A 110,769-nucleotide genomic window follows, 5' to 3' on the forward strand; every position below is an offset into this window, starting at 1 on the left:
ACCCTTTGGGGGATTAGCTCAGTTGGGAGAGCACCTGCTTTGCAAGCAGGGGGTCGTCGGTTCGATCCCGTCATCCTCCACCATCCAATGCAAACAAAAAGGCATTCAGCGAGCTGAGTGAATTTCTGTTTGCGTTGTAAAACGCCCGATCTTTAACAAACTGAAGAAGCCAATTTACAAGCGGCGAGACAAAACGATAAGTTAATTCTTATGGTGATGAATCGTCGACTTGGGTAGAAAGATTGTATCGACTGTCGTATACGCCTTAGTGTGCGACAAGTCACCAGCGCGAAGCTCATCAGATTAAGGTAACTGAAATGATAGGGTCAAGCGACTAAGTGCATCTGGTGGATGCCTTGGCGATCACAGGCGATGAAGGACGTGCAAGCCTGCGAAAAGCAGTGGGGAGCTGGCAATGGAGCTTTGATCCACTGATATCCGAATGGGGAAACCCCTCCGCAAGGAGATCCTGCGCTGAATATATAGGCGTATGGAGGCGAACCGGGAGAACTGAAACATCTAAGTACCCCGAGGAAAAGAAATCAACCGAGATTCCGTAAGTAGTGGCGAGCGAACGCGGAAGAGCCTGTATGTGTTATGGATTGAGTTAGTGGAACGCTCTGGAAAGTGCGGCCATAGTGGGTGATAGCCCCGTACACGAAAACCCATTCCAAGAACTAAGCATACGACAAGTAGGGCGGGACACGCGAAATCCTGTCTGAATATGGGGGGACCATCCTCCAAGGCTAAATACTCGTGATCGACCGATAGTGAACCAGTACCGTGAGGGAAAGGCGAAAAGAACCCCGGGAGGGGAGTGAAATAGAACCTGAAACCGGATGCATACAAACAGTGGGAGCCTGGAAACGGGTGACTGCGTACCTTTTGTATAATGGGTCAGCGACTTACATTCAGTGGCAAGCTTAACCGCATAGGGGAGGCGTAGGGAAACCGAGTCCGAATAGGGCGATTCAGTCGCTGGGTGTAGACCCGAAACCGAGTGATCTATCCATGGCCAGGATGAAGGTGCGGTAACACGCACTGGAGGTCCGAACCCACTAGTGTTGCAAAACTAGGGGATGAGCTGTGGATAGGGGTGAAAGGCTAAACAAACTCGGAGATAGCTGGTTCTCCCCGAAAACTATTTAGGTAGTGCCTCATGTATCACTTCCGGGGGTAAAGCACTGTTATGGCTAGGGGGTCATTGCGATTTACCAAACCATGGCAAACTCTGAATACCGGAAAGTGCAAGCATGGGAGACAGACGGTGGGTGCTAACGTCCATCGTCAAGAGGGAAACAACCCAGACCGCCAGCTAAGGTCCCAAATGATCAGTTAAGTGGTAAACGAGGTGGGAAGGCCTAGACAGCCAGGATGTTGGCTTAGAAGCAGCCATCATTTAAAGAAAGCGTAATAGCTCACTGGTCGAGTCGTCCTGCGCGGAAGATGTAACGGGGCTCAAACTGATAACCGAAGCTGCGGATGGGCACATTAATGTGTCCGTGGTAGGGGAGCGTTCTGTAGGTCTGTGAAGGTGGTGGTGTAAACCCTGCTGGAGATATCAGAAGTGCGAATGCTGACATGAGTAGCGATAAAGCGGGTGAAAAGCCCGCTCGCCGAAAGCCCAAGGTTTCCTACGCAACGTTCATCGGCGTAGGGTGAGTCGGCCCCTAAGGCGAGGCTGAAAAGCGTAGTCGATGGGAAACGGGTTAATATTCCCGTACTTTTATGCAGTGCGATGTGGGGACGGAGAAGGTTAGGTTAGCGGCCTGTTGGAATAGGTCGTTTAAGCCGGTAGGCTGGTGCGGTAGGCAAATCCGCTGCACCTTAAGGCCGAGAGGTGATGACGAGGATCTACGGATCTGAAGTAACTGATACCACGCTTCCAGGAAAAGCCACTAAGCTTCAGCTGCATAAGAACCGTACCGCAAACCGACACAGGTGGGCAGGATGAGAATTCTAAGGCGCTTGAGAGAACTCAGGAGAAGGAACTCGGCAAATTGACACCGTAACTTCGGGAGAAGGTGTGCCTCTGTTGGTGTAGGACTTCGCGTCCGAAGCTAGTAGAGGTCGCAGAGAATAGGTGGCTGCGACTGTTTAACAAAAACACAGCTCTGTGCCAACACGAAAGTGGACGTATACGGAGTGACGCCTGCCCGGTGCTGGAAGATTAAATGATGGGGTGCAAGCTCTTGATTGAAGTCCCAGTAAACGGCGGCCGTAACTATAACGGTCCTAAGGTAGCGAAATTCCTTGTCGGGTAAGTTCCGACCCGCACGAATGGCGTAACGATGGCCACACTGTCTCCTCCTGAGACTCAGCGAAGTTGAAATGTTTGTGAAGATGCAATCTACCCGCTGCTAGACGGAAAGACCCCGTGAACCTTTACTGTAGCTTTGCATTGGACTTTGAACAGACTTGTGTAGGATAGGTGGGAGGCTATGAAGCTGGAACGCTAGTTTCAGTGGAGCCGTCCTTGAAATACCACCCTGGTGTGTTTGAGGTTCTAACCTTGGTCCGTGATCCGGATCGGGGACAGTGCATGGTAGGCAGTTTGACTGGGGCGGTCTCCTCCCAAAGTGTAACGGAGGAGTTCGAAGGTTACCTAGGTACGGTCGGAAATCGTGCTGATAGTGCAATGGCAAAAGGTAGCTTAACTGCGAGACCGACAAGTCGAGCAGGTGCGAAAGCAGGACATAGTGATCCGGTGGTTCTGAATGGAAGGGCCATCGCTCAACGGATAAAAGGTACTCCGGGGATAACAGGCTGATTCCGCCCAAGAGTTCACATCGACGGCGGAGTTTGGCACCTCGATGTCGGCTCATCACATCCTGGGGCTGTAGCCGGTCCCAAGGGTATGGCTGTTCGCCATTTAAAGTGGTACGTGAGCTGGGTTCAAAACGTCGTGAGACAGTTTGGTCCCTATCTGCAGTGGGCGTTGGAAGTTTGACGGGGGCTGCTCCTAGTACGAGAGGACCGGAGTGGACGAACCTCTGGTGTACCGGTTGTGACGCCAGTCGCATCGCCGGGTAGCTAAGTTCGGAAGAGATAACCGCTGAAAGCATCTAAGCGGGAAACTTGCCTGAAGATGAGACTTCCCTGGAGGCTTGACCTCCCTGAAGAGTCGTTCGAGACCAGGACGTTGATAGGTCGGGTGTGGAAGCGCTGTGAGGCGTTAAGCTAACCGATACTAATTGCTCGTGAGGCTTGATCCTATCATTTGAGTTGCTTTGTTGATGACGAAGCGCTGGTTGATACAAGAAAATTCTACTGGCTGGAGATTTCCAGCCTGGCTTCTTCAAGTTTGTGACAGTTTATGTCTGGTGGCCATAGCGAGGTGGTCCCACGCCTTCCCATTCCGAACAGGACTGTGAAACGCCTCAGCGCCGATGATAGTGCAGATTCCTGTGTGAAAGTAGGACACCGCCAGACACCCCATACCGAAGCCCAGCTCATACGAGCTGGGCTTTTGCTTTGGTGCCGCGAAAACACCGCACGCACTCTGCGGCCAACCTTGGCCGCAGCCTGCCCGACCCAACATAAAGCCCGCTTTCGCGGGCTTTATATATTCCCTCGTTGTAAGCACGCATGGTCGCCGTGGCACTGTTTTGCCAGAAGTCTGCCACTGCTCTGGCAGAGGTAGCTATCCGGCAAGGAAGGGGGTAATGCACTGCATGGTGTGTGCGACGTAGCTGTCTTTTTCACCAACAGGAGCAAGGTAGTGCAAGGCGCTTTCTGCTGCGGAAGTCCCTGCTAGCTTGCAGATAACCCAGGCCGCCAGATAGGGGGCGGCGAGACATCCGCCGGCGGTAGCGATATTGCCTTTGGCAAAAAATGGTTGATCCAGGATGCGCACGCCGGCCTCTTGCACCCATGGTTTGGTGGTGAGATCTGTGCATGCGGGAATGGTTTGTAGCAGGCCAAGCTTGGCGAGGATCAGTGTGCCGGAGCATTGCGCCGCCAATAGCTGCCTGCTTGGGTCTAGCTGTAGCTGCCCCATCAGTTCGGTATTTGCCACTACTTGGCGTGTCTGCAGGCCGCTGCCGATGATAACTGCATCAGCCTGGTTTGCTGCGCCTAATCGTATGTGGGACGTTAGTATCAGCCCGTTCATGGAGCTGACTTGCGTACTGGGGCTGGCGATGGAGACTTGCCAGTCGGGCTGCTTGATGCGGTTCAGCACGCCGTAGGCGATAAGGGAGTCCAGCTCGTTGAAGCCGTCGAAGGTAAGAATGGCGATATGCATTTGGCTGTTCCATTTGGGTGATTGGCTTGCGAATGGTCAGCGTAAGGTGAAAAATCAGTACATTCAAAAAATTGTACTGGATACATTGCCATGGGCTTGCCGCGTTACAAGCAGCTGGTAGAGAGGCTGGCTGCGGATATTCGTAGTGGGCGCTGCGCGTCTGGCACCCGCCTGCCTACTCATCGCGCTTTGGCCGCAAAGGAGGGCTTGGCGCTAGCAACTGCTACGCGTGTTTACACGGAGCTGGCTGCCATGGGTCTGGTATCTGGCGAATCTGGGCGGGGTACGTTTGTGCGGTACGCGGCGTTGCCGGCGGGTTTGGGTGTAGACCAGCCGTTGCTGGGCCAGGACATGATCGACCTTAATTTCAACAATCCGAATCTGTCAGGGCAGGGGCACTTGCTGCGTGATGCACTGCGTGAACTGGCTATGGCAGGTGAGTTGGATAGCCTGCTGTGCTACCAGCCGCATGGCGGACGGCTGCGCGAGCGGGCGATGGTGGCCGGTTATCTGGCCGATCAGGGTTTACAGGTGGGGGCGGAGCAAGTACTGCTCGTGAATGGCGCGCAGCACGGCCTGGCGGTAGCAATGATGGCCATGCTGCAGCCCGGTGACGCCGTGGCAGTGGATGCGCTGACTTATCCTGGCTTCAAGGTGTTGGCCGATACCCTGCATCTGACGCTGCTGCCGGTGCCACACGTTGCAGGGGGACCCGATCTGGATGCGCTGGCGCAGCTATGCCGGCAACGCAAGGTTCGTGCGGTATTCACCATGCCTACTTTGCATAATCCGCTGGGTTGGGTGATGCCTGCCGCGCAGCGGCAGGCGCTGGTGGCGCTTGCACGTCAGTACGGGCTGCTGTTGATCGAGGATGCGGCGTACGCCTTTCTGGTGGAGGGGGCGCCACCACCGTTGGCGGCCCTTGCGCCGGAGCTGACTGTCTATGTGTCCGGTTTTTCCAAAAGTGTGGCCACGGGTCTGCGAGTAGGCTATGTGGTGGCTCCGCCGCCCTGGCGGGCGGCCATGGAACGCGTGATTCGCGCTACGGCATGGAATACCCCGGGCGTGATGTGCGCGCTGGTTTGCGGCTGGCTTGCAGACGGTACCGTGGCACGGTTACAGGCACAGAAGCGGCAGGATGCTGCCGGGCGTCAGGCCATGGCGGCTGCGGTACTGGCGGGCATGCCTTACGTCAGTCATCCTGCTTCCTATTTTCTATGGCTACCTTTGCCACCGGCAGCGCGTGCCGAGCCGCTGGTGGCTGAGCTGCGCCAGCACGGAGTGGCGGTGTCGCCGGCAGCACCTTTTGCCTGCACTGCGCATGTGCCGCAAGCCGTGCGTCTGGCTCTGGGTTCTCCCGGGCTGCCCGCCTTGCAGCAAGCGTTGCAGCTGGTGCGGCAGGTACTGGGCAATCTGAGTGATTAATGGCCCAGTGCACTTTGGTAGCGCGCAGGGTGAAAGCGTAGCGTCATGATGAGCAGTACCAGCACGGTGCCCGCCAGCATTTGCCACGATAGCGCGTAGCTGGCGGTGAGGTCGCGCAGCCAGCCGGCGGCAAACGGGGCAATGGCTGCTAACAGATAGCCGATGCCCTGTACAAAAGCGGTCAGGTCGCCTGCAGTTTGTGCATCGTCTGCGTGTTGCAGTGTCAGGATCATGGTGAGCGGGAACAGGCCGCCGATGCCGGCACCCAGCAATGCCACAAAGAGCAGGCTGTGCTGGCCCGGTAGCCAGGCCAGGCCGGCAAGGCCGGCAAGGTTGGCCGCAAGGGTAAGCAGCAGCCAGGGGCGCAGGTCGTGGTGGCGGGCGGCAATGATGGGTAGCAGCAGCCCGGTGGCCACTTCGAAGGCGGTCATGTAGCTGAGCATCAGGCCAGACTGCTGTGCGCTATAGCCCAGATAGACAAAGAATGGTGCCAGCCAGGCCAGGGTGCAAACGTACACCCCGGTGCCTATGCCAAAGTACAGCGCCAGTGACCATGCCCGTGCTTTGCCGAACATGCGGGCGATGTGCGATGTGCTGTTGGTAGCGTGGCTTACTTCGGCGGGAGCTTTGCTGTGCCACAGCAAGGCTGCCAGCACGGCAGGGATGGCCCATACCGCCAGTGCCGGGCTCCAGCCCAGTTGGCCGGCCAGCCAGGGGGTGCTGCCGGCGGCGAGGGTGGCGCCACCCATGATGGAGGTAACGTACAGACCCATCATCAGCGACACGCGGCTGCCGCCGTGCTGCTTGATCAGCGCCGGTACCAGTGCTTGCACGATGGCAATGCCCAAGCCGGCAATGCCGGCCGAGAGCATCAGCGCGCTGGTGGTTTCACTCAGGCGCAGCAGGCAGGCAGCGGCAATCAGCAGCACGCCGGCCAGGATGCCGCCTTTGCTGCCCAGCCAGCGTTTGAATAGCGGCAGCGCAAACGCGCACAGGCCGATCATGGCCACGGGCAGGGTGGTGAGCAGGGCTGCGCCGCCAAAGCTCAGGCCGGTGGCGGCGCGTATGGGCTCCAGCAGGGGGCCGGTACCGGCCAGAATCGGGCGCAAATTGAGCCCGCACAGGAGGATCAGCAGGGTTAACAGGGTACGTGTGTGTGATGGCATGGTATTCCCCATCGGCAGCACACGGCGTCAGGCCGCGCGCAGCCTGACGGTGTTAGGGGTGGTGTCAGGTGTTTTCCAGCGCGGTCAGCCAGCGTTGCAGCAGCGCGGCCAGGGCTTGTTGGTCGCTTGCGGGCAAATGGGCTAGCAGGTCGAGCTGGGCATTGGTATGGGGTGTCAGCGCCTGGTCTACCTTGGCCAAGCCGCTGGGAGACAGGCGTATCATCACGCCGCGGCGGTCGGCATCATCCGGCAGGCGCTCTACCAGGCCGGCGTTTTCCAGCTTGTCGATGCGCTTGCTGATGCCGCCGCTGGTGAGTAGCAGTGATTGCGATAGCTGTGACGGGCTCAAGGTGTAAGGCTCGCCCTGGCGGCGCAGGGTAAGCAGTACATCAAACTCGCCGTACTTCAGCTGATGCTGCGCCAATACGGCATCGCGTACTTGTTCGAAGTAGCCCATCAGGCGCGCAATGCGCCCCAGCACCGCCAACGGGGTGGTGTCCAGGCTGGGTTGGCTGTGTTGCCACTCGGCAATAATGCGGTCGATCTGATCCATAGCGCGTAGTGTAGACAAAACTTCCTTGGAAGTCACTTCCTTGGAAGTTAAAAACCGTCTGCCTGTCTGGCCATTCATCCTGTCCGGTTACCGTTTGTCGAAGTATTTCACCGCTGGTCGCACGGCCGCACGGGCGGCTACAGCACGGTTTAGTCTGCTGGCATTGATCGAGAGGAGTGAACAATGTCAGCCATCGAAGTTGTTGAGCTTAGCCGCCACTACCGCCTGGGGAGTGTGGATGTGCCGGCGCTGCGTGGCGTTAGCCTGAGTATTGCGGCCAACGCTTTTACCGTCCTCAGTGGCCCGTCGGGCAGCGGCAAGTCTACGCTGCTGAATCTTTTAGGCGGGCTGGATCGCCCCGACAGCGGCCATGTCATTGTGGCCGGCCAGCGCCTGGATACGCTGGACGACAACCGCCTCAGCGATTTTCGCGCCCGCCATATCGGTTTTGTATTCCAGCACTTCAACCTGCTGCCGGTGCTGACCGCGCGCGAAAACGTGGAGTATCCGCTGCTGCTGGCCGGCGTGGCCGCCAGCGAGCGCCGCCGCCGCGCCGCCGAGCTGCTGGACGCGGTAGGCCTGGCCGACCGTGCGGCCAACCTGCCAGGCCAGCTATCCGGCGGCCAGCGCCAGCGGGTGGCCATCGCCCGCGCCCTGGCCCTGCGCCCGGCACTGGTACTGGCCGACGAGCCTACCGCCAACCTGGACAGTCACACCGGCGCCGCCATCATCGCTTTGATGCGCGACATGCAGCGCCAGTACCAGACCTGCTTCGTGTTCTCGTCGCACGACGCGCAGCTGCTGGCGGCCGCCGACCACGCCGTGCTGCTGCGCGATGGCCAGCTGCAGGCGTCCGCCATCGTGAAGGAGGCCGCATGAACACGCTACAGTTGGCCGCACGCAACCTGGTGCGTAACCGCCGCCGCACGCTGACTACCTTGCTGGCGATGATCGTCGGTGTGGTGGCGGTGCTGATCTTTGGCGGCTACGACCGCAACATCCGCCTGGGCCTGGAAACCGACTTCGTGCGCGGTAGCGGGCATTTGCAGATCCAGCATCGTGATTACTTTCTTTTCGGCAGCGGTAACCCGGCCGCGTATGGCATCCGTGACTACACCCGGCTGATGCAAACACTGCAGGCCGACCCGCAACTGGCGCCGCTACTGCAAGTGGTGACCCCGGTGCTGGACCTGGGCGGCATTGCCGGCAACTTTGCCGCCGGCGTGTCGCGCACCGTGTACGGCCGTGGCGTGGACGTGGCCGGGCAAAACCGGCTGAAGCAGTGGAACGACTACCACATGGTGGGCCTGCCGCAGCGCAGCGTGGCGCTCACCGGCACCGCACCTAACGCCGCGGTAGTGGGTACCGGCGTGGCACGCGTGCTGCAGCTGTGCGGCCCCTTGCAGGTGAAGGACTGCCCGCAGCCGCTGCCGGTGCAGCAGCAGGGCACCGCCATGCCGGCCGACCTGGCGGCCTTGCCGGTTGCCGCGCCGGCGGCCAACCTTGGCCGCGTGCAGATCGAGCTGCTGGCGGCGCGTGCCAGCGGCGCGCCCAATGTGGCCAGCCTGCAGGTGGTAAAAGCCGAGCAGCAGGGCGTGAAGGCGCTGGACGACATCAGCGTGCAGCTGCACCTGACCCAGGCGCAGCAACTGGTGTACGGCCAGGACACGCCGCAGGTCAGCGCCATCGTGCTGCAGCTGCGCCACAGCAGCGATATACCGGCAGCGCGCGCCCGCCTGGCGCAGCTGCTGCAAGGCGGCAGCCAGCCGCTAGTGGTGCAGGACTTTGCCACCCTTAACCCGCAGTACGGCCAGATCACCGGCATGTTTGCCGCCATCCTCGGCTTTGTGGCGGTGCTGATCGGCGCCATCGTGCTGTTTACCGTGGGCAACACCATGAGCATGGCGGTGGTGGAGCGCACGGTGGAAATCGGCACCCTGCGTGCGCTGGGCTTGCGTCAGGCCGGCATCCGCCGCCTGTTTGTCAGCGAGGGCTTGCTGCTGGGCTTGGGCGGCGCGCTGCTGGGCAGCCTGCTGGCGCTGGGCCTGGCCTGGCTGATCAACCACAGCGGCCTCACCTGGCTGCCGCCGGGCAATAGCGAGCGCATCCCGCTGCTGGTACGCGTGGCCGGCGAGTACGGCATGCTGCTGGCCACGGCCGTGGGGCTGATTGTGTTGTCGGTGCTGTCAGCCTGGTGGCCGGCCCGCCGCGCCGCCCGTCTGGATATCGTGGAGGCCCTGCGTCATGCGTAACATCCTGTTTACCCTGCTGTTGGCCGCAGGGCTTGCCCAGGCCGCGCCGGACGCGCAGCAACTGCTGGTCGCCAGCGACGCCATCCGCAACCCCGGGCAGTCGTTTTCGCTGGACAACACGCTGATCGAGTACCGCAACGGTCGCGAACAAGGCCAGACCCAGCTGCAGATCTACGCCCGCCCCGCCAGCGACAGCGGCCAGTACCGCAACCTGATCCGCTTTCTGGCACCGCTGCGCGACGCCGGCAAGCTGATGCTGAAAAACGGCAACGAGCTATGGTTTTACGACCCGGCCAGCAAGGCCAGCGTGCGTATCTCGCCGCAGCAGCGCCTGCTGGGGCAGGCCGCCAACGGCGACGTGATGACGGTCAACCTGGCGCGCGACTACCGTGCCCGGCTGGATGGCGAGGAGGCGATCCAGGACGGCGAGCGCCAGAGCCGTGCCAGCTACCGGCTGGCGCTGCAGGCCAGCCACGACGACGTGACCTACCCGCGCATCACGCTGTGGGTGGACGCGGCCAACAGCCGGCCGATCAAAGGCCAGTTCTACAGCGATAGCGGCCGCCTGCTGAAAACCGCCTTTTACCGGCGCTACCAGCTGCAACTGGGCGTGCAGCGTCCGTCAGAAACGGTGATCATCGACGGCCTGGACCCCGGCTGGATTACCGTGATGCGCACCGGCAACCTGGCGGCACGCGACATCCCCGAAACCTGGCTGCAGCGCGACTATCTGCCGCGCTTTCGGGCGGAGTAGATCATGCTGCGCTTGAGCCTTTGCCTGCTGTTGGCCGCCATGCCGCTACCCGCGCTAGCGGATAGTGCAGCCGAGCTTGATGCCCTGACGCTGGCTGATAGCGCTGTGAGTCAGCAACAAACGGACAGCCCGCTGCACGGCCAGTTGCAGCTGTCGCGCTGGCAGGGCAGCCAGTGGCAGGGCTTTGCCAGCGTGCGGCTGGACAGCGTGCTGCAGCCCGGCTGGCGCGCGGTGCTGGCCGACCGGATCGACTTTCGGCCGCAGGCCGGTGGGCCGGCGCAGGTGAACTCGCTGCAGGAGGCCTACCTCAGCTGGCAGCCATCGCCCGCGCAGGCGCTGGATGTTGGCCGCATCAACCCGCGTGGCGGCGTGGCGCTGGGTTTCAACCCGCTGGACGTGTGGCGCGATAGCGGCCTGCGCGCCGCTGCCAGCGCCGACCCTGCCAGCGCCCGTGACAACCGGCTGGGTGTGGTGATGCTGCGCGCCCAGCAGCTGTACGACGGCGGCAGCGTTGGCGTGCTGCTGGCGCCAGCACTGGCCAATGCAGCCAACCCGGCAGCATGGTCGCCGGACTGGGGCAGCAGTAACCGGCGCGAGCGCTGGCAGCTGCAAGCCAGCGTGGCTGGCAGCGGCAGCCTGCGCACGCAATGGCTGCTGGCCGGTGGTGCGGCTGAGGCGCTGCAACCCGGTGTGGCGGCCAGCCTGCTGCTGGGCGACGCCACCACCGTGTACGGCGAGGCCAGCGCCAGCCGGCGGCACGATCTGGCCGGTGGCGGCGCGCGCCACTGGCGGGCGCTGGGCGTGCTAGGGCTGGGCTATACCGCTGCCACGCGGCTGACGCTACACGCCGAATGGCACTACAACGGCCAGGCGCTGGCCGCGGGTGATTGGGCTGCACTGCAGGGGCAGGCCTACGGGCGCTACCGGCAGGCGGCACAGCAGGCGGCGCTGGCACCGACGCGGCAGCAGTGGTTTTTGCATGCAGAATGGCAGGATTTTCTGCGCCCGGGGCTGGTGGCCACCGCCATGCTGCGGCATGATCGCGTCGATGACAGCCGGTTTTTTAGTGCCGGCCTGCGCTGGCAGGGCGACCGGCTGGCCGTGGGTGTCAACGCCGAGCGCGGCCTGGGCCGGCTGGGTAGCCACTATGGCGGCCAGGCCTTGCGCTGGCAGCTTTTCAGCAACTTCTACTATTGAGAACCGGGCGATGAGCCGACCCCATGTGCGCGTAGACCTGCGCCGCGAGCTGCCTTTCCTGTTGATGGTTAACGCGGTCATCGCCACGCTGGTGACCTTGCTGGCAGAGGGTGAGCATTTTGGCTTCAACCTGCTGGTATCCAACTGCATCGGCTTCCTGATGTGGGGCAGCACCTCGCTGCTGTGCTACGCGCTGAAAGTGGAGCGGGTGGCGTTCTGGCATGTACTGGCCTGTATGCCGCTGGCGGTAGTGCTGGGTTTTACGCTGGCCAGTGGCCTGTGGCCCGGTGTGGTGCCAGAACGCATCGCCGGTACCGCCGACCTGGCGCTGCAGCTGCGCAAGTTTGCCATGATGGCGCTGGTCACCATTTCGGCCGCCAGCCTGTTTTATTACCGCTACAACCACCAGCGCAACCTCACGCTGCTGGCCGACGCCGGCCGCCGCCAGGCCGAGCTGCAGCAGGCCGAAACCGCCGCCCGGCTGGCGCTGCTGCAGGCGCAGATCGAGCCGCACTTCCTGTTCAACACGCTTGCCACCTTGCGCAGCCTGATCGGCAGCGACCCGGCGCGTGCCACCCAGGCGCTGGACCTGCTCAACGACTATCTGCGCGCCAGCCTCAGCCGCACCCGCCGCCGCGAGGTGACGCTGGCCGACGAGCTGGCGCTGGTGACACCGCTGCTGGCGCTGGCGCAGCTGCGTATGGGCGAGGCACGGCTGCAGTACCGCGTAGAGGTGGCCGGGCGCTGGCTCGATCAGCCCTTGCCGCCGCTCTTGCTCCAGCCCCTGGTGGAAAACGCCTTGCAGCACGGGCTGGAGCCGGCAGTGGACGGTGGCAGCCTGCTAATCGAAGCCATCGAACAGCCTGGCCGACTGTGCCTGCGCGTGAGCGACAGCGGGCTGGGGCTGGCGGACGGCCACGGCAGCAGCAGCGGGGTAGGTCTGGCCAACGTGCGCCAGCGCCTGGCCGCCCTGTACGGCGAGCGCGCCGCCTTGTCACTGTATGCGCGGCAGCCGCACGGCGTAGTGGCCGAGCTGAGCCTGCCGCTGGAGGAGCCTTCTGCATGACCCGCATCCTGATTGCCGACGACGAAGCCTTGCAGGCCGCCAGCCTGGCGCAGCGTTTGCTGGCGCTGTGGCCCGACATCACGCTGTTGCCGCTGGTGCATAACGGCATCGACGCCGTCGCGGCGCTGGCGCACGAGCAGCCCGACATTGCCTTTCTGGATATCCGCATGCCCGGTCTCACCGGCCTGCAGGTGGCTGCGACGGTGGCGCGTAGCCGCGTGGTGTTTGTAACCGCCTACGACGAGTACGCGCTGGCCGCCTTTGACGCCAGTGCGGTCGACTATCTGCTCAAACCGGTGAGCGACGCGCGCCTGGCGCAGTGCGTGGCCCGGCTACAGCGTGACACCCGCCCGGCGCCCGACCTGGCTGCGGTGCTGGCACAGTTGGCCGCACCGGCCGCCCGGCCATGGCTGCAATGGCTGCACGCCGGCCTGGGCGACACCACACGGCTGATTGCGGTGGACGAGGTGCTGTATTTTCAGGCCAGCGATAAATACACCGAAATCGTTACCGCGCACGAACGTCACCTGATCCGTCTGCCGCTGAAAGAGCTGCTGGCGCAGCTGGACCCGCAGCGCTTCGCGCAGATCCACCGCAGCTATATCGTGAGCCTGCCGCAGGTTGGCCGCATCGAGCGCGACCTGCTGGGCCGCCAGCAGGTGATCCTGAAAAACGGCCACAGCCTGCCTTTGTCGCGTAGCCACGCGGCGCAGTTCCGGCAGATGTAACGCTTGCTTGTCAGATGACGCTGTTTGCCCATCAAACAGCCCGGCGCCTTGCCGGGCTGTTTTGCTGTTGCCCAGCTGGCGCCTGCTGGGAACCGCTTATCGCACACAATGGTCATTGATCGCATTGCATTTTTTATGTAAGCATCTTTCTATAGAGTTGATACGGAAATTCACACCGCCCGATGGGCAGGAGCAGAAATGAAACGATGGACAGCAGGGCTGGGTTTATTGGTAGCCGCCATGGCGGCGCAGGCAGGTAGCTGGCAGGCCGGTGGTGGTGTCGGCGTGGCGCAAAGCTGGTATCGCGGGGCGGATAACCGCGCGTCGGCATTGCCGCTGGTGGGTTACCAGGGCGAGCAGTTTTACTTTCAGGGCGCAGAGCTGGGCTGGAAGCAGCCCTTGGGCGAGCAGCTGAGCATCACTGCCAAAGCGGAATGGGAGTTCGAGCGTTTCAAGCCCAAAGATAGTGATATTGCGGCCTTGCGCCAGCTAGGCGAGCGTAAGCATGGCGTCTTGGTGGGGGGCGAGCTGGCCTGGGCGCTGGATGCGCGCACCGGTTTGTCGCTGTCGGCCATGCACGACCCGCGTTCGCGCCACAAGTCGACGCTGACTACTGTGGCCGTCGAGCACGTGCTGCCGTTTAGCACCCAGCAAGACCAGTTCAGCGTATCCGCCGGGGCGAGCTATCTGCCCAAGGCCTATATGCAGTACTACACCGGTGTCAGCGCGGCAGAGGCGGCGCGTAGCGGGCTGCCGGCCTACCAGGCGGACGCGGCAACGCGCTACCAGCTGCAGGCGGGCTGGCGCCATGGCTTTAACCGCCAGCTGGGCATGATGGTGCGGCTGTCGGTCAGCCATTTGCCAGCCTATATCAAATGGCAAGAGGCTACGCGCAGCGGCAGCCCGATGATCGCGCGCAATGTCAGCGTGGGTGGCCTGGTGGGGCTGAGCTACCGTTATTAAGCGCTGCTCTGTCAAAACGCCCGCCCCTGTTACAGGGGCGGGCGTTTTGTTTTGACTGGCTGGCCGGGTTTAGCCCTGCGCAGGCGCGCTGGTGTCACCCAGCCAGGCGGCGGGCAGGGCGTCTGCCCAGCCAAACTCGCCCAGCAGGCGGGCAAAGTCGCCGCTTAGCGGCGCGGTCAGCGTCAGTGGCTGGCCGCTGTGCGGGTGGGTGATCTGTAGCTCGGCGGCGTGCAGCAGCATGCGGCCAACCTGGTATTGCGTCTGGAAGAATCGGTTGTGCACGCCCTTGCCGTGGGTGGCGTCGCCGATGATGGGGTGGGCAATGTGCTTGAGGTGGCGGCGCAGCTGGTGGCGACGGCCGGTTTCCGGCTGCAGCTGCACCAGCGCGTAGCGGCTTTGCGGGTAGCGGTCCACGGCAAACGGCAGCGTGCAGCGCGCCAGCGTGCGGTAGCGGGTAAACGCCGGCTGGGCGTTGAGCTGGGCGTTATCGTGCACGTATTCGCGCTCGTCCGGCTGGCGGGTAATCGGGTGGTCGATGTCACCGCTGTCGGCCGGGTGGCCACGTACCACCGCCAGATAGGTTTTGGCGGGTGCGCGGCTGGCAAAGGCGTCGTTCAGCAGGCGCGCGGTGGCGCTATCCAGCGCAAACAGCAGCACGCCGCTGGTGCCGCGGTCCAGCCGGTGTACCGGAAACACCTGCTGGCCGATCTGGTCGCGCAGCAGCTGCACTGCAAAACGCGTTTCGCGGCGGTCGATTTCGCTGCGGTGCACCAGCAGGCCGCGGGGTTTGTCGATGGCAATCAGGTGCGCGTCGCGGTACAGGATGGTCAGCATAGAGGTTGGCCGCAAAAGGGGAGGCGCGCAGTGTAACAGTGCCTGCTCGCGCTGGCGATGCCACACATCGGCGACAGAAAATGCCAGCGCACTGCCCATTTTGGGGCGGGTGTGGCAAATGTCGGCTAGCACCTTGGGCATGCCGCGTGCTGGCCTTTAGCATGATTACACGATGACAACAGGCGACACCGCCCCGAGTGCCGCTACCCACACCGAGGTCTACCCATGCTCCCATTGCGCACCATTACCCTGTCCCTGCTGCTGGCCGCCTGCGCCAGCGCACCAAGCCATTTCAACTACAGCCCGCTGCCGCAACAGCCGGAAGCCGCCAGCGGCTACCAGGAAAAAACCGGCTGGGCCACGCGCCAGTACGCTGTGGCTGCAGCCAACCCCTTGGCTACCGACGCCGGCCGCCAGGTGCTGGCTGCCGGTGGTAGCGCCATCGACGCCGCGGTGGCGGTGCAGATGGTGCTGGGGCTGGTAGAGCCGCAAAGCAGCGGCATCGGCGGCGGTGCTTTCCTGCTGTACTTTGACGGCAAGGCGGTGAGCGCCTACGACGGCCGCGAAACCGCGCCGGCGGCGGTGGACGACAAGCTGTTCATCGGCGCCGACGGCAAGCCGATGGCATTCAATGATGCCGTGGTGGGCGGGCGCTCGGTGGGCGTGCCCGGCGCGGTCGCCATGCTGGAAATAGCGCACCGCGAGCAGGGCAAGCTGCCGTGGGCCGAGCTGTTCGCGCCGGCTATCCGCCTGGCGGAGCAAGGCTTTGCCATCAGCCCGCGGCTGTACACACTGCTGAAATCCGACCCGTTCCTGAAGCAGGACCCGGTCGCCGCCGCCTACTTTTACCAGCCGGACGGCCAGCCGTGGCCGGTGGGGCACATCCTGAAAAACCAGCCCTACGCCGACGTGCTGAAAGCCATTGCCCGCCAGGGTAACCGTGCCTTGCAGCAAGGCAGCATCGCACAAGCCATCGTGGCCAAGGTGCAGGGCCATGCGGCCAACCCCGGCAAGCTGACACTGGCCGACCTGGCGGCCTACCAGCCCAAAAAGCGCGACGCGCTGTGCAGCGACTACCGCGCCGCCAGCCGCGACTACCGCCTGTGCGGCTTTCCGCCACCCAGCAGCGGCATGATCGCGGTAGGCCAGATTCTGGGCATCCTGGCCAACACCCCGGCCGCCAGCTTGCCGCTGGATCCGGGCGCGGACGGCAAGCCGTTGCCGTCGCCGCAATGGCTGCACCTGTACACCGAGGCCTCGCGCCTGGCCTTTGCCGACCGCGCCAAGTACGTGGGCGACCCCGATTTCGTGGCGCCACCGGGCGGCAGCTGGCACACCATGCTGGCGCCGGGCTACCTGGCCAGCCGCGCCAAACTGATCACCGACAACAGCATGAAAACCGCGCAGCCTGGCCAGCCCGGCGTGCTGAGCACCGCATTGGGCGTGGCGGCGGCGCAGCCGGAGTACGGCACCAGCCACATCAGCATCATCGACCGAAACGGCCACGCGCTGAGCATGACCACCACCATCGAGGCGCAGTTTGGCTCGCGCCAGATGGTGAACCCCGGCGGCAAGGGTGCGGGTGGCTTTTTGCTGAACAACGAGCTGACTGACTTCAACTTTGCCCCCAACGACAGCAGTGGCCTGCCCACCGCCAACCGCGTAGAGCCGGGCAAGCGCCCGCGCAGCTCGATGAGCCCGACGCTGGTGTTCGACAAGGCCAGCGGCCAGGTGCTGATCAGCGGCGGCAGCCCCGGCGGCGCGCTGATTATCCACTACACCGCTAAGACGCTGTACGGCATGCTCAACTGGGGCATGAATGCGCAACAGGCCATCAATCTGCCCAATTTCGGCGCCACCGGCGCGCCCACCATGCTGGAAGAAAAACGCTTTCCGGCCAGTACCGTGGACTGGCTGAAAGCCCGCCAGCACGAGGTGCGTGAAACCGACATGACCAGCGGCCTGCAGGCCATCGGTCGTACGGCTGACGGCTTCTTCGGCGGTGCCGACCCGCGCCGCGAAGGCGTGGTGATGGGCGAGTAAGCGTTTACCCGCGTGCTGAAACAAAAGCGGCCAAGCTGTAACCAGCTTGGCCGCTTGGCTTTGTTACTCGCGTGCGTGGTTTATTTCACCACGGTCTTGCCGAAATCCACGCGGCCGAACGGGCTGACGCTGTAGCCGCTGACGTTGGCGCTGGTGAGTGCGGCGGCGGTGGGGTGGGCCAGCGGCACCCACAGTGCCTGTTCCTTGATGATTTGCTGCGCACGGGCGTAGTTGGCCGCACGCAGTTTCGGGCTGGCGTCGCGGCGGGCGTCGGTGATCAGCTTGTCCAGCGCCGGGTCGCAGAAGCGGGCGAAGTTGGTGCCGCTCTGTACCGCCGCGCAGCTGAATTGCGGGGTGAGGAAGTTGTCGGCGTCGCCGTTGTCGCCGGCCCAGCCCATGAACAGCACGTCGTGTTCGCCGGCTTTGGCACGCTTGATCAGCTCGCCCCATTCAATGACCTTGATCTCGGCCTTCACACCGATCTTGGCCAGGTCGGCCTGCAGCACTTCTGCGCCGGCTTTCGGGTTGGGGTTCAGCGTGCTGCCGGTGGGGCGAATCCAGATGGTGGTGTCAAAGCCGTTGGGCAGGCCGGCGTCGGCCAGCAGTTTCTTGGCGCGGGTCAGGTCGAGCTTGTAGTCCTTGATGGCCTTGTTGTAGCCAAAGGTGGACGGCGGGAACGGGTTCACGGCGGCGCTGGCGCTGCCGGCAAACACCACTTTCAGGTAGTTGGCCTTGTCAAAGGCCAGGTTCACTGCCTGGCGCACGCGTTTGTCGTCAAACGGCTTGTGCTGGCTGTTCAGCGCGATGAAAGCGGTGGAGAACATCGGCACGGTCAGCACCTTGATGCGGGCATCGCCAGCGGCATCGCTGATGTCCTGTGGCTTGGGGCTGAGCGCGATATTGCATTCGCCGGCTTTTACTTTTTGCGCGCGTACCGCGCTATCGGGGGTGATGGCGTAGATCAGGCGTTCGGCGGCTGGTTTGCCTCCAAAGTACGCCGGGTTGGCCGCGTAGCGCACCGCGCTGTCTTTGGCCGAGCTCTGGAACACAAACGGGCCGGTGCCTACCGGCTGCGCATTCAGTTGCTCGAAGTTGCCGGCCTTGGCCAGCTGGTCGGCGTACTCGGCCGAATAAATGCTGGCAAAGCCCATGGTCAGCAGCGGCACCAGCGTGGCGTCGGGCTGGTTCAGGTCAAAGCGTACGGTGCGGGCGTCCACTTTCACCACCGCCTTGATCAGCTTGTCCAGCTGGAACGATTTGGCGTGCGGGTAGCCGTTGGGCGCGCTTTTGTACCACGGGTGGGTGGGGTCGGTCATGCGCTGGAAGCTGAACACCACGTCGTCGGCATTGAGCGGGCGGCTGGGGGTGAACCAGGCGGTTTTGTGGAAGGCTACCTTATCACGCAGGGTAAAGGTCACCGACAGGCCATCCGGCGCTACTTTCCAGGCGCTAGCCAGGCTGGGCACTACCTTGCCCTGGTGGGCGTCGTAATCGACCAGGCGGTTGAACAGCACGTCGGCGCTGGCGTTGGTAGTGGTCAGCGAGTTGTAGCGCACCACGTCGAAGCCTTCCGGGCTGGCTTCGGTGCAGACGGTCAGCGGTTTGGCCAGCGCGGGTAGCGACAGGGCCAGCAGGGCGGCAAGGGCGGTAAGGCGTGCGGTCATGGCGTGTCCTTCAGGTCTGCGGCGGTGCAACAGTGCCCGCCGGGCAATAATGGGCAACAGCATACCGCCAGCATGTGCTGTCTTGCCAAGCATTATTTACGCTAAGCATTTTCCCGTTTTGCACAAAGCCCCCTGGCGTGCGCCGGGGGGCGCGCTGCGGCCAACCCTGGCCCGCATGGCTAGCCGTAGCGTTGCAGCAACGGGGTGGCGGTGCGGTGTAGCAGGCTGGCCAGAGTGGAGAGCGCCAGGCGGTGGCGGCCGTGCAGGTGGTGGGCAAAGACAGCGGTGTATTCCAGATGGGGTACGCCGCCGCGACGGCGTTTGAATTCGCCGGCGCCGCTGCTGTAGTGCAGCGCCAGCTGGCGTTCGCGCGCCTTGGCCAGCAGCAGGGCCATCAGCTGGCGATACAGGCCCAGCTCGGCCGGCAGGCTGGTGTCGTAGCCTAGCAGCGGGGTGGTGAGCCAGCCGTAGCGCTGATACAGGCCGATGCAGGCGACGATCTGGCCATCCAGCGCCAGCGCGTGCAGCGCCAGAAAGCGTTGCTGCAGGCAGAGGCGGAAAAACGCCGGGGTGAAGTCCGGGTTCAGTGCAGAGTGCTTGTCGATAAACAGTTGGCGGAAGCAGCGCTGCAGGGCCGGGATGTCGGCTTCGCCAAGCTGATCCGGGCCCAGTATGGTAAGCGGGCTAGCTTGCAGCAGTTTCTGGTCGCGTTTGACATTGGGGCTGCGCCATACCGCAGGGTCAGCCGGCTGGCACAGGTAGACCTGGCGGGCAGGCAGCAGCAGCCAGCCCTGGGCTTGCAACATGGCGGGCAGGCCGGGGTTGGCCGCATCGCACACATTGCGCAGCAATAGCGGGGCTTCCGGCTGGCGCGCCAGCAGGGTGTCGGTGAGCAAGGTCAGCTCGTCTTCGTTCCATTGCGGGTGCAGGTTGGTGGACAGCAGCCAGTTATTGATGTGCCAGGCGCTATCCAGCCGGGCGGCGCTGATCAAGCCGGCCAGCGGCCCGCTGGCCGCGGCGGCCAGCAGGCGGGCCGTGCGCCCGTGGCGGGCGGCTTCGGCCTGCGGGTAGTGCAACCAAGCGGCGCGCGGGCTGGCTACGTAGCTGTCGCCACTGGCCTGGCGGGTGAGCCGGGTAACCGGTATGGCGGGCGTGCCGGCGTCGCTGCAGCAAACCTGGGTAGGGGCATTGGCCACCCAGTGCTGGCCACCCAGCTGGCGTGCCTGGCTTAGCCAGTGGGCGTGGCCGTCCAGCAGTAGCGGGTTTTCCAGGCGGCTCATGTGCGCTTGGTGTACACGTGTACGCCACCGTAAATGGCGGCGCGGTCGCGCTGGTGCAGCTGGCGGTTATAGGCAGGGTCGGTGTGCCAGCAGGCCAGCAGCTGCGGTGCCAGGCGGCGCTCCAGCGGGGATGCGCTGCCGCCGGTGCGGAACACCACGCGGGCGCCGGGGGCGGCGGTGCGGGTAACCTGGCGCCATAGCGCGTTGAGCTGGGTGTCGTCCATCCAGTCTTGTGCGTCCAGGAAAACATAGGCGTCCAGGCTTTGCGGTGCGCGCTCGTCCAGGAAATCGGTCAGCGAGTGGTGGTGCAGCTGCAGCTTGCCCAGCTGCTGGCGGATGGTGTGGTAATGCGCTTGCTGTAGGTAGAGCGGCAGGCTGCGCTGGTTGTCGGTGTCGTAGCGGCGGGCAAATGCTTGCTGGGCGTAGGGATTTTCGGCAAGCGGGAAGTCACAGGCCAGTCGGCGCATGCGGCTTTCAAACAGCGCGGGCAGGTTGCCACTGGCATCGGCCCGCAGCGCGGCAAACTGCGCTGGCGGGATGCCCATGCTGTACAGCAGGCTTTCGCGGTGGCACAAAAAGCGCAGCAGCGGGTGGCGGAAAACCGGTGCCAGATGGCGCTCGAACAGGGCTTTTTGTTCTTCCAGGCTGGTGGCTTTGGCCAGCTGGCCCAGGTTGCCACCCATCAGCCTGGCCAGTACGTGACCCATGCCAATGAAGCGCCCCAGCAGGCCGTGGCGGTAGGCGTGGCGGGTAAACAGCGCATAGCGCGGCGTGCCCCACAGGTTGCGGTGTTCCCAGTATTGGCGGGCGCTTACCGGCAGCGCTGCGGCAATGTAGCGGCGGTAGCGCTGGGCGTTCTGGCGCTGGCTGGCATCGCCCAGAAAGTCCAGCAGAGTGCTGTAATCCGGCAGCTCGGCAAAGGCGGCTTTCTTCAGTGCCAGCATGGCCAGGTGGGTGTCGTTCAGGTCTACCGCGTGCACCTCGGCGGGCTGGCGGCTCAGGTAGGCCAGGGCGTTGCAGCCACCGGACGAAATGGTGAGCAGGCGCATGCCGGGGCGCAGCTGCAGAGCTTCGATGTCTACCTCCGGGTCTTCCCAGATTTGCGCGTACACCAAGCGGCTGAACCAGCTGGCAAACAGGCGGTCGCCAATGGCTTTCAGGCCGGTGGTGGTGGAGTTGGTCACAGCCTGGCTGACTAGGTTATGCGTGCTCATACGGCCTCCTGATCGGGTTTCACCGATATTGCGACCCTTGCATGGCATGTTGATGACAGGCGGGTTGCGCGGTGATGACGCTGGAGGCTTGACAGGTGTGTTACAACATAACATGTGTTAGTGTTACGTTATAACGCTGGAGAAAGCCATGTCTGCCAAACAAGACCCCCGCCTGCCCGTTACCGTGTTGTCCGGTTTTCTGGGCGCCGGCAAAACCACCTTGCTGAACCATATTCTGAATAACCGCGAGGGCCGCCGCGTGGCGGTGATCGTGAACGATATGTCCGAGGTGAATATCGACGCCCAGCTGGTGCGCGATGGCGGCGCTGCGCTAAGCCGTGCCGAAGAAAAGCTGGTGGAGATGAGCAATGGCTGTATCTGCTGCACGCTGCGCGAGGATTTGCTGGTGGAAATCCGCAAGTTGGCCGCAGCCGGCCGTTTCGACTACCTGCTGATCGAATCCACCGGTATTGCCGAGCCGCTACCGGTGGCGGAAACCTTCACCTTCCGCGACGACGACGGCCACAGCCTGTCCGATATCGCGCGGCTGGACACCATGGTTACCGTGGTGGACGGCTTCAATTTCCTGCGCGACTACGGCTCGCAAGACTTTCTGCACCAGCGCGGCGAGGCGGCCGGCGACGAAGACGAGCGCACCGTGGTAGACCTGCTGGTCGAGCAGGTGGAGTTCTGCGATGTGATTGTGCTGAACAAGACCGACCTGATGTCGGCCGACGACATCCTGCGCCTGGAAGCCATCCTGGCCACGCTCAACCCGCGCGCGCGCATCGTCAAAAGCCACTTTGGCCGCGTACCGTTGGCTAGCGTGCTGGACACCGGCCTGTTTGATTTCGATGCCGCCGCCGACGCACCGGGCTGGCTGCAAGAGCTGCGCGGCGAGCACGTACCGGAAACCGAAGAGTACGGCATTACCAGCTTTGTCTACCGTGCGCGCCAGCCTTTCCACCCGCAGCGCTTTTACCAGTGGGTACAGCAGGAATGGCCGGGCGTGGTGCGCTCCAAGGGTTATTTCTGGCTGGCGACACGGCCGATGCTGGTGGGTAGCTGGTCGCAGGCTGGTGCCATGTCGCGCCACGGTCTGGGTGGTTTGTGGTGGGACGCGGTAGACCGCGCCGACTGGCCGCAAGACGACGAAAGCCGCGCCATCATTGCTACCCGCTGGGCAGAGCCGTGGGGCGACCGCCAGCAAGAGCTGGTGATCATCGGTATGGGTATGGATCAGGCAGCGTTGACGGCGGCGTTTGATGCCTGCCTGCTGACCGAGGCCGAGCTGGCCGCCGGCCCTACCGCGTGGGCCAGCTTGCCGGACCCTTTCCCGCAGTGGGGCGAGCTGGCCGAAGAGGGCGAGGTGTTGCCGGCATGAAGGGCGATATCCTGATCCGCAATGCGCGGCTGGTGAACGAAGGGCGCATCAGCGAGGGTGACCTGCTGGTGCACGGCGGGCGCATCGCGCGCATTGCGGCCAGTATCGATGCCGAAGCCCGGTACGAGATCGACGCCGCCGGCGGCTGGCTGCTGCCGGGCATGATCGACGACCAGGTGCATTTTCGCGAGCCGGGGCTCACGCATAAAGGCTGCATCGCCACCGAATCGCGCGCAGCGCTGGCGGGCGGCATTACCAGCTTCATGGATATGCCGAACACCACGCCCACCACCACCACGCTGGACGCGCTGGCGCACAAGGAATGGTTGGCCGCACAGCACAGCGCGGCCAACTATGGCTTTCACTTTGGTGCCGCCAGCGACAACCTGGACCTGGTGGCCGAGCTGCCGCCGGAGCGGGTGGCCGGCGTCAAGGTATTCATGGGCGCCAGTACCGGCAATATGCTGCTGGACGAGCCGGCGCTGCTGGAGCGCCTGTTCGCCAGCGTACCCACCGTATTGCTGGCGCATTGCGAACACACCCCCACGGTAGAGGCCGACAGCGCCCGCCTGCGGGGGCAGTACGGTGACGCGGCCACCGCGGCGCTACACCCGCAGGTGCGCAGCGCCGAGGCCTGCTGGCGCAGCAGCAGCCTGGCGGTAAGCCTGGCGCGGCAGTTTGATACCCGCTTGCACGTGCTGCACCTCACCACCGCCCGCGAGCTGGCGCTGTTCGACGCCGGCCCGCTGGCCGGCAAGCGCATCACCGCCGAAGCCTGTGTGCACCACCTGCTGTTTGACGAGGCCGGTTACGCCACGCTGGGCAACCGCCTGAAGTGCAACCCGTCGGTGAAAACTGCCGCCGACCGTGCTGCCTTGTTGCAGGGCTTGCAGGATGGCCGCCTGGACGTGATCGGTACCGACCACGCGCCGCACACCACCGAAGAAAAAGCGCGCCCGTACTGGCAGGCACCCAGCGGGCTGCCGCTGGTGCAGCACGCGCTGCCCGCGCTGATGGGGCTGGTAGACGACGGCGTGCTGACGCTGCCGCAGCTGGTACAGAAAACCAGCCACAACGTGGCCGACTTGTTTGCCATTCGCGAGCGCGGCTATCTGTACGAGGGCTATTGGGCTGACCTGGCCTTGCTGGCACCCGGAGCCGGGCCGGTGCTGCCGGTGATGTCGCGCTGCGGCTGGTCGCCGTTCGAGCAGCGCCCCTTGCGCCATCACGTGCGCGCCAGCGTGGTGTCCGGCCAGTTGGGCTGGTACCAGGGGCGATTGCTGCCCGGTGTGCAGGGCAGGGCCTTGCAGTACCAGCGCAGCGGGGGTGGGCGATGAGCGATGTGGTGGTGTGTGACGATCTGGCCGGCTTGCCGGCCATCTTGCAGCCGCAGGTACAGCTGCTGCACTGGCAGCGCGGCTTGTCACCGGCTATTGGCAGCTATGTGGCCGGGTTGGCCGCAGCCGGCCAGCTAGGCCTGGGCATGCGCGGCCAACTGTCGCCTGGCGAGCAGCCGCACCTGGTCAGCTGGCCGCCCGCTGCGGGGCGCGATGCGGCAGCCGGCGATCTGGCGCTGCTGGCCGACCTGTTTGGCACGCTACTGGGCTGCCCACAGGTGGGCTGGCGCATCGAGGTGCTGCAGCAGGCTATGTGCCCACGCTTTCATGTCGACCGTACCGGCATGCGCCTGGTGTGCACCTGGCAGGGTGCAGGCACCGAATGGCTGGCCGAGGCTGACGCCGACCGCCGCTATCTGGGCGCCGCCAGCGACGGGCAGCCCGATGCCGACAGTGGCCTGATGCGCGGCGGCAAGGTTGGCCGCAGCGCGGCAGGGGATGTGCTGTTGCTAAAGGGCAGCCTGTGGCAGGGCAACGCGGGGCGCGGAGCCATTCACCGCTCGCCCGCGGTGGCCAGCAAGGTGCCGCGCGTGATGCTGGCACTGGATGCCTTGTGGGGGTGAGGTGAATTGATAACGGGGGTGATTGCATTTGCCTATGGCATATCGCTACAGATGGTTACTTAATGCTTGATCTGGATCAGCCCTGGTGGGTGTACATCGCCAAAGCTTATTGCTACGATAAAAAGAATTAATCTCATTTGATGTTCTTCGCATCGATAGCAAGGAGCGCGTTTTGTCCCACACTGCCACCCCGCTGCACCTGCTGCCCAAGGGCGCCCGTGCCACCATTGTCGATATTGCCAGCCATAGCCATTTTGGCGAGCTGGACGCGCAGGTAACCTTGCGCCTGAAAGAGCTGGGTTTCCTGCCCGGCGCCGTGCTGCAGGTCATCGGTTTTGGCCTGTTCGGCGCCGACCCCGTGGCCGTGCGCATCAACGGCACCAAGTTCGGCCTGCGCCGCAGCGAAGCGGCCAAGATTATTACCTCCGTTCACCCAGCCTGATTCCGTCATGTCCCGATCCCTTTTGCGTTTTGCCCTGGTGGGTAACCCCAACTGCGGCAAGACCGCGCTGTTCAATAGCCTGACCGGCTCCCGTGCCAAAGTGGCCAACTACGCCGGTGTTACTGTCGAAAAACGCCTGGGCAGCCTGTCTGGCCTGGGCCGCCCCGCCGAGCTGATCGACCTGCCCGGCACCTACAGCCTGTACGTGGCTTCACCCGACGAGCAGGTGGCGCGCCGTGTGATTCTGGGCGAAATGGCGGGCGAGGCCGCGCCGGACGTGCTGGTGGCCGTGGTGGATGCCACCAATATCAAGCTCGGCCTGCGTCTGGTGCTGGAGCTGCAGGCACTGGGCCTGCCGATGATTCTGGCGCTGAACCTGGCCGACGCGGCACGCAGCCGTGGCATTACCATCGACACCGCCATGCTGTCGCAACAGCTGGGCATGCCGGTGGTGGAAACCGTGGCGGTGCGCAAGAACGGTGTAGCCGACCTGCAAGCGGCCATGGTCGAGTGTGCGGCCAACGCTGCTAGCCGCAGCGGTCAGCTGGCGCTGCCGGAACGTGCAGAGGCGGTAGAAACACTGTACGCCCGTATCGACAGCCTGCTGGCCACCAGTGTATCGGCGCCGTCGCAAGCACCGGCCTGGCAAGACCGGCTGGACGCGCTGGTGATGCACCCGGTGCTGGGCCTGGTGCTGCTGGCCACCATCCTGCTGCTGATGTTCCAGGCAGTGTTTGCCTGGGCTGCGCCGGTGATGGACGGTATCGATGCGGTTATGGCTTGGCTGGGCGAGAGCGCCGGCGCGCTGCTGCCGGCCGGTATCCTGCATGACTTTGTGGTGGACGGCCTGATTGCCGGTGTCGGCGGCGTGCTGGTGTTCCTGCCGCAGATCATTATCCTGTTTGCCTTTATCCTGGCGCTGGAAGACTCCGGCTACCTGCCGCGAGCGGCCTTCTTGCTGGACCGCCTGATGCGCGGTGTGGGCCTGTCCGGGCGTTCGTTCATCCCCATGCTGTCCAGCTTTGCCTGCGCCGTGCCTGGCATCATGTCCACGCGCAGCATTGCCGACCCGAAAGAGCGGCTGGTTACCATCCTGACCGCGCCGCTGATGACCTGCTCGGCGCGGCTGCCGGTGTACGCGGTGGTAATCGGCGCTTTTGTGCCGCAGCAAAGCGTGTGGGGCGTGTTCAACTTGCAGGGCCTGACACTGTTTGCCTTGTACATTGCCGGTATCGCCAGTGCCGCGCTGGTGGCCTGGGTGATGCGCCGCCGCGAGGCAGCCAGCCAGGGCTTCCCGTTGTTGCTGGAGCTGCCTAATTACCGCTGGCCCAACGCCTACCACTTTGTACTGGGGCTGAAGGAGCGGGCGTCGATCTTTCTGCGCCGCGTGGGCACCATCATCCTGGCGCTGTCCATCGTGCTATGGTTTCTGGCCACTTTCCCGCACGCACCGGCCGATGCCACGCTGCCGGCTATCGAGTACAGCTTTGCCGGCATGCTGGGCAAGCTGATGCAGCCTTTGTTTGAGCCACTGGGTTTCAATTGGCAGATGTGCATTGCGCTGATTCCTGCCATGGCTGCGCGCGAGGTAGCAGTGAGCGCGCTGGCTACCGTCTATGCGGTTGGCGGCGAAGCAGCACTGGGCGGTGCATTGTTGCACGACTGGAGCCTGCCGGTAGCGCTGGCTTACTTGGCGTGGTTTGTGTATGCGCCGCAATGCTTGTCCACCATTGCTGTGGTTCGCCGCGAGACCAACTCGCTACGCGCTACGGTCATTTTTACCGGCTACCTGTTTGCGCTGGCTTACTTTGCCGCGCTGCTGGTGCGCCAGATTGCGGCCCTGTGGGTCTGAGGCAAGGAGAACAAGATGAGTGAAGGCATGCAAGGGGCCATCGTCGGCCTGATCGTCGCCGCTGCGGCACTATACCTGCTGCGTAAATACCTGCCGCGTAGCCGCAAACCGGTGCCAGGCGCCGAGCCCAAGTCGGGCGGCTGCGGTAGCTGCGGTAGTTGCAAGGGTGGTAGCTGCCACTAGCCTGCCGGTCTGTTTGCTTGAACCCACCCCCTGCTTGCGATAGCCAGCAGGGGGTGTTTTTTCGCCGGTTTGCCAGTAGGTGGCGTACTTGTGCGGGCTGCCAGCCTGTTCTAGGCTAAAACCTATCGAAATTAATAGATAAAAATAATGAAAAAAGCCCTGTTGGCCACCTGTGTCACGGTTTTGATACTGCCTGCCATGGCCATGGCGGCCAGCATCAAGGCGTATACCGAGGCTTTGCCACCGCTGAATTACGAGGAAAACGGCAAGGTCAGCGGCTTTGCCAGCGAGTTGCTACGCCAGATGGCCAGCGAGGCCGGCCATAGCGTGCAGCTGGAGGTAATGCCGTGGATGCGGGCTTACCGCACGGTAAAGCAGCAGCCTGGCAGTGCGCTGTACAGCATCGTGCGTAACCCCGAGCGCGAGGCGCTGTTCAAGTGGGTAGGGCCCATCGCGCCGCGCCGGATAATGGTGTACGCGCTGGCGAGCCGCCCCGATGTCAAGATTCGCCGCCAGCCAGACCTGCTGCGCTACCGGCTGGGGGTGCTGGCCGAATCCAGCGCGGCTAGCCAGCTGCTGCAGCTGGGCCTGCCTGAAGCCCGGCTGGAGTACGGCCAGAGTGACGAGGTCAACCTCAAAAAACTGCTGCTTGGCCGCGCAGACGGCGTGGTGATGCTGGACTGGGCCATGCGCTGGCAGCAAAAACTGCAGCAGGTGGATGCGGCGCGCATCCGCCCGGTGTGGACGCTGGATCAGCGCTACCAGTACTGGTTCGCCTTTAATAAAGACACCGACCCCGCCATGCTGCGCAGCCTGCAGCACGCGCTGGACCAGCTACGCGCCGACGGCCGCCTGGCGGCACTCAAGCGCCGTTACGGCGCCTGATCCCACGGCGCGCCGGCAAAGCGCGCCAACAGGAAATCCAGCAGTGCCCGCACCGCCGGCGACAAATGCCGGCGCGACGCGTACAGCGCGTAGATCGTCATCTGCGGCACTGCCCATTCCCCCAGTACTTGCTGTAGTTGGCCGCTGGCCAGTAGCGGCGCGGCCAGGTAGCTGGGCTGCAATGCAATGCCACCGCCGGCCAGCGCCGCGTGCAGCAATACGGTGGCTTCGTTGGCGGTAAAGCGCGTGGGCACGCTGACGCTTTGCCACTCGCCATCGCGGCCAAAGCGCCAGGTACTGCGGCCAAAGTTGGCGTAGCCCAGGCAGCGGTGCTGCGCCAGCTCGGCCGGCTGTTGCGGCCAACCTTGCGCCGCCAGGTAGGCCGGGCTGGCCACCAGCACCGATTCGCAGCTGGCCAGCGGGCGGGCAATCAGCGCCGGGTCTGGTTCGCTGCTGATGCGGATGGCCAGGTCGATGCGCGCCTCCACCAGGTTCAGCGTGGCGTCGCCTACGTTCAGGTCTATCTTCAGCTGCGGGTGCAGCGCCAGAAAGTCGCTGATGGCCGCAGCCAGGTGCGCGTGGCCAAACGACATGCTGCTGGTGAGCCGCAGTTGGCCGCGCAGCGTGCCGTCCGGCGGTGCCACCTCGTCTTCGGCTTCTTCTGCCAGTGCCAGCATCTGCAGGCAGCGGCGCAAGGCTTGCTCGCCGGCGTCGGTCAGCGTCACACGGCGGGTGGTGCGCTGTAGCAGGCGCGCCCCCAGCCACTGCTCCATTTCCGCTATATAGCGCGTCACCATGGCGCGCGACATGCCCAGCCGCTCGGCGCTGGCAGTAAAGCTGCCGCTGGCGGCTACGTCGGCAAAAACCTGCATGGCGGTGAGTCTGTCCATTATCTGCTCGATTTGTGCAACAAATATGCGCAGATTAATGCGTTTATCTGCGCGCCTGGTGAAATTATAGTGACGTCCATACCAGATGCACACCGCGGCAGTGTTTGCCGCCTCACTGAAAGGACTGACCATGATTCGCCAAACCCTGCTTGCTGCCTCCTTTGCCCTGGCCTTTGGTGCCGCCCACGCTGCCGAGCCGCTGAACCTGAAGGTGTACAACGCCGACGGCAACAGCTTCCACGCCAATGCCGTGGTGGTGAGCGGCAAAAGCGAAGCGGTGGTGATCGACACCGGCTTTACCCGCGCCGACGCCTACCGCATTGCGGCCAACGTGCTGGATAGCGGCAAAACGCTGAAAACCATCTTCATCAGCAATGCCGACCCGGATTACTATTTTGGCGCCGAGGTGCTGAAGCAGATCTTCCCGCAGGCCGAGGTGGTGACCACCGCCGCCGTGCGCGAGAAAATCAGCGCCAAGCTGGCTGGCAAAGTGGCGTTCTGGGGCCCGAAAATGGGTGCCAACGCCCCGGTAAAACCCGTGCTGCCTACCGCGCTGGCAGCGGACAAACTGACGGTAGACGGTGAAGAGATTGCGATTCGCGGCACCAGCGGCGTGCTGGCACACCGCCCATACGTGTGGATCCCGTCCATCCGCGCCATCGCCGGCAACGTAGCCGTATTCGGCAAGCTGCACGTGTGGACTGCAGACACCCAGCAGCCAGCCGAGCGCCAGGCGTGGCTGGCCCAGCTGGACGAAATGAAAGCGCTGAAGCCAGCCACCGTCGTGCCAGGTCATATGCAGCCGGGTGCTGCGCTGGATGCGTCGGCTATCGACTACACCCGCCAGTACCTGCTGCGTTTTGACAGCGAAGCGGCCAAGGCCAAGACCGGTGCCGAGCTGATTGACGCCATGAAGCGTGCCTACCCGGAAGCAGGCCTGGGCATTGCGCTGGATATCGGCGCCAAAGTGAACAAAGGCGAAATGACATGGTAAACGCTACCCTGCATTACTACTACGACCCGCTATGCGGCTGGTGCTACGGTGCCGCACCGCTCACCGCCGCGGCGGCCGCCATCCCCGGCATGCGCGTGGTACTGCACGCTGGGGCCATGATGAGTGGTGCCAGCAGCCAGCCGGTCACCCCGCAGCTGCGCAGCTATGTGATGCCGCACGACCAGCGCATCCACGCGCTGACCGGCCAGCCGTTCGGTGATGCCTACTTCAACGGCCTGCTGCTGGATGGCAACGCGGTATTCGACAGCACACCGCCGACGCTGGCGATTCTGGCTGCCCAGGCACTGGCGGGGCGTGGCCTGGCCATGCTGCACCGTATCCAGCAGGCGCATTACGCCGAAGGCCGCCGTATTGCCGACGCCGATGTGCTGCAGGCGCTGGCTGTGGAGCTGGGGCTGGACGCTGTGGCCTTTGCGGCCGAGTACCAGCGCCAGGGCGGCGAGTTCGACGCCCACGTTGGCCGCAGCCATCGTGACATGGCGGCCAACGGTCTGCGCGGTTTTCCTTCGCTGCTGCTGGAGCTGAACGGCAAACTGCAAAAGCTGGATATCTCGCCGTGGCTGGGCCAGCCCACCGCCTTTGCCGGCCACTTGCAGGCCTTGCTATCCGGCGCCACCGCCGGTGAGGTTGCCGACGGGGCATTCTGCACGCCTCAGGGCTGCCAGTAGCGAACACGCCATCGCCAGTGCTGCGATGGCGGCCAAGGACAACACCCCCTGCGTGCCATGCATGCAGGGGGTGTTTTACAGGGTGGTGCCGCGTTACCGGTAGCGTTTGCCTGCCAGCAGCCGCGCGCTAGGCCTTAGTCAACGATTTCCAGATGCACGTCGATATTGCCGCGGGTGGCGTTGGAGTAGGGGCATACCTGGTGGGCGTCGTGTACCAGTTGCGTCAGCACGGCTTTATCCATGCCTGGCGCGCTGATGCGCAGTGTGGCCTCAATGCCGAATCCGGCCGGAATCGGGCCGATGCCCACGCTGGCGGCGATACTCAGGCTGGCCGGCAGGGCGATCTTCTGGCGCGCTGCCACAAATTTCATCGCACCGATGAAGCAGGCCGAGTAGCCGGCGGCAAACAGCTGTTCCGGGTTGGTGCCCGGGCCGCCGGCGCCACCCAGCGCTTTCGGGGTGCTCAGTGCTACGTCGAGCGCGCCGTCGTCGCTCTGGCTGCGGCCGTCGCGGCCGCCGGTGGTGTGGGCGTGGGCAGTGTAGAGAATATTTTCCAGCATGATTTTTCCTTTAACTTGCTATTAAATAGCGCGCTATATATTTGCCGGCAAAAAAGGCAGTCATTGCTGCCCCTTATACTGTGCCAGCTTGCCGGTAGCGGCTGGCACGCAGAACTCAGAGATCGCCTGTGGCTTGCGACAGTTGGCCGCGCAGCGCTTCCAGGCTGGCTTTCAGCTGTCTCAGCTCGTCCAGGCTGCAGCCGGCAGCGCAAAACACGGCGGGTGGAATCGCCTCGGCTTGCTGGCGCAGGCTGCGGCCGGCGTCGGTCAGGCGGATGATGACCTGCCGCTCGTCGCTGGCGCTGCGCTGGCGGCTGATCAGCTCGCCGGCTTCCAGGCGTTTGAGCAGCGGTGTCAGCGTGGCAGAATCCAGAAACAGCCGCTGGCCTATATCGGACACGGTCAGCTCGTCGCCCTCCCATAGCACCATCATCACCAGGTACTGCGGGTAGGTCAGCCCCAGCGGCGTGAGCACGCTGCGGTAGAGTTTGTTCATGGCCAGGCTGGTGGAGTACAGCGCAAAGCACAGCTGTTGGTCCAGCAGTAGCGGCGACGGGGTAGTGGTATCCATGTGCGGCATAATAAATAGCACGCTATTTATTTGCAAGCTACTTTGTACGCTATGCAAAAATAAAGCCCGACTTCGGTCGGGCTGGGGTGCGTGCAGGCAGGGCAGGTTTAGTTGGCCGGTGCCGGGGCCGGGCGGCTGGTGATGTTGCCGGCAGCGTAGGTCTCGGCCAGATAGTTGGCCGACGACACGATGATGTCACGCGCAACCATGTCCAGCGCCAGGCTCTTGGAAATGGACCAGCCACCGCCCACACCACCACCCACGGCGGCGAAGCCCCAGCTGGATTTGTCACTGTTGGCCGCAAACGAGCGCGCTTCGTGGATTTCCAGTGTCTGCGGGTTCATGGAGGTCAGGTCAAGCTGCATGGACGCTTTTTCGGTGTTTTTGGAGATCAGCCCCAGTAGCGGAATGAAGCCGCCACCCAAGGCGCCGCCTTCTTTGGAAAGCTCCAGTGCCGTGATCTGGCCGGCAATCATCAGGTCGATTTTAGGCGGGGCCACGGTCTGGCCGGTAGCCGCCAGCATCTCGCGCATTTTCTTGAACTGTTCCAGGTCCACCAGCTTGAAGCAGCCGGTTTCGCGAATGGCATTAGTCAGCATGGAGCGCATGCCGTTGCCGATGCCCTGCACACCGCCGTTACCAGCGATCAAGCCAGCCAGTGCAGCCATGCCACCGCCGGGGCCGCCCTGGGCCTGGCAGCTGGCGGCGGTACATTCCAGTGTATTGATGGCAATGGTTTTGCCGGTGGAGGCCTGGCATTTCACCACCGGGATGGCCATTTGTTCTACTTTGGTGTCAGCCAGTACCGCGCTGCTGGCGATGGCAAGGGCTGCAATGGAGAGGGAGCGAGTGATTTTATGCATTTGCTAGCATTCATTGGGGTTTATTCCTATCGATTTTAAAACAAATGCCATTGATATGTCATTCATTAATGATGTTTGCTTGCAAGTGCCCGCCGTAAGTTGCCATTAGTGCGACAACGCAGTGTTGCGTGTATCGCTAGAGTAAGGGCCGGCGGCAGGACTGGGCTGGCATGGCAAAAGCGGCGACAGCACCGCTTTGCGCGTGAGTGACCACGTGGGGCCTGCCGCCAGAAGCTGGTCAGGCTCAATCCAGTTTGCCGCTCGCCCGTAGGTGCGAGGCGTAGATATTGTCCGCCGCCAGCGCGCTGCCGCTGGCCAGCGCGGCCAGCCAGTCGTCGGTGCTGGCTACGGCGGCGAAGCCGGTGTGCATCACGGTGCAGTACACGCGGTGGATTTCCTCGGCGCTGGCGCTGCCGGCGGCGTTGCGGTAGGGCAGCGCGCCGCTGGCGTCGTGCAGCAGCTCCACCCAGTAGCCGTCGTGGCTGGCGTGGATGATGGTGCTGGCGTCGCAGTTGTGCGTCATGTAGCCGCATACGGTCAGCGTGTCGATGCCGCGTTCGCGCAGCCAGGCGTCCAGCCCGGTGCCGGTAAAGCAGCTGGCGTACTGTTTATCCAGCAGCAGCTGGTACGGGCGGGCAGCTACCTCGGGGTGTAGTGCCGCGCCGTGGCTGCCGGCGGCAAAGATCGGGCTGCCGGCCGCTGCAATGTGACGTACCACCACCACCGGCACGCCGGCCAGGTTGGCCGCATCCATGGCTTGCAGGATGCGTGGCAGCGTTTGTTCGCGCGGCGGGTAGCTGATGGGCAGTTGGCCGTCGAAGTATTCGTTCTGTACGTCGATCACGATCAGGGCGCGGTGCGGGGTGCTCATGGCAGTTTCCTTGTCGGGTTGGGGTGGCACACAGTGTGCCGCGCTGGTGTTGCCGCCGTGAGTGGCCCGAATGACAATATGCGTTAGTATCGGGCCATATCGTGTGGTGGAGGTGTGGCATGGGCAGGCAGGTGGCAGTAGTGGCTTTTGACGGGATCAGCCCGTTTCATCTGGCGGTACCGTGCGCGGTGTTTGGCGAGCGCCACGGCGCGGCGCTGGGTTACCGTTTGCAGGTGTGCAGCTGGGAGGCCGGGCCGTTGGCCAGCAGTGCCGGCTTCCAGCTGCAGGCGCTGGCAGGGCTGGATGTGCTGGCGCAGGCCGACGTGGTGATCGTGCCCAGCTGGCGTAATGTGGACGAGTCGGCCGCACCGGCGCTGTTGCAGGCGCTGCGCGACGCCCACGCCCGTGGCGCGGTGGTGATGGGTTTGTGTCTGGGGGCCTACGTGTTGGCGCAGGCGGGTTTGCTGGATGGCATGACGGCTACCACGCACTGGGCCTTTGCCGACGATTTTGCCGCACGCTTTCCGGCGGTAACCGTCCTGCCCGATAGCTTGTACCTGGATGATGGCCAGGTGCTGACGTCGGCCGGCACCGCTGCGGCCATCGACTGCTGCCTGCACCTGTTGCGCTGTCAGTGCGGTGCGGCGGCGGCAGGGCAGGTGGCGCGTTACCTGGTGACGCCGCCGCACCGCCAGGGAGGCCAGGCGCAGTACATTGCCCAGCCACTGCCGGCGAATGCCCGTGACGATCGCCTAAGCGGCCTGCTGGACGCGGTGCGCGCCAGCCTGGTGCAGCCGCATACGCTGGATAGCCTTGCAGCGCGGGCGCTGATGAGCCGGCGTACCTTTACCCGGCATTTTCGCCAGCTAACCGGCAGTACGGTGCAGCAGTGGTTGCTGGCCGAGCGCCTGGCGCGGGCGCAGCAGCTGCTGGAAAGCACGGTGTTGACTGTGGAGGCCATCGCGCAGCAGGCCGGTTTTGGCAGTGCGCTGTCACTCAGGCAGCACTTTCGCCGCCGTTTCGGTGTGTCGCCCAGTGACTGGCGCCGCAGCTTTGCCGGCTAGGCGGGCTGCGTTGCTGCCGGTGCGACCTGGTTTGGCCGCAAGTGCGGCCATGCAGGCTCACGGCTGTGCCTGGCACACCTCTTCCTGGCCTTGCCATTCCCACACCACGGTGGCTTCGCCGTGGTGTTCCCATAGCCAGCTGTTACGCCCCGCGTAGCGGGCACCGCTAGCGGCCGGCTGCTGGTACATCAGCTCGCTGCGGTCGCCGCGTTCGGCTATCAGTGTGGCGGGTTCGGTGCCGTAGAAACGTACCTGCATCTCGTTGGCCGCATTGGCACCGCATTGGTAGCGCACCACGGCTTGCGCCGGTAGCAGCTGGTAACGCGCCTGCAGCTCGGCAATGCGCAGCGTGTAGCTGTCGCGTACACAAGCCGCCAGGTCGCCGGCTTTCCAGCAGTCATTGCGCCCTTTTACCCAGCCGCGCTGCTCGGCTTTCAGGGTGACCTGTTGCGGCTGGCCGGTTTTGGCTAGCGCGCTGCGGTAGGTACTGGCTAGCTGGCGGTCCAGCTTGGCAAGTTGCGGGGTTTGGCATACCAGGCGTTCGGCGCTGCTGCCGGCCTGGCGGCAGGGGAAGGACGGGCTTTGCGCCAGTGCTAGCACGGGCAGGCAAGATAGCGTGGTGATGAGCAGCTTTTTCATGTTCGGTTCGCCAAGAGGGTGATTTATGGTCTGTTTATGCAAAAAGTTGGCGTTTTATTATCGAAAAGATATTTAACTTTTTGGCATGACTGTGGTCTTATAGAAATTGACCATTTTATGGCGTGTCATCGTGTCTGCTTCGGGTTGCAGCAGGGCGCGCCTGGCAAGGAAACAAGCATGAACGCAGCCAAGCGTATCAAGAAAAGAATGGATGAGGGTGGGCAGTGCAAGCAATTGGCAGTGCTCAAACAGCTGGCATTGGCGCTGGAGCTGAAGCTGCCGTTTGATGTGGCAGGGTTGGCCGCGCTGGATGCCGCCCATTTTGAACTGGCGCAGCATTTACTGGCCGATTGGCACGGCGAGCAGCATATCGATGCCCGTGGTCGGCTGATCGAGCGCCTGCTGGCAGAAAACCCGGCGCTGATGCGCCCGGCGAGCGGGCGCCGCCCGGGCAGCCGCAGCCAGGCAGTGGTGGCGGCGCCTGCAACGGTGACTCAGTCCAGGTAGTCGTGCATGCGCTGCTGGTACAGCTTGTCACGCAGGGTGCCGACCTGGCGCCAAAGGCAGCTGGCTAGCACCGGATTGCGCGCGGCATAGCTGCGCGAAAAGATCAGATAATACGGTTTGGCGACAAGCGGCGGCTGCAGCTTTACCAGGTTCAGGCCATCGTGGCGGGACAGGTAGCTGTCACCCAGCGGTTCGTGCGTGGCGTAAGCGTCGATGCGGCCAGCCTGCAGTTTCATGAAATTCTGCTCTACGCTGCTTACCGGCTCGGCCGGTATGCCCAGCCGTTCCAGATCGAGGTTGATCGACCAGCCCAGATTGGTACCCACCTTGCGAGTCAGCCCCTGCAGCGTATTGCCATCCCATAGCAGCCGGTGCCCCTGGCGGGCGTACAGCACATAGCTCAAGGTAGCTAGCCGCTGCGCCTCGTTTGGCTTGCCGTTTTGTAGCGGGTAGGCGGCGTAGGCGGCGCGTTCGGCGGTGTAAGACAACATGCCGGCGGCGTCCAGGTCGCCACTTTCCAGCTCTTTCAGCATGCGGGTGCCAGGCAGCAGCTTGATGCGCATCGATACGTCACAGTTGGCCGCGGCCCGCTGCAACAGCTCCACCGCGACGCCTGGCCGGGTGGCGGGTAGCGTGGCGTCGCCTAGCTTATAGGGCGGCGTTGCCTGATCGCCCAGGCCCAGTAGCAGGCTGCCAGCGGCTAGGCTGCAGGCACTGGCCAGGCACATCAGGGATAGCAGGGCTCTCAAGGTTTGCCTCCGTTAAAGCGTTTCAATATAAGACAGTTATGTTGCAGCGACATGGCAATGGCAAGCCGCTGGCTGTTCAACTGTCCGCTTTAGCCGTGGCCAAGGTGTCGCCAGCCCCTGGCGGCAGGCGGCGAAACTGTAGTGTGGAGAGCATGGCCAGCGCGCCCATGATGGCAAACGACCACGAAAAATCGCTCAGCTGCAGCGTAGCGTGCCCCTGTAGCGCCGACACACCCTGCAGCGCAAAAGCCGCCAGCGTTACCCCCATGCCGGAAGCCAGCTGTTGGCCCACGCTGGACAGCGTAGAGGCGTGGCTCATGTCCTGCTGGCGGATGTCGGCAAACGCCAGCGCGTTCAGGCTGGTGAACTGTAGCGAGCGCAGGCAGCCGCCCAAGAGGAAGGTGGCCAGCATCAGCCAGTGCGGGCTGCTGGCGTCAAACAGGCCGTAGGCGGCAAACGACACACCGCACAGCACGCTATTGACGATGACGATGCGGCGAAAGCCAAAGCGCTGCAGCACACGCGGCATCAGCGTTTTCATGAAAATGGCGCCCACGGCGGTGCTGCAGGTCAATAAACCGGACTCGAACGGCGTCATGCCCAGCCCCAGCTGTAGCATCAGCGGCAGCAAGAACGGGGTAGAACCCATGCCGGCACGAAACAGGAAGCCGCCCAGCACGCTGGCGTGAAACGTAGGGGTGCGCAGCAGGCTCAGGCGCAGCAGCGGGTGCGGGTGGTGCCGTTCGTGGCGCGGGTACAGCGCCAGCAATAGCAGCCCGCTAAGCGCCAGGCTGCTGGACCACGCCACCGACAGCATGTGTTTGCCTTCGGTTGCCAGCCCCAGCATGGCCAGCGACAGCCCCAGGCCGGTGAGCAGAAAGCCGGTTTTATCCAGTGGCGGGTTGGCCGCATCGCGCAGGTTGGCAATGTGCCGCCCGGCCAGCACCAGCCCCAGCGCGGCAATCGGCAGGTTGATCAGGAAAATCCAGCGCCAGTGAAAATAGGTGCTGATAAAGCCACCCAGTAGCGGCCCCAGCACCGGCCCCAGCAGCGCCGGTATGGTGACGTAGCTCATGGCGCGTACCAGGTCTTGCTTGGCTGTGCTGCGCAGAATCACCAGCCGGCCTACCGGCACCATCATCGCCCCGCCCATACCCTGCACGAAGCGCGCCGCCACAAAGCCCGTCAGGCTGCTGCTGAACGCACAGAGTAGCGAGCCCAGGGCAAACACCGCGATGGCGGCGCGGAACACGCGGCGGGTGCCGTAGCGGTCTGCCATCCAGCCGCTAATGGGGATGAACACCGCCAGGCTCACCAGGTAAGACGTTAGCGCCAGCTTCAGCGCAATCGGGTCCACGCCCAGGTCTTGCGCAATGGCCGGCAGCGAGGTGGAGATCACCGTGGCGTCCAGGTTTTCCATGAACAGCGCGGTGGCGATAATCAGCGGTGTGATCAGGTGGCGTGGCAGGGCAGGCAGCATGGCAGTGGCACAACGCAGAGGCAGGCCGGCACTGTAGCAGATCGTGCCCTGCTGTGGCGCCGGCCGGGGCGGAACATTCTGTTTCTGCGGCCAACCCGGCCACGCGCGCTGTCCCGCTTACAGCATCATGCCGCCAGACACCTCGATACGCTGCGCATTCACCCAGCGGCTGCCGTCGGATAGCAAGGCGGCAATGGCGCCGCCGATATCGTCGGCCTCGCCGACGCGGCCCAGCGCGGTCTGGCTGGCCACAAACCGGTTCAGCTCCGGATTGTCGCGCACGCTGCCGTTGCCAAAATCGGTGGCAATGGCACCGGGCGCTACCGTATTGACGGCAATGCCGCGCGCACCCAGCTCTTTGGCCAGGTAGCGCGTCATCACCTCGATGCCGCCCTTCATCATGGCGTAAGCGGCAAAACCGGGCAGGGCAAAGCGGGCCAGGCCGCTGGACAGGTTGACGATGCGCCCGCCGTCGGCCAGCAGGGGCAGCAGCGCCTGGGTCAGGAAGAACGGGCCTTTCAGATGAATCTGCATCAACTGGTCGAACTGTGCTTCGCTGGTGTCGGCAAAGGCAGCATGGATGCCGATGCCGGCATTGTTCACCAGAAAATCAAACTGCGAGCGGCCGAACTGCTGTGGCAGCACCTCGGCCACGCGGGCGGCAAAGGCGGCAAAGTCCTGGCTACGGCCAACGTCCAGCGGCAGCGCCACGGCCTGTGCGCCGCTGGCGCGTACCGCCGCTAGCACTTCGTCGGCGGCGGCGCGGTTTTGCTGGTAGGTCAGGATGAGGTCGCAACCCTGGGCGGCCAGTGCCAGGGCGGTGTGTTTACCTAGGCCACGGCTGCCGCCGGTGATGAGAGCAATCTTGCGCATGTGAAGCTCCACGTGTGGTTGGGACAGCGCGGTGCTGTCATGCGTTGCAGTCTATTGTCACCATTCATCCAGATAAACGTTGCTTTATCGATTAGACTGTCCGTAATTTACGGATAGTAGGGGCGGCCATGGAGCAGCTGGATTGCATGCGGGTGTTTTTACGGGTGGCCGAGCTGGGCAGCTTTGTGCGGGCAGCAGAAAGCCTGGGCCTGCCGCGCACCACGGTGTCGGAGGCCGTACAGCGGCTGGAAGCCAAACTGGGCACGCGGCTGCTGCAGCGGACCACGCGCCGCGTGCAGCTTACCCAGGATGGTCTGCTGTACAGCGAGCGTTGCCGCGACTTACTGGCCGATTTCGACGAGCTGGGCAGCTTGTTCCAGGGTAGTGAGGCCGCGCTGGCCGGCCGGCTGCGGGTGGATATGTCCAGCGGCATTGCCCGCCACATGGTGCTGCCGCAGCTGCCAGCGTTTCTGGCGGCGCACCCTGGCATTGTGCTGGAGCTATCCAGTACCGACCGGCGGGTGGACTTGGTGCGCGAGGGTTTCGACTGCGTGGTACGCGTTGGTACCGTGGGGGACGACAGCCTGGTGTGCCGGCCACTGGGTTGCCTGCCGCAGGCCAATTGCGCCAGCCCGGCTTACCTGCAGCAGTATGGTTGGCCGCAGCAGCTTGCCGATCTGGCCAGCCATAGGCTGGTGCATTACGTAGCGCAGCTGGGCAGCCGTCCGGCGGGCTTCGAATACCGCGATGCCGCTGGCCAGCGTTGCCTGCAGCCGGTGGTGGGGCAGTTGCACGTGAATAGTGCCGACGCTTACCTGGCGGCCTGCCTGGCCGGCATGGGCATCATCCAGGTGCCGCGTTCGGCAGTGGCGGGTCTGCTGGCCAACGGCAGCTTGTGCGAGGTGCTGCCGCAGTGGCAGGCGCCACCCATGGCGGTGAACCTGTTGTACCCCACACGCCGCCATCAGCCGCCACGGGTGCAGCGCTTCATGCAATGGCTGGATGGTGTCATCCGGCCGCAGCTGGTGCCGCTAGACGGCAGTGCCTGAGAGCACGGCACACAGCAAAACGCCCTGCGGGCATGGGCCGGCAGGGCGTGGCTGGGAGGCTTGGCTGCGCTTACAGCGCTTCCAGCGCCAGCAGCTCTTCCACCGTCTGGCGGCGGCGGATCAGGCGGTCGCTGTCGCCGTCTACCAGCACTTCGGCGATCAGCGGGCGGCTGTTGTAGTTGCTGGACATCGACGCGCCGTAGGCGCCGGTATCGTGGAAGACCAGCAAGTCGCCTACGTTGGCCGCCGGCAGGCTGCGCGGCAGTACCACGCCGCCGTCGCCCTGGGTGAATACGTCGCCTGATTCACACAGCGGGCCGGCTACCACGCTGGGTTTTTCCTCACGCAGCACGCCGTCTTGCGGTACCACGGTGATGTGGTGGTAGCTGCCGTACATCGACGGGCGCATCAGTTCGTTGAAGCCGGCGTCCACCAGCACGAAGTGGTTGCGGCCAACGTCCTTTGTGGCGCGTACTTCGGCCAGCAGGTTGCCCGATTCGGCCACCAGGTAACGGCCCGGCTCGATTTCCAGCGCCAGCGGGTGGCCCAGCAGCGCGGCGGCCTGGTGACGGGCGGTGTCCCACAGGCCAAAGTAATGCGCGGTATCCACGGTGGCGTCGCCGTCGCGGTAGGGGATGGACAGGCCGCCGCCGGCAGAGATGGCGTGCAGGTCGTGGCCGGCGTCTTTCACCAGGCGTACCAGATTCACCATGGCACCGCACACTTCTTGCAGGTGGCCGTAATCCACACCGGAGCCGATGTGCATGTGCAGGCCCACCAGCTGCAGGCCGTGCTGGCGGATCACCGCCAGTGCCGCCGGCAGGTCGCTATGCCAGATGCCGTGCTTGCTGTGCTCGCCGCCGGTGTTGGTCTTGTTGCTGTGGCCGTGGCCAAAGCCGGGGTTGATGCGCAGCCACACGCGGTGACCGGGGTGGGCGGCGCCCAGCTGGTGCAGCATGTCGATGGAGCCGGCGTTTACCGGAATGTTGTGCTCCACCACCAGCGCCAGCGTGTCGCGGTCGATCAGGTCGGCGGTAAACACAATGCCGGACGGCTCGCCCTGGGCGTCGTAGCCGGCGGCCAGCGCGCGCAGGATTTCGCCACGCGATACCGCGTCTACCTTTACGCCCTGTTCGCGCATCAGGCGCAGGATGTGGGTGTTGCTGCAGGCCTTTTGTGCAAAGCGGATGGTGTCGAAGGCGGCCAGCTCGGCAATGCGCTGGCGAATGGTGGCGGCGTCGTACGTCCACAGCGGGGTGCCGTAGCGGGCGGCCAGGCCGGCCAGGCGGGAAGTGTCGGGTGTTTGCATCGCTTTGTCCTGTTATATGTGCCGTCTTGCGGCGTGTTGCCCTGCATCATGCCCGCTGTGGCGTATTCGGTAAAATGCTATTATTTTCACAATCCATTCAATTTTGATATGAGGTGAGTGTGGAGATCAGTCACCGCCACATCGAAGTCTTTCGCGCCATCATGCTCAGCGGCAGTGTTACCGGTGCCGCTGCGCTGCTGCGTACTTCGCAGCCCACCGTCAGCCGCGAGCTGGCACGGCTGGAGCAGCTGCTGGGCTACGCGCTGTTCCAGCGTGACAAGGGGCGCTTGCAAGCCACCGCCCGTGCGCTGGCGCTGTACGACGAGGTGCAGCGCGCCTACGTCGGCCTGCAGCGGGTAAGCGACGCTGCGGCCAACCTGGCGCGGCTGGACCAGGCGCAGCTGGCGCTGGTGTGCCTGCCGGCGTTTGCCCATGCGCTGCTGCCGGCAGTGTGCCGCCGTTTGCACGCGGTGGCGGGTCAAGCGCGGGTGGCGATTACGCCGCAGGAATCGCCGTTGCTGGAAGAGTGGCTCAGCGCGCAGCGCTTCGACCTGGGCCTCACCGAGCACAGCGAGGCGCCGCCCGGCACCCGCTTGCAAGCGGTGCTGGAGGCCGACGAGCTGTGCGTGCTGCCCGAGGGTCACCCCTTATTGGCGCATAGTGTGCTGACGCCGCAGCATTTTGCCGGCCAGCCCTTTGTCAGCTTGTCGCCGGACGACCGCTACCGCCGCCTGCTGGACGCGGTGTTCGAGCAGGCCGGCGTCAGCCGCCAGCTGCTGTGGGAAACGCACAGCGCGGTGTCGGTGTGTGCGCTGGTGCGCGAAGGGCTGGGCGTGGCCATCGTCAACCCGCTTACCGCGCTGGCGATGGCTGGCCACGGTTTGCAGCTGCGCCGCTTTGCGGTGTCGGTACCGTACCGCGTCAGCCTGGTGCAGCCGCTGTATCGCCCGGCGTCGCCGTTGAGCGCCACGTTTATCGATATGCTGCAGCAGGAGGCGGCCAACCTGCAGCAAAGCTTGGCCGCGCTGTAGCGGCCAGGTCAGGTTGGCGGGCAAAGTGCCGGTGTTGCTGTGTCCGATCAATCAGGGTTGTGTTGCGTAAGTTGCTGAATTGCCGTTGTTTATTCGTACAAGGTAAGCTCCGTTTGGGCTGTGGGCAGGCTTTGTCATCCACCTCATGTTGGCCGCACTGTTGCGGCCAACCCTTACCATGCGGCGGTATGCCGCCAGCGGGAGACCCCATGCGCAAGATCGTCATTGCCCCCGATTCATTCAAGGAAACCCTCAGCGCCCGTCAGGTAGCCGACATCATCGCCGCTGCGCTGGCGCCGCATCTGCCGCATACCGAGCTGCATACCGTGCCGGTGGCCGACGGCGGTGAAGGTACGCTGGACGCGCTGTTGGCCGCCACCGCCGGCCGCTATCACTATCTGGACGTACGCGGCCCGCTGGGCACACCGGTGCAGGCGGCGTGGGGCATGCTGGGCGATGGCGAAACGGCAGTGGTGGAGATGGCCGCCGCCAGCGGCATTGCGCTGGTGCCGCGTGAACAGCGCGACCCGCTACGCGCCTGCAGCTACGGCACCGGCCAGCTTGTCCGCGCCGCGCTGGACCACGGCGCGCGGCGGCTGATTCTGGCCATCGGCGGCTCGGCCACTAACGACGGCGGCGCCGGCATGTTGGCCGCACTGGGGGCAAGGCTGCTGGACGCCTCCGGTGAGCCGCTACCGCCTGGCGGTGCGGCGCTGGTGAAGCTGGCCACGCTGGACCTGGCCGGGCTGGACGCACGGCTGGCGCAGTGCCGTATCGATATTGCCTGCGACGTGCGCAACCCCTTGCTGGGCGAGCACGGCGCCAGCGCGGTATTCGGCCCGCAAAAGGGCGCCACGCCGGCCATGGTGGCGCAGCTGGACGCCGCGCTGGCGCATTACGCTGCCGTGCTGCACGCCGCTACTGGCTGCGATGCGGCCAACTTGCCGGGTAGCGGTGCCGCCGGCGGCATGGGCGCGGCCGCTCTGGCGGTGCTGGGCGGGCGTATGCAGGCCGGCATCGAACTGGTACTGGACGCGGCAGGGTTGGCCGCCGCCGTGCAGGGCGCCGACCTGGTGATTACCGGCGAAGGCCGGCTGGACGGGCAGAGCGCCTTTGGCAAGACACCAGTGGGCGTGGCCACGCTGGCGGCGCGCTACGGCGTCCCCACCATTGCCATCGGCGGCAGTCTGGGGGACGGCGTAGAAACGCTGCAGCAGCATCACATCCGTGCCGTGTTTGCCTGCGTGGACCGCATTACCACGCTGGACGCGGCGCTGGGCAACGCCGCGGCCAACCTGTCACGCGTGGCCGGCAATGTGGGTGCGCTGCTGGCGCTTGGGTCGGGCGTAGTGCGCTAGGCACGGCTTGCTGGCCGGTCAGGCAGGTGGGTGTAGGCGGTGCTTGCCGTTCGGGTGGGCATTTGTCATAGTCTGCATATCGAAATAATGCCGGTATTTGATATGTTCCGCCCACTGCAAAAAGCCGCCATGACGCTATTGGGGCGGCTTAAGTACTTTCGTATGCCGCCGGTGATTGTGTTCGACCCGTCTACCTATCGCGTCAAAGGGGGCGAGGTGCGCGAGCTGCTGGGGGTGCTGCAGCCGGGTGACATTCTGCTGCGTGCCTACGATGGTTACCTGGACAGCTGGTTTATCCGTAGCAGCTGGCCGCTAGGTACCGGCCAGCGCCGCAAGGGCCGCTTTACCCACGCCGCGCTCTACGTTGGCCGCCTCGGCCCGCAAGACCGCGAGCGCGCCGCCGCCGACATCAGCGGCTACGCCTGGGATAAAGACCGGCGCATCCCGCCCGAGCAGCTGCCGCAGCACCGTAAAGCCATGCGCGAGCACTTTTTTGATAAAGCCCTGCCGCCGCGTAGCGACGGGAGCTTGCCGGATAACGCCATGGTGATCCACGCCATGGCCGAAGGCGTGCAGATGGAAGACATCCTCAGCTTCTGCCGCTGCGACTACCTGCAGGTACTACGCCTGCCCGATACCTTCCAGGGTGTGCCGCACACCGATGTCGCACCGGTTTTTGCACTGCAGCAGGGTAGCGCCGAACAGCGCCTCGCCAGCCAGCTGCTGGCCGACCAGTGCCTGCAACGCGAAGACGCCACCCGGCTGGCCTGTGCCGCTGCACTGGGCAAGCTGGGCGCCGAGTACGACTTTGCCTGCAACGACGTCAAGGCGTTCCAGAGCTTTAGCTGCGCCGAGCTGGTGTTTTATTGCTATCGCGGCGTAGCGCAGTGGCTGGATATGCGCCCGCGCCTGCACGGCTTTCTGGGCCTGTGGCCACGCCGCGTAACGGTGACGCCGGACGACTTTACCGACACGCGGCTGGAAACCGTGTGGCAAAGCCGGTCGCTGCACGGCAAGACTTAGGCGATGGCGGCGGGGCGTTGCGTGGGTGAGAAGGCAGGGAGGGTCAAGGCCAGCAGGCCGTTCCCAGCAAGTAGGGTGGGCTAAGGCCGGTAGGCCGTGCCCACCATATTGTCGAGACGAATGGGTGGGTACGCTGCGCTTTGCCCACTCTACGTGCTGAATGAAATAAAACCCGACGTTCACCGCGTTTGCAAGGGTGCTGGGCCGCTACAGCGAGGCCGGCAAACAAGGTGGCGTGCGGCCAACATGCCGTGCCCGCCGCGCCGGCAGGGCTGCGGCCGGCTTACAGTAGTGCTGTGCCGTCCACGTCGCCATCCACACCGGCCAGCGGGCCGAGTAGCTGCTGTTGCTGGTAGTGGTGGCACCAGCTCAGATAGTCGTCTATCGGCATGGGTTTGCTGTAGTAGTAGCCCTGCCCGATATCGCAGCCTAGCAGCCACAGCTGCTGCATGGTTTCCTGGTCTTCTATGCCTTCTGCTACCACCATCAGGCCCAGGTGGTGGGCCAGGTCGATGGTGGATTCCACAATGGCCATATTGCCGCGGTCGTCTACCAGCTTGCTGATGAAGCGCTGGTCGATCTTGAGCTCCTGCACCGGCAGGTGTTTCAGATAGCCCAGCGAGGAAAAGCCGGTGCCGTAGTCGTCGATGGCCAGGCGTACGCCCAGCGCCACGATTTCGTGCAGGATGGCCATGCCTTTTTCCGGCGAGCTCAGCATCAGGCTTTCGGTGACTTCCAGCCGCACCAGGGCGGGGTTGATGCCGGTTTCCTGCAGCAGCTGGCGCAGCATGGGCAACAGCTCGGTATCAAACAGGCTGCGTACCGACAGGTTTACCGATACGGCCACGCCGGGGAAGTCGGCTTGCCATAGTGCGCACTGGTGCAGCGCCTCGCGTATGGTCCAGCGGGTAAGCGGTTTGATCAGGCCGGAGCTTTCGGCGATGGGGATGAATTCCAGCGGCGAGATGAAGCCTTCTTCTGGGTCGAACCAGCGCGCCAGCGCTTCGGCGGCCACCAGTTTGCCGGTGCGGATATTGATCAGTGGCTGAAAGTGCTGCGTCAGCTGGTTTTGCGCCATGGCGTCGCGCAGCCGGCCAAAGCGGTAGTGGTAGCGTATAAAGGCTTCGTCCTGGCTGGCGTCGTACATGGTGGCCGATTGCCCGTGCTGCAGTGCCTGCAGCATGGATTGTTCGGCTTTGTGCAGCAGCTCTTCCGCGCTGGCGCCGTGCCGCGGGTACACGGCGATGCCGGCGGTGTAGTCGATGTGTACCGGGAAGCCGCGAATTTCAAAGTCCAGATTGTAGCTGCCCACCATCTGGGTGGTTTTTTCCAGGTCGAACTGCGGCTTGCGCATGTGGAAGATCACCAGCAGCTCTTCGCGGGCGATGCGCGCCAGCATGCCGCCTTCACCCAGCAGCTGTTGCAGGGTGCCGGTAATGGCTTGCATCAGTTCGTTGGTGGCATCGCTGCCGATGATGTTGCTGATTTCCGGCAGCCGCGACAGCCGCATGGCAATCACCAGCAAGCCACCGTGCCGCGATTGCGCCTGGCGGATTTCATCCTGCAGCAGCGGCAGGATGCGGGTGCGGTTGGGCAGCTTGGTTACCGGGTCGTGCAGGGCCAGAAACTGCAGCTGGTCCAGGTAGTGCTGGGCGGTGGCGGTATTGGCCAGCACGCCTTCGTGCAGCTTTTCCTGAAAGCGGCTACGCAGCAGGTTAAAGCAGGCGGCAATCACCGATACAAACAGCAGCGACGACAGATAGTGCGGGATCTGTACCGGGTCGTAAGGGTAGGCCAGTGCCGTGCCGCGCAGCGCCAGCAGCAGTACGCCTACTTCTAGCAGGAACAGGCCGCTCCACAGCCAGCCTTTGCGCTGGCCTTTGATGAAAAAGGCCATGAACGGGAAGCTGTACGCCCAAAACAGGCCGGTGCCGCCCACGCCACCCACCACCACCAGTGCGCCAAATACCACGACGCCACATAGCATCAGCAGGTTTTCTGCCCAGCGCAGGTGTTGGCCGCGTCGCGCCAGGCGGATGGCTGGCAGCAAGAGCAGTAGGGCGCTGGCGGCTTCTATTGCGCCCAGCAGCGGGTAGGGGGCCAGCAGGGTATTGAACAGGGAAAACAGCAGGGCAACGACAAAGCCAATGGGGGCAATGGTCAGGACATTATCCCTGCGTTCCTGCTGGCCCAGGATTTCCTTGCTGCCCTGGCCCAGCAGGCTGGAGACAAAGCGCCACGGTTTGGGTGCGTGTTGATTGGGTGTCTTGGGCATGGCGTACTTGGCGTTCGGTGTCGTAGCGGTATGAGTTGTGCGTAATTTTCTCATGCCATCAGGCAGGTGTCTGTTTTATAGACATGGTTGTTCATGATAATCGCATTTCTGTGCCGCATCAGCATCGACGATAGGGTGTCAATTCGATATTGGCGACATATCCTTTAGACTAGTACCTACACTACCCACTTATCGATTCCGGAATGTGCCTCATGCTGCGCACTGCATTGCTTCTGTTTTGCCTATGGTTTGCTGCCCCGGTTTGGGCCATGTCTGTGGCTTTTATCAATCCGGGTTATGCCAATGGAACCTATTGGTTCACCGCTAGCCGCAGCATGCAGGCGGCAGCGGAAGATCTGGGTATCAGCTTGCGTATCGAGTATGCGTCGCGCAATTACAAGCTGGCGCTGGAGCATACCCGTACCCTGGCGGGCTTGCCGCCAGCGCAGCGGCCGGACTATGTGATTCTGAGCAATGAGTTTGGTACGGCTGCCGAGATGGTCAAGCTGCTCAGTGACGCCGGTATCAAGACCTTTCTGGCTTTTAGCGGGCGTGGCTCGGGCGCGGCAGGAGCAGAGCTTGGCAAGCCGCGGCAGCAGTTTCCCCTGTGGCTGGGCTCGCTGGAGCCACGTGCCAGCGATGCCGGCTACCTGACCGGCCAGGCGCTGATCGCGCAGGCACGTCGCGCGGGTGTGCCACGCATTCATGGCAAGATGCCCATGCTGGTAATAGGCGGGGATCGCAGCACGCCCACATCCGTGTTCCGTCTGCAGGGTTTGTACCAGGCCGTGCGCGAAGCCGGTGACGTGATCGTGGTGCAGGAAGTGATGGCCGCCTGGGACCGCCAGCGTGCGGCGCGTCAGGCTAGCTGGCTATACCGCCGCCATCCGCAGGCGCGCATGGTGTGGGCCGGCAGCGATCAGATGGCCATGGGGGCCATGGCCCAGTGGCGGGCGCGTGGCGGCCAGCCGGGCAAAGACGCCTTTTTTAGCGGCATCAATACCTCGCCAGAAGCGTTGCAGAGCCTGAGTGATGGCAGCATGACGACGCTGGCGGGCGGCCATTTCGTCACCGGTGCCTGGGCGCTGGTGATGTTGTACGACTATGAGCACGGCAAAGACTTTGCCAGCGAGGGGCTGGAGCTGCAGCGCCCGCTGTTTGTCCGCTTTGATGCCGCCCTGGCGCAGCGCTATCTGAAGGCTTACAGCGATGCCGATTTCAGCCGGGTGGACTTCGCCAGCTACAGCAAGGTGAAGAACCCCGCCATCCAGCGCTACCGTTTCAGCTTCCAGGCCTTGTTGCCCTAGGCCGCCCGGCCGCCAGCCAGTGTGGCGGGCGGCCATCGCAAGGTGCTTTGCCTGGCTTAGTTTTGCCTGTCGCTAAAATGACACGCCATCCATTGTTGTATCTCTTCCACAAATAGCCTGACCTTCAGCGCATTGCGCCGTGCAGCCGGGTATACCGCGTAAACATGCTCGCGCCCGAAACTCTCGCCCGTGCAGTGGTAGTCGGCAAAGACCTGCTGCAGTTTCCCGGCCCTAATATGGTGCAGTGCACTCCAGCGCGGGCAGGGCAAGATGCCCTGGCCAGCGCAGGCGGCATCCAGTAGCAGATCAAAATTATCCGAGCGGATACGCCCTTGTGGTTCTACCCGCAGGCTGTGGCCATCGCGGGTAAAAAACCAGGCCGGGTTCAGTAGCGGGTGGCGGTACACCAGGCAGCGGTGTTGTGCCAGATCTGCCGGGCTGTGCAGTGGTGGCGCACTGGCCAGATAGGCGGGGGAGGCGCACACCATCACGCGGTTATCGCCTATTACCTTGGCAATTTGCCCTGGCAGGTCATGGTGGCCCAGGCGTAGCGCCAGGTCGTAGTTCTCGGCCACCAGGTCTACGTAACGATCTGCCAGGCTGATATCCAGCTCCACTTCGGGGTAACGCTGCATGAAAGCCGGGCAAAAGCCAGACAGCACGGCACGGCCAAACGACAGCGGTGCGGTAATGCGCAGCACGCCGCGCGGCTCGCCGTCCAGCTCGCGCAAGCGCTGGCCTACCCGCCCCAGCTGCTGCATGGCCTCGCTGGCGGTTTCCAGATAGATGCGGCCGGCTTCGGTGAGCGCAACTTGCCGTGTGCTGCGCGTCAGTAGCCGTGTGCCGAGTGACGCCTCCAGCGCGTTGAGCGCCTTGGTCATGGCCGACGGGCTCTTGCCCAGTTTTAGTGCGGCGCGCGACATACTGCCGGTTTCTGCTACCGCAATAAACGCCTGTATCGCCTGAAAGGTATCCATCAGTTTTTCCATCCGGGAAAAAAAGAACTGCCTGCTTCGTACTTTATCCTGCCTCGCACTTGCGCTCATGATGTTTTTACCGCGGCACGCATTGTGCGCACCACACTAGGGAGAGTGTCATGAAAACCACATTGAAAGCCCTTGCTATCTGTACTGCAGCTGCCTGTATGCCGCAGCTGGCACAGGCGGCAGGCACCTTGAACATCTACAACTGGGGCGAGTACTTTGCCCCCGGTACTATTGCCGGATTCGAAAAAGAAACCGGCATCAAGGTACGGCTGGACGTGTACGACAGTAACGAGGTGCTGCAAACCAAATTGCTGGCGGGCGGGAGTGGCTACGACCTGGTGTTTCCGTCGAATGACTTTCTGACCAGGCAGATCCAGAGCGGCGTGTACCAGAAGCTGGATAAGCGCAAGCTGAGCAACCTGAAAAACCTGGACCCGGCTTTTGTGCCCAAGGTAGATAGCGTGGACCCTGGCATGCAGTACAGCGTGCCGTATATGTGGGGCACCACCGCCATCGGCTACAACGTGGACAAGGTGAAAAAAGCACTGGGCGGCCAACTGCCGGCCAATAGTTACGACCTGCTGTTCAAGCCCGAGGTACTGGCCAAGCTGCAAGGCTGCAACGTGGCCTATAACGACGCCGGCAGCGTGATGTTGCCCATGGCCATGCGCTACCTGGGGCTGGACCCGAACAGCACCAGCGCCAAAGACTACGACGCCGCCTACGCCGTGCTGGCCAAGGCCCGCCCGTACGTGAAGCGCCTGATCGCCACCCCGGTGATGAATGATCTGGCCAACGGCGAGGTGTGCGTCAGCACCGGTTACTCCGGCGCTGTGCTGGTAGCCAAACTGCGCGCCAGGCAAAACAAGAACGGCCAGAACATCGCCTACACCATTCCGCAGCAGGGCGCGCCGATGTGGTTTGACAGCATGGTGATCCCCAAGGACGCCAGGAACGTCGACAACGCCCACCTGTTCATCAATTACCTGCTGCGCCCTGACGTCATCGCCAATATCAGCAACGCCGTGATGTACCCCAGCCCCAACGCGCAGGCGGCCAAGCTGATGAGCCACGACCTCACCGGCGACCCGATGATCTACCCCGACGCCGCGCGCATGAAAAGCTTCTGGGTACAGCGCCCGCTGGAGCCTGCCGTGCAGCGCATCCAGACCCGGCTGTGGCAGAAATTCAAGACCGGCCGCTAGGAGCAGACCATGACCACCGCCACCGGTTTTCTCTACGATGCACTGTTTCTGCAACATAGCGCCGGCCGCCAGACCTACCACGGTGTAAATGGCGCGGCCGACGCCGGCCCCGAGTTCGACTGCCCCGAGCGCCTGGCCTACACCAAGGCGTTGCTGGACGCCACCGGCATGACGGCGCGGCTGCAACCGCTGGCCTACCAGCCGGCCGACGACGCCACGCTGCTGCGGGTGCACACCCCGGCCTACCTGGCGCAACTGGCGGCCAACTGTGCCGCTGCGGATGGCGATGGCGTCGAGCTAGGCCCCGATGCCCGCGGCGGCCCCGCCACCGAACGCATTGCCCGCGCCGCCGCCGGTGCGGCCTGCGCTGCCGTGGATGCGGTGCTACAAGGCCAGGTTAGCCGCGCCTACGCGCTGATCCGCCCGTCCGGCCACCACGCCGGGCCCGACTACGCGATGGGCTACTGCTACTACAACAACGTGGCGGTAGCGGCGCGCCACGCCCAGGCCCGTTACGGCCTGCAGCGCATCGCCATCATCGACTGGGACGTGCACCACGGTAACGGCACCCAGCACGTGTTCGAGGCCGACCCGCACGTGCTGTTCTGCTCGCTGCACGAGGAAGGCAATTACCCGCTAGAAGGCGGCTGCGAAGTGGATCAGGGGCAGGGCGCGGGTGCCGGTTACACGGTGAATATCCCGCTACCGGCCGGCAGTGGCTATGCCGCCTACGCGCTGGCGTTCGAGCAGGTACTGCTGCCGGTGCTGCAACGCTTCCGCCCCGAGCTGATCCTGGTATCGGCCGGGCAGGACGCCAACGCTTACGACCCGCTGGGCCGCATGCGCCTCACCCGCCCCGGCTACCGCGCGCTGGCGGCCAGCCTTACCGCTGCGGCGGGTGAGCTGTGCCAGGGGCGCATCGTGATGCTGCAGGAAGGCGGCTACAGCCTGCCGTATCTGCCGATTGCCACCCTGGGCGTGATCGAGGGCCTAAGCGGCCAACAGGTGGATTTTGACGACCCGCACTGGGTGCCGGACCGGCCGCTAACCAGCACCGAAGCCGCCGCCGTGGCGCGCGCCCGCGCCGCCCAGCGCCAATACTGGGCACTGCAAGGAGAGCAAGATGCGTAAGGTAACCGTGGCCGCCACCCAGATGGCCTGTAGCTGGGACCGTGCGGCCAACCTGGACCGCGCCGAAGCCCTGGTGCGCGCTGCGGCGGCGCAAGGGGCGCAGGTGATCCTGCTGCAAGAGCTGTTTGAAACCCCGTACTTCTGCATCGACCAGCGCCACCACCACAACGCGCTGGCGGCGCCGTTCGACGGCCACCCGTGGCTGGGGCGCTTTGCCGCACTGGCGCGCGAGCTGCAAGTGGTGCTGCCGGTGAGCTTTTTCGAGCAGGCGGGCAATACCCAGTTCAACAGCCTGGCCATGATCGACGCCGACGGCAGCGTGCTGGGCCACTACCGCAAGATGCACATACCGGACGGCCCCGGTTACAGCGAGAAGTTCTACTTCGCGCCCGGCGACCTGGGCTTCAAGGTGTGGGACACCCGCTACGGCCGGCTGGGCGTGGGCATCTGTTGGGACCAGTGGTTCCCCGAAACCGCGCGCAGCATGGCGCTGATGGGCGCCGAAGTATTGCTGTTCCCCACCGCCATCGGCAGCGAACCGCACGACCCGGCCATCCAGTCGCTGCGCCACTGGCAAAACACCCAGCGCGGCCACGCCGCGGCCAACGTGATGCCGCTGCTGGCCAGCAACCGTGTTGGCACCGAGCACGGCGAGGCCGGCACGCATATCACCTTCTATGGCGGGTCGTTCATCGCCGGCGAAGATGGCGAGCTGCGCGCCGAAGCCGGTAGCGAGGATGGCACCATCCTTACCGCCACCTTCGACCTGGACGCGCTGGCGGCCAAGCGCCGCGCCTGGGGCGTGTTCCGCGACCGCCGCGTCGAGCACTACGGCGCGCTGTTGCAATACGCTGTTTGACCTCGCCACCCCGGCCCCGTGTTGCCTGTTTACCGGGTGGCGCGGGGCGTTTTCATGCTGCCGGTTGGCAGGCGCTAGCGGCGCCTGCTGGCTGGCGCTGACGGTGTGCCAGCCACACAAAGCCGGCGCCCAGCAGCGATAGCGCCATCATCACCACCAGCAGCGCGTCCGGTGGCCAGCGCAGCAGCGCCATGCCGGCCAGTACCGGACTGATGGCGCCGCCGGCCTGGGCCAGGTTTTGCGCGCCGTAGTAGCTGCCGCGCAGGTGCTCCGGCGCGATGGCGTCGATGTACAGATATTCGGCTGGTACCAGCAGGATCTCGCCCAGCGTGAACACCACCATCCAGCCCACCCACGCCCACAGGCTGTCGCTGAGCGCGCAGCCGGCCAGCCCGGCCGCCAGCAACAGCGACGAGGCCATGATCCAGCGCAGCAGTGTGTGTGGCCGCAGCAGCTTGCCCAGCGGGTACTGCAGCAGCACCACGGTGAGCGAGTTGGTGGTAATCAGCACCGACATCCAGCGCAGCACCTCGGCGTCGCTGCGCGTTTGCAGCAGGTACAGCGCCAGGTAGTCGGAAAAGCGCGCCTGCACCACGCAGGCCAGCAGGCTGCCGATGGTAAACAGGATCAGTGTGCGGTCGCGGCGCAGCAGCTGCAGTGTGGCGGCAAAGTCCGGCGCCGGTGCGGCGGACGCTGCGGCCAACCTGCCGGTGGGCAAACCGCGCAGTAGCGGCAGGCAGGCCAGCACCAGTGCTGCCGCCAGCCAGAACGCCAGCGCCGGGCGGCTGGCGGCTACCAGGCTGGCCAGCAGCGGCCCGGTGGCGTAGCCCACATTGGCCAGCGTGTAGCGCAGCGAAAAAGCGCGGCTGCGCTCGGCGGGTGGCAGCAGCGCCGCCAGTAGCGCCTTCAGCGTAATGCCGAACAGCACCAGCGCGCTTTCGGTGAGCAGCAGCGCGCCGGCAGCGGCCAGTGGCTGGCGGCAGAACGGCAGCAGCGCAAAGCCCGCCGCCATCAGCAGTAGCGCCGATAGCAGCAGCCGGCGCGGCGCCAGCCGGTCGACCAGATAGCCGGCGTACAGGCTGCCCAGCGTGGCCAGCAACAGCACGCCGCCCAGTAGCAGGCCGATATCGCGCGGGCCCAGCGCCAGCTGGCGGCCCAGGGTCAGTACCAGCAGCGGGGACACCAGCGCACGCGCCACCGACAGGCCAAAGCCGCACGCCAGCAGGCGGCGCACGGTTGCTGGAAAAGCCATGATGCAGCTCCTTATGGATGATGGCCTCAGTGTGCAAGCAAAAGGTGAAGTCAAAAACGGAAGCTTGCCGCATAATTTGCTTCCCCTTTTGCGAGTACCTCCGTCATGCGCCTGCACGAGCAATACCGGCTGCTGCAACAGCACTACGGCGAACAGCCGGTCAGCCCAGGCGTGGCCGAGCTGGCGGCGCTACTGGCGTGCAGCCCGCGCAATGTGCGCTTGCAGCTGGCCAAGATGCAGCAGCAGGGCTGGCTGGCGTGGCAGCCGGGGCGCGGCCGCGGCCACCGCTCGATATTGCAGTGCCTGCAACCGCCGCAAGACCTGCAATGGCAGCGCACCCACCGCCTGCTGCAGCGTGGCGAGCTGGAGCAAGCCTTTGCCAGCCTGCCGCCCGATGGTCGCAGCCAGCTGATGGCGCAGCTGCCGGCCTACCTGGGCGCCAGCGCCAACCGCCGCCAGCTGCGCATCCCCATTCACCGCTCGTTGGCCACGCTGGACCCGCTGCACGTCACCAGCCGGCTGGAAGCGCACCTGGTGCGCCAGGTGTTCGACCGGCTGTGCAGTTTCGATATTGCTACCCAAACACTGCAGCCGGCGCTGGCGCACAGCTGGCAGGCCGATGCCAGCGCGCAAAGCTGGCGTTTCTGGCTGCGCCCCGGCGTGCAGTTTCACGACGGCAGCCCGCTGGACGCGTGGGCGGTGGCGGCCAGCGTGCAGCGCCTGCACGAGCAAGCCGGGCCATGGATGCAGCAGTACCACGGCCTGCGCGCCATCCGCGTGCACGACGCGCTGTCGCTGAGCTTTGATCTGGCTGACACCGACTGGCTGTGGCCGCAACGGCTGACCACGGCCAATGCGTCCATCGTGCCGGTACGCCGTGGCGACGAGTTTGCCCAGCTGCCGGTGGGCAGCGGCCCGTTCCGCGTGACAAGGCATAGCCCGCAGCGCCTCAGCCTGGAGGCCAACCCGCGCTATTACCGCGAGCGCCCCTTGCTGGACGGCATCGACCTGTGGGTGCTGGCGGCGCCGGCTGGTGCCGACTTCCACCTGCGGCTGGACCAGCCGGTTAGTGGGCGCAGCCAGCCGCTGCAGTCGGCGTGTACCTATCTGCTGGCCAACACGCGGCGGCCGTGGTGCCGCGACGACGCCCGCCGCCGCGCCTTGCTGCACTGGCTGTCGCAGCCGCCGCTAGTGACGCCGGATGACCCCTTGCGTGTACCGGCCAGCGGCCTGCTGCCGGACTGGTGCCAGCCTGGCGTACTGCCAGCTGAGGCGCCGCTGCCGGCAGGGCAAGTGTTGACGCTGGTGACCTACGAGCTGGCCAGCTTCCAGCCGCTGGCGCAGGCCATTGCCGACAGGTTGGCCGCAGCCGGTATCGGCTTGCGCATCCGCACGCTGGACTACCCGCGCTACGAGCGTTTCGACGACTGGTGGGACGACACCGACCTGGTGCTGAGCAGCGAGGTGCTGCACGACGACCGCGACTACAGCTGTTACGAGTGGCTGGGTGGCAACCCGCTGCTCCGGGCGGCGCTGGGCGAGGGTGGGGCAGCGCGCATGGCGGCGGCGCTACAGGCGGTGCAGGCCACGCCGGCGCGTGAGGCGCGCATGCTGGCCTACCAGCGCATTGCCGACTGGCTCGTAGCCGAAGGCTGGCTGTTGCCGCTATCGCACGAGCGGCAAGGCGTGGCGGCCAGCCCCCGGGTAGGCGGGCTGGCGCTGGGGCTGAACGGCTGGATGGATTTTGCCAGCCTGTGGCTGCGCGACGACGACGGCTAAGCCGACTGCGGCCAACCCTGCGCTGGCAAGGTTGGCCGCAGCACCCCTTATTTCACGCGGTACACCTGGCCGCTGTGCGCGCCTTCCACACTCTTGCTGAACGCCAGCGCGGCACGGGCGGCCGGTACCGGCTCGAAACCGCGGAAGAACGGCGCGTATACCGGCATGGATTCCACCAGCACACCGGGGCTCACCACATTGATGCGCAGGCCGCGCGGCAGCTCGATGGCGGCGGCGCGGGCAAAGCCTTCCAGCGCCGCGTTCACCATGCTGGCACCGCTGCCGGCCACGATCGGCTCGTCGGCCAGCACGCCGCCGGTGAGGGTAAAGCTGCCGCCGTCGTTCAGGCGGCGCTGGCCGGCCAGCACCAGGTTCACCTGGCCCATCAGCTTGTCGTCCAGGCCCACGCGGTAGTGCTCGGGGCGGAAGTCGGCCAGCGGGGCAAAGTGCACGTTGCCGGCGGCGCTGACCACCGCGTCCAGCGGGCCGGCGGCGTCGTACAGCGCTTCCACGCTGGCCATGTCGGCCAGGTTGACGCGCAGGCTGCCGCTGTTGCGGCCGGCGGTGATGATTTCATGGCGTTGGCCCAGCTCGGCGGCGACGGCTTGGCCCAGGGTGCCGTGGGCACCGATCAGCAAGATACGCATGGCGTGTTTCCTTGTGCTTGTTTACGTATGGCCATGTTATCTTGCTGGCTTGGCGCGATAATCCGGGTAAAAGTGGAATGACTGTCAATCTGAAGAAAACAATTGACCTGATCAGCGAAGCGCAGCAGCTGCAATGGGCGATGGCGTTTAGCGCCGTGGTGGAAGAGGGCAGCTTTACCGCCGCCGCGCAGCGCATGGGGGTGAGCAAGGCGCTGCTGAGCCGCCAGGTGCGGCAGCTGGAGCAGGCGCTGGACGCGCAGCTGCTGTACCGCACCACGCGCCGCTTGCTGCTAACCGACGCCGGCGAGCTGTACCTGGGCCATTGCCGCGACTGGCTGCTGCGCGTGCAGTCGGCGCGCCAGGCGCTGGCCGAGCTGCGCGAGGAGGTGGCCGGCCGGCTGCGGCTGACGGTGCCTACCAGCTTTGGCGGCGTGTTCATGGCGCAGGCCATGTTGGCCTTGCGCCAGCAGTACCCGGCGCTGGAGGTGGAGCTGGACTTGTCAGCGCGGCCGCATGACCTGGAAGCGGAAGGTTTCGACCTGGCCATCCGCGCCAATATCAGCCCGCCGGAGCGGCTGGTGACGCGGCCGCTGGCAGAGGTGGCCGACTGGCTGGTGGCGGCGCCCGCTTACCTTGCCGGCAAGGCGTTGCCGCAAGTGCCGGCCGACCTGGCCACCCACGTTTGCCTGTGCAACAGCCATTTCAGCCACGGCCGGCAATGGGCGTTTCACCGTGACGGCGAGCTGGCTAGCGTAGCGGTGAGCGCGCCGCTGGTGGCCAACGATTACAACCTGCTGCGCAACTTCGCCCTGCAAGGCGCCGGCATTACCCGTCTGCCCAGCTATCTGGTGGCGCCGGACGTGGCCGCCGGGCGGCTGCAGCGGCTGCTGCCGCAGTGGCACGGCCGTGGCCAGAGCCTGTATCTGGTCTACCCGCAGCGCCTGCCGCAGCCGGCACGGGTGCGGGCGCTGGTGGCGTTCCTGCAGCAATGGTTTGCCGCACCGGAACAGGCAGCCCTGCTGGGCCAAGCCTGAAGCGGCCAGCCAAATGCGATGCGGCCAACCTTGTCACGCAAGGTTGGCCGCATTTCATTTCAGATAAATCAAATCAGAAAGTATCGCCCGGCACGCGTACCCAGCCTTCCATCAGGATGCGGGCGCTACGGCTCATGATGGCCTTGGTGACCTTCCATTGGCCGTTTTCCTGTACCGCCTCGGCGCCTACGCGCAGCGTGCCGGACGGGTGGCCAAAACGCACCGCCTCGCGCGCGCCGCCACCGGCGGCCTGGTTGACCAGCGTGCCGGGAATGGCTGCCGCGGTGCCGATAGCCACCGCGCAGGTGCCCATCATCGCGTGGTGCAGCTTGCCCATCGACAGTGCCCGCACCAGCAGGTCCACATCGCCAGCGGCAATGGCCTTGCCGCTGGACGCGGTGTAGTCCTGCGGCGGTGCCACGAAGGCGATCTTCGGCGTGTGCTGGCGGGTGGCGGCTTCTTCCGGCGTTTTGATCAGCCCCATGCGTAGCGCGCCGGCCACGCGGATGGCCTCGAAGCGCTGCAGCGCGGCGGCATCGCTGTTGATGTGCTCGCGCAGCTCGGTACCGGTATAGCCGATGTCGGCGGCGTTGACGAATACGGTGGGGATGCCGGCGCTGATCAGGGTGGCGGGCAGGGTGCCGATGCCGGGCACCTCCAGCGCATCCACCAGATTGCCGGTGGGGAACATGGCGCCGTCGTCGCCATCGTCGGACGGCTCGAGGAACTCCAGCACGATCTCGGCGGCGGGGAAGGTGACGCCGTCCAGCTCGAAATCGCCGGTTTCCTGTACCTGGCCTTGGCTTACCGGCACGTGGGCGATGATGGTCTTGTGGATATTGGCCTGCCAGATACGCACGGTGCAGATACCATCTTGTGGTACGCGCTCGGGGGCCACCAGGCCAGCGTGGATGGCGAAGGCGCCGGCGGCGGTGGACAGGTTGCCGCAGTTGCCGCTCCAGTCCACAAACGGCTTATCGATGGACACCTGGCCGTACAGGTAGTCCACGTCGTGGCCGGGCACGCTGCTTTTACTCAGGATCACGCACTTGCTGGTGCTGGATGTCGCTCCGCCCATGCCGTCGATGTGGGCGCTGTAGGGGTCGGGGCTGCCGATGACGCGCAGGAACAGCGCATCGCGCGCCGCGCCAGGCTGCTGGCAGGCGGTGGGCAGGTCTTGCAGGCGGAAAAACACGCCTTTGCTGGTGCCGCCACGGATATAGGTAGCGGGGATGCGGATCTGGGCCGGGTGAGACATAGCCACTCCTGTTGTCTTGATCATCATGATGGCGGCCAACCCGGTCGCCCAGGTTGGCCGCAGCCAGCATCAGGCCGCGCCTGCCAGGAAGTCCTGGGCAAAGCGTTGCAGCACGCCGCCGGCCTGGTAGACGCGCACTTCGGCGGCGGTATCAAGGCGGCAGGTAACCGGCACGGCCACGCTGCTGCCGTCGCGGCGGTGTACCACCAGCGTCAGGTCGCCACGCGGCGCCAGCTCGCCCTGGATGTCGTAGGTCTCGGTGCCGTCCAGGCCCAGCGTCAGCCGCGTGGTGCCGGGTTTGAACTCCACCGGCAACACGCCCATGCCGATCAGGTTGGTGCGGTGGATGCGCTCGAAGCCTTCGGCCACGATCACTTCCACCCCCGCCAGGCGCACGCCCTTGGCCGCCCAGTCGCGCGAGCTGCCCTGGCCGTAGTCGGCGCCAGCCACGATGATCAGCGGCTGTTTGCGTGCCATATAGGTTTCGATGGCTTCCCACATGCGCATGACCTTGCCTTCCGGTTCGACGCGCGCCAGCGAGCCCTTTTTCACTGCGCCGTCCACCACGGCCATTTCGTTCACCAGTTGCGGGTTGGCAAAGGTGGCGCGCATGGCGGTGAGGTGGTCGCCGCGGTGGGTGGCGTAGCTGTTGAAGTCCTCTTCTGGCAGGCCCATCTTGGCCAGGTATTCGCCGGCGGCAGAGCTGGCCAGGATGGCGTTGGATGGCGACAGGTGGTCGGTGGTGATGTTGTCCGGCAGCACCGCCAGCGGGCGCATGCCCTTCAGCGTGCGCGGGTTGGCCGCCAGCGCGCCCATGCCTTCGGTGTCCCAGTACGGCGGGCGGCGGATGTAGGTGGACATCGGGCGCCACTGGTACAGCGGGCTGTCGGCCTGCTGCGCTTCGCCCAGGTCGAACATCGGGATGTACACCTGCTTGAACTGCTCCGGCTTCACGCTGGCGGCCACGATGGCGTCGATTTCCTCGTCCGACGGCCACAGGTCTTGCAGACGGATCTCGCGGCCGTCTATTACGGCCAGCACGTCCTGCTCGATGTCAAAGCGCACGGTGCCGGCCAGCGCGTAGGCCACCACCAGCGGTGGCGAGGCCAGGAAGGCCTGCTTGGCGTAGGGGTGGATGCGGCCGTCGAAGTTGCGGTTGCCGGACAGTACGGCAGTGGCGTACAGGTCGCGGTCGATAATCTCTTGCTGGATGGCCGGGTCCAGCGCGCCGGACATGCCGTTACAGGTGGTGCAGGCGTAAGCCACGATGCCGAAGCCCAGCTGTTCCAGCTCCGGCAGCAAGCCGGCTTCTTCCAGGTACAGCTTGGCTACTTTCGAGCCCGGCGCAAACGAGGTTTTCACCCACGGCTTGCGGGTCAGGCCCAGTGCGTTGGCTTTCTTGGCTAGCAGAGCAGCGGCTACCACGTTGCGCGGGTTGCTGGTGTTGGTGCAGCTGGTGATGGCGGCAATGATCACCGCGCCGTCCGGCAGTTGGCCGCGGGCTTCTTCGTTGCGGGCGGCGGCCAGCTTGGCGGCGTCGGCAATGCCGCGCTCGGCCAGTGCCGACGTGGGCAGGCGCTTGTGCGGGTTGGACGGGCCGGCCATATTGCGCACCACGCCGGACAGGTCGAAGCGCAGCACGCGCGGGTATTGAGCGGTTTTCAGGTCGTCGGCCCACAGCCCGGTGTGGCGGGCGTAGTTTTCCACCAGTGCTACTTGTTCCGGCTCGCGGCCGGTGAGCTTCAGGTAGGCGATGGTTTGTGCGTCGATGTAGAACATGGCGGCGGTGGCGCCGTATTCCGGGCACATATTGGAGATAGTGGCGCGATCGCCGATGGACAGGCTGTCGGCGCCTTCGCCGAAGAACTCTACCCAGGCACCCACCACGCGTTCCTTGCGCAGGAACTCGGTCAGCGCCAGCACGATGTCGGTGGCGGTAATGCCAGGCTGGCGTTGGCCGGTGAGCTCTACGCCCACGATATCGGGCAGGCGCATCATTGACGGGTGGCCCAGCATCACGGTTTCGGCTTCCAGGCCGCCGACGCCGATGGCGATCACGCCTAGCGCATCAACGTGCGGGGTGTGGCTGTCAGTGCCGACGCAGGTGTCGGGGAAGGCCACGCCGTCACGCAGCTGGATCACCGGCGACATTTTTTCCAGGTTGATCTGGTGCATGATGCCGTTGCCGGCCGGGATCACGTCTACGTTCTTGAACGCGGTGCGCGTCCAGTTGATGAAGTGGAAGCGGTCTTCGTTGCGGCGCTCTTCGATGGCGCGGTTTTTGTCGAATGCCTGCGGGTCGAAGCCGCCGCATTCCACCGCCAGCGAGTGATCGACGATGAGCTGGGTGGGTACCACCGGGTTTACCTGGGACGGGTCGCCGCCCTGGTCGGCGATGGCGTCGCGCAGGCCGGCCAGGTCCACCAGCGCGGTCTGGCCCAGAATGTCGTGGCACACCACGCGCGCCGGGTACCAGGGGAAGTCCAGGTCCTGGCGGCGTTCGATCAGTTGGGTCAGCGCGTCGGTCAGCTGCGCGGGTTTGCAGCGGCGCACCAGCTGTTCGGCCAGTACGCGGGAAACATAGGGCAGGGTGGCGTAGGCGCCGGGGGCGATGGCGTCCACGGCAGCGCGGGTGTCGAAGTAGTCGGCCGGGCTGCCGGGCAGCGGTTTGCGGTATTGGCTATTCATGGCTTGGGCACGAGGGTGTGGTGCCTGCCTGGCGGCCAACGTTGGCCGCAGGCGGGCGTGTTATTCGGCAAAAAGGCCACGCTGCTGGCAGCGTGGCCGGGTGCTTAGCGCTGGGCCAGCGGCACGAAGGGCTGGTCTTCCGGCCCGGTGTAGTTGGCCGACGGGCGGATGATCTTGCCGTCGATGCGCTGTTCGATCACGTGCGCACTCCAGCCGCTGGTGCGGGCAATAACGAACAGCGGGGTGAACATGGCGGTGGGTACGCCCATCATGTGGTAGCTCACGGCGCTGAACCAGTCCAGGTTGGGGAACATCTTTTTGATGTCCCACATCACCGATTCCAGGCGATCGGCAATGTCGTACATCTTGGTGTCGCCGGCGGCTTTGGACAGCTCGTACGCGACTTCCTTTATCACTTTGTTGCGCGGGTCGCTGATGGTGTATACCGGGTGGCCAAAGCCGATTACCACTTCCTTGCGTTCAACGCGGGCGCGGATGTCGGCTTCGGCTTCGTCCGGGCTGTCGTAGCGTTTCTGGACTTCAAAGGCCACCTCGTTGGCGCCGCCGTGTTTCGGGCCGCGCAGCGCGCCGATGGCGCCGGTGATGGCGCTGTGCATGTCGGAGCCGGTGCCGGCGATGACGCGGGCGGTGAAGGTGGAGGCGTTGAATTCGTGCTCGGCGTACAGGTTGAGCGAGGTGTGCATGGCGCGTACCCATTGCTCGGACGGCTTCTGGCCGTGCAGCAGGTGCAGGAAGTGGCCGCCGATGCTGTCGTCGTCGGTTTCCACCTCGATGCGCTTGCCGTTGTGGCTGAAGTGGTACCAGTACAGCAGCATCGAGCCCAGGCTGGCCATCAGGCGGTCGGCAATGTCACGGGCGCCGGCGATGTTGTGGTCGTCTTTTTCTGGCAGCGCGCAGCCCAGGGCGGATACGCCGCTGCGCATCACGTCCATCGGGTGGGCATTGGCCGGCAGGGCTTCCAGTACCGCTTTTACGGCGGCGGGCAGGCCGCGCAGGCTCTTCAGTTTTTTCTTGTAGCCAGCCAGCTCGGCTGGGTTGGGCAGCTTGCCGTGCACTAGCAGGTAGGCCACTTCTTCGAATTCACAGTGGGCGGCCAGGTCCAGGATGTCGTAGCCGCGGTAGTGCAGGTCGTTGCCGCTGCGGCCAACGGTGCACAGGGCGGTGTTGCCGGCCGCTACGCCGGACAGGGCGACGGATTTTTTCGGTTTGCCAATCACTACTTCACTCATGCCACTTCTCCTTTGTGCTGCCGTTCCCGTATGCGGGCGGCCTGCTGTGTCATTGCGGCGGGGCCGCGATCGTGAACCGGGTGCAGGGCTGGCCAGACTCTCTGTGTTATGTGTGGCGTGCGGCCAACCCTGCTAAAGGTGATTTACTTGTTTTTGCCTTCGGCGAACAGGGCGTCCAGCTTTTGCTCGTAGTCGTGGTAGCCCAGGTGGTCGTACAAGTCCATGCGGGTCTGCATGGTATCCACCACGTTTTTCTGGCTGCCGTCGCGGCGGATGGCGCCGTACACGTTCAGCGCGGCCTGGCTCATGGCGCGGAAGGCGGACAGCGGGTACAGCACCAGGCCCACGCCGTTGGCGCCCAGCTCTTCGGTGGTGTACAGCGGGGTGGCGCCAAACTCGGTGATATTGGCCAGAATCGGCACTTTTACGGCCTCGGCAAACTGCTTGTACATGGCCAGGTCGGTGATGGCTTCCGGGAAGATCATGTCGGCGCCGGCTTCCACGCAGGCCACGGCACGCTCGATGGCAGCGTCCAGGCCTTCTACGGCGAGCGCGTCGGTGCGGGCCATGATCACCATGCCGTGTTTGCGGGCATCGACTGCAGCTTTGACACGGTCGACCATTTCTTCCTGGCTGACGATGGCTTTATTCGGGCGGTGGCCGCAGCGTTTCTGTTGCACCTGGTCTTCGATGTGCACGGCAGCAGCACCGGCTTTTTCCAGGCTGCGCACGGCGCGGGCGATGTTGAAGGCGCCGCCCCAGCCGGTATCGATGTCCACCAGCAGTGGCAGTTTGCTGGCGTCTGTAATGCGGCGCACGTCGATCAGCACGTCTTCCAGTGTGGTGATGCCCAGGTCGGGAATGCCGCAGGAGCAGGCGGCTACGCCGCCGCCGGACAGGTATAGCGCTTTGAAGCCGCTATGCTCGGCCAGGCGAGCAGCGTAGGCGTTGACTGCGCCCACCACTTGCAGGGGTTTTTCTTGGGCTACCGCGTCGCGGAAGCGTTGACCGGGTGTCGTCATCTGGCGTCTCCTGCCTGTGTTCTGGGGTACTTGCGTGGCATTCTAGCAAGTGCTTGGTTTTTTGATAAGCGTTTTTTGTCTGGCAATCTGCCGGGCTGGGCGAGTGTGGCGCATTTGTCTGCCACATCTTGAAACACGGCGCGGCGGGCGCATCTGGTATATAGCCTGCTGCTTGCGTGTGCCTGTTTACTGGCGGGTGAACTTATTTTGACGTATGCAGGTCATAGCCTTGCCTTGCATCGGCGTGAGCCGCTACTAAACAAAACCAAGCAGGGCGAATCAGGGAGAAATTGATAACGATGAGTGATCGTGAACTCGACCAGCAGCTGGTGGAGAGGGCGCAGCGTGGTGAAAAGCGTGCTTTCGACCTGCTGGTGTCGAAGTATCAGCGGCGATTGTCGCGCCTGTTGTCGCGCTTTATTCGTGACTCGGCCGATATCGAGGACGTGACGCAGGAGGCGTTTGTCAAAGCCTACCGCGCGCTGCCCTCGTTTCGTGGCGAGAGTGCTTTTTACACCTGGCTCTACCGTATTGGTATCAATACGGCGAAGAATTTCCTGACCTCTGCCGGCCGCCGGCCAGTGGTCAGCGCGGAGTTCGAGGATGAGGATGGCGAGAGTCTGGATATGGCTAGCCAGATACCGGACCACCACACCCCGGAAGCCGAGATGATGAATCAGCAGATACTCTCTGCCGTGAATGCGGCGGTGGAGCGTTTGCCTGAGGAGTTGCGCACAGCGATTAGCCTGCGAGAAATGGAAGGCTTGAGCTATGAGGAAATTGCCAGCGCAATGAATTGCCCGATAGGCACGGTGCGCTCACGGATTTTCCGTGCGCGTGAAGCAATCGCGACCGAGTTGCGTCCTTTGCTGGATACAGCCAAGAACAAAAGATGGTGAGCAGATTATGAAAGAAACCCTTTCTTCCCTGATGGATGGCGAACTGAGCGACAAGGACGCCGCTCAGGCCATGCAAATGCTGGGTAACGACGACCAGCTCAAGGCCGCCTGGCAGGAATATCACCTGATTGGTGATGCCCTGCGTGGCAATGCCCTGCTACAGGTGGACGTGCGCGAACAGGTATCGGTAGCACTGCAGGCCGAGCCTACCGTGCTGGCGCCACGTAACCTGGCGCGCAAGCCGGCCAGGCCGGTGGCACGCTTTGCCCTGGCGGCTTCGGTAGCGATGGCGGGCGTGGTGGGCTGGTACAGCTGGCAAGGCCAGCAGGCTGGCGATCCGGCCCTGATGGCGCAGGCGGTGCCCACGCCGAGTGCCCAGGTGCAAGTCGTGAATGCGGCCAACCAGTCTTATCTGGATGCGCATCAGGACATCAGCCTGAGCGATGGCCTGGCGCGTGCCAGCCTGGTGCAACCTGCGGCGAAAGGTCTGCATTGATGCGTGTCATAGCTGCCTGTGTTGTAGCAGCCTTGCCGTTGGCCGCTTTGGCGGACGACGACTGGGCCTTGCTGGACAAAGCTGCCGAAGCGGCGGTAAACCTGCCGCTGGCTGCCACCTATATGCACCAGCTCGGTGGCGAGCTGGAAACGTTCCGGCTGCAGCGTGTGGTGGAGTCCGGTGTGGTGCGCGAGCGGCGCGAATCGCTGGATGGCATGCCGCGCGAGATCGTAAGGGTGGGTAACGAGCTGACCTGTTACGCACCGGATGCCAAGTCGCTGAATGCGGCGAAGCTTAGTGCTATCAAGCTGTTTCCCGCTTTGCTGCCCGATAACGTGGAAGACTTGGCGCAGGGCTACCAGCTGGCTCGCGGCGGCATGGATCGTGTCGCACAGAAAGACTGCCAGTGGTTGGTGCTGAAACCCAGGGACGTGGCCGGGCGCTACACCCAGCGTTTCTGTATCGACCCGCAAAGTGCGCTGCCGCTGAAAGTGGTGACGGCCACTGCCAAGGGCGAGGTGGTGGAGCAGTTTGCCTTTACCGAGCTGCAGCTGCAGCCGCCAAAGGATAAATCCCAGCTCAAGCCGCGTTACAAGCAAAGCCTGGCGCTGGGCAAGGTAGGTGGTGTGCAGCAGGGTATGCAGCCTATGCACGACATCAAGGGCTTGCCTAGTGGCTTTCGCATGGTGCGCTTTGTGAACCGCCCGCTGCCCGGCCATGAAAAAGCCGTACAGCACTACGTGTTCTCTGACGGTTTTGCCAAGGTGTCGCTATTTGTCGAGGCGGCCAGCGGCGAGGGCGTCAACCAGAGCTCGGCCACCGCGCCCAACGGCATTGGCGTGGCCTCGCGCCAGAGCGGGGACATGTTGCTGACGGTGGTGGGCGATCTGCCCGAAGCCGGCCTGCAGTCCGTGCTGAAGAACATCCGCCTGACGGCACGGTAAATGATAGAAACCGAAGCGCGCGTGCTGTCCGTGGAGCCCGGCTTTGCCTGGGTAGAACCACGGCCGCACTCGCCCTGCGGGCAGTGCCATCCGGAGCACGGCTGCCGCTCTTTGCAAATGGCACGCATGTTTGCCTTGCGCGAGCCGCGCTTTCGGGTGCTGGACCCGCTGGGCGTTGCCCCGGGGCAGCGCGTGAATATCGCCGTCCCGGAGTCGGGGGTGTTGCGTAGTGCCGGCATGCTGTACGTGTTGCCAGTACTGGCGCTGATCGCAGGCGCCATGTTGGGCAGCCGTTACGGCGACACCATTGCTGCGCTGCTGGCGCTGGTTTGTTTGTTGTTCACTTTGGGCTGTGTGCATCTTTATGCACGGCGCTTGGCGGCAGATGTCCGCTATCAGCCGCATATTGCCAGCCTTGTCGATGTTCAGACTGTTTCCATGGAGTTTGTCAAAACATGCCGATCAAGAAGCTGATTGTCTCTTCCATGATGGTGGCCGGCCTGCTGGGCGGCTCAGCCCCCCTGATGGCCGCCCCGCAACTGGCGCTGCCGGATTTCACCCAGCTGGTGGAAAACCAGGGTCGTGCCGTCGTTAACATTCGTACCGTGCAAACCGTGCGTGAAGTGGTGCGTGACGTGCCGGAAGGCATGGAAAACGACCCGTTTGCCGAATTTTTCCGCCGTTTTGCCCCGCCACAGCTGCGTGAGTACCGTACCGGTGGCATGGGTTCCGGCTTTATCCTGTCTGCCGACGGTTATGTGCTGACCAATGCGCATGTGATCGCTGATGCCGACGAAATGATCGTGACGCTTAATGACAAGCGTGAGTACAAGGCCAAGGTGGTGGGCTCCGATGCCCGCACCGACGTGGCGTTGCTGAAAATCGACGCCACCGGCCTGCCGTTTGTGAAGCTGGGCAAGGTAGAGCAGCTCAAAGTGGGCGAGTGGGTGCTGGCCATCGGCTCGCCGTTTGGCTTCGACAATACCGTTACCTCGGGCATCGTGTCGGCCAAGGGTCGTCATCTGCCAGATGAGTCTTACGTGCCGTTCATCCAGACCGATGCGGCGGTCAACCCAGGCAACTCGGGCGGCCCACTGTTCAACCTCAAAGGCGAGGTAGTCGGTATCAACTCGCAGATTTACAGCCGCTCCGGCGGCTTCATGGGTATTTCGTTTGCCATTCCGGTAGACGTGGCGCTGGATGTGGCCGAGCAGCTCAAAAAGAACGGCAAGGTCAGCCGTAGCCGTATTGGTGTGTCAATCCAGGATGTGTCCAAGGAGTTGGCCGCATCTTTTGGTTTGCAGGATGCCCAGGGTGCGCTGATTACCTCGGTAGAAAAAGAAGGCCCGGCAGCCAAAGCTGGCGTACGCGCCGGCGATGTAGTCCTGCAGGTGGGCGGCAAGGCAGTGGATAGCAGCGAAGACCTGCCGCGCTTGTTGGGCGGGGTATTGCCTGGCAGTAAGGTGGAGCTGGGTGTGTGGCGTGGCCGCGCGCTGGTGAAAGTGGCGCTGGTGACGGCCGAAATGCAGGACGAAGACCCGCGTACGGCCGAGCGCGCCTACAAGGGCAAGCAGGAAGGCGGCCAGGATGAGGTTGGCACCACGACCGGTCTCGCCTTGCAAGCGGTAGCCCCGGCCTTGTTGCAGAAGCTTGGCGTGAAGTTTGGCCTGGCGGTGCGTGGCGCCACCGGCCCGGCACTGAAGGCCGGCATGCAGCAGGGTGATGTGATTGTCGGGGTGGGCGGGGAAGAGCTGCAGTCTGCCCGCCAGCTGGTGCAAGCCATCCAGGCAGTCAAGCCGGGTGATGCCTTGGCCTTGCGTGTGCTGCGTGACGGTGCGCCACTGTTTGTTGCCCTGAAACCCGAGAAGAAAACCCGTTGAAAACCCTGACTTTATACTTTCGAGAGTACTGCAGCCTGTGCCACCAGATGCTGGCACAGCTGCAGCCGCTGCAGGCACAGTACGGCTTTGATATCGATGTAATCGATGTGGATGCCGACCCGGTGCTGGAAGAGCGCTACAACGAACTGGTACCGGTTCTGGTGGATGGCGATACCGAAATCTGCCACTGGCACCTGGACGAGGCCAAGTTGGCCGCACGATTGGCTGCACACACGGGCGAAATCGGCTAAAATCCGCGCCAGTGTTGAGTTAGCAAGGGCACATCTCGGTGCCCTTAATTTTTGCTGGATTCCGATGAAACATATCCGAAATTTTTCGATTATTGCCCATATTGACCATGGCAAATCGACCCTTGCAGACCGTTTTATCCAGTATTGCGGCGGTCTGGAAATGCGTGAAATGAGCGCCCAGGTGCTCGACTCGATGGATATCGAGAAAGAACGCGGTATTACCATCAAGGCGCAAACCGCAGCCTTGCAATACAAGGCGCGCGACGGCCAGGTGTACAACCTGAACCTGATCGACACCCCGGGGCACGTGGATTTCTCCTACGAAGTATCGCGCTCGCTGTCTGCCTGCGAAGGCGCACTGCTGGTAGTGGATGCCTCGCAGGGTGTGGAAGCGCAAACCGTGGCCAACTGCTACACCGCTATCGAGCTGGGCGTAGAAGTGGTGCCGGTGCTGAACAAGATCGACTTGCCGGCAGCCGACCCGGAACGCGTTAGCCAGGAAATCGAAGACATCATCGGTATTGAAGCCATCGACGCCGTGCGCGCCTCGGCTAAATCCGGCATTGGTATCGAAGACATCCTGGAAACCGTGGTCAGCAAGATTCCGCCGCCGGAAGGCGACCCGGAAGCACCGCTAAAAGCGCTGATCATCGACTCGTGGTTTGATAACTACGTAGGCGTGGTGATGCTGGTACGCGTGATCGACGGCAAGCTTAAGCCAAAAGACAAGATCAAGTTTATGGCTACCCAGGCCGAGCACCTGTGCGAACAGGTCGGTGTATTTACGCCGAAATCGGTACAGCGGCCAACCCTGAATGCAGGCGAAGTAGGCTTTGTCATTGCCGGCATCAAGGAGCTGAAGTCGGCCAAGGTGGGCGACACCATCACGCTGGCGGCCAAGCCGGCCAGCGAGGCGTTGCCTGGCTTTAAAGAGGTGCAGTCGCAAGTGTTTGCCGGCCTGTACCCGGTAGAAAGCCACGACTACGAAGCCCTGCGTGATGCACTGGAAAAACTGCAGCTGAACGATGCCTCGCTGAAGTACGAGCCGGAAGTGTCGCAGGCGCTGGGCTTTGGCTTCCGCTGCGGCTTCCTGGGTCTGCTGCACCTGGAAATCGTGCAGGAGCGCCTGGAGCGCGAGTTCGACATGGACCTCATCACCACCGCGCCAACGGTGAACTACGAAGTGGTGATGAAAGACGGCGTGGTCGAGGTGGTATCCAACCCGTCGCGCATGCCGGACGCCGGCAAGTACGAAGACCTGCGCGAACCCATCATTACCGCCACCATCCTGGTACCGCAGGACTACGTGGGCTCGGTGATGACGCTGTGCAATAACAAGCGTGGCGTGCAGCGTAATATGCAGTACATGGGCCGCCAGGTCATGCTGACCTACGATTTGCCAATGAACGAAGTGGTGATGGACTTCTTTGACAAACTCAAGTCCACCAGCCGTGGCTACGCCTCGCTGGATTACGAGTTCAAAGAGTTCCAGAGTGCCGACCTGGTCAAGCTCGATGTGCTGGTAAACAGCGAAAAAGTGGATGCACTGAGCCTGATCGTGCACCGCGCGTCTAGCGTGTACCGTGGCCGCGAGCTGGTGTCCAAAATGCGCGAGCTGATTCCGCGCCAGATGTTCGATATCGCGGTGCAGGCAGCCATCGGCGGCCACATCATCGCGCGCGAAACCGTGAAGGCACTGCGCAAAAACGTATTGGCCAAGTGCTACGGTGGTGACATCACGCGTAAGAAAAAGCTGCTGGAAAAACAAAAAGCCGGTAAGAAGCGTATGAAACAGGTGGGTAATGTGGAGATTCCACAAGAAGCCTTCCTGGCCATTCTGCAAGTCGGGGATAAATAATGGGTTCGAATCTGGTCTGGATCTGGTCGGTGCTGGCAGTGGTTGGTGTGATGCTGATCCTGTTTTCCGGCAAGGATGCCGACGGCAAGTCCGCGTCTACCGAGTGGGGCTATCTGGCCGTACTGGGTGGCTGCTTTGGCCTGCTGTCCGGCTATATGACTTTCTCGGCCGTGATGCTGATCATCGTCCTGGTGACTGGCAGTATCTGGGCGCTGGACAAGTTCATGCTGGCACGCCGCCGCGAGCCGGGTGCCATGGTGCCGCACTACATCGACTTCCCGCGCGGGTTTTTTCCCATCATCGCGGTGGTGTTCCTGTTGCGCTCCTTCCTGGCAGAGCCATTCCAGATTCCCTCCAGCTCCATGCGCCCCGGTCTGATCGTGGGTGACTTCATTCTGGTGAACAAATTCAGCTACGGCTTGCGGGTGCCGGTGCTGAACAACGTACTGGTACCGGTCGGCAAGGTAGCGCACGGCGATGTCGTGGTATTCAACTACCCCGAAGACGAAAAGGTTAACTTCATCAAACGCGTTATCGGGCTGCCGGGCGATGTAGTGAGCTACCGTGACAAGCAGCTCACCATCAACGGCAAAGCGGTAGAGCATGTCAGCCAGGGCGAGCACCAGTACCTTGAAAAAGGGCTGATGATGGTGCAGACCCAGCAGTACCAGGAGACTATCGAGGGCAAAACCTTCCGTACCCTGGTCGTGCCGGAAGCCCCGGCCTATATGCCGCAAGGCGTGCGCCAGTTTGCCGGCCGTGAAAACTGCGAATATGTCGAGAACGGCTTTACCTGCAAGGTACCGCAAGGGCAGTATTTCATGATGGGTGACAACCGGGATAACAGCGAAGACAGCCGCTACTGGGGGTTTGTGGAAGACCGCCTGCTAGTGGGCAAGGCTTTCCTGGTGTGGATGAACTTTGGCGACCTGAGCCGTATCGGCAGCCGCATTCATTAAGCGAGGCACTATGCGCAAGCAGCAGGGGTTTTCTTTACTGGTGGTAATGGCCATGGGTATCGTGGCTGCTACCGTGGTTCTGATGTTTCTCAAGATCGTGCCGGTGTATTCCGAATACTATGCCGTCAAGGAAACACTGGACGCCATGGCGAAGACCCCGGGCAAGCCAGACTACGAGCTGCGCCGCGATTTTGCCAACCGCGCCGCGGTACAAGACATTGTCTCGCTGCGTGCCGATGATCTGGTGATCGTCAGCAGCCCCACCATCATTGGTGTGGGCGCGCGCTACACCCGTGAAGTACCTTTACGCGACCACGTGAAACTGGTCTTTGATTTTGAATATCAGGCAGGGGCACCTGTACTGAAAGACGCAAAATAAACTGTGAGCAATCAAGACAACCGTTTCCGGCGCCTGACCCAGGCGCTGGATTATTTTTTTACGCAGCCAGCGCTTTTGCGCCAGGCGCTGACACACCGTAGCTTTGGCACGCCCAACAACGAGCGTTTCGAGTTTATCGGCGACAGCATCCTGAACTACACCGTAGCGCGCATGCTGTTCGACCGTTTTCCGCAGCTGAGCGAGGGCGAGCTGTCGCGCCTGCGTGCCAACCTGGTCAACCAGAACACGCTGGCCGAGCTGGCGCACGAGCTGAAGCTGGGCGACTACCTGTACCTGGGTGAAGGCGAGCTGAAAAGCGGCGGTTACAACCGGCCGTCCATTCTGGCCGATGCGCTGGAAGCCACCTTTGCGGCCATCAGCTTTGACGCTGACTTCATGGCGGCAGAGCAAGTGGTGCGTCGGCTGTACACCAGCCGCGTGGCCGCCATCGACCCGACCAAGCACGCCAAAGATGCCAAGACCCGCCTGCAAGAAGCCTTGCAGGCACGCCGCCACACCCTGCCGCGCTATACCATACTGCAGCAGAGCGGCGAGGCGCACGAGCAGAGCTTCCGCGTGCAGTGCGACCTGGCCGAGCTGTCCATCATGACCACCGGCGATGGCAACAGCCGCCGGGGTGCAGAACAGCAGGCTGCCGAAGCAGCATTGCTGCTGCTTGAACAACATTTTGCCGCTGGCAAGAAATAAACCATGACCGATATCACACACCGCTGCGGCTTTGTGGCCATCGTAGGGCGCCCGAACGTGGGCAAATCCACCCTGATGAACCACCTGATTGGCCAGAAGATCAGCATCACCTCCAAAAAAGCGCAAACCACCCGCCACCGCGTAAACGGTATCTATACCGAGCCGGCGGCGCAGTTTGTGTTTGTCGACACCCCCGGTTTCCAGACCTTTCACAAGGGCGCGCTGAACGAAACGCTGAACAAGAGCGTGAAAGACACGCTGGGTAGCGTGGACTGTGTGCTGTTCGTGCTGGAAGCCATGCGCTTTACCGGCGCCGACCGCGAAGTGATGGCGCTGCTGCCCAAAAACACCCCGGTCATGCTGGTGATCAACAAGCTGGACAAGGCCAAAGACCGCCTGCTGCTGTCGGCGTTCATCGAAGAGGTGCGTGCCGAGTTCGAATTTGCCGACGTGGAAGTGGTCAGCGCCAAGCACGGCCAGCGTCTGGCCGAGCTGCTGGACAAAGTCCGCCCGCACCTGCCCGAATCGGTACCGCTGTACCCGGAAGAAATGGTCACCGACAAGAGCCAGCGCTTCCTGGCCGGCGAGATCGTGCGCGAAAAGCTGTTCCGCTACCTGGGCGAAGAGCTGCCGTACGAAATGAACGTCGAAGTGGAATCGTTCGAAGTGGACGGCAGCATGTTCCGCATCCACGTGGCTGTGCTGGTGGACAAGGAAGGGCAGAAGCCCATCGTGATCGGCCGTGGTGGCGAGAAACTGAAAAAAATCTCCACCGAAGCGCGCCTGGACATGGAGCAGCTGTTCGACTGCAAGGTGTACCTGGAAGTCTGGGTAAAAGTGAAATCCGGCTGGGCCGACGACGTGCGCTTCCTGCGCGATTTCGGCCTGAACTAAGCCCCCGCCAAAGGTTGGCCGCATGCTAGCACGCACCCCCGCACCGCCGTACTGGGCAGTGATATTCAGCAACCAGCGCACCGCCGCCGACGCTGACGGTTACGGCGTCACTGCCGAACAGATGGTAACGCTGGCAGCCGGTCAGCCCGGTTTTCTGGGGGCAGAGAGCGCGCGCGGGGCCGACGGCTTTGGCATTACCGTATCGTACTGGCAAAGCGAGGCTGACATTGCCGCCTGGCGTGCCCACGCCGAACACCGTGTGGCGATTGCCGCCGGTTTCGACCACTGGTACGCCTGCTTTGCTACCCGCGTGGCCTACGTTGGCCGCGACCACCTGTGGGACAAGCCCGCCAGCGATGCGCCAGGTCAAGGTTGATCGCCAGCCGGCCTACGTGCTGCACACCCAGCCGTACCGCGAAACCAGTTTGCTGGTAGAGGTGCTCAGCCGCGACCACGGCCGCTTCACGCTGGTGGCGCGCGGCGCGCGCCGCCCGCGTTCCGACTTGCGCGGCCAACTGTTGCCGTTCCAGCCGCTGCAGCTGGCCTGGTTCGGCAAGGGCGAGTTGCGCACGCTGCACACCGTAGACTGGCGCGGCGGCGTGCCGCAGTTTGCCGGCCAGCGCCTGGTGTGCGGTTTCTATCTCAATGAATTGCTGCTGCGCCTGTCGCCGCGAGACGACCCGTCCCCCGAATTGTTCCAGCTGTACGACCGCACCGTGCGCGGCATGGCCCGTAGCGACAGCCTGCCCGACGTGTTGCGCCGCTTCGAGCTGAACCTGCTGACGGTGCTGGGCTATACCCCGCCGTGCAGCGAGGACGCCGCCGGCCAGCCGCTGCAGCCGGATGCCTATTACCTGTGCCGCTTCGGCGAGCTGCCGCAGCGCGTGGCTGTGCCCGACGCCGGCCCGCGCCAGCTGGTGGTGGCGGGCGCCAGCCTGCTGGCACTGGCCGTGGCCGACTTTTCCCTGCCGCACAGCCGCCGCGACGTGCGCGGCCTGCTGCGCTTGTATCTGGATGAATTGCTGGGGCCGGAACCACTGGCCACCCGCGAACTCTTAACCACGCTCTACGCGCTGCAAGAAGACAGCGCCCCAAGCCGGAGACCATCATGATTCTGCTAGGCGTCAATATCGACCACGTTGCCACCCTGCGCCAGGCGCGTGGTACCCGTTTCCCCAGCCCGATCGAAGCCGCCCTGGTGGCCGAAACCAGCGGTGCCGATCTGATTACCCTGCACCTGCGTGAAGATCGCCGCCATATCCAGGACCACGACGTGGACGCCATGCGCGCCACCATCAAGACCCGCATGAACCTGGAAATGGCGCTGACCGACGAAATGCTGGCCAACGCGCTGCGCGTGAAGCCGGAAGACGTGTGCCTGGTGCCGGAAAAACGCGAAGAAGTTACCACCGAAGGCGGCCTAGACGTGATCCGCTACTTTGACGAAGTGCGCGAGTTCACCCGCCAGCTGAGCGATGCCGGCATTCGCGTATCCATCTTCATCGACCCGGACGTGAAGCAGATCCAGGCAGCCTGGGACGCCGGTGCCCGCGTGATCGAGCTGCACACCGGCGCCTACGCCCACGCCGACTTCCAGCACGAGGCGCAGCAGGCCGAGCTGGCGCGCATCCGCGAAGCCGCCGTATTTGGCGATCACCTGGGCATGGTGGTGAACGCCGGTCACGGTTTGAATTACCACAATGTGAAGCCGATTGCGGCTATCCAGGAAATTGCCGAGCTGAACATCGGCCACGCCCTGGTGAGCCATGCCTTGATGGTGGGCTTTGCAAGTGCGGTGCGCGAAATGAAAGCGCTGATGATTGAAGGCCGCCAGGGGCTGTAATGATTTACGGCATCGGCACCGATATGGCGCGCATCGCGCGCTTTCAGGTCATGCTGGACCGCTGGGGCCTGCGTGCCGGCCGCCGCTTGCTGGCGCCGGTAGAGCAGGCTGAGCTGGCCGCTGCGGCCAACCCGGCGCGCCTGCTAGCCAAGCGCTTTGCCGCCAAAGAGGCGCTGTCCAAGGCGCTGGGCACCGGCGTGCGCGAACCGGTGCTGCTGACCGCCATCGCCGTGAGCCACGACGCGCTGGGTAAACCGATGTTTGCCTTTGACGATGCGCTGCATGCGTTTCTGCGCGAGCGCGGCATCAGCCGCGTGCATTTGTCGATTACCGACGAGGCCGAGCACGCACTGGCTTTTGTGGTGTGTGAAACCGGCCTTGCGGCCAACCTATAGAGTGGCACCATGACTCAAACCGTTCTGCCGCGCGGCCCAGTAATGGCCGACGTTGCCGGCTTCCGCCTCAGCGACGATGAAAAACAACGCCTGTGTCACCCGCTGGTGGGCGGCGTCATCCTGTTCCGCCGCAACTTCGACAGTGTCGAGCAGCTGAAGGCACTGACCGCCGAGATTCGTGCGCTGCGCCAGCCAGAGCTGCTGATTGCCGTCGATCACGAAGGCGGCCGCGTGCAGCGGTTCCTGGCCGGCTTTACCCGCCTGCCGCCGATGCGGGTGCTGGGCGAGCTGTGGGACGCGCAAGGCCAGGCCGTGGCCGAAGCGGCAGCCGAGGAAACCGGCTATGTGCTGGCCGCCGAGCTGCGCGCCTGCGGCGTGGATCTGAGCTTCACCCCGGTGCTGGACCTGGACTGGCAGCACTGCGCTGTCATCGGCAACCGCAGTTTCCATGGTGACCCGGCGGTAGTGATTGCGCTGGCCAGCGCGCTGCAGCGCGGCCTGAACCGTGGTGGTATGGGCAGCTGTGGCAAGCACTTTCCAGGCCACGGCTTTGTCGATGGCGACACCCACGTGGCCATGCCGCAGGACCCGCGTAGCCTGGACGATATCCGCGCTGCCGACCTGAAACCGTTTGCCGCCCTGGCCGCCAGCGGTATGAAGGCGGTGATGCCCGCGCACGTGATCTACCCGCAAGTGGACGACACCTCGGCCGGTTTCTCGCGCATCTGGCTGCAAGGCATCCTGCGCGGCGAGCTCGGTTTTGACGGCACCATTTTCAGCGACGACCTGACCATGGAAGGCGCGGCCGGCGCCGGCGATATCGTGGCGCGTACCGAGCGCGCGTTTGCCGCCGGTTGCGATATGGCCCTGGTGTGTAACCGCCCCGACCTGGTGGACGATTTGCTGGCCAGGTTGGCCGCACCGGTGCAGCCACAGCTGGCGCAGCGCCTGCAGGCCATGGCCGGGCAGGGTGTGCCCGAGGAGTGGGAAGCGCGGGTAGCCGCTAGCGCGTTTGCTGACGTTGCCGCACGCGTAGGTGCGCTGGCCGTGCCGCCGCAGCAGTTGGCCGCAGCGCCGCAAGTAGGCGAGGCACACTAAGCCACTCGGCAGGGTGGCTTTGATACAACAAGGCCTGTCTGCGTTGGCAGGCAGGCCTTGTTGCATGTCAGCAGCCCGCAGGGGCGGGTGTGGCCGCGCGATCAGAACAGCTCGATATCGCCGGTATCGTTACTGCCGCCGCTTGCCAGCTGCATTTCGCTCGGGCGGGCTCGGGTGCGGCGTTGGTCGTTCCATTGCTTTTCATGCATGTGCAGGCGTGCCAGCGAGGTGCGCAGCTTGGCGGCCAGGTTGCGCAGGTCATCCGGTGATACCGCGTGGATGCGGCTGCAGTCCAGTGCGTCCTGGTTCAGCTGGATCAGGATGTCGCCGGATACTTTCGAGTCTTGTACAGCCTGTGCCTGCATGCTGACTGCGTTGCCGATTTCGTCGGCCGAGGCGTTGATCTCGCGAATGGAGCGCGTGATGCTGTCCAGCTTTTCGCGCGAGGTGTCTGCGTGGGTGGCGGCAAAATCGGCACGCTCTAGCGAGGTACTCATGGCACTGACAACTTTTTCGGTGCCGCGTTGTACATCGCCCATGATGTTCTGTACCTGCTGGGTGGCTTCCTGGGTGCGGTGCGCCAGCTTGCGGACCTCGTCAGCTACCACGGCAAAGCCACGGCCGCTTTCGCCGGCGCGCGCGGCCTCGATAGCGGCATTCAGTGCCAGCAGGTTGGTCTGGTCGGCAATGTCCTTGATGGAAGACAGAATGCCATCGATATTGCCTGACGCTTGCGCCAGCGCGCGTACATCGCGGGTGGCTTCTTCCAGCAGGCTGGCGACATCGGTAACGCCATTGATCACGATCAGCGTGGCTTCGCGGCTTTCACCCATATGCTGCTCGGCATGTTGCGCTGCAGCAGTTATTTGTTCCAGGTCCACGCGCAAGCGCTCGGCCTGTTCTATCATGCGGGAAATGGCGCCAATCAGTACCTGGCCATGGCTGGATTGCAGCAGGTTTTTCTGCAGGATGGCGCTATAGGTATCGGTGAGCTCTTGCGACATGGGTATCAGCCGTGCGCTGGAACCCAGTACCTGGGTGAAAATATCGTCCAGCTCTTCCAGTAACTGGTTGAAATGGCGGCTGCAGCCTTCCCAGTCCGGGCTGGTGGCCAGGTCCAGCGTCTTGCTGAAGTCGATAGGCTCTTGTTTCAGCGACTGCAGGTGCTGGCGAAAGATGCGGGCCGGCCTGATGAAGTGTTTCTGGATGCGCCAGGCCAGGGTAGCCATCACGGCCAGGCCGGTTAGCAAGCCGGCAAGCACACTTGTCATGCCGCTTTCCGGCAAGAGCAGGGTCAGGGCTGGAAGCAGTAGCAGCGGGATAAGTGCAGGCGCAATCAGACGAATCAGCGTAGCTTTCATGTTCTTCTCGGGATGGCTGATGCCACGGTTGTACCATCAGTGTAAGTAAACACTGTTTGGCAAATGTGACACATGATTTTATGCAAAGTATACCCTTGTATACGTAGGGTTTTGAAAGCAATTGAGCAGGAATTTTGACGATGCAGAAGTTTTTACGCTGGCTGGCGGTTGGGGTGAGCGATCGCTTCGCCAGCCGCGAAGTGCAAGATGCAGTAGACCTGCTGATTGCCGAAGTAGAGCCCAAGGTCAAGCTGCTGCCCAGTGGGCGGCGCCAGCTACGCCGAGGCGTGCGACATATGTTGGCCCAGTTGCAGGAAGTTGGCCGCCTGCTGCCCGAGCCGCTGGACTTGAGCCCAGCCGGCTATAGCAGTGACCGGCGCGTAGGCTTGCTGTTCGCCTCGCCACAAAGCCTGTGTGATAGCTTGCGTGCCAGTGATGCCATCAAGGCGCATCTGGCCAGCCCGCAGTCGCCACAGCAGCTGCAAGTCATGCTGGTGATGCAGCTGAACGAGGAAACAAGGCTGGGCAGCCAGCTGCTGCCGGATGGCAGTGTGCGCAGCGACGTGCCCCAGCGCGTATTGTGCTTCGAGCGGCACCGCTTTATTGCCGCCAGCGCCAGTCACGAAGATTTGCTACACGATGCCCGCCAGCAGGCTTATGGCCTGCTGTGCCGCAACCTGGCGTATGGCATCAGTCAGGCGGAAAGCGAACGACGCCTGCTGGAGGTGGAACGCCGTGCCCTGCAGCTGCAACTGCAGCACAAAACCAATGTACTCAATGCCGAGGCCCTGAACCTGCATGGCAGCATGACGCCGGCGCAAATGGCCGAGCGCCTGGCGCAGGTGGAACAGGCGTTGGCCGCATCGCAGCTGGTGGCATCGCTGCAGGGCAAGCTCAAGCTGATACGGCAGGTGATCGAGGCGCCGGATGACTTTGTGCGTGCCAGCCTGGAAACCGCCTGGGTAGACCGCATGGGCGTGGTGCTGTCGCCCGCCGAGGGTGGCCAGCAGCTGGACTACACCAATATCGAAATGGGCTACCTGCAGCGCCGCCGTCGGGTGGTGTTTGCGGCCAACCTTAGCCGTGCCGATCTACGCGAATGGCAGCAACGCTGGCCTGCGCTGGAAAGCTGATCAGCCGTCACACACAATCAGCGGTACCTGCATTTCTGCCGCCGATAGCCCGCCATGGTTGCCCAGCAATGGCGGGCGTTTTTCATCGTTCACCATCTGTAACAGCCCCCAGTTTTCTTTCATCAGCAGGACAAAGTCCCCGGCGCGCTCTGCCAGCAGCGGGTGGTGTGGCGCCGGGCCAAACCAGCCGTGCGCGATGACATCTTGCGCTGGCAAACACCAGGCGATATGGCCCAGCGTGCGTTCGAAAGCGGTGCGGAAGGCATCTGCCTGGCCAGTTTTGACATGGCAGATGGCTGCCCGCGGCTCACCACTCAATGGCTGGCGTAGCAGCGCTGCCAGCGCCGGGTAGTCGTTCAGAAACAATAGCCGTTCCGGCGGGATGTCGATCTGGCCATGGTCTGCCGTGATCACCAGCTTGCAGCGGGCGGGCAGCGTGGCAGCCAGCTCGGCGCAGTGCTGCTGCAGGCGTGCCAGCAGCGCTTGTGCTTTGGGGTGGGTGGTACCTTTGCCGTGCATCAGCGAATCCAGGTCGGGGATGTAGGCGTAAACGAACTTGCGCTCGGGCGTGGCTGCCAGCTCCGCCAGGCTGGCGAACAGCTCGGCATAGGCGCGCCACGGCAGGTGCCGTGCCTGGCCGCCGTGATGGCGGCTGTAGTGCGAATCGGCAATGTACTGCGGCTGCAGCATGTAGTGCTGTCTGCCGCGGCCTTGCAAGGCTGATGGCTGGCTATAAAGCCGCGTAGCCAGGGTGTCGCTATCGGGCGCCTCGCCACTGGCCCAATGGCTACGCAGCGGCAGCGGGGTGGCAATGCAGCTGGCCTCCGGCGCCCAGACATGCCACGCCAGCAGGCTGTGCTGGCTGGGCGGCACGCCACTCATCAGCGTGGTTATGGCAGCCGTAGTGGTGCTGGGGAAGACCGACGACAGCGTGGCGCATTGCTGTTGTTGCAGCCAGCCACCCGGCGCCAGGGCATCAAGCTGGGCGCAGCCCATGCCGTCTATCAGTAGCAGAATGACCGTGTCGCAGTCTTCCAGCGCGCCCAGTGCCAGGTGCTGCAGCGGCGGGCACCTGCTGTTGCCATGCAGGCGTGCGGCCAGGTTGGCCAGGCTGTGCTGGTAATCGGGTAGCTGGCACTGCGCCAGCAGGCTGTCGGGTAGTTGGCTCACTGTTGTGCTTTCGTGCATGTGTTTATAGTGTCGGTTTTACCTTGTCTGGCAGGTTTTGTAAGCATCATGAGTGATTTGCGTGTGAGCTGTACCGAGTGCGGCGCGTGCTGTTCTGCGTTTCGCGTGTCTTTCCACCGCAGCGAGTTGGCCGCAGATGGGCAGCCTGGCGTGCCTGCGGACATGGCCGTGCACGAGGTAGGCAATACCTGGCGCATGGCGGGTACCGACGATAGTGCTGCCGACGGCCAGCCGCCGCGCTGTGTGGCACTGTGTGGCACGGTAGGCGAGGCGGTGAGCTGCCGCATCTACGACCAGCGTCCGTCGCCCTGTCGCGAGTTTGGCGCGCTGGCCAGCGTGGGCATTTACGAAGCCGCCTGTAACCGCGCCCGCGCCCGCCATGGCTTGCCACGGCTGAAGGTGGACGATAGCTGGTGAAGCATGGTGCGCTGCGGTTTGCCGGCTAGTGTTTGCGCGGGAGGCGCGGTAAAAGAACTGGATGCCACTATACTGACAACTAGCTTGTGTTGCGGCATGGCATACGCTGATTCGCCTGTAGTGATTTGCTCCCCCTTGGGAGCGCCACCAATACTGAACCACACAGTATGAATCTAAGCTCAAGCAAACAATGGCAGCAGCTTGTCTGGTCTTGGCTGCAGATGGGCGTGGATCCGGCGCTGAGCGGTGCTTTGCGCCGGCGGCAATATATTACCAATGCGGTGCCAGCCCTGGTGCTGACCATGGCGCTGTTCTACGCGGTGCTGTTTTGTTTGCTAGGCAATAGCGCCCTGGCGGCCATCAGCCTGAAAGCGATGGTGATACCACTGCTTGGCATGGTCTGGTTTCACTGGCAGCAGCGGTGTGGCCGGCCACCGCACTACTGGAAAGCCTGCCTTATTTGCCAGGCCACTGTGCTGGCCGGCATCCTGGGTGGCCAAGGCACGCAAATTGGCGGTCATTATTACTTTCTACTGTTTTTCCTGACAGCGCCGCTGGTTGTCCCTACCCATGACAAGCGGGGCATGGCCATAGTCTGTGCTATCTGCGTTAGCTGGTTCTGTTTGTTTGAACTGCACCCTTGGCCATCCAGTATTGCAGTGCAGGCGCTTGGCCCGGCGACGATCAAGCTGCTTTACCTGTCGGTTTTGTTGTCTGGCTCGGTGGTTCTGTTTGTGGCGCTGCTGGCCGGAGAATATTTTTCCGAGCTGCTGGAGCGGCGAATCCAGCAAATGGCCAGCACCGACGAGCTGACCGGCCTGGGTAATCGTCGCGTTTTTTACCAGGTACTGGCGCAATGGCAGGCGGCCTATCACTGTGAGCAACGCCCATTTTGCGTGGCGATGCTGGATATCGATCACTTCAAAAACATCAACGACACGTATGGCCATGAGGCTGGCGACCAGGTCTTGCGCGCGCTGTCCATGCTGCTGCGGCAAGGCGTTTCCCAGGAGGATGTCGTGTGCCGCATCGGCGGCGAAGAATTTGCCGTTTTACTGGCTGGCCACACGCTTGAGCAGGCGCGCATGGTGTGTGAAGCGCTCAGGCAACGCATTGCTGCAACGCCTATTCGCGCAGCTGGCACCCAGCTGCAGGTGACCGTGAGCCTGGGCGTGGGGCAGTGCAAGGGGCCGGACTGTCTGGCGGGGATAGACCGGGCACTGTATGCCGCCAAACACGCCGGCCGCAATGCAGTGCATCTGCATCAAGCCGGTGTGGCAGAGCCAAACCAGGCGCAAGTGTGAGCAGGGTTTGCAGGCGCTGTGGTGTGCACCCGGTGGTTTGGCCGCTGGCCAATGCAGGCCGACTTGGTGGGATGCGGCAAGCAAAAATAAACCCCAGCACAGGCTGGGGTTTTTCATGGCGCGAGCACGTGGCTAGCTGTACGCCAGGCTCAGGTGGTTATCCCATTTAACCGGGAAGCGCTGGCTGCGGCGCGGGTCGATCTGCAGGGTCTGGCTGTCTATCCACACGATCTCGCCCAGCTCGTTGCTGGTAATGAAGTGGCGCTGGTCGCGGCTAAGCGCGATGCCGGCCGGTTTGGTGAGCGCCACCAGCCCCAGGTAGCTGCCCTTGCCGTCCCAGAACACCACCGCATCGCCTTTGGTGGCGGTGCAGGCGATGCGGTTGGCCCCGGCGGCCACGCTGGCAGCGTAGCCGTTGCTGGCCAAGGCTAGCGTATCGGGTGTATCCAGCAGGCGCAGGCCCAGCTCGGCGTTCCAGATGGCCACTAGCGGCGCGGCACCTTCGCCTTCGTACTGCAGCGCTACGGCAAAGTCGCGCTGGTTGATGCGGGCCAGGTGGCGCAGCGACAGGCGCTTGTCGTCCAGTGTGTAGCTGGCAATGCTGCGGCCTTGTGCCGGGTCCACGATATCGATCTGCGGCTTCATATTGTTGCGGTTCAGCTTGATGCGGCCGCTTTCCGGCAGTGTCAGGATGCCGCCGTTGGCCACCAGGATACCGCCATCGTCCAGCGCCTTTAGCTCGTGCGGGCCGATACCACCGGTGGGCATTTCGCGCAGTGGTTGCAGGGTGTGTGCGTCGCGCTCGGTCAGCAGGCCGTTGCCGTTATCGATATCGTTGTCGGTGGTGTATAGCTTGCCGTGCGCCAGAATGCCGTGGCCAAAGCCGTGGCGGTTGTCCGGGTAGTCGTACCACGCCAGCTGCTGGCCGTTGCGCCAGTTGAAGCGGGCGATCTGGTAGCCGGGGCGGCGGGCAAATACCAGGCATTCGCCAGGGCGCGCCAGGTCCAGCTCCAGGTGGTGGCCGCGCTCGGGCAGCGTCAGCAAGCCGCTGGCACCGGCCAGGCCGGCACGGTGCTGGTTGCGGCCAACGTCGCAGGCCGAGATGATGGCCGGCTGGTCTGCTTCGCCAGCCCAGCTGCGCAGCGGTAGTGCGGCCAGGGTAAGCGCGCCGGCTTGCAGCAGCTGGCGGCGGGTAAGCTTAGTCGCCATCGGATTCGTTAAAGCTCAAGGTGATGTCCAGGGTATGGGCTACCGGGCCTTCTATCTGGGCCAGCAGTTTTTCCAGTGCCTGCGCGGCAGGCTTTTCGCGGCTGCTATTGCCGTTTTGTGCCAGATTTTCTGGCAGTTTTTCCAGTGCGGCGGCCACCGCCAGCGTGGCGTCTTGCAGGGCCCGGGCTTGCGCTGGCTGGCCTTTGGCTTGTAGCAGGCTGCTAATGCCAGGCTGGGTCTGGTTGCCGGCAAGCACGGTTTGCAGCAGGCTGAACTGGGCTTTCAGCAGGGCGCGGCCTTCACCGCTACGCTGCGCGTTCACCAGCTCGGTTTTTTGCTGCGGCAGGCGCGAGATTTCCTTGTGCATCTCGTTGACGCCGGCCAGGGTCAGGTTGATGACCTCTTCCAGTGGCTGGCTGGCGCTGGCGTACTGGGCGCCGGGTTGGCCGTTACGGCTCAGGTTGGCCGCAAAGTCTTGCCAGGCTTGTAGCAGCGCCGGGGTGTGGCCGGCAATCTCCTGGCCATTCTGTTGCAGCCAGGCGCATCGTGCGGCATCGCCCAGGTTTTTCTGTTGCGAGAACAGCTGGTATTCGATGGCGGCAAAGCCTTTAGCGGCGGCGCCAGCTTCTTCATAGCTGTCTTTGCTGCGGCCCAGGTTTTCGCTAACCGCTTGTTCGATCAGTGCGGCGCGTGCTGGTTTGAAGGCAATGACGCGCTGGCTGCGTAGCTCGGCGGTTGGCCCCCAGTTCAGTGGGGCAACGGCCATCCAGCTGCGGTAACTTTGTCGCCATTGTTCGCGTGCACTGGCCAGGTTGGCTGCACTGTTGTCCTGGCATAGTTTGGCCAGGCTCTGGTTTAACGCCTGGCTTTGCTGGTTCAGTGTGCTGTAGCGGGGCAGCAGGGTGTGCTGTGCGAGGCTGTCGATGAATGTCTGCTCGGCACTGGCGGCGTGGGCGAGCGGTGCGGCCAGTAGCAGGGTGGCCAGCAGGGTGCGGGACATGCTGTTTCCTTCGTGTGCGCCGGGCCCGTGAGCCGGGCCCGGCTGGTGTGTGCTTGGCTGGCTTACAGCGAATTCAGGAAGCGCAGCACGGCGTCTCGGTCGGCTTTGCTGAAGCTGGCAAAGCGCTGCTTGGCAGCTTCGGCTTCACCACCATGCCACATGATGGCCTCGGTCAGGTTGCGTGCGCGGCCATCGTGCAGGTACTGGGTGTGGCCGTTTACGTCCATGAACTGGCCAATGCCCCACAGCGGCGGCGTTTTCCATTCGCGCCCGTCTGCCAGGCCGTCCGGGCGATTATCCGCCAGGCCAGGGCCCATGTCGTGCAGCAGCAGGTCGGTGTACGGGCTGATTTTCTGCCCGGACATTTCCGGCAGGCCCGCCAGTTTGCCGGTGGTATAGCTTGGCGTGTGGCAGGTGGTGCACTGTGCCTGGCTGAACAGCAGCTTGCCGCGGCGTACTTCCAGGGTGTCGGCATCGCGCTGTGCCGGTACCGCCAGGGTGCGGCTATAGAAGATGACGGCGTCCATCTTGCTGGCGTTGATTTCCGGCTGGCCTCCGTGCGGGGCTTTCAGACAGTCACGCTGCGATGGCATGCATTCTTCTTTGGGGAATTTGGGCGAGGTAATGCCGATATCGCCATTGAATGCCCCCGCGGCCTGGTGGGCGATGGTGGCGACGTTGGCTTTCCAGCCAAAGCGGCCCAGCATGGTTTTGCCGGCATAAGCGTCGTGCACGTAGTTTGGCTTGCCGCTAATGCCCTGGCCGGCAGCGGCCTGCGCTTTGGCGTTAGCCCGAATGTCTTTTTCGCTAATGGCTTCCAGCAGACCCAGGCCTATCATTTGCGGAGCGATGCGTGGCGAAATCTGTACTTGCGGGTGCAGCGGGCCGTAACCCAGCTCGGTGAGCTGGTAGTCGGGCTGGCGCAGGCTATAGCTTTCGCCGTCGGCAAAGCGGCCAACTTGCTCGGTGTAGCGGATGGCCACTTTGCCTTCCGGTTTTACCCCTGGGATGGCGTCGTTATTGAACTGGCCACCGTAGTTGGGTTCCGGCAAGGTGCTGCCGTTTTTGCCCGGGATGGACAGGCGGAACAGCAAGGCCAGCGGTTGCTCGGCTTGCAGGCCGTTCTCGAAATTGGGCGTGGCGCCACGGCCATCCAGCGCGTGACAGGCGCCGCAGGAGCGGGCGATGAAATGCGGGCCCAAACCATCGCGCGCGGTGGTGGACGATGGTGCCTCTACCCAGGCTTTCTTGAAGAAGGAGTTGCCGATGAAAAACTGCGTCTGGCGGTCGCTGGCCATATTGGCCGCAGGCAGCGAGAAAGCATTGCGGCCAACCTCGTACACGGTGGTGTTGCCGCCCAGTTTTTCATCGCCATCCTGGTAAGGGGCCACTTCTTGTGCCGCTGTAAAACCCAATGTGCCCAGAATTGCAGCCGCGCCACCCAGTGTGGCTGCAAGGGAGAGATATTTCTTTTGCATGGTATTTTCCGGTCAATGCAAATACCCGCCTGCGGCTGCAGGCGGGGTGGTGGGTGGTGGTGAGAACGGCTTAGCCGTTAACGTTCAGCTTCTTGATGCCCAGTGCTTTTGCGGCTTCTACCAGGCTGGTGGCCTGCTTTTTCAGCGCGGCAACCGTGGCTTGCACGCGGCTACGGCCTTCTTTTTTCACGATTTCCTGGTCGAACGGTGCCTGGATACCTTCGGCAGCCTTCAGGGTAGCTTCCATGTCGGCAGTTACACGCTCGGCGGCTTTGGCGTTGCTGGTGGCGACCAGGTCGCGCAGGCTGGCGCCTTTTACCACGCTACCGTCCACGCGCTTGTATTCGCCCAGCCAGATATTCTGGATGCCCTTGGCGTTGGTGATCACGTCGCGATGGGTGTTGTCGGAGAAGCAGCTGTGTTCGTCTTCCTGGTTGCGGCTATCCAGTGCCACCTCCATGCGCTCGCCGGCTAGCTCGGCGCGCGACAGTACGCCAATGCCCACCATGATCTGGCGGATGGCGTCCGGGTTCTTGGCAAACTTGGCGCGGTAGTTGTTGCTGCCCGGCTTCCACTGGCTGGTGACGCTGGCCAGGTCGTCCACCAGCAATTCGGCGGCGACTTTCAGGTATTCGCGGCGGCGGTCAGCGTTGGGTGCCTTGCCATCGACAAAGTCGGTAAAGCTGCGTTTACCCGGGCCGGCTACGTCAAAGTCCTGGCCCCACAGCAGGAATTCGATGGCATGGTAGCCGGTAGAAACGTTTTCTTCACCGCCGCGCTCGTTCAGCGACGACAGTTTTTCTTTGGTGATGGCGACTTTGCGGTTGTTGATGATGCCTGCGTTCGGTTTGCCTTTCACGCCATCGATATAGGCCTCGTCCAGTGGCCAGGCGTTGATCTGGCCTTCCGGGCCTTTGGCGTCGTCGATCGGGCCACCATAAAAGCGGAAAGCTTCGGTCTGGCCGTATGGCTCGCGAGCGGCCAGCCAGGCTTTGCGCGCTTTGGCCAGGGTGTCTTCGGATGGGGCTGCAGCGAAGGCATCTACGGCTGCTTTCAGTTCACGCGCGCCTTGCAGCGAATCTTCGTAGCTGGCAAAAACGATCTGGCTATAGGTTTCTACCACGCTGGTACGGGTAACGTCTGCAGCGAAAGCCGCAGGGGCGAGCAGGGCAGAACCAAGGGCGAGTGCAAGCAGTGTCTGGCGCATGAACGTGAATCTCTTTATTGGTTGTAAAAAGTAGTACTGATGATAAGTATTATCATTTGAGTAGTCAATTGGCTTGGGTGGCGCTTTATTTTGGCTTGCAGGGGCTTTTTATTGGTGTGGCGCTGGGTGATGTGCAGCCTTCGTGGTATCCTTGCGCCCCTTTTTTTGCACAGTGACCCGTCACCGTTACATGCGAGACCCTTGCGATCACTACACTATCGACCTGATTGGCGGCACGCGCGCCAAGCCCGGGCGCAAGCCGCTGGGCGAGCGCGCCATGACGCCGGCAGAGCGCAAGCGCCGCAGCCGCGAGCTGCGCCGCAACCGTTTGCAGGAGCTATCCGTGACGGTGGAGCTTTCGCGTGATGCGCAAAAGGCGCTGGATAAAATGATCGAGTGGTGGGGGGTGAGCAAGAAGGAAGCCATCAACCGTGCCATGCTGATTGCCTGCCAGTCGCAAACCGGGCGCACGGGCACGTTGTTCGAATTCGATGCCGAGTTCCTGCTGCCGCAGCCGGTGAAAAAACGCAGCCGTAAAAAAGCCGAATAGGCAGTGTGCTAGCAAAAAAGCCAGTCGATTATGACTGGCTTTTTTTATTACTACTTTTACTGCTACGCAGTGTGCCTTAATCGCTTTTCTTTTTTTCGCTGTCTGTAGGGATGGCGGGCAGGTTCTGCATGGCGGAGTGGCGGGTATCGTCTTCGCTATGCAGGTAGCGCCGCGTGGTCTGTATGCTGCCATGGCGCAGGTTCTGGCTCACCATCAGCAAGCTAATGCCGGCATCCAGCTGGTGCGTGGCGGCAGTATGGCGCAGCCAGTGGGTGCTGGCTTGCTGCAAGGTTGGCCGCATGGTGTCGGGTGCCAGTTCGGCTGCGCGCCGCAGAATCTCTTTTATCAATAGATAGAGTGCCTTATCGCTAATGCCTTGTTGTGCGCCGCGGCCATCGCCTAGCCGGCACAGTAGCGGCGTATCTTCCTGGTTGCCGGGCAGTGGGCTCAAGCCCAGGTGTTGCCGATAGCGTTGCAGTGCCGCTAGCAAGGGCGGGCTGACGGGTATGTCGCCAGCGCCGGTTTTGCCGTGCACACGCCACCACCAGTTGCCGCGTTTCAGATGTATATCGCCCATACGCGCCGAGCTGGCTTCGCTGCGGCGCGCGCCACTGTAATACAGCAAGCTGAATGCCCAGATGGCACGTTCGCGGTGTGCCATCTGCCGTGGCGAATTGGCCGGCAGTGCTTGCAGGGTGTGGCAAATATGCGCCCAGCAGTCAGCGTCAAAAAAACGGCCATTTTCTACTGTGCGGCGTTGTCGCGGGGCTTTGTGCAGCCGGAAGGGGTTGCCGTTCAGGTGGCCTGCATGGTTCAGGTAGCTGTACAGGCCGCCCAGGATGGTAAAGGCGTGCTCGATGCTGCTGGCGGAGAGTGGCCCTGTGAGTGGGCGCCATTGCGGGTGGCTGCGCGGTACGGCAGGCCCTATCCATTGCGCTGCAGGGTGGGGGTGCGCCAGAAATCGCCGATAGTCGTGGACATCTTCCCTTTTTACCTCGGCCAAGCCTTGTTGCCGGCTACCCAGCCATAGCAAAAAGCGCTCGGCCTCTTTGCGATAGCTGCGCAGGGTGGCGGGGCGTTGGGTGTATTCCGCCAGCCAGACCAGTACCGCTTCGGTATCGCTATTGGCGCTGATCAGGCTGTTTTGCGGGGTGGGGGTGAGTTCCGGCAGCAATTTTTGCGGCTTTCATTGGTAAAAAATTCCGATAAGTATAATTATCGGAAAAACACTTGGCAAATCATTAAAAATTACATGTATTACGTAATAAATATTACGAAATAAAAAAGGTATAATGCGTAAAAATCAGGAGGTGGTTATGGATATCTATGCACGTATCCGACAGGTGGCGTTTGACATGGTGGCGGAGGGGGAGTGGCCTACGGTGGTAGAGGTGCGGGCACGACTAGGGACTGGCTCGAATACCACTATCAACAACACGCTAAAGCAGTGGCGGCAGGAGTTTCTGTCGCGCATGGCAACCAGCGTACGCCGGCCCGATTGGCCGCCGGCGCTGGCGGATGCGTTTGGCCAGCTATGGCAAAAGGCTTGTGATGTGGCGGAAGAGAATCTGGCCACGCTGCGTGAAGAGGTCAGCCTCAAGCTGGAGCAGGTGGTGGCCGAGTTGGCCGCAGCGCAGCGCGAGCTGGATGCGCGCGCAGATCAGTTGACCAACCTTTCTACCGAGCTTGTGCAGCAGCGCGAGCAGGGGCAGCAGGCCAGGCAGCAACTGGCGGAGGAGCAAGGGCGGCGACAGGCGCTAGAGGAGAGTTTGTCTGGCCTGGCGACATCGCTGGATGAGGCGCGTGCGCAAACTCTGCAGCAACAAAAGGAAGCGGACGAGCGGGTGGCAGCGCTAGAAGCACGCCAGGAGGCGCGTGTGCAGCAGCTGGCTGTTGAAGCGGCGCAGCGCGAGGCGCTGGCGTACGAGCGCTTTGAAGGCATGCGCGTACGTTTGTACGAGCAGGTCGAGGAAGAGCGTGCGCAAATGAAGCAGCGCATGCAGCTGCTGGAGCAGCAGCTGGCAGCGGCTACGCAGCAGCTGGATGGCTTGCGGCGTCAGCAGCAACAGCAGCAAGCGGACAGTGCGCGCGAGCTGGGCAAGGCGGCGGCAATGCAAGAAGCTGCGACGCAGCGTGAGACGCAGCTGCAGCAGGCGTGTCAGCAGTGGCAGCAGGCAGATGTGGAGCGCCAGCAGCAATTGATGGCGCTGGCGGCAGAGGCATCGGCCCTGCGTACCGAGCTGTTGATCGTGCGCGAGCAGCGCATGCCGCAATTGCTGCAATGGCTGCTGCTGCATCGCGAACAGTTGGCTGCACTGCCGGCAGACGAGGCGGCAGTGCAGCTGGCAGGCTGGCTGGGGCTATCAGCCGAATAGGCGGCTAAAGCGCGCGCAGATTTGTTCCAGTGCTACGCGGTCGCTCTCGTCGAACGACGCCAGCTCGATGGAGTCGACATCCAGCACGGCGCGTACGGTGCCGCTTGCGTCCAGCAGGGGGATGACGATTTCCGAGCGTGACAGTGACGAGCAGGCGATATGGCCAGGGAAGGCATCTACGTCTGGCACCACGAGCGTGGTGGCTTGTTGCCACGCACTGCCGCACACTCCTTTACCTTTGCGGATGCGCGTGCAGGCGATGGGACCCTGGAAGGGGCCGAGCACCAGTTCTTCGCTTTTTACCAGATAAAAGCCGGTCCACAGCCAGCCAAAGGTATGGTGTATCGCGGCGGCAGTATTGGCCATGGCGGCAATCAGGTCGTCTTCGCTATCGATCAGGGCAAAAGCCTGCGGTAGCAGGGTGGCGTAGCGCTCGGCCTTGGTCTGGCCGTCGATGATCAGGTTTTCAGCCATGCTCATTCCTGGGTAAGGTGGAGGGCTGGGCAGCATAGCAAAAAAGCCGGCAATGTGTTCACCGGCTTTTTGTTTGCCCTGCTTTGTGTGTGCAGGCTTGCTCGCTTTGGCGGGGTGGGTTGCCTGTGCGGCTGCCTTGGCGCTGCGGCCGTGCGATCACATCTTTCGCAGTGGCCGCAAAAAAGCCGGCATATTTGCCGGCTTTTTACATGCCTAGAAAAGGCTTACATCATATGTTGGCCGCCGTTGATGGCGAAGTCGGCACCAGTAATGAAGCCGGCGATATCGCTAGCCAGATAATTTACCAGGCCGGCAATTTCTTCCGGCTGGCCGAGGCGGCCTACCGGGATCTGGGCAATGATCTTGTTGCGTACATCTTCCGGCACAGCCATGACCATGTCCGTGCCGATATAGCCCGGGCTGATGGTATTGACGGTAATGCCTTTACGGGCTACTTCTTGCGCCAGTGCCATGGTGAAGCCGTGCATGCCGGCTTTGGCGGCAGAGTAGTTGGTTTGGCCAAACTGACCCTTCTGGCCATTGATGGACGAAATGTTGATGACGCGGCCAAAGCCACGTTCCAGCATGGCATCCACTACAGGTTTGCACACGTTGAACAATGAATCCAGGTTGGTGCTGATGACGGCATCCCAGTCGGCTTTACCCAGTTTGCGGAAGCTGCTGTCACGGGTGATGCCCGCGTTGTTTACCAGTACGTCTACCGGGCCGATGTCGGCAGTAATCTTGGCGATGGCCGCCTGGCAGGAGTCGAAATCGCTCACGTCGCATTGTACGGCGTGTACATCAAAGCCCAGGCCTTTCATGTCGGCAGTCCATGCCTGTTCTTTGCCGGGGCGGCTGTAGGTGGTTACCACGGTGTGGCCGGATTGTGCGAGGGCTTTGCAAATGGCCGTGCCAATGCCGCCCATGCCGCCGGTAACCAGTGCAATTCGTTTTGTCATGGTGCTGACTCCTTGTCTGTATGTAATGTGGGTATACACATTACCGTTGAAATTTTTCTTCTGGGTGACAGATTAGAGTCAGTACCATGAAATGTAAATGGTGTTTTCCCTTGTTGATATTATTTAATTTGCATTTTGTGCGTGGGTAACCAGTTTCTGTAGCAATGCCAGCCTGGCCGGTGCGATATGGCCATCGTCACAAGCTTGCTTGATGGCGCAGGATGGCTCCATGCGGTGCGTACAGTTGTGAAAGCGGCATTGGCCAATAAACGGCCGCACTTCGGGGAATAGCCCCGGCAGCTCGGTGGCGCCAAGGTGCCCCAGGCCAAATTCTTGCAGGCCTGGTGAATCGATCAGGTGGCTTTCGCTGTCCAGATGGTACAGCGCAGCGTGGGTGGTGGTGTGCTTGCCGGAGTCCAGTGCGACGGAGATGTCCCCAACGCGTGCCGCGGCTTCGGGGAGCAGGGCGTTGGTCAGGGTGGATTTTCCCATGCCGGATTGTCCGACAAGAACGCTGGTGTGGCCTTGCAGTAACGGGCGTAGCTCGGCGGCACCATCCAGTGCGCTGACGACTGCCAGCTTGTAGCCCAGCTTTTCATAGGCTTGCAGTTTTTCCAGCCACGCGCCGGTTTCGGGTAAATCGCGTTTGTTCACCAGGATAACCGGGTCGATATCGGCGGCTTCTGCGGCGAGCAGGCAGCGGTTGAGCAGTTCTTCGTTCGGGCTGGGAACGGCGGCGGTCACAAAGATGATACGGCTAACGTTGGCCGCGATCAGTTTGGTACGCCAGTCGTCCTGGCGGTATAGCAAGCTGCTGCGCTCGTCTACCGATTCAATCACGGCCTGCTCGTCGTTGATGATGCTCAGTTGCACAAAGTCGCCACAGGCAAAGTCCACGCGTTTGCCACGGCTGGTGCAGTCGTAAGTGCGGTCGGCGGTTTCTACAATGAAACGGCGGCCGTAGCTGCGGATGATCTGGCCTTGCTGCTTCATGCGCGGGGGAGCAGGGCTTCTGCTTTGGCGGCGCAGATGAAATCGTTCAGCGTCAGGCCGCCGGCGTCGTGGGTGCTGAAGCGCACCACGGCGCGGTTATAGTGCACCGACATGTCGGGGTGGTGGTCTTCTGCGTGGGCTACCCAGGCCAGGGCGTTCACGAAGGCCATGGTTTTGTAGTAGTCGTCAAACATGAAGGTCTTGACCAGTTCGATGCCGTCTACTTGCCACTGTGGCAGGTGGCCCAGCAGTTCGCTGACAGTTTGCTGGCTAAGTGGGTGGGCGCCGTGTTGCGCTTCGCAGTGCAGCTCGAGCAGATTCATGTTGTGGTTCCTTGCAGATGGGCGATACGCAGGCTCGCCGGTGGGTGGGAGTCGTAAAACGCGGAGTGTAGCGGGTCTGGCGTGAGCGTGCTTGCATTGTCACGATAGAGCTTGATCAGTGCGCTTTGCAGGGCACTGGCAGAGCTGTTGGCTGCGGCGTAGTCATCCGCTTCATATTCTTGCCTGCGCGACAGCAGGCTGCCCAGTGGGGCCAGCAAAAAGGCAAAGCTGGGGGCGCACAGCAGGAAGAGCAGCAGCGAGTTGGCCGCATTGCCCTGGCTGACATTCAGCCCGCTGTGAAAATCACTGTTGTGCATCAGCATGGCAAAAACCGCCAGGAAAAGCAGTGTGCTGATAAAGGTCAGTGCCAAGCGTGTGCGGATGTGGCCATGGTGGAAGTGGCCTAGCTCGTGTGCCAGCACCGCTTCGATTTCATCGGCATCCAGCTGTTCGAGCAGCGTGTCAAAAAAGACGATGCGTTTGTTTTTGCCCAAGCCGGTAAAGTAGGCATTGCCATGAGCAGAGCGTCGAGAGCCGTCCATGACATACAGACCGCTGCTGGTGAAGCCGCAGCGTTGAAGTAATGTTTGTATACGGCTTTGTAGGGCAGAGTCTTGCAGTGCGGTAAAACGGTTAAAGCGCGGAGCAATAAAGGTGGGGTAAGCCCAGCTCAGCAGCAGGACAAAGCTGCACCACGCCAGCCATGTCCATACCCAGAAATACGGGCCGCCGTGTGCCAGCAGCCACAATGCCGCAGCCAGTACGGGGCTGCCGATAAGCATGGCTAGCAATGCACCGCGTAGCAGGTCGGTGGCAAACAGTGCCGGGGTGGTGCGATTGAAGCCGAAGCGCCGCTCCAGCACGAAAGTACGATATAGCGACAGTGGCAACCCGGCGCAGCTGCTGGCCAGCAGGCACAGGCCTATGGTGGCCATGCCTGCCAGCAGGGGGGTGTCAAACCAGTAGCCGCTAACTTGTGCGGCCAGTGTGATGCCGCCGCCAAACGTCAACAGCAGCACGATCGCCGTATCCAGTAACAGGCTGGCTATATGCAGTTTGCTGCGGCCGCAAGTGTAATCGGCTGCTTTCTGATGGGCTTCCAGCGTAATGCTGTGGGCAAAACTGGCGGGTACCTGCTGGCGGTGGCGGCGCACGTGGCGTATCTGGCGCTGCGCGAGCCAGGCTTGTACGGCAAGGCTGCTTAGCAGGGCTAGCAGGGTGGCCCATGAAAATGCATTCATCAAGTGCGTTTGCCCTGTGTGGGGTAAATGTCAGAAAATAGCTGAATTTTGAAAGAAGCTCATTATGCCGCAAGATCCTACGCACCTCATCTGGCTGGACATGGAAATGACCGGCCTTAACCCGGATGGCGACCGCATTATCGAAGTAGCCATGATTATCACCGACGGCCAGCTGAATGTTGTGGCCGAGTCGCCAGTTATCGCAGTGCATCAGCCAGACAGCGTGCTGGATGCCATGGACGACTGGAACAAGAATACGCACGGCAAGTCTGGCCTGGTGGCCCGCGTGAAGGCGTCCGCCGTGAGCGAGGCGCAGGCCGAGCAGCTGCTGCTGGACTTCTTGCAGCAGTACGTGCCGGCCGGCAAGTCTCCCATGTGCGGCAATACCATCTGCCAGGATCGCCGGTTCATGGCGCGCTGGATGCCGCAGCTGGAAGCGTACTTCCACTACCGCAATCTGGATGTTTCCACGCTAAAGGAGCTGTGCAAACGCTGGCGGCCGGAGATTGCCAAGGGCGTCGTGAAGAAAGGCAAGCACGAAGCGCTGGCTGACATTCTGGAGTCCATTGAAGAACTGCGCTACTACCGCGAACATTTCCTGAAAGTGTAACGCCTGCTCATGTCTACCGACCGTATCTGCATTAACGAGCAGCCTGTCTGGGCGCGCTTGCATCAGCACCAGCGTGCCACGCGGCACTTGCACATGAAGGAACTGTTTGCGCAGGATCCGCAGCGCTTTGATCGCTACTCCCTTCGGCTTGATGGCCTGATGCTGGACTACTCCAAGAATCGCGTCACCGATCGTACGCTGGAATTGTTGCAAGAGCTGGCGCAGGCGGCAGACCTGCCGGGCTGGATGGGCAAGATGCGGGTGGGTGAGCGCATCAATATCAGCGAAAAGCGCGCCGTGCTGCATAGCGCTTTGCGCTTGCCGAAGCAGGCCAGCCTAGTGCTGGATGGTGAGGATGTCGTGCCTGCCGTGCATGACGTGCTGGCGCGAATGGCGTCTTTCGCACAGCGGGTGCGCTCTGGCGAATGGCTGGGTTTTCGCGGCCAACGTGTGCGCCAGGTGGTAAATATCGGTATTGGTGGCTCGGATCTGGGGCCGCTGATGGTGGCCGAGGCGCTCAAGCCTTATGCCGATCCGGCGTTGACATTTCACTATGTGTCCAATGTGGACGGGCAGCATCTGGCGCAAGTCCTGCAACAGTGCGACCCGGCTACCACGCTGTTTATCGTCGCGTCCAAATCGTTTGCTACGCCAGAAACACTGCTGAACGCCCAGTCGGCCAGGCGCTGGTTTCTGCAGCATGCTGGCGAGGCGGATATCGCACGCCATTTTGTGGCGGTATCGACCAATGCCCAGGCAGTGCGGGATTTTGGTATCGATACAGCCAATATGTTTGGCTTCTGGGACTGGGTGGGCGGGCGTTACTCGGTTTGGTCTGCCATTGGCTTGCCTGTGATGCTGCAGATCGGCCCCGAGCGCTTTGCCGAATTTCTGGCCGGAGGCGCGCGGATGGACGAGCATTTTTTCCATACGCCGTTTGAGCGCAATATTCCGGTGCTACTAGGCCTGATCGGCATCTGGTACAACACATTCTATGGCGCGCATACCCACGCCATCATGCCGTACGACCACGGCCTGCGCCGTTTACCGGCGCATATCCAGCAGATGGATATGGAGTCGAATGGCAAGCGGGTGGGGCGCTATGGCGAACGCCTGGATTTTGACACCGGCCCGGTCATCTGGGGTGAAGAGGGGGTGAATAGCCAGCATGCATTCTTCCAGCTCTTGCACCAGGGCACGCGCCTGGTGCCTTGTGACTTCATCATTGCCATGAATACGCATTATCCGATGGGAGATCAGCACCGTGTGCTGGTGGCCAACTGCTTAGCGCAAACCGAGGCGCTGATGCGCGGTAAAACCGAGGCGGAAGTGCTGCTGGAGTTGGGCGATCTTGCGGGTGACGAGCTGGATGTGTTGTTGCCGCAGAAGCTGTTTCCGGGTAACCAGCCTAGCAACACCATCGCGCTGGATAAGGTGACACCTTATAACCTGGGCATGTTGCTGGCCATGTACGAGCATAAGGTGTTCGTGCAAGGGGTGATCTGGGGGGTGAACTCGTTTGATCAGTGGGGCGTGGAGTATGGCAAGCAATTGGCTAGCCGTTTGCTGGGCGAGCTGGCATCCGGCCAAGTGGCGGCTCATGATGCGTCTACGAATGGTTTGATGCGGCACTACCTGGAAACTTGTCATGACAAAGCATGAGCTGGCTGCGGCGCTGGGCCGCAGCTTGGCCGCAGCCGGACAACGCGTGACGGTGGCTGAATCCTGCACCGGTGGTGGCGTGGCCTCGGCACTGACTGCGATCCCCGGCAGCTCTGCCTGGTTTGATCTTTCAGTGGTGACGTACAGCAACGAAGCCAAGCAGCGCTTGCTCGGTGTGCCAGAGACTGTCTTGCAGGCGCATGGTGCAGTCAGTTTGCCGGTGGCAGCCGCCATGGCGGAGGGCGCGCGCAAGCTGGCGGGGGCAGACTGGGCCATGTCGGTTACCGGCATTGCCGGGCCGGGGGGCGGTACGGCCGAGAAGCCGGTGGGGACGGTTTGCTTTGGCCTGGCGCATGCGGCCGGTACCGAGGTTGCGCGTTGCCACTTTGATGGTGACCGTGATGCGGTGCGTGAACAGGCGGTATTGTGGGTGCTGCGTTTTTTGTTGAGCTGTCTTTCCGGGCAGGAGCCAGCCGCAGCGCGCTGAAACATGCTTTTCGATTGGTATTTTGGCGATGATTATGCAAAATCACAGATGTGATCTTGCGTGGCTGTGCGTATAATCACGCCCCTGCTCGCATAATCCAAGCAGGTCTGTTGTCAAGAATGCGACGGCATACTTGCTTTGTAATACGTTGACCGTGTGTGGCGAGAAAATTATCGCTACTATGAGCCAACCACTAAACTGACACGACGTTGGGAGAGACATCTCATGCAAATTACCAAGAAAAAGAGCCTGGCCGTTGCTGCTGCAACCCTGATGGCTGCAGCTTCCTCCAGTTTTGCTTTCACCCCTGCCGTGGTTTACGACCAGGCCGGCAAGTTTGACAAAAGCTTTAACGAAGCTGCCTACACTGGCGCAGAGCGTTTCAAGAAGGCCACTGGTGTAGCTTACCGTGAAGCACAAATCGCCAACGAAGCGCAGAAAGAACAAGTACTGCGTAACCTGGCGCGCAAGAATGTAGATCTGGTAATTGCTGTGGGTTTCTCCTTTACCCAGGCTGTTCAGACCGTGGCTGCCGAATTCCCGAAAGTGAAATTCGCGATTGTTGACGATGTGGCCAAGGGCGACAACGTGCAGTCCGTCATCTTCAAGGAACAGGAAGGCTCCTACCTGGTTGGTATGGCGGCTACCCTGGCTTCCAAGTCCAAGAAAGTCGGTTTCATCGGTGGTATGGACGTGCCGCTGATCCGCGCATTCGGTTGTGGTTATACCCAAGGTGCCAAGGCAGCTGATGCCAAGGTAGAAGTGGTATCCAACATGACCGGCACCACTCCGCAAGCGTTTAACGACCCGGCACGTGGTGGCGAGCTGGCTCGCAGCCAGTTTGACCGTGGCGTAGACGTGGTCTTCCACGCTGCAGGCGGTACCGGCATGGGTGTGCTGCAAGCTGCCAAAGACAAGAACAAGCTGGGTATCGGTGTGGATTCCAACCAGAACCACCTGTTCCCGGGCTTTGTGCTGACTTCCATGCTCAAGCGTGTGGACAATGCTGTTTACCAGCTGATGCTGGACGGCCAGAAAGGCACCTGGAAAGCAGGCGTGGTGACCATGGGCCTGAAAGAGGGTGGTGTGGATTGGGCGCTGGATGCGAACAACCGCAAACTGATCTCCAAAGACATCGAAACCAAAGTGAACCAAGCCAAGAAAGACATCATTTCTGGCAAGGTAAAAGTGGTTGACTACCGCGCTGGCAATAGCTGCCCGGTAAAATAATGTTGTAATCGTCTGTTTGATCCAGACGACTTGTGCGGCAAGCAGTTCATTCTGCTTGCCGCACTTTATTGTGTCTGTCGCGGCGGGATGGTGAGGCTGGCCGCGGCCGGATATCGCCCCAGGCCGGTTGGCAGGGTTGGCAAAGCGTTTCCGCCTGTTGACGTTGGTCTGGCAGGGGGGAGGTACAGCGGTCTGCGAAAGCGGGCCGTTGTCTGATTATTCGAGTTTCCATTTATTGTGCGCGGTGGGCCTGTCTGCTTTGCCGCACTTTGTCACGGCTGTATTTTGCCGTAACGCTATGGGAATGGCATTTTAACCGAGAGCGAGATCACTATGGCCGAATTAGCCATCGAGCTCATTGGCGTTAACAAACACTTCGGTGAAGTGCACGCCAATAAGAACATTACTTTCGGAGTTCGCAAAGGTACGGTTCACGGCATTATTGGCGAGAACGGTGCCGGCAAATCCACGCTGATGAGCATTATCTACGGCTACTATCAGGCGGATTCCGGAACAATCAAGATTAACGGCAAGGCCGAGCGCATTCGTTCGTCGCATGCGGCTATCGGCTTGGGTATCGGCATGGTGCATCAGCATTTCATGCTGGTGGACCCGTTTACCGTGCTGGAAAACATTGTGCTGGGTGCCGAGGGCGGCATGACGCTGGACGGTAGCCTGGCTGCGGCGCGTACCCATTTGCAAAAGCTGAACCAGGATTACGGCCTGCAAGTCGACCCTGATGCGATTGTGGGCGAGCTGGGCGTGGGCACGCAGCAACGTGTGGAAATCCTGAAAACGCTGTATCGCGGTGCTGACGTGCTGATCCTGGATGAGCCGACCGCCGTGCTGACGCCGCAAGAGGCCGACGACCTGTTCCGCATCCTGCGCCTGCTGCGCGAGCAGGGCAAAACGGTGATCCTGATTACGCACAAACTGCGCGAGGTGATGGACATTACCGACGATGTTACGGTGATGCGTGCTGGCGAGATTGTGGGGCAGGTGCGTACTGCCGACGTTACCAAGGAAGACCTGGCCGACTTGATGGTTGGCCGCAAGGTGAACATGCACCTTGATAAGGTCGCTGCCGTGCCGGGCGAGAAGGTGTTGAGTGTTGCCGGCCTGAATCTGGTAGACGGCCGGGGCGTGGCGCTGCTGAAAGATATCAGCTTCGATCTGCATGCCGGCGAGATTGTCGGTATTGCCGGGGTGTCCGGTAATGGCCAGTCCGAGCTGCTGGAAGTGCTGTCCGGCATGCGTGACGCGACGTCTGGCTCGGTGCAGTTCAAGGGTAAAGAGCTGGTTACGCTGAAAACACGCGAGCCGAAGGCCGCTGCGTATCGCAAGCTAGGTATTGCGCACATTCCGGAAGACCGTTCGCGCGAGGGCATGGTGAAGGACTTCATGACCTTCGAGAACGCCATCCTGGGTTATCACGACGACCCGAGCGTGCGCCGTGGTTTCCTGTTTAACCGCAAGGCGATCATCGAGCGTTGCCGTCGTTTTATCGACGAGTTTGATGTGCGCCCGGCGCTGACGCACCGCCGTATCGGCCTGTTCTCGGGTGGTAACCAGCAGAAAGTGATTCTGGCGCGTGAAATTCACGCCAATCCGGACTTGCTGCTGATTGGCCAGCCTACGCGCGGCGTGGACATCGGCGCGATCGAGTTCATCCACAAGCGCCTGATGCAGCTGCGTGACGAGGGCAAGGCGTTGTTGCTGGTGTCGGTGGAGCTGGACGAGATCATGGCCTTGAGTGACCGCATTATCGTAATGAACGGTGGTGCCATTTCCGGCGAGCTGCCGGCGGCAGAAGCGACCGCCACCTCGCTGGGTTTGTTGATGGGGGGACATAAATGAGTCAGCCAGCCAATATGCCGCGCTGGGCCAGCTTGTGGCTGATGCCGCTGCTGAACCTGCTTGCGGCGCTGTTTGTATCGGGTCTGGTGATTGCACTGATCGGTGAAGACCCGATCGAGTGCCTGAAGCTGATGATCAACGGCGCGTTTGGTTATCCGGAAGGTATCGGTTACACGCTGTTTTACACCACCAGTTTCATCTTTACCGGCCTGGCGGTAGCGGCAGCGTTTCACGCCGGCCTGTTCAATATCGGTGGTGAAGGCCAGATGTATCTGGCCGGCCTGGGTGTTACCCTGGTGTGCCTGCAGTTTGATTTCTTGCCGGCCTACGTGGTGATTCCATTGGCCATGTTGGCCGCCATCGTGTTTGGCGGGGCTTGGGCATTGGTGCCGGGTTATCTGCAAGCCAAGCGTGGTAGCCACATTGTGGTAACCACCATTATGTTCAACTTTATTGCCAGCTCGCTGATGACTTGGTTGCTGGTAGACAAGTTGCGCATGGCAGGTTCGCAAACCCCCGCAACACGCGAGTTTGCCCAGAACGCCTGGGTGCCGATGCTGCACGAGCTGTTTGCCCCGCTGGGTTTCGAACTGCCCAATACACCGCTGAATGCCAGCTTTTTCCTGGCGCTGGTGGCGCTGGTGTTGTTCTATCTGGTGGTATGGCATAGCCCGAAAGGCTTTGTGACCCGTACGGTGGGCCTGAATGAAAAAGCAGCCCGCTATGCCGGTATTCCGGTCGACAAGGTTGTGATCGCCGTGATGTGCGTGTCTGGTGCGCTGGCCGGTCTGGCTGCTATCAACGAGCTGCTGGGTTCTACCCATCGCATGAATATGGGTTTCACCAACGGTATCGGCTTTGTCGGTATTGCGGTGGCGCTGATGGGCCGTAACCATCCGGTAGGCATTTTGCTGTCTGCGCTACTGTTTGGTGCGCTAACCCAAGGTGGCCTGGACCTGTCGTTCGAGAAGCCGGCCATTACGCGAGAGATGATCATCTTCACCCAAGGCTTGATCATCCTGTTCTGCGGTGCGCTGGAAAACCTGTTCCAGACCCCGTTGTCGGCTGCGTTCAAACGCATCCTGAAGAACCAGTAAGGAGTACAGCATGGACATGATTTTTAGTGTGCTGGACGCCACGCTGCGTGTGAGTACCCCGCTGGTGCTGGCGGCACTGGCCGGTCTGTTCTCCGAGCGCTCTGGCGTGGTGGATCTGGCACTGGAAGGCAAGATGCTGGCCGCAGCATTTGCTGCCGCCTGCGTGGCGTATATTGCTCAATCCCCGTGGGTAGGGCTGGGTGCTGGCATTGCCGCAGGGATGGCGGTGGCCATGCTGCATGGTGTGGTGTCGATTACCTATAACGGTAACCAGCTGATTTCCGGTGTGGCCATCAATATGATGGTGTCCGGTGTGACGCCTGTACTGGCCTTGGCCTGGTTCCAGCAAGGCGGCCGCACGCCGACCTTGTCGGACGACGCGCGTTTTACCGCTATCGAGCTGCCGTTTTCCGATGCTATCGCCCACAGTCCGATGTTGAAGACCTTCTTTGGCCACAACATTCTGGTGTACCTGGCACTGCTGCTGATTTTTGTGGTGAGCTGGGTGGTATACAAGAGCCGCTTTGGCTTGCGTCTGCGTGCCGTGGGTGAAAACCCGCATGCTGCCGATGCAGCAGGTATCAGCGTGAAGGGTGTGCGCTATATGGCGCAGGCCATTGGTGGCGCGCTGTGCGGTGTGGCCGGTGCTTACCTGGTGCTGGCGCAAACTGGCGCGTTCATCCAAGATATGACGGCCGGTAAAGGCTATCTGGCGCTGGCGGCGCTGATTTTTGGCAAGTGGCGCCCTTGGTCTGCGGTATTGGGTTGCCTGATTTTTGCCTTCACCGATGCGATCCAGATTCGCCTGCAGGGTGTGGAGCTGCCGCTGATTGGCAGTATTCCGGATGCCTTTATCCAGGCGCTGCCGTACGTGCTGACGGTAGTGTTGCTGGCAGGCTTCATGGGCCGTGCCGTGGCACCCAAAGCCATTGGCGTGCCTTTCGTGAAATCACGCTAAGTTGGCCGCAAGCCAAGACAAAACCCCCTGCTATTCGCAGGGGGTTTTTCTTTGGGCGCGGCGCCCCCGGGTGGATTTGTACGACGTTACTGCTTGTCTTTGTCATCCAGCTTGGCGCGCGGGTGTGCGGTGTCGTACACCTTGGCCAGATGCTGAAAGTCCAGGCTGGTGTAGATCTGGGTGGTGGCCAGATTGGCGTGGCCTAGTAGCTCTTGCACCGCGCGCAGGTCGCCGGAGGACTGCAGCATGTGGCTGGCAAACGAGTGGCGCAGCATGTGCGGGTGCACATGCTGTTCGCTACCGCTGTGCAGCGCCCAGCGTTCCAGCCGACGGGCCAGCTGGCGGCTACTGATGCGTACACCTTTGCTGGAGACAAACAGCGCTTCTTCGCCATCCGCCGCTTGTCGCAAGGGCAGCCAGCGCTGTAGCGCGGCAACGGCCTGCTTGCCGATGGGTAATATGCGCTCGCGGTTGCCTTTGCCTTGTACTTTCAGTAGCGCTTCGCGTAGATCGATGTCGGCCAGGTTGATCGATACGGTTTCGGAGAGGCGCAGCCCGGACGAATACATCAGCTCGAAGATTGCGGCGTCGCGTATTTCTCGCTCGTCTTCGGCAGGGGTGTCCAGCAGCTGCATGGCACTGTCCACGCTCAGGGTCTTGGGCAGGCGCTGCCCGGCGCGTGGGGCACGCACGCCGGCGCAAGGGTTGGCCGCCAGCCATTCGCGCCGGATCATCCACTCGAACAGGCTGCGCCAGGTCGAGAGCATGCGCGCCAGCGTGCGTGGGGATAGGCCGTGGCGTCGCAACTGGCCCAGGGCGCGCTGTATGGCCGGGCCATCGGTATGCTCGGGCTGGGTGCTGCCCAGCAGTTGGGCGAGCTTGGTGAGGTCCCGCCGGTAGGCGATGCGGGTGTGTTCGCTGCGTGCGGCCAACCTTAGCTGGTCGTCGTAGGCATCAATCAGGGCTTGCCAGTGTGCGTCCATTAGCCGCGCCGCATTTTCGCCATCTGCATCAGGCGCTCGAAGAAGTGCATGTCTTGCTCGTTTTTCAGCAGTGCGCCAGCCATGGGAGGTGGTGTGTTGCTGTCGCGGTGCTGTTGCAGCAGCTGTTCGCTGATGCCTTCGCTGTCCAGCAGTTTCAGCCAGTCCAGCAGCTCTGAGGTAGTAGGCTTCTTTTTCAGCCCGTTCATGTCACGAATGCCGGTGAATACTTCCAGTGCTTCGCGAACCAGCTGCTGGCGGATGTCGGGGTAGTGCACCTGGATGATTTGCTGCAGGGTGTCGCGGTCCGGAAAGCGGATGTAGTGAAAGAAGCAGCGGCGCAGGAAAGCGTCCGGCAGCTCTTTTTCGTTATTGGAGGTAATGATGATGATGGGGCGGTGGCGCGCTTTGATGAATTCTTGTGTTTCGTGCACAAAGAACTCCATCTGGTCCAGCTCGCGCAGCAGGTCGTTGGGGAATTCGATGTCTGCCTTGTCGATTTCATCGATCAGCAATACCGCTTGCTCTTCGCTGGCAAAGGCTTGCCATAGCTTGCCCTGGCGGATGTAGTTGCGGATATCGTGCACTTTGTCGTCGCCCAGCTGCGAATCGCGCAGGCGCGACACGGCATCGTACTCGTACAGGCCGTGCTGCGCCTTGGTGGTGGATTTGATCGGCCAGATGATCAGCTGTTTGCCCAGGGCGCTGGCGATTTCTTCGGCCAGCATGGTCTTGCCGGTGCCGGGCTCGCCTTTTACCAGTAGCGGGCGCTGCAGGGTAATGGCGGCATTCACTGCCATCATCAGATCATCGGTGGCGATGTAGTTGTCGGTGCCGTTAAAGCGGGTTTTCATGGTTTAGCCTGTGTATTGTTGTTATGAAATGCAAACAGCCGCCTGGCGGCGGCTGCTGTTGATGGCTGGCTCAGTTTTTGGCCAGCTCGGCCTGGAGGTCGTCCAGGGTAATGTGCCAGTAGTGCATCATGTGGCGCAGCAGCAGCATTTCCGGATCACTGATTGTATTGTCCGATTTGCAAATGTCCAGCGCCAGGGCGCAGCAGATAACGCGTTTGCTGCGTTCGCTGACGCCATCCAGGATGACATTGGTGCGCTCGGAGGCCAGCAGGTGGATGGTGCCGTCTTCTTCTGCCTCGTCGGAAATGTCATCGCAGTAGTCTACCAGTACCTTGATGAAGTCCTTGCGGCTCAGGCCCAGTAGCTCATAGACATGCAGGTTTTCCAGTGTCTCGATCTCGCGTGGGTCCATATTGCCATCGGTAATCATGAACATGGCAAGAATGCGTGCCAGGGCTTCCGGGCTGTTTGGCGCGTACTTTTTCATGGCGCGTTTCCTTTATTGTGTAGCTGCCAGCCTGGCGGTAAATGCCGCGGGGGCCGGGGAGACTTTTCGTTGTTGATAGTCAAAAAACACCACGCCTGTTTTGATGCGCAGAGCCTCTTGTTGCGTTCGGGTGCTGCGGGCGCTGTAGACGATGTCGAAGCCGTACTTGTTGTGGTCTGCCAGACCCAGCTCGAAATGGAGTACATCGCCATGAAACACTTCTGCCATGTACATTACCGCAGCGTCACTAACGATAATACCGAAGCCTTCGATATTTAGCTCGGTGTAATCGAGAGATTTGAGCCAGCGCAAGCGTACTTCGTGTGCCAGGCGCAACGCCGCATCGTTGCCCATGTGGCCACCGTAGTTGATGTCGGCGATAGCAAGCTGCAGTTCGGTGCGGAACAAAATACTCTGTGGTAGATCTAGTTGGATACGAGCCATGCGCTTGTCCTTATTTCGGTAATGTAATACTGCGCTTGCTGTTAATCTTTATCAATGCCTGCGCAGGTGCTTGGGCTAGACTTGAAAAACACGTGAGACAGGAGGCTATATGTATCAGCGTATTTATATTCCGGTAGATGACAGCGCTACATCGGCACTGGCGTTGGCAGAAGCGTGCAAGCTAGCCAAAGAGGTGGGTGCTGTGGTGCGCTTGGTGCACGTGGTGGATCTGGCGCAGTTTGGCTGGGGTGGGGCCGAGTTTCTGGATGCGGCTGAGCTGCAAGGCGCCATCAAGCAGGCTGGGGAGCAGGTATTGGCTGCGTGTCATGCCAAGGTGGTGGCGCAGGGGTTGGCGGTGGAATCCCGCATTCTGGAAAGCTGGGGCGACCGCATTGCAAGTGTCATCGTCGAGGATGCCAATAGCTGGGGTGCCGACCTGATGGTGATGGGTACGCACGGGCTGGGTGGCTTGCTGCATTTGCTGATGGGGAGTGTGGCAGAAGGTGTGCTGAAGCAGGCTGATGTGCCGGTGCTCTTGGTGCGCAACCCGGGTGAGGATTGACCGGGTAGCTTATCAGGCATAAAAAAACCCCGTCCGGCTGGACGGGGTTTTTATTGTACTGAAGATCAGGCTTCGGCAGTATCTGCGCTGCCTTCGGTCTGGGCATCCATGCGGGCACGCACGGCTTTGCGCAGGCTCTTGTACAGGTCAGGGTGAGTCTCTTTCAGGTATTCCACGATTTCGAAATCTTCGCGACGTACTTTTGTCAGGTCGATTTGCTCAACATGAACCAGACGCAGCAGCTCGCGTACTGGTTTTGGCATGTTGCGGCCGCTTTCGTAGCGGCTGCCGCCAGACTGGGTAACGCCGATGCGGCTCCAGAATTCTTGCTGGTTCAGACCCAGTTTGCGGCGGATTTCACGTGGATTGGCGATTTTGTCAAACAGTTTCATAGCGTTCCTCGCTTCTGTTCAATTCAGGAATCCGGATGTGATCCGGGTGACGTTTTAAAGATGAAACTATGGAACAAGGTCATTGCCGAGTCCCTTTATGTACTGCATATGATAGCAGTATTTTTAATCGATCAAAAGAAAAATGCTCTAGGGATTGTCAATAGATTTTGATCAACAAATTTAGTTCAATCAAAATTTGTGAAGCAGAGGAACGCATAAAGCAGAGGGGGAGGGGTGGCGAGCCTGAACCCCGGCACTTGCACTAAGTAACTGTGGCTGCTTCCTTCCGGACCTGACCAGGTTGGCTACCGTACAATGCGGGGGGGCCCGCCATAGAGAGAGCGAATAATACATGGCTTGGGCCCGGCTGCCAAGCCTGTTGCGGCATTTAGCCCGAAATGGTGGTGCTGTAGTGGTTTGCATGCCTGTGGCAATTGGGTATGCTCCTGATAGCCCATCACCTGTTATGAGGTACCCGACATGAACTGCCTGCCTGCTACCGAAGCCATTTTATCCCGATTGTTATCGTTCGACACTACCAGCCGTGGCTCAAATCTGGCGCTTATTGAGTGGGTGGCAGGCTGGCTTGAGCAGTATGGTGTGCTTAGTACGCTCACATTTAATGATGAAAAAACCAAGGCGAATTTGTTCGCCCATTTGGGCGATACGTCGCTGCCTGCGGTGGTGCTGTCGGGGCATACCGATGTGGTGCCGGTAGATGGCCAGCAATGGCACTATCCCCCCTTTGACATGACGGTTCATGATGGCTTGGTTTACGGCCGCGGTAGCGCGGACATGAAAGGGTTTATTGCGTGCGTGTTGGCCGCAGTGCCGCGCTGGCAGCAGCTGGCCGCTGACGGGGTAATGACACGTAGCCTTGGCATTGCGCTTTCGTACGACGAAGAGATCGGTTGTCTGGGGGTAGGCCGGCTGATTGATGACTTGCTGGCGCGCCAGGTGCCGGTGGCGGGTTGCATTATCGGCGAGCCCACCATGATGCGCCCGGTGATTGCGCACAAGGGTATTGCACATTATCGCGTGCATGTGCGCGGCCGCGCAGCGCATTCATCACTTACCCCGCAAGGCGTAAATGCAATCGAGTACGCGGCACGGCTGGTAACGCATATCCGCAAGCTGGCCGATGCTGAACAGTCCTTTGGCAGCCGCCACCCGCTGTACGATGTGCCGTTTGCCACGCTGCAAACCGGGCTGATCAAGGGTGGTAATGCGGCCAACATCGTGCCCAAGGACTGCGAGTTTGTGTTTGAGGTGCGTTGGTTGCCGGGCGATGTGCACGAGCGCTTTGTGGCGTCGGTCAAAGACTATGCGCAGGTGCTGCTGGCAGAGATGCAGCAAGTAGCACCAGAGGCAGATATCCAGTTTGAAGCATTGGTCAATTGCCCGCCGTTTGAATACTCGCCAGGTAGCGAAATTACCCGCCATGTGGAGGCGCTATGCCTGGGTTGCAGCCATGATGCCGTGGCGTATACCACCGAGGCCGGGCGCTTTCACGAGGCCGGCATCCCCTGTGTGGTGTGCGGGCCGGGTTCGATCGAACAGGCGCACCGCCCGGACGAGTTTGTCAGCCAGGCGCAGCTGGCTGCTTGCGATGCCTGGCTCGACCAGCTGTTCTTGCGCCTGAAACAGGCGTAAAGCGGCGGCAAACTACTTTACGCCCGGCGCGTCCAGCCTCAGAATCGCGGCTCCCGATAAGGGGCCGAGTACCCGCCCTGTCACAAGCAGGGCGGGTTTGTTATTGGTTTTGACGTTGGACAGTATATGAAGAACGATACAAGACCCGCAGCACCACAGACTGCGGGCAATAGCCGGGACGCCTTCACCTCCAGCTTTGGCGTGTTGGCAGCAACGCTGGGCTCAGCCGTGGGGCTGGGCAATATCTGGAAGTTTCCCTACGTTACCGGTGCCAATGGCGGTGCCAGCTTCCTGGTGGTGTATGTGCTGGCGACCTTGCTGGTCGGCCTGCCGGTGATGATTGCCGAAATCATGCTGGGCCGCCGGGCCAAGGCAGATGCAGTGACCACGCTGCGTACGCTGGCCCCTGCAGGCCAGCCGTGGTGGCTGATTGGCGGTTTTGGCGTGATCGCTGCGTTCCTGATCATGTCGTTCTATTCCGAAGTGGCTGCGTGGGTATTTGCCTATGTGTTCAAGGCACTGCGTGGTGACATTCTGTCCAGCGACCCGGCTGTTACGTCGGCGGCGTTTGGCGCGCTGATCAGCGACCCGCTGCAGTCGCTGCTGTGGCAGTGGGCTGTGCTGCTGATGATTGGCGGCATTTTGCTGATGGGCGTGGCCAAAGGTATCGAGGCGGTCACCAAAAAACTGATGCCGGTACTGTTTTTGCTGCTGCTGGTGATTTGCGCGCGTAGCCTGATGTTGCCAGGCGCCATGGCTGGGCTGTCTTTCCTGTTTACCCCGGACTGGAGCAAAATCACCGGTGAAGTGGTGCTGGTAGCCATGGGCCTGGCCTTTTTCAAGCTGTCCATCGGCATGGGTACCATGATGACCTACGGCAGCTATTTCCGTGATGACCAGAATATTCCTGCCACCACCCTGCGCGTAATGAGTGCCGACCTGTTTGTGTCCATGCTGGCCGGTATTGCCATTTTCCCGGCGGTATTCAGCTTCGGTTTCAAGCCGGAAGCCGGCCCGTCCTTGCTGTTCATCACCATTCCGGCCGTGTTTGCCAGCATGCCGATGGGCCACCTGTTCATGGTGCTGTTCTTTGTGCTGGCCGCCGTGGCGGCGACTGGCGCCATGCTGTCCATTCTGGAAGTGCCGGTATCCGTGATGGCGGGCCGCTTGGGTGTGTCGCGCAAGAAAGCTACGCTGATCAACCTGCTGTTGCTGGCGCTGATTGGTGCCACCTGCGCGCTGTCCAATAGCCTGCTGGCCGATGTCAAGCCGTTCGGCATGACCTTCTTCGACCTGTTTGACTTCATCTCGTCGTATATCCTGATGCCACTGGGCGGTATCTTCATCTGCCTGTTTGTGTCCTGGGTATGGGGCAAGGGCAATATGACTGCCGCACTGAGTAATGATGGCCGACTGGCCAATGGCAAGGTGGTTGCCGGCCTGTATGTGCTGTTGAAGTTTGTGACCCCGCTGCTGATCTTGCTGGTGATGCTCAAGGGTTTGGGTTTGCTGTAACGCTGGTGTGTTGCCAGCTAGTTAAAGGTTGGCCGCAGTGTGCGGCCAACCTTTTTGTTTATTCCGGGAGATAGCATGAAGATAGTGCGCGTCAGCGAGCAGCATTGCGTGCCGCAACAAGACAGACCGAACCCGCAGCGTCTGGTGGCGGGTAACCCGCTGCGGCATACCTGGCCGGTGTATGAGTCGGCTGACGGTGTATGTGCGGCCGGTATCTGGGCTTGCGAGACCGGTGCCTGGCGGATTGCCTTTGCCGATAACAAGCACGAATTCTTTGCCGTGATCAGCGGCTGCGTGTGCCTGACAGACGAAGCCGGCCACGCCGAGACATTCGGCCCCGGCGAGGCGGCTGTGATTCCGGCTGGCTTTCGCGGCGAGTTTCGCGTGCTGCAGCCGGTGCGCAAGTACTACGTGATCGTCACTGCCGCGGCAACCTAGTCGCGCTGGTAGGCGTCGGGGTCGACCGGTGGGGTGTCAAAGCCGTTGATGTCTCTGGCCGGTTTGTTCAGCTGCAGCAGGATCAGGCCGTTCAGCCCGCCAAAAAACCACGCTAGCAGGAAAAATACCGAATAAGCACTGAGCTCGTCGCGGAATAGCTGTTTGCCGTGCAATGCCAGTTCGTAGGGGTCGAATACCGAAAAAAAGCAGGTGGTGGCCAGCAGTGCAGTCAGGAAGGATGGCCATAGAACCAGGATAAGTTTGCGCATGGGTTGCTCCTTTATCTGCCGGGGGGGTGCCGCCTATTATAGGACAAATGAAAAAAGCCGCGCAGTGCGCGGCTTTTTTTGTTGCCAGGCTTACTTCACCTTGTTGGCATACATGAAGTTTTCCAGCTTGTTCTCGGCCAGGTTGAACCAGCCGTGCTGCAAGGTGCGGAACTTCTTCCACTCGGTATAGATTTTCTTGAAATCCGGGTTGGTGGTGGCTTCCTTCTCGTACAGCTCGAAGGCCGTTTTCTGTGCGGCTTTCATGATGTCGGCAGGGAATTGGTGCAGCTTGGTACCTTTTTGCAGCAGGCTCACCAGTGCCACCGGGTTCTTGGCGTCGTATTCAGCTTGCATGCTGATGTTGGCTTCGGCAGCGGCAACTTCAAAGGCGGCTTTGTAGTCGGCTGGCAGCTTGTCCCATTCTTTCTTGGATACATAGAAAGACAGGTTCGGACCCGGCTCCCAGAAGCCCGGGTAGTAGTAGTGCTTGGCCACTTTGTAGAAGCCCAGCTTTTCATCATCGTACGGGCCTACCCACTCGGTAGCGTCGATGGTGCCTTTTTCCAGCGCCGGGTAGATGTCACCACCGGCCAGGGTTTGCGGTACGGCGCCCAGGGCGGCCATGATCTCGCCGCCAAAGCCCGGGATACGCATTTTCAGGCCTTTGAGATCGGCCAGGGATTTCACTTCTTTACGGAACCAGCCACCCATCTGGGTGCCGGTATTGCCACCCGGGAAGTTCACCACATTGTACTTGGCAAAGAACTCTCGCATCAGCGCCATGCCGCCGCCGTAGTACAGCCAGGCATTTTGCTGGCGGGAAGTCAGGCCGAAAGGCAGGGCGGTATCAAAGGCAAAAGCCTTGTTTTTGCCCACATAGTAGTAGCTGGCGGTGTGGCCACACTCTACGGTGCCGTTTTGCACGGCATCCAGCACCTGGGTGCCCGGTACGATCTCGCCGCCAGGGAAGCTGCGGATCTGGAATTTGCCGCCGGTCAGCTCGGCTACGCGCTTGCCCAGCTGTTCTGCTGCGCCATAAATGGTGTCCAGGCTTTTCGGGAAGCTGGATGCCAGGCGCCAGCGTACGGTTGGGCCATCGGCCGCCATGGCAGGTGCCGCAACGGCAGCGGTGGCCAGGCCGGCTGCGCCGGCTTTCTTCAGGAACGAGCGTCTTTCCACAGTGATCTCCTTGTGTTGTTTACTGCTGTGCTCTCAGGCTTTGTGGTTTGCCTGAAAATCTATTTGTTGCCGGATACTCTGTCCAGCAGCTTGTTTCGATAGAGGCGACATGACATCTGTCGCCCCATTTTGTGTGGTTTATTTGCCTGTCAGCTCTTTGAGCAGGTCGTCAGACTGGCTGCTTTCCGGTGCCGAGGCTTCACTGCCGGATGCGTCGGCTGCCGGGATGTCTGCCGGTAGCTCGGCCGATGGCGCGTTATCCATCTGCTGCATGATGGCCGCGGCGTCTTCGGCATTGGTTTTCACTTCTTCATGCAGCGAGCCGGTGACCAGTTTCGGGAAGGCAATCAGCAAGCCCACCATCACCATCTGGATCAGCACGTAAGGCACGGCACCCCAGTAAATCTGCGTGCTCTTGACTTCTTTGGGGGCCACGCTGCGCAGGTAGAACAGGGCAAAGCCGAACGGCGGGTGCATGAAGGAGGTCTGCATGTTCACCCCCAGAATCACGCCAAACCAGATCAGATTGATGTCCAGGCTCTGCGCTACCGGTGCCAGCAGTGGTACCAGGATGAAGGCGATCTCGAAGAAGTCCAGGAAGAACGCCAGGAAGAACACCATGATGTTGACGACAATCAGGAAGCCGGTAGCGCCGCCAGGCAAGCCGGTCAGCAGGTGTTCTACCCACTGGTCGCCGTTCACGCCCAGGAAGGCGATACGGAATACGCGGGCGCCGATCAGGATGAACACCACAAAGGTGGACAGCTTGACGGTGGAATCCATCGCCTGTTGCAGCAGCTTCATGTCCAGGCGCTTGTTCATCAGCGCCAGGATGATGGCACCCACTGCGCCCATGGCGCCGCCTTCGGTGGGGGTGGCAATACCCAGGAAGATGGTGCCCAGTACCAGGAAGATCAGCAGCAGTGGCGGAATCATCACCAGTACCACACGCTTGGCCAGATTAAAGCCGCG

Annotated in this window: 107 protein-coding genes, 1 tRNA gene, 2 rRNA genes and 1 other RNA gene (1 of these 111 running past the window's edge); 65 read left to right on the plus strand and 46 right to left on the minus strand. The window is 62.4% G+C overall.

Going from position 1 to position 110,769, the window contains the following annotated elements:
- Positions 1-7: 7 nt before the first annotated feature.
- The 3 genes from LCH97_RS02455 to rrf all read left to right on the plus strand — a co-directional run bounded on the left by LCH97_RS02455 (position 8) and on the right by rrf (position 3,432).
- Positions 8-83 (plus strand) — tRNA-Ala (locus LCH97_RS02455).
- A gap of 241 nt (positions 84-324) precedes the next feature.
- Positions 325-3,215 (plus strand): 23S ribosomal RNA (locus LCH97_RS02460).
- A gap of 104 nt (positions 3,216-3,319) precedes the next feature.
- A 5S ribosomal RNA gene (rrf, locus tag LCH97_RS02465) occupies positions 3,320-3,432 on the plus strand.
- Positions 3,433-3,643: 211 nt separating this feature from the next.
- Here rrf and LCH97_RS02470 read toward each other — a convergent pair.
- Positions 3,644-4,246: a DJ-1/PfpI family protein gene (locus LCH97_RS02470; RefSeq protein ID WP_227303216.1), complete on the minus strand. Its 603-nt coding sequence runs from the start codon at positions 4,244-4,246 to the stop codon at positions 3,644-3,646.
- A gap of 90 nt (positions 4,247-4,336) precedes the next feature.
- Between LCH97_RS02470 and LCH97_RS02475 the strand changes: the two genes are divergently transcribed.
- Positions 4,337-5,671, plus strand: a complete 1,335-nt coding sequence (locus LCH97_RS02475; protein WP_227303217.1) for a PLP-dependent aminotransferase family protein — start codon at positions 4,337-4,339, stop codon at positions 5,669-5,671.
- Here LCH97_RS02475 and LCH97_RS02480 read toward each other — a convergent pair.
- On the minus strand, positions 5,668-6,837 hold the full coding sequence (locus tag LCH97_RS02480) for a cyanate transporter (protein WP_227303218.1): 1,170 nt from the start codon (positions 6,835-6,837) through the stop codon (positions 5,668-5,670). The genes LCH97_RS02475 and LCH97_RS02480 overlap by 4 nt on opposite strands.
- 64 nt (positions 6,838-6,901) lie before the next feature.
- Positions 6,902-7,390 (minus strand): MarR family winged helix-turn-helix transcriptional regulator, encoded by a 489-nt coding sequence (locus LCH97_RS02485; RefSeq protein WP_227303219.1) that lies wholly within the window; start codon positions 7,388-7,390, stop codon positions 6,902-6,904.
- Between the two features lie 183 nt (positions 7,391-7,573).
- On the opposite strand from LCH97_RS02485, the gene LCH97_RS02490 reads away from it, so the two are divergent.
- The 7 genes from LCH97_RS02490 (at position 7,574) to LCH97_RS02520 (ending at position 14,350) form a co-directional block, all read left to right on the plus strand.
- Complete coding sequence (locus tag LCH97_RS02490) at positions 7,574-8,269, plus strand: ABC transporter ATP-binding protein (protein ID WP_227303220.1); 696 nt, start codon at positions 7,574-7,576, stop codon at positions 8,267-8,269.
- Positions 8,266-9,642, plus strand: a complete 1,377-nt coding sequence (locus tag LCH97_RS02495; RefSeq protein WP_227303221.1) for an ABC transporter permease — start codon at positions 8,266-8,268, stop codon at positions 9,640-9,642. Before LCH97_RS02490 ends, LCH97_RS02495 begins: the two co-directional genes overlap by 4 nt.
- A complete protein-coding gene (locus LCH97_RS02500) occupies positions 9,635-10,396 on the plus strand; it encodes an outer membrane lipoprotein-sorting protein (protein ID WP_227303222.1) in 762 nt (253 codons plus the stop codon). The genes LCH97_RS02495 and LCH97_RS02500 overlap by 8 nt, the downstream gene beginning before the upstream one ends.
- A gap of 3 nt (positions 10,397-10,399) precedes the next feature.
- On the plus strand, positions 10,400-11,593 hold the full coding sequence (locus LCH97_RS02505; RefSeq protein WP_227303223.1) for a hypothetical protein: 1,194 nt from the start codon (positions 10,400-10,402) through the stop codon (positions 11,591-11,593).
- 10 nt (positions 11,594-11,603) lie between these two features.
- Positions 11,604-12,659 carry a sensor histidine kinase gene (locus tag LCH97_RS02510; protein ID WP_227303224.1) on the plus strand — a complete coding sequence of 352 codons (1,056 nt, stop codon included), beginning with the start codon at positions 11,604-11,606 and terminating at the stop codon, positions 12,657-12,659.
- Positions 12,656-13,387, plus strand: coding sequence for a LytTR family DNA-binding domain-containing protein (locus LCH97_RS02515; protein ID WP_227303225.1), 732 nt, complete (start codon positions 12,656-12,658; stop codon positions 13,385-13,387). Before LCH97_RS02510 ends, LCH97_RS02515 begins: the two co-directional genes overlap by 4 nt.
- 198 nt (positions 13,388-13,585) lie before the next feature.
- Entirely contained in the window at positions 13,586-14,350 is a 765-nt protein-coding gene (locus LCH97_RS02520) for a MipA/OmpV family protein (RefSeq protein ID WP_227303226.1), read from the plus strand.
- Positions 14,351-14,419: 69 nt separating this feature from the next.
- On the opposite strand, the gene LCH97_RS02525 is transcribed toward LCH97_RS02520, so the two are convergent.
- Positions 14,420-15,325 carry a pseudouridine synthase gene (locus tag LCH97_RS02525; RefSeq protein WP_370630716.1) on the minus strand — a complete coding sequence of 302 codons (906 nt, stop codon included), beginning with the start codon at positions 15,323-15,325 and terminating at the stop codon, positions 14,420-14,422.
- An 84-nt stretch (positions 15,326-15,409) separates the two neighbouring features.
- Here LCH97_RS02525 and LCH97_RS02530 point away from each other — a divergent pair, with 84 nt between their 5' ends.
- Positions 15,410-17,227, plus strand: coding sequence for a gamma-glutamyltransferase family protein (locus LCH97_RS02530; RefSeq protein WP_227303227.1), 1,818 nt, complete (start codon positions 15,410-15,412; stop codon positions 17,225-17,227).
- A gap of 80 nt (positions 17,228-17,307) precedes the next feature.
- On the opposite strand, the gene LCH97_RS02535 is transcribed toward LCH97_RS02530, so the two are convergent.
- The 3 genes from LCH97_RS02535 to LCH97_RS02545 form a co-directional block, all read right to left on the minus strand.
- The gene (locus LCH97_RS02535; RefSeq protein WP_227303228.1) at positions 17,308-18,891 is read right to left on the minus strand and encodes an ABC transporter substrate-binding protein; all 1,584 of its coding nucleotides are present in this window, start codon (positions 18,889-18,891) and stop codon (positions 17,308-17,310) included.
- Between the two features lie 179 nt (positions 18,892-19,070).
- Positions 19,071-20,171 (minus strand): GNAT family N-acetyltransferase, encoded by a 1,101-nt coding sequence (locus tag LCH97_RS02540; protein WP_227303229.1) that lies wholly within the window; start codon positions 20,169-20,171, stop codon positions 19,071-19,073.
- Positions 20,168-21,385 carry a DUF3419 family protein gene (locus LCH97_RS02545; protein ID WP_227303230.1) on the minus strand — a complete coding sequence of 406 codons (1,218 nt, stop codon included), beginning with the start codon at positions 21,383-21,385 and terminating at the stop codon, positions 20,168-20,170. Before LCH97_RS02545 ends, LCH97_RS02540 begins: the two co-directional genes overlap by 4 nt.
- Positions 21,386-21,533: 148 nt before the next feature.
- Here LCH97_RS02545 and zigA point away from each other — a divergent pair, with 148 nt between their 5' ends.
- The 7 genes from zigA (at position 21,534) to LCH97_RS02580 (ending at position 28,091) form a co-directional block, all read left to right on the plus strand.
- On the plus strand, positions 21,534-22,769 hold the full coding sequence (gene zigA / locus LCH97_RS02550; protein ID WP_227303231.1) for a zinc metallochaperone GTPase ZigA: 1,236 nt from the start codon (positions 21,534-21,536) through the stop codon (positions 22,767-22,769).
- Complete coding sequence (locus tag LCH97_RS02555) at positions 22,766-24,106, plus strand: dihydroorotase (RefSeq protein WP_227303232.1); 1,341 nt, start codon at positions 22,766-22,768, stop codon at positions 24,104-24,106. Before zigA ends, LCH97_RS02555 begins: the two co-directional genes overlap by 4 nt.
- Positions 24,103-24,729: a DUF1826 domain-containing protein gene (locus tag LCH97_RS02560; protein ID WP_227303233.1), complete on the plus strand. Its 627-nt coding sequence runs from the start codon at positions 24,103-24,105 to the stop codon at positions 24,727-24,729. Before LCH97_RS02555 ends, LCH97_RS02560 begins: the two co-directional genes overlap by 4 nt.
- Positions 24,730-24,901: 172 nt before the next feature.
- Entirely contained in the window at positions 24,902-25,171 is a 270-nt protein-coding gene (locus LCH97_RS02565) for a FeoA family protein (RefSeq protein WP_227303234.1), read from the plus strand.
- Between the two features lie 7 nt (positions 25,172-25,178).
- Positions 25,179-27,023 (plus strand): ferrous iron transporter B, encoded by a 1,845-nt coding sequence (locus LCH97_RS02570; protein WP_227303235.1) that lies wholly within the window; start codon positions 25,179-25,181, stop codon positions 27,021-27,023.
- Between the two features lie 15 nt (positions 27,024-27,038).
- Positions 27,039-27,206, plus strand: a complete 168-nt coding sequence (locus LCH97_RS02575; RefSeq protein ID WP_227303236.1) for a FeoB-associated Cys-rich membrane protein — start codon at positions 27,039-27,041, stop codon at positions 27,204-27,206.
- Positions 27,207-27,353: 147 nt separating this feature from the next.
- Positions 27,354-28,091 carry an ABC transporter substrate-binding protein gene (locus tag LCH97_RS02580; RefSeq protein ID WP_227303237.1) on the plus strand — a complete coding sequence of 246 codons (738 nt, stop codon included), beginning with the start codon at positions 27,354-27,356 and terminating at the stop codon, positions 28,089-28,091.
- Here LCH97_RS02580 and LCH97_RS02585 read toward each other — a convergent pair.
- A complete protein-coding gene (locus tag LCH97_RS02585) occupies positions 28,079-28,981 on the minus strand; it encodes a LysR family transcriptional regulator (protein WP_227303238.1) in 903 nt (300 codons plus the stop codon). The two genes, LCH97_RS02580 and LCH97_RS02585, sit on opposite strands and share 13 nt — an antisense overlap.
- Positions 28,982-29,111: 130 nt before the next feature.
- On the opposite strand from LCH97_RS02585, the gene LCH97_RS02590 reads away from it, so the two are divergent.
- Positions 29,112-29,975 (plus strand): MBL fold metallo-hydrolase, encoded by an 864-nt coding sequence (locus LCH97_RS02590; RefSeq protein WP_227303239.1) that lies wholly within the window; start codon positions 29,112-29,114, stop codon positions 29,973-29,975.
- Complete coding sequence (locus tag LCH97_RS02595; protein ID WP_227303240.1) at positions 29,969-30,664, plus strand: DsbA family protein; 696 nt, start codon at positions 29,969-29,971, stop codon at positions 30,662-30,664. Before LCH97_RS02590 ends, LCH97_RS02595 begins: the two co-directional genes overlap by 7 nt.
- Positions 30,665-30,798: 134 nt before the next feature.
- Here LCH97_RS02595 and LCH97_RS02600 read toward each other — a convergent pair whose 3' ends face one another.
- The 4 genes from LCH97_RS02600 to LCH97_RS02615 form a co-directional block, all read right to left on the minus strand.
- Positions 30,799-31,224: an organic hydroperoxide resistance protein gene (locus tag LCH97_RS02600; protein ID WP_227303241.1), complete on the minus strand. Its 426-nt coding sequence runs from the start codon at positions 31,222-31,224 to the stop codon at positions 30,799-30,801.
- Between the two features lie 115 nt (positions 31,225-31,339).
- Complete coding sequence (locus tag LCH97_RS02605; protein ID WP_227303242.1) at positions 31,340-31,795, minus strand: MarR family winged helix-turn-helix transcriptional regulator; 456 nt, start codon at positions 31,793-31,795, stop codon at positions 31,340-31,342.
- 107 nt (positions 31,796-31,902) lie between these two features.
- Entirely contained in the window at positions 31,903-32,658 is a 756-nt protein-coding gene (locus LCH97_RS02610; RefSeq protein ID WP_227303243.1) for a CsgG/HfaB family protein, read from the minus strand.
- A 244-nt stretch (positions 32,659-32,902) separates the two neighbouring features.
- Positions 32,903-33,529: a cysteine hydrolase family protein gene (locus LCH97_RS02615; RefSeq protein WP_227303244.1), complete on the minus strand. Its 627-nt coding sequence runs from the start codon at positions 33,527-33,529 to the stop codon at positions 32,903-32,905.
- Positions 33,530-33,648: 119 nt separating this feature from the next.
- Here LCH97_RS02615 and LCH97_RS02620 point away from each other — a divergent pair, with 119 nt between their 5' ends.
- Entirely contained in the window at positions 33,649-34,593 is a 945-nt protein-coding gene (locus LCH97_RS02620; RefSeq protein ID WP_227303245.1) for a helix-turn-helix domain-containing protein, read from the plus strand.
- Positions 34,594-34,650: 57 nt separating this feature from the next.
- On the opposite strand, the gene LCH97_RS02625 is transcribed toward LCH97_RS02620, so the two are convergent.
- The gene (locus LCH97_RS02625) at positions 34,651-35,232 is read right to left on the minus strand and encodes an MliC family protein (RefSeq protein ID WP_227303246.1); all 582 of its coding nucleotides are present in this window, start codon (positions 35,230-35,232) and stop codon (positions 34,651-34,653) included.
- Positions 35,233-35,409: 177 nt separating this feature from the next.
- On the opposite strand from LCH97_RS02625, the gene LCH97_RS02630 reads away from it, so the two are divergent.
- Positions 35,410-35,739, plus strand: coding sequence for a hypothetical protein (locus tag LCH97_RS02630; RefSeq protein ID WP_227303247.1), 330 nt, complete (start codon positions 35,410-35,412; stop codon positions 35,737-35,739).
- On the opposite strand, the gene LCH97_RS02635 is transcribed toward LCH97_RS02630, so the two are convergent.
- The 3 genes from LCH97_RS02635 to LCH97_RS02645 all read right to left on the minus strand — a co-directional run bounded on the left by LCH97_RS02635 (position 35,727) and on the right by LCH97_RS02645 (position 38,841).
- Positions 35,727-36,488: an ABC transporter substrate-binding protein gene (locus LCH97_RS02635; RefSeq protein WP_227303248.1), complete on the minus strand. Its 762-nt coding sequence runs from the start codon at positions 36,486-36,488 to the stop codon at positions 35,727-35,729. The two genes, LCH97_RS02630 and LCH97_RS02635, sit on opposite strands and share 13 nt — an antisense overlap.
- A 76-nt stretch (positions 36,489-36,564) precedes the next feature.
- The gene (locus LCH97_RS02640; RefSeq protein WP_227303249.1) at positions 36,565-37,968 is read right to left on the minus strand and encodes an MFS transporter; all 1,404 of its coding nucleotides are present in this window, start codon (positions 37,966-37,968) and stop codon (positions 36,565-36,567) included.
- A gap of 117 nt (positions 37,969-38,085) precedes the next feature.
- Entirely contained in the window at positions 38,086-38,841 is a 756-nt protein-coding gene (locus tag LCH97_RS02645; protein WP_227303250.1) for an SDR family NAD(P)-dependent oxidoreductase, read from the minus strand.
- A 128-nt stretch (positions 38,842-38,969) separates the two neighbouring features.
- On the opposite strand from LCH97_RS02645, the gene LCH97_RS02650 reads away from it, so the two are divergent.
- Positions 38,970-39,890: a LysR family transcriptional regulator gene (locus LCH97_RS02650; RefSeq protein WP_227303251.1), complete on the plus strand. Its 921-nt coding sequence runs from the start codon at positions 38,970-38,972 to the stop codon at positions 39,888-39,890.
- A gap of 70 nt (positions 39,891-39,960) precedes the next feature.
- Here the strand turns inward: LCH97_RS02650 and lysA are convergent, their stop codons facing one another.
- Positions 39,961-41,199 (minus strand): diaminopimelate decarboxylase, encoded by a 1,239-nt coding sequence (lysA, locus tag LCH97_RS02655; RefSeq protein WP_227303252.1) that lies wholly within the window; start codon positions 41,197-41,199, stop codon positions 39,961-39,963.
- Positions 41,200-41,318: 119 nt separating this feature from the next.
- On the opposite strand from lysA, the gene LCH97_RS02660 reads away from it, so the two are divergent.
- The 3 genes from LCH97_RS02660 to LCH97_RS02670 all read left to right on the plus strand — a co-directional run bounded on the left by LCH97_RS02660 (position 41,319) and on the right by LCH97_RS02670 (position 44,611).
- Positions 41,319-42,230: a LysR family transcriptional regulator gene (locus LCH97_RS02660; RefSeq protein ID WP_227303253.1), complete on the plus strand. Its 912-nt coding sequence runs from the start codon at positions 41,319-41,321 to the stop codon at positions 42,228-42,230.
- Between the two features lie 209 nt (positions 42,231-42,439).
- On the plus strand, positions 42,440-43,588 hold the full coding sequence (locus tag LCH97_RS02665; protein ID WP_227303254.1) for a glycerate kinase: 1,149 nt from the start codon (positions 42,440-42,442) through the stop codon (positions 43,586-43,588).
- A 102-nt stretch (positions 43,589-43,690) separates the two neighbouring features.
- Positions 43,691-44,611 carry a hypothetical protein gene (locus LCH97_RS02670; RefSeq protein ID WP_227303255.1) on the plus strand — a complete coding sequence of 307 codons (921 nt, stop codon included), beginning with the start codon at positions 43,691-43,693 and terminating at the stop codon, positions 44,609-44,611.
- A 283-nt stretch (positions 44,612-44,894) separates the two neighbouring features.
- Here LCH97_RS02670 and LCH97_RS02675 read toward each other — a convergent pair whose 3' ends face one another.
- Positions 44,895-46,886: a bifunctional diguanylate cyclase/phosphodiesterase gene (locus tag LCH97_RS02675; protein ID WP_227303256.1), complete on the minus strand. Its 1,992-nt coding sequence runs from the start codon at positions 46,884-46,886 to the stop codon at positions 44,895-44,897.
- A 269-nt stretch (positions 46,887-47,155) separates the two neighbouring features.
- Here LCH97_RS02675 and LCH97_RS02680 point away from each other — a divergent pair, with 269 nt between their 5' ends.
- Positions 47,156-48,193, plus strand: coding sequence for an ABC transporter substrate-binding protein (locus tag LCH97_RS02680; protein WP_227303257.1), 1,038 nt, complete (start codon positions 47,156-47,158; stop codon positions 48,191-48,193).
- Between the two features lie 56 nt (positions 48,194-48,249).
- Here the strand turns inward: LCH97_RS02680 and LCH97_RS02685 are convergent, their stop codons facing one another.
- Positions 48,250-49,170, minus strand: coding sequence for a LysR family transcriptional regulator (locus tag LCH97_RS02685; protein ID WP_227303258.1), 921 nt, complete (start codon positions 49,168-49,170; stop codon positions 48,250-48,252).
- 119 nt (positions 49,171-49,289) lie between these two features.
- On the opposite strand from LCH97_RS02685, the gene LCH97_RS02690 reads away from it, so the two are divergent.
- Genes LCH97_RS02690 through aguB form a run of 3 tightly spaced genes read left to right on the plus strand, consistent with a single transcriptional unit; the run spans position 49,290 to position 52,374 of the window.
- A complete protein-coding gene (locus LCH97_RS02690) occupies positions 49,290-50,384 on the plus strand; it encodes a polyamine ABC transporter substrate-binding protein (protein WP_227303259.1) in 1,095 nt (364 codons plus the stop codon).
- A 9-nt stretch (positions 50,385-50,393) separates the two neighbouring features.
- Positions 50,394-51,515, plus strand: a complete 1,122-nt coding sequence (locus LCH97_RS02695; RefSeq protein ID WP_227303260.1) for a class II histone deacetylase — start codon at positions 50,394-50,396, stop codon at positions 51,513-51,515.
- Complete coding sequence (gene aguB, locus LCH97_RS02700; RefSeq protein ID WP_227303261.1) at positions 51,508-52,374, plus strand: N-carbamoylputrescine amidase; 867 nt, start codon at positions 51,508-51,510, stop codon at positions 52,372-52,374. Before LCH97_RS02695 ends, aguB begins: the two co-directional genes overlap by 8 nt.
- A 52-nt stretch (positions 52,375-52,426) precedes the next feature.
- Here aguB and LCH97_RS02705 read toward each other — a convergent pair whose 3' ends face one another.
- Positions 52,427-53,626: an MFS transporter gene (locus LCH97_RS02705; RefSeq protein WP_227303262.1), complete on the minus strand. Its 1,200-nt coding sequence runs from the start codon at positions 53,624-53,626 to the stop codon at positions 52,427-52,429.
- Between the two features lie 105 nt (positions 53,627-53,731).
- Between LCH97_RS02705 and LCH97_RS02710 the strand changes: the two genes are divergently transcribed.
- A complete protein-coding gene (locus LCH97_RS02710; RefSeq protein ID WP_227303263.1) occupies positions 53,732-55,405 on the plus strand; it encodes an ABC transporter substrate-binding protein in 1,674 nt (557 codons plus the stop codon).
- Positions 55,406-55,452: 47 nt separating this feature from the next.
- Here the strand turns inward: LCH97_RS02710 and LCH97_RS02715 are convergent, their stop codons facing one another.
- Entirely contained in the window at positions 55,453-56,052 is a 600-nt protein-coding gene (locus LCH97_RS02715; protein ID WP_227303265.1) for a short chain dehydrogenase, read from the minus strand.
- 77 nt (positions 56,053-56,129) lie between these two features.
- Here LCH97_RS02715 and LCH97_RS02720 point away from each other — a divergent pair, with 77 nt between their 5' ends.
- Positions 56,130-57,086 carry a LysR family transcriptional regulator gene (locus LCH97_RS02720; RefSeq protein WP_227303266.1) on the plus strand — a complete coding sequence of 319 codons (957 nt, stop codon included), beginning with the start codon at positions 56,130-56,132 and terminating at the stop codon, positions 57,084-57,086.
- A gap of 73 nt (positions 57,087-57,159) precedes the next feature.
- On the opposite strand, the gene prpF is transcribed toward LCH97_RS02720, so the two are convergent.
- The 4 genes from prpF to prpB form a co-directional block, all read right to left on the minus strand.
- A complete protein-coding gene (prpF, locus tag LCH97_RS02725; RefSeq protein ID WP_227303267.1) occupies positions 57,160-58,344 on the minus strand; it encodes a 2-methylaconitate cis-trans isomerase PrpF in 1,185 nt (394 codons plus the stop codon).
- Between the two features lie 69 nt (positions 58,345-58,413).
- Positions 58,414-61,032: a Fe/S-dependent 2-methylisocitrate dehydratase AcnD gene (acnD, locus tag LCH97_RS02730; RefSeq protein ID WP_227303268.1), complete on the minus strand. Its 2,619-nt coding sequence runs from the start codon at positions 61,030-61,032 to the stop codon at positions 58,414-58,416.
- A 104-nt stretch (positions 61,033-61,136) separates the two neighbouring features.
- Positions 61,137-62,282 carry a 2-methylcitrate synthase gene (gene prpC, locus LCH97_RS02735; protein WP_227303269.1) on the minus strand — a complete coding sequence of 382 codons (1,146 nt, stop codon included), beginning with the start codon at positions 62,280-62,282 and terminating at the stop codon, positions 61,137-61,139.
- A gap of 143 nt (positions 62,283-62,425) precedes the next feature.
- Positions 62,426-63,304, minus strand: coding sequence for a methylisocitrate lyase (gene prpB / locus LCH97_RS02740; RefSeq protein ID WP_227303270.1), 879 nt, complete (start codon positions 63,302-63,304; stop codon positions 62,426-62,428).
- Between the two features lie 299 nt (positions 63,305-63,603).
- Between prpB and rpoE the strand changes: the two genes are divergently transcribed.
- From rpoE to nagZ, 16 genes are all read left to right on the plus strand, one after another.
- Complete coding sequence (gene rpoE, locus LCH97_RS02745; RefSeq protein ID WP_147682240.1) at positions 63,604-64,203, plus strand: RNA polymerase sigma factor RpoE; 600 nt, start codon at positions 63,604-63,606, stop codon at positions 64,201-64,203.
- A gap of 7 nt (positions 64,204-64,210) precedes the next feature.
- Positions 64,211-64,699 (plus strand): sigma-E factor negative regulatory protein, encoded by a 489-nt coding sequence (locus LCH97_RS02750; RefSeq protein WP_227303271.1) that lies wholly within the window; start codon positions 64,211-64,213, stop codon positions 64,697-64,699.
- On the plus strand, positions 64,699-65,643 hold the full coding sequence (locus LCH97_RS02755; protein ID WP_227303273.1) for a MucB/RseB C-terminal domain-containing protein: 945 nt from the start codon (positions 64,699-64,701) through the stop codon (positions 65,641-65,643). The genes LCH97_RS02750 and LCH97_RS02755 overlap by 1 nt, the downstream gene beginning before the upstream one ends.
- Entirely contained in the window at positions 65,644-66,117 is a 474-nt protein-coding gene (locus tag LCH97_RS02760) for a SoxR reducing system RseC family protein (protein WP_227303274.1), read from the plus strand.
- Entirely contained in the window at positions 66,099-67,523 is a 1,425-nt protein-coding gene (locus LCH97_RS02765) for a Do family serine endopeptidase (protein ID WP_227303276.1), read from the plus strand. The genes LCH97_RS02760 and LCH97_RS02765 overlap by 19 nt, the downstream gene beginning before the upstream one ends.
- 47 nt (positions 67,524-67,570) lie before the next feature.
- Complete coding sequence (locus tag LCH97_RS02770) at positions 67,571-67,774, plus strand: glutaredoxin family protein (protein ID WP_017509097.1); 204 nt, start codon at positions 67,571-67,573, stop codon at positions 67,772-67,774.
- 64 nt (positions 67,775-67,838) lie between these two features.
- Positions 67,839-69,632: a translation elongation factor 4 gene (lepA, locus tag LCH97_RS02775; RefSeq protein ID WP_026107985.1), complete on the plus strand. Its 1,794-nt coding sequence runs from the start codon at positions 67,839-67,841 to the stop codon at positions 69,630-69,632.
- A complete protein-coding gene (gene lepB / locus LCH97_RS02780) occupies positions 69,632-70,591 on the plus strand; it encodes a signal peptidase I (RefSeq protein ID WP_304956724.1) in 960 nt (319 codons plus the stop codon). Before lepA ends, lepB begins: the two co-directional genes overlap by 1 nt.
- Positions 70,592-70,601: 10 nt before the next feature.
- Entirely contained in the window at positions 70,602-70,970 is a 369-nt protein-coding gene (locus LCH97_RS02785) for a DUF4845 domain-containing protein (RefSeq protein WP_227303277.1), read from the plus strand.
- Between the two features lie 3 nt (positions 70,971-70,973).
- Positions 70,974-71,678 carry a ribonuclease III gene (gene rnc, locus LCH97_RS02790; protein ID WP_370630717.1) on the plus strand — a complete coding sequence of 235 codons (705 nt, stop codon included), beginning with the start codon at positions 70,974-70,976 and terminating at the stop codon, positions 71,676-71,678.
- A 3-nt stretch (positions 71,679-71,681) separates the two neighbouring features.
- A complete protein-coding gene (gene era / locus LCH97_RS02795) occupies positions 71,682-72,572 on the plus strand; it encodes a GTPase Era (protein ID WP_017509102.1) in 891 nt (296 codons plus the stop codon).
- Positions 72,573-72,594: 22 nt separating this feature from the next.
- Positions 72,595-72,948 carry an antibiotic biosynthesis monooxygenase gene (locus LCH97_RS02800; protein ID WP_227303279.1) on the plus strand — a complete coding sequence of 118 codons (354 nt, stop codon included), beginning with the start codon at positions 72,595-72,597 and terminating at the stop codon, positions 72,946-72,948.
- Complete coding sequence (gene recO, locus LCH97_RS02805) at positions 72,929-73,684, plus strand: DNA repair protein RecO (RefSeq protein WP_227303280.1); 756 nt, start codon at positions 72,929-72,931, stop codon at positions 73,682-73,684. Before LCH97_RS02800 ends, recO begins: the two co-directional genes overlap by 20 nt.
- The gene (pdxJ, locus tag LCH97_RS02810) at positions 73,684-74,415 is read left to right on the plus strand and encodes a pyridoxine 5'-phosphate synthase (RefSeq protein WP_227305242.1); all 732 of its coding nucleotides are present in this window, start codon (positions 73,684-73,686) and stop codon (positions 74,413-74,415) included. The genes recO and pdxJ overlap by 1 nt, the downstream gene beginning before the upstream one ends.
- Positions 74,415-74,810: a holo-ACP synthase gene (acpS, locus tag LCH97_RS02815; RefSeq protein ID WP_227303281.1), complete on the plus strand. Its 396-nt coding sequence runs from the start codon at positions 74,415-74,417 to the stop codon at positions 74,808-74,810. Before pdxJ ends, acpS begins: the two co-directional genes overlap by 1 nt.
- Before the next feature lie 9 nt (positions 74,811-74,819).
- Positions 74,820-75,908: a beta-N-acetylhexosaminidase gene (gene nagZ / locus LCH97_RS02820; protein WP_227303283.1), complete on the plus strand. Its 1,089-nt coding sequence runs from the start codon at positions 74,820-74,822 to the stop codon at positions 75,906-75,908.
- A gap of 101 nt (positions 75,909-76,009) precedes the next feature.
- Here nagZ and LCH97_RS02825 read toward each other — a convergent pair whose 3' ends face one another.
- Complete coding sequence (locus LCH97_RS02825) at positions 76,010-77,269, minus strand: methyl-accepting chemotaxis protein (RefSeq protein ID WP_227303284.1); 1,260 nt, start codon at positions 77,267-77,269, stop codon at positions 76,010-76,012.
- A gap of 140 nt (positions 77,270-77,409) precedes the next feature.
- On the opposite strand from LCH97_RS02825, the gene LCH97_RS02830 reads away from it, so the two are divergent.
- Complete coding sequence (locus LCH97_RS02830; RefSeq protein ID WP_227303286.1) at positions 77,410-78,402, plus strand: hypothetical protein; 993 nt, start codon at positions 77,410-77,412, stop codon at positions 78,400-78,402.
- Here LCH97_RS02830 and LCH97_RS02835 read toward each other — a convergent pair whose 3' ends face one another.
- Positions 78,403-79,572 (minus strand): alkaline phosphatase family protein, encoded by a 1,170-nt coding sequence (locus tag LCH97_RS02835; RefSeq protein ID WP_227303288.1) that lies wholly within the window; start codon positions 79,570-79,572, stop codon positions 78,403-78,405.
- Positions 79,573-79,638: 66 nt separating this feature from the next.
- Here LCH97_RS02835 and LCH97_RS02840 point away from each other — a divergent pair, with 66 nt between their 5' ends.
- Together LCH97_RS02840 and LCH97_RS02845 are read left to right on the plus strand one after the other, a co-directional pair.
- A complete protein-coding gene (locus tag LCH97_RS02840; RefSeq protein WP_227303289.1) occupies positions 79,639-80,007 on the plus strand; it encodes a YkgJ family cysteine cluster protein in 369 nt (122 codons plus the stop codon).
- Between the two features lie 473 nt (positions 80,008-80,480).
- Positions 80,481-81,311, plus strand: coding sequence for a GGDEF domain-containing protein (locus tag LCH97_RS02845; protein ID WP_227303291.1), 831 nt, complete (start codon positions 80,481-80,483; stop codon positions 81,309-81,311).
- A gap of 132 nt (positions 81,312-81,443) precedes the next feature.
- Here LCH97_RS02845 and LCH97_RS02850 read toward each other — a convergent pair whose 3' ends face one another.
- The 4 genes from LCH97_RS02850 to LCH97_RS02865 form a co-directional block, all read right to left on the minus strand.
- Positions 81,444-82,520 carry a DUF1513 domain-containing protein gene (locus tag LCH97_RS02850; protein ID WP_227303292.1) on the minus strand — a complete coding sequence of 359 codons (1,077 nt, stop codon included), beginning with the start codon at positions 82,518-82,520 and terminating at the stop codon, positions 81,444-81,446.
- Entirely contained in the window at positions 82,510-83,520 is a 1,011-nt protein-coding gene (locus LCH97_RS02855) for an imelysin family protein (RefSeq protein ID WP_227303293.1), read from the minus strand. The genes LCH97_RS02850 and LCH97_RS02855 overlap by 11 nt, the downstream gene beginning before the upstream one ends.
- 62 nt (positions 83,521-83,582) lie before the next feature.
- Positions 83,583-84,998, minus strand: a complete 1,416-nt coding sequence (locus LCH97_RS02860) for a di-heme oxidoredictase family protein (RefSeq protein WP_227303295.1) — start codon at positions 84,996-84,998, stop codon at positions 83,583-83,585.
- Between the two features lie 70 nt (positions 84,999-85,068).
- Complete coding sequence (locus tag LCH97_RS02865; protein ID WP_227303296.1) at positions 85,069-86,205, minus strand: imelysin family protein; 1,137 nt, start codon at positions 86,203-86,205, stop codon at positions 85,069-85,071.
- Positions 86,206-86,395: 190 nt separating this feature from the next.
- On the opposite strand from LCH97_RS02865, the gene LCH97_RS02870 reads away from it, so the two are divergent.
- A complete protein-coding gene (locus LCH97_RS02870) occupies positions 86,396-86,755 on the plus strand; it encodes a hypothetical protein (protein ID WP_017509117.1) in 360 nt (119 codons plus the stop codon).
- Positions 86,756-86,831: 76 nt separating this feature from the next.
- On the opposite strand, the gene LCH97_RS02875 is transcribed toward LCH97_RS02870, so the two are convergent.
- The gene (locus LCH97_RS02875; RefSeq protein WP_227303297.1) at positions 86,832-87,929 is read right to left on the minus strand and encodes a site-specific integrase; all 1,098 of its coding nucleotides are present in this window, start codon (positions 87,927-87,929) and stop codon (positions 86,832-86,834) included.
- Between the two features lie 142 nt (positions 87,930-88,071).
- Here LCH97_RS02875 and LCH97_RS02880 point away from each other — a divergent pair, with 142 nt between their 5' ends.
- Positions 88,072-89,130, plus strand: a complete 1,059-nt coding sequence (locus LCH97_RS02880; protein WP_227303299.1) for a DNA-binding protein — start codon at positions 88,072-88,074, stop codon at positions 89,128-89,130.
- On the opposite strand, the gene LCH97_RS02885 is transcribed toward LCH97_RS02880, so the two are convergent.
- The 5 genes from LCH97_RS02885 to LCH97_RS02905 form a co-directional block, all read right to left on the minus strand.
- Positions 89,119-89,604, minus strand: a complete 486-nt coding sequence (locus LCH97_RS02885; protein WP_227303301.1) for a GAF domain-containing protein — start codon at positions 89,602-89,604, stop codon at positions 89,119-89,121. The genes LCH97_RS02880 and LCH97_RS02885 overlap by 12 nt on opposite strands.
- 224 nt (positions 89,605-89,828) lie before the next feature.
- Entirely contained in the window at positions 89,829-90,566 is a 738-nt protein-coding gene (locus tag LCH97_RS02890; protein ID WP_017509121.1) for a beta-ketoacyl-ACP reductase, read from the minus strand.
- A 123-nt stretch (positions 90,567-90,689) separates the two neighbouring features.
- Positions 90,690-91,559: a ribosome small subunit-dependent GTPase A gene (gene rsgA / locus LCH97_RS02895; protein WP_227303302.1), complete on the minus strand. Its 870-nt coding sequence runs from the start codon at positions 91,557-91,559 to the stop codon at positions 90,690-90,692.
- Positions 91,556-91,882: a 4a-hydroxytetrahydrobiopterin dehydratase gene (locus LCH97_RS02900; RefSeq protein WP_017509123.1), complete on the minus strand. Its 327-nt coding sequence runs from the start codon at positions 91,880-91,882 to the stop codon at positions 91,556-91,558. The genes rsgA and LCH97_RS02900 overlap by 4 nt, the downstream gene beginning before the upstream one ends.
- Positions 91,879-93,123 carry a M48 family metallopeptidase gene (locus LCH97_RS02905; RefSeq protein WP_227303303.1) on the minus strand — a complete coding sequence of 415 codons (1,245 nt, stop codon included), beginning with the start codon at positions 93,121-93,123 and terminating at the stop codon, positions 91,879-91,881. Before LCH97_RS02905 ends, LCH97_RS02900 begins: the two co-directional genes overlap by 4 nt.
- A 64-nt stretch (positions 93,124-93,187) precedes the next feature.
- Here LCH97_RS02905 and orn point away from each other — a divergent pair, with 64 nt between their 5' ends.
- From orn to LCH97_RS02940, 7 genes are all read left to right on the plus strand, one after another.
- On the plus strand, positions 93,188-93,733 hold the full coding sequence (gene orn / locus LCH97_RS02910; protein ID WP_227303304.1) for an oligoribonuclease: 546 nt from the start codon (positions 93,188-93,190) through the stop codon (positions 93,731-93,733).
- Positions 93,734-93,742: 9 nt separating this feature from the next.
- Positions 93,743-95,395: a glucose-6-phosphate isomerase gene (pgi, locus tag LCH97_RS02915; protein ID WP_227303305.1), complete on the plus strand. Its 1,653-nt coding sequence runs from the start codon at positions 93,743-93,745 to the stop codon at positions 95,393-95,395.
- Positions 95,382-95,882: a CinA family protein gene (locus tag LCH97_RS02920; RefSeq protein WP_227303307.1), complete on the plus strand. Its 501-nt coding sequence runs from the start codon at positions 95,382-95,384 to the stop codon at positions 95,880-95,882. The genes pgi and LCH97_RS02920 overlap by 14 nt, the downstream gene beginning before the upstream one ends.
- 225 nt (positions 95,883-96,107) lie before the next feature.
- The gene (locus LCH97_RS02925) at positions 96,108-97,112 is read left to right on the plus strand and encodes a BMP family protein (RefSeq protein WP_227303308.1); all 1,005 of its coding nucleotides are present in this window, start codon (positions 96,108-96,110) and stop codon (positions 97,110-97,112) included.
- A gap of 333 nt (positions 97,113-97,445) precedes the next feature.
- Positions 97,446-98,969 (plus strand): ABC transporter ATP-binding protein, encoded by a 1,524-nt coding sequence (locus LCH97_RS02930; protein WP_227303310.1) that lies wholly within the window; start codon positions 97,446-97,448, stop codon positions 98,967-98,969.
- Complete coding sequence (locus LCH97_RS02935) at positions 98,966-100,066, plus strand: ABC transporter permease (protein WP_227303311.1); 1,101 nt, start codon at positions 98,966-98,968, stop codon at positions 100,064-100,066. Before LCH97_RS02930 ends, LCH97_RS02935 begins: the two co-directional genes overlap by 4 nt.
- A 10-nt stretch (positions 100,067-100,076) precedes the next feature.
- The gene (locus LCH97_RS02940; RefSeq protein ID WP_227303312.1) at positions 100,077-101,024 is read left to right on the plus strand and encodes an ABC transporter permease; all 948 of its coding nucleotides are present in this window, start codon (positions 100,077-100,079) and stop codon (positions 101,022-101,024) included.
- 86 nt (positions 101,025-101,110) lie between these two features.
- Here the strand turns inward: LCH97_RS02940 and LCH97_RS02945 are convergent, their stop codons facing one another.
- The 4 genes from LCH97_RS02945 to LCH97_RS02960 all read right to left on the minus strand — a co-directional run bounded on the left by LCH97_RS02945 (position 101,111) and on the right by LCH97_RS02960 (position 103,789).
- On the minus strand, positions 101,111-102,007 hold the full coding sequence (locus LCH97_RS02945) for a tyrosine recombinase XerC (RefSeq protein WP_227303314.1): 897 nt from the start codon (positions 102,005-102,007) through the stop codon (positions 101,111-101,113).
- Positions 102,007-102,858, minus strand: coding sequence for a MoxR family ATPase (locus LCH97_RS02950; protein WP_227303316.1), 852 nt, complete (start codon positions 102,856-102,858; stop codon positions 102,007-102,009). Before LCH97_RS02950 ends, LCH97_RS02945 begins: the two co-directional genes overlap by 1 nt.
- 70 nt (positions 102,859-102,928) lie before the next feature.
- A complete protein-coding gene (locus tag LCH97_RS02955; RefSeq protein ID WP_227303319.1) occupies positions 102,929-103,345 on the minus strand; it encodes a hypothetical protein in 417 nt (138 codons plus the stop codon).
- Positions 103,346-103,357: 12 nt separating this feature from the next.
- The gene (locus LCH97_RS02960; RefSeq protein ID WP_227303320.1) at positions 103,358-103,789 is read right to left on the minus strand and encodes a thioesterase family protein; all 432 of its coding nucleotides are present in this window, start codon (positions 103,787-103,789) and stop codon (positions 103,358-103,360) included.
- Positions 103,790-103,898: 109 nt separating this feature from the next.
- Between LCH97_RS02960 and LCH97_RS02965 the strand changes: the two genes are divergently transcribed.
- Entirely contained in the window at positions 103,899-104,351 is a 453-nt protein-coding gene (locus LCH97_RS02965) for a universal stress protein (RefSeq protein WP_227303321.1), read from the plus strand.
- Positions 104,352-104,416: 65 nt separating this feature from the next.
- Here LCH97_RS02965 and LCH97_RS02970 read toward each other — a convergent pair whose 3' ends face one another.
- The gene (locus LCH97_RS02970) at positions 104,417-104,743 is read right to left on the minus strand and encodes a DNA-binding transcriptional regulator (RefSeq protein ID WP_017509137.1); all 327 of its coding nucleotides are present in this window, start codon (positions 104,741-104,743) and stop codon (positions 104,417-104,419) included.
- A 233-nt stretch (positions 104,744-104,976) separates the two neighbouring features.
- Positions 104,977-105,075: signal recognition particle sRNA small type (ffs, locus tag LCH97_RS02975), an RNA gene on the minus strand.
- 148 nt (positions 105,076-105,223) lie between these two features.
- On the opposite strand from ffs, the gene argE reads away from it, so the two are divergent.
- From argE to LCH97_RS02990, 3 genes are all read left to right on the plus strand, one after another.
- Positions 105,224-106,396, plus strand: a complete 1,173-nt coding sequence (gene argE, locus LCH97_RS02980) for an acetylornithine deacetylase (RefSeq protein ID WP_227303322.1) — start codon at positions 105,224-105,226, stop codon at positions 106,394-106,396.
- A 126-nt stretch (positions 106,397-106,522) separates the two neighbouring features.
- Positions 106,523-107,911 (plus strand): sodium-dependent transporter, encoded by a 1,389-nt coding sequence (locus tag LCH97_RS02985; protein ID WP_227303323.1) that lies wholly within the window; start codon positions 106,523-106,525, stop codon positions 107,909-107,911.
- A gap of 75 nt (positions 107,912-107,986) precedes the next feature.
- Positions 107,987-108,349, plus strand: coding sequence for a cupin domain-containing protein (locus LCH97_RS02990; protein WP_227303324.1), 363 nt, complete (start codon positions 107,987-107,989; stop codon positions 108,347-108,349).
- On the opposite strand, the gene LCH97_RS02995 is transcribed toward LCH97_RS02990, so the two are convergent.
- From LCH97_RS02995 to LCH97_RS03005, 3 genes are all read right to left on the minus strand, one after another.
- Complete coding sequence (locus LCH97_RS02995) at positions 108,346-108,618, minus strand: hypothetical protein (RefSeq protein WP_147692928.1); 273 nt, start codon at positions 108,616-108,618, stop codon at positions 108,346-108,348. The genes LCH97_RS02990 and LCH97_RS02995 overlap by 4 nt on opposite strands.
- Positions 108,619-108,708: 90 nt before the next feature.
- Positions 108,709-109,797, minus strand: a complete 1,089-nt coding sequence (locus LCH97_RS03000) for a TRAP transporter substrate-binding protein (protein WP_227303325.1) — start codon at positions 109,795-109,797, stop codon at positions 108,709-108,711.
- Positions 109,798-109,935: 138 nt separating this feature from the next.
- Positions 109,936-110,769 carry the 3' portion of a TRAP transporter large permease subunit gene (locus tag LCH97_RS03005; protein ID WP_227303327.1) on the minus strand. The gene runs 660 nt beyond the window's last position, so 834 of the gene's 1,494 nt are visible here — the last part of the coding sequence; its start codon lies off the right edge, out of view; it ends in the stop codon at positions 109,936-109,938.

It is taken from the genome of Vogesella sp. XCS3 (assembly GCF_020616155.1).
Lineage (GTDB): Bacteria > Pseudomonadota > Gammaproteobacteria > Burkholderiales > Chromobacteriaceae > Vogesella.

Coding starts and splice junctions, on each gene's coding strand:
- LCH97_RS02680 (WP_227303257.1), top strand. CDS start 47,156: ATGTCTGTGGCTTTTATCAATCCGGGTTATGCCAATGGAACCTATTGG.
- LCH97_RS02690 (WP_227303259.1), top strand. CDS start 49,290: ATGAAAACCACATTGAAAGCCCTTGCTATCTGTACTGCAGCTGCCTGT.
- LCH97_RS02970 (WP_017509137.1), bottom strand. CDS start 104,743: ATGAAACTGTTTGACAAAATCGCCAATCCACGTGAAATCCGCCGCAAA.
- LCH97_RS02890 (WP_017509121.1), bottom strand. CDS start 90,566: ATGACAAAACGAATTGCACTGGTTACCGGCGGCATGGGCGGCATTGGC.
- LCH97_RS02965 (WP_227303321.1), top strand. CDS start 103,899: ATGTATCAGCGTATTTATATTCCGGTAGATGACAGCGCTACATCGGCA.
- argE (WP_227303322.1), top strand. CDS start 105,224: ATGAACTGCCTGCCTGCTACCGAAGCCATTTTATCCCGATTGTTATCG.
- LCH97_RS02990 (WP_227303324.1), top strand. CDS start 107,987: ATGAAGATAGTGCGCGTCAGCGAGCAGCATTGCGTGCCGCAACAAGAC.
- LCH97_RS02705 (WP_227303262.1), bottom strand. CDS start 53,626: ATGGCTTTTCCAGCAACCGTGCGCCGCCTGCTGGCGTGCGGCTTTGGC.
- LCH97_RS02785 (WP_227303277.1), top strand. CDS start 70,602: ATGCGCAAGCAGCAGGGGTTTTCTTTACTGGTGGTAATGGCCATGGGT.
- LCH97_RS02685 (WP_227303258.1), bottom strand. CDS start 49,170: ATGGATACCTTTCAGGCGATACAGGCGTTTATTGCGGTAGCAGAAACC.
- LCH97_RS02940 (WP_227303312.1), top strand. CDS start 100,077: ATGGACATGATTTTTAGTGTGCTGGACGCCACGCTGCGTGTGAGTACC.
- LCH97_RS02620 (WP_227303245.1), top strand. CDS start 33,649: ATGGGCAGGCAGGTGGCAGTAGTGGCTTTTGACGGGATCAGCCCGTTT.
- LCH97_RS02615 (WP_227303244.1), bottom strand. CDS start 33,529: ATGAGCACCCCGCACCGCGCCCTGATCGTGATCGACGTACAGAACGAA.
- nagZ (WP_227303283.1), top strand. CDS start 74,820: ATGACTCAAACCGTTCTGCCGCGCGGCCCAGTAATGGCCGACGTTGCC.
- LCH97_RS02555 (WP_227303232.1), top strand. CDS start 22,766: ATGAAGGGCGATATCCTGATCCGCAATGCGCGGCTGGTGAACGAAGGG.
- acnD (WP_227303268.1), bottom strand. CDS start 61,032: ATGAATAGCCAATACCGCAAACCGCTGCCCGGCAGCCCGGCCGACTAC.
- prpB (WP_227303270.1), bottom strand. CDS start 63,304: ATGACGACACCCGGTCAACGCTTCCGCGACGCGGTAGCCCAAGAAAAA.
- LCH97_RS02760 (WP_227303274.1), top strand. CDS start 65,644: ATGATAGAAACCGAAGCGCGCGTGCTGTCCGTGGAGCCCGGCTTTGCC.
- LCH97_RS02625 (WP_227303246.1), bottom strand. CDS start 35,232: ATGAAAAAGCTGCTCATCACCACGCTATCTTGCCTGCCCGTGCTAGCA.
- LCH97_RS02585 (WP_227303238.1), bottom strand. CDS start 28,981: ATGGACAGACTCACCGCCATGCAGGTTTTTGCCGACGTAGCCGCCAGC.
- LCH97_RS02675 (WP_227303256.1), bottom strand. CDS start 46,886: ATGCCCAAGACACCCAATCAACACGCACCCAAACCGTGGCGCTTTGTC.
- LCH97_RS02575 (WP_227303236.1), top strand. CDS start 27,039: ATGAGTGAAGGCATGCAAGGGGCCATCGTCGGCCTGATCGTCGCCGCT.
- rsgA (WP_227303302.1), bottom strand. CDS start 91,559: ATGAAGCAGCAAGGCCAGATCATCCGCAGCTACGGCCGCCGTTTCATT.
- LCH97_RS02600 (WP_227303241.1), bottom strand. CDS start 31,224: ATGCTGGAAAATATTCTCTACACTGCCCACGCCCACACCACCGGCGGC.
- LCH97_RS02825 (WP_227303284.1), bottom strand. CDS start 77,269: ATGAAAGCTACGCTGATTCGTCTGATTGCGCCTGCACTTATCCCGCTG.
- LCH97_RS02830 (WP_227303286.1), top strand. CDS start 77,410: ATGCAGAAGTTTTTACGCTGGCTGGCGGTTGGGGTGAGCGATCGCTTC.
- zigA (WP_227303231.1), top strand. CDS start 21,534: ATGTCTGCCAAACAAGACCCCCGCCTGCCCGTTACCGTGTTGTCCGGT.
- LCH97_RS02930 (WP_227303310.1), top strand. CDS start 97,446: ATGGCCGAATTAGCCATCGAGCTCATTGGCGTTAACAAACACTTCGGT.
- LCH97_RS02595 (WP_227303240.1), top strand. CDS start 29,969: ATGGTAAACGCTACCCTGCATTACTACTACGACCCGCTATGCGGCTGG.
- LCH97_RS02510 (WP_227303224.1), top strand. CDS start 11,604: ATGAGCCGACCCCATGTGCGCGTAGACCTGCGCCGCGAGCTGCCTTTC.
- LCH97_RS02900 (WP_017509123.1), bottom strand. CDS start 91,882: ATGAATCTGCTCGAGCTGCACTGCGAAGCGCAACACGGCGCCCACCCA.
- LCH97_RS02580 (WP_227303237.1), top strand. CDS start 27,354: ATGAAAAAAGCCCTGTTGGCCACCTGTGTCACGGTTTTGATACTGCCT.
- lysA (WP_227303252.1), bottom strand. CDS start 41,199: ATGCAAACACCCGACACTTCCCGCCTGGCCGGCCTGGCCGCCCGCTAC.
- LCH97_RS02925 (WP_227303308.1), top strand. CDS start 96,108: ATGCAAATTACCAAGAAAAAGAGCCTGGCCGTTGCTGCTGCAACCCTG.
- LCH97_RS02960 (WP_227303320.1), bottom strand. CDS start 103,789: ATGGCTCGTATCCAACTAGATCTACCACAGAGTATTTTGTTCCGCACC.
- LCH97_RS02855 (WP_227303293.1), bottom strand. CDS start 83,520: ATGTCCCGCACCCTGCTGGCCACCCTGCTACTGGCCGCACCGCTCGCC.
- LCH97_RS02935 (WP_227303311.1), top strand. CDS start 98,966: ATGAGTCAGCCAGCCAATATGCCGCGCTGGGCCAGCTTGTGGCTGATG.
- LCH97_RS02560 (WP_227303233.1), top strand. CDS start 24,103: ATGAGCGATGTGGTGGTGTGTGACGATCTGGCCGGCTTGCCGGCCATC.
- LCH97_RS02665 (WP_227303254.1), top strand. CDS start 42,440: ATGCGCAAGATCGTCATTGCCCCCGATTCATTCAAGGAAACCCTCAGC.
- LCH97_RS02590 (WP_227303239.1), top strand. CDS start 29,112: ATGATTCGCCAAACCCTGCTTGCTGCCTCCTTTGCCCTGGCCTTTGGT.
- LCH97_RS02800 (WP_227303279.1), top strand. CDS start 72,595: ATGCTAGCACGCACCCCCGCACCGCCGTACTGGGCAGTGATATTCAGC.
- LCH97_RS02605 (WP_227303242.1), bottom strand. CDS start 31,795: ATGGATACCACTACCCCGTCGCCGCTACTGCTGGACCAACAGCTGTGC.
- aguB (WP_227303261.1), top strand. CDS start 51,508: ATGCGTAAGGTAACCGTGGCCGCCACCCAGATGGCCTGTAGCTGGGAC.
- LCH97_RS02515 (WP_227303225.1), top strand. CDS start 12,656: ATGACCCGCATCCTGATTGCCGACGACGAAGCCTTGCAGGCCGCCAGC.
- lepB (WP_304956724.1), top strand. CDS start 69,632: ATGGGTTCGAATCTGGTCTGGATCTGGTCGGTGCTGGCAGTGGTTGGT.
- LCH97_RS02945 (WP_227303314.1), bottom strand. CDS start 102,007: ATGGACGCACACTGGCAAGCCCTGATTGATGCCTACGACGACCAGCTA.
- LCH97_RS02920 (WP_227303307.1), top strand. CDS start 95,382: ATGACAAAGCATGAGCTGGCTGCGGCGCTGGGCCGCAGCTTGGCCGCA.
- LCH97_RS02850 (WP_227303292.1), bottom strand. CDS start 82,520: ATGGCGACTAAGCTTACCCGCCGCCAGCTGCTGCAAGCCGGCGCGCTT.
- LCH97_RS02865 (WP_227303296.1), bottom strand. CDS start 86,205: ATGCGCCAGACACTGCTTGCACTCGCCCTTGGTTCTGCCCTGCTCGCC.
- LCH97_RS02520 (WP_227303226.1), top strand. CDS start 13,586: ATGAAACGATGGACAGCAGGGCTGGGTTTATTGGTAGCCGCCATGGCG.
- LCH97_RS02535 (WP_227303228.1), bottom strand. CDS start 18,891: ATGACCGCACGCCTTACCGCCCTTGCCGCCCTGCTGGCCCTGTCGCTA.
- LCH97_RS02905 (WP_227303303.1), bottom strand. CDS start 93,123: ATGAATGCATTTTCATGGGCCACCCTGCTAGCCCTGCTAAGCAGCCTT.
- LCH97_RS02525 (WP_370630716.1), bottom strand. CDS start 15,325: ATGCCCAAGGTGCTAGCCGACATTTGCCACACCCGCCCCAAAATGGGC.
- LCH97_RS02475 (WP_227303217.1), top strand. CDS start 4,337: ATGGGCTTGCCGCGTTACAAGCAGCTGGTAGAGAGGCTGGCTGCGGAT.
- lepA (WP_026107985.1), top strand. CDS start 67,839: ATGAAACATATCCGAAATTTTTCGATTATTGCCCATATTGACCATGGC.
- LCH97_RS02860 (WP_227303295.1), bottom strand. CDS start 84,998: ATGCAAAAGAAATATCTCTCCCTTGCAGCCACACTGGGTGGCGCGGCT.
- LCH97_RS02755 (WP_227303273.1), top strand. CDS start 64,699: ATGCGTGTCATAGCTGCCTGTGTTGTAGCAGCCTTGCCGTTGGCCGCT.
- LCH97_RS02640 (WP_227303249.1), bottom strand. CDS start 37,968: ATGCTGCCTGCCCTGCCACGCCACCTGATCACACCGCTGATTATCGCC.
- LCH97_RS02885 (WP_227303301.1), bottom strand. CDS start 89,604: ATGGCTGAAAACCTGATCATCGACGGCCAGACCAAGGCCGAGCGCTAC.
- pgi (WP_227303305.1), top strand. CDS start 93,743: ATGTCTACCGACCGTATCTGCATTAACGAGCAGCCTGTCTGGGCGCGC.
- LCH97_RS02670 (WP_227303255.1), top strand. CDS start 43,691: ATGTTCCGCCCACTGCAAAAAGCCGCCATGACGCTATTGGGGCGGCTT.
- LCH97_RS02495 (WP_227303221.1), top strand. CDS start 8,266: ATGAACACGCTACAGTTGGCCGCACGCAACCTGGTGCGTAACCGCCGC.
- LCH97_RS02630 (WP_227303247.1), top strand. CDS start 35,410: ATGAACGCAGCCAAGCGTATCAAGAAAAGAATGGATGAGGGTGGGCAG.
- acpS (WP_227303281.1), top strand. CDS start 74,415: ATGATTTACGGCATCGGCACCGATATGGCGCGCATCGCGCGCTTTCAG.
- era (WP_017509102.1), top strand. CDS start 71,682: ATGACCGATATCACACACCGCTGCGGCTTTGTGGCCATCGTAGGGCGC.
- LCH97_RS02840 (WP_227303289.1), top strand. CDS start 79,639: ATGAGTGATTTGCGTGTGAGCTGTACCGAGTGCGGCGCGTGCTGTTCT.
- LCH97_RS02480 (WP_227303218.1), bottom strand. CDS start 6,837: ATGCCATCACACACACGTACCCTGTTAACCCTGCTGATCCTCCTGTGC.
- LCH97_RS02490 (WP_227303220.1), top strand. CDS start 7,574: ATGTCAGCCATCGAAGTTGTTGAGCTTAGCCGCCACTACCGCCTGGGG.
- LCH97_RS02995 (WP_147692928.1), bottom strand. CDS start 108,618: ATGCGCAAACTTATCCTGGTTCTATGGCCATCCTTCCTGACTGCACTG.
- LCH97_RS02545 (WP_227303230.1), bottom strand. CDS start 21,385: ATGAGCACGCATAACCTAGTCAGCCAGGCTGTGACCAACTCCACCACC.
- LCH97_RS02765 (WP_227303276.1), top strand. CDS start 66,099: ATGCCGATCAAGAAGCTGATTGTCTCTTCCATGATGGTGGCCGGCCTG.
- LCH97_RS02500 (WP_227303222.1), top strand. CDS start 9,635: ATGCGTAACATCCTGTTTACCCTGCTGTTGGCCGCAGGGCTTGCCCAG.
- LCH97_RS02985 (WP_227303323.1), top strand. CDS start 106,523: ATGAAGAACGATACAAGACCCGCAGCACCACAGACTGCGGGCAATAGC.
- LCH97_RS02950 (WP_227303316.1), bottom strand. CDS start 102,858: ATGAAAACCCGCTTTAACGGCACCGACAACTACATCGCCACCGATGAT.
- prpF (WP_227303267.1), bottom strand. CDS start 58,344: ATGTCTCACCCGGCCCAGATCCGCATCCCCGCTACCTATATCCGTGGC.
- recO (WP_227303280.1), top strand. CDS start 72,929: ATGCGCCAGGTCAAGGTTGATCGCCAGCCGGCCTACGTGCTGCACACC.
- rpoE (WP_147682240.1), top strand. CDS start 63,604: ATGAGTGATCGTGAACTCGACCAGCAGCTGGTGGAGAGGGCGCAGCGT.
- LCH97_RS02530 (WP_227303227.1), top strand. CDS start 15,410: ATGCTCCCATTGCGCACCATTACCCTGTCCCTGCTGCTGGCCGCCTGC.
- LCH97_RS02710 (WP_227303263.1), top strand. CDS start 53,732: ATGCGCCTGCACGAGCAATACCGGCTGCTGCAACAGCACTACGGCGAA.
- LCH97_RS02955 (WP_227303319.1), bottom strand. CDS start 103,345: ATGAAAAAGTACGCGCCAAACAGCCCGGAAGCCCTGGCACGCATTCTT.
- LCH97_RS02715 (WP_227303265.1), bottom strand. CDS start 56,052: ATGCGTATCTTGCTGATCGGTGCCCACGGCACCCTGGGCCAAGCCGTC.
- LCH97_RS02485 (WP_227303219.1), bottom strand. CDS start 7,390: ATGGATCAGATCGACCGCATTATTGCCGAGTGGCAACACAGCCAACCC.
- LCH97_RS02610 (WP_227303243.1), bottom strand. CDS start 32,658: ATGCATAAAATCACTCGCTCCCTCTCCATTGCAGCCCTTGCCATCGCC.
- LCH97_RS02720 (WP_227303266.1), top strand. CDS start 56,130: ATGACTGTCAATCTGAAGAAAACAATTGACCTGATCAGCGAAGCGCAG.
- prpC (WP_227303269.1), bottom strand. CDS start 62,282: ATGAGTGAAGTAGTGATTGGCAAACCGAAAAAATCCGTCGCCCTGTCC.
- LCH97_RS02570 (WP_227303235.1), top strand. CDS start 25,179: ATGTCCCGATCCCTTTTGCGTTTTGCCCTGGTGGGTAACCCCAACTGC.
- LCH97_RS02880 (WP_227303299.1), top strand. CDS start 88,072: ATGGATATCTATGCACGTATCCGACAGGTGGCGTTTGACATGGTGGCG.
- LCH97_RS02645 (WP_227303250.1), bottom strand. CDS start 38,841: ATGCGCAAGATTGCTCTCATCACCGGCGGCAGCCGTGGCCTAGGTAAA.
- LCH97_RS02695 (WP_227303260.1), top strand. CDS start 50,394: ATGACCACCGCCACCGGTTTTCTCTACGATGCACTGTTTCTGCAACAT.
- orn (WP_227303304.1), top strand. CDS start 93,188: ATGCCGCAAGATCCTACGCACCTCATCTGGCTGGACATGGAAATGACC.
- LCH97_RS02505 (WP_227303223.1), top strand. CDS start 10,400: ATGCTGCGCTTGAGCCTTTGCCTGCTGTTGGCCGCCATGCCGCTACCC.
- LCH97_RS02770 (WP_017509097.1), top strand. CDS start 67,571: ATGCTGGCACAGCTGCAGCCGCTGCAGGCACAGTACGGCTTTGATATC.
- LCH97_RS02650 (WP_227303251.1), top strand. CDS start 38,970: ATGGAGCAGCTGGATTGCATGCGGGTGTTTTTACGGGTGGCCGAGCTG.
- LCH97_RS02870 (WP_017509117.1), top strand. CDS start 86,396: ATGCGAGACCCTTGCGATCACTACACTATCGACCTGATTGGCGGCACG.
- LCH97_RS02540 (WP_227303229.1), bottom strand. CDS start 20,171: ATGAGCCGCCTGGAAAACCCGCTACTGCTGGACGGCCACGCCCACTGG.
- LCH97_RS02750 (WP_227303271.1), top strand. CDS start 64,211: ATGAAAGAAACCCTTTCTTCCCTGATGGATGGCGAACTGAGCGACAAG.
- LCH97_RS02470 (WP_227303216.1), bottom strand. CDS start 4,246: ATGCATATCGCCATTCTTACCTTCGACGGCTTCAACGAGCTGGACTCC.